Source organism: Enterococcus sp. C57 (genome assembly GCF_040887305.1).
GTDB classification, from domain to species: Bacteria; Bacillota; Bacilli; order Lactobacillales; family Enterococcaceae; genus Enterococcus_B; species Enterococcus_B hirae.
Genome location: NZ_JBFOFP010000001.1, coordinates 1 through 115,343 on the forward strand (window position 1 = coordinate 1; position 115,343 = coordinate 115,343).

General features: G+C 35.4%; 95 protein-coding genes, 1 tRNA gene, 2 pseudogenes and 1 other annotated feature (1 of these 99 running past the window's edge). Of the genes and pseudogenes, 80 read left to right on the top strand and 18 right to left on the bottom strand.

Features of this window, described 5'->3' with window-relative positions; translation table 11 throughout:
- From AB5M32_RS00005 to AB5M32_RS00045, 9 genes are all read left to right on the top strand, one after another.
- The coding region (locus AB5M32_RS00005; protein WP_368024219.1) for a prealbumin-like fold domain-containing protein at positions 1 to 855 on the top strand (855 nt) is incomplete at its 5' end.
- A 76-nt stretch (positions 856 to 931) separates the two neighbouring features.
- On the top strand, positions 932 to 2,629 hold the full coding sequence (locus AB5M32_RS00010; protein ID WP_178286785.1) for an immunoglobulin-like domain-containing protein: 1,698 nt from the start codon (positions 932 to 934) through the stop codon (positions 2,627 to 2,629).
- A gap of 1 nt (position 2,630) precedes the next feature.
- The gene (locus tag AB5M32_RS00015) at positions 2,631 to 2,834 is read left to right on the top strand and encodes a hypothetical protein (protein ID WP_010720016.1); all 204 of its coding nucleotides are present in this window, start codon (positions 2,631 to 2,633) and stop codon (positions 2,832 to 2,834) included.
- A 4-nt stretch (positions 2,835 to 2,838) separates the two neighbouring features.
- Complete coding sequence (locus AB5M32_RS00020) at positions 2,839 to 3,681, top strand: hypothetical protein (RefSeq protein WP_010720015.1); 843 nt, start codon at positions 2,839 to 2,841, stop codon at positions 3,679 to 3,681.
- 33 nt (positions 3,682 to 3,714) lie between these two features.
- The gene (locus tag AB5M32_RS00025) at positions 3,715 to 4,092 is read left to right on the top strand and encodes a PrgI family protein (protein ID WP_010720014.1); all 378 of its coding nucleotides are present in this window, start codon (positions 3,715 to 3,717) and stop codon (positions 4,090 to 4,092) included.
- Positions 4,031 to 6,481 carry a VirB4-like conjugal transfer ATPase, CD1110 family gene (locus AB5M32_RS00030; RefSeq protein WP_178286783.1) on the top strand — a complete coding sequence of 817 codons (2,451 nt, stop codon included), beginning with the start codon at positions 4,031 to 4,033 and terminating at the stop codon, positions 6,479 to 6,481. The genes AB5M32_RS00025 and AB5M32_RS00030 overlap by 62 nt, the downstream gene beginning before the upstream one ends.
- The gene (locus AB5M32_RS00035) at positions 6,474 to 8,384 is read left to right on the top strand and encodes a peptidoglycan amidohydrolase family protein (RefSeq protein WP_178286780.1); all 1,911 of its coding nucleotides are present in this window, start codon (positions 6,474 to 6,476) and stop codon (positions 8,382 to 8,384) included. Before AB5M32_RS00030 ends, AB5M32_RS00035 begins: the two co-directional genes overlap by 8 nt.
- A 41-nt stretch (positions 8,385 to 8,425) precedes the next feature.
- Positions 8,426 to 8,926, top strand: a complete 501-nt coding sequence (locus AB5M32_RS00040; RefSeq protein WP_225428991.1) for a hypothetical protein — start codon at positions 8,426 to 8,428, stop codon at positions 8,924 to 8,926.
- A gap of 50 nt (positions 8,927 to 8,976) precedes the next feature.
- On the top strand, positions 8,977 to 10,029 hold the full coding sequence (locus tag AB5M32_RS00045) for a hypothetical protein (protein ID WP_178286778.1): 1,053 nt from the start codon (positions 8,977 to 8,979) through the stop codon (positions 10,027 to 10,029).
- A gap of 409 nt (positions 10,030 to 10,438) precedes the next feature.
- Here the strand turns inward: AB5M32_RS00045 and AB5M32_RS00050 are convergent, their stop codons facing one another.
- The 3 genes from AB5M32_RS00050 to AB5M32_RS00060 form a co-directional block, all read right to left on the bottom strand.
- On the bottom strand, positions 10,439 to 11,131 hold the full coding sequence (locus AB5M32_RS00050; RefSeq protein WP_178286776.1) for a type 1 glutamine amidotransferase: 693 nt from the start codon (positions 11,129 to 11,131) through the stop codon (positions 10,439 to 10,441).
- A complete protein-coding gene (locus AB5M32_RS00055) occupies positions 11,124 to 12,476 on the bottom strand; it encodes a Mur ligase family protein (RefSeq protein WP_010738405.1) in 1,353 nt (450 codons plus the stop codon). Before AB5M32_RS00055 ends, AB5M32_RS00050 begins: the two co-directional genes overlap by 8 nt.
- Before the next feature lie 636 nt (positions 12,477 to 13,112).
- On the bottom strand, positions 13,113 to 14,513 hold the full coding sequence (locus AB5M32_RS00060; RefSeq protein ID WP_010720005.1) for a TrkH family potassium uptake protein: 1,401 nt from the start codon (positions 14,511 to 14,513) through the stop codon (positions 13,113 to 13,115).
- 153 nt (positions 14,514 to 14,666) lie between these two features.
- Between AB5M32_RS00060 and AB5M32_RS00065 the strand changes: the two genes are divergently transcribed.
- From AB5M32_RS00065 to lepB, 4 genes are all read left to right on the top strand, one after another.
- On the top strand, positions 14,667 to 15,398 hold the full coding sequence (locus AB5M32_RS00065; RefSeq protein WP_063626591.1) for an epoxyqueuosine reductase QueH: 732 nt from the start codon (positions 14,667 to 14,669) through the stop codon (positions 15,396 to 15,398).
- Positions 15,399 to 15,585: 187 nt separating this feature from the next.
- Positions 15,586 to 16,086 (top strand): hypothetical protein, encoded by a 501-nt coding sequence (locus AB5M32_RS00070; protein WP_025480242.1) that lies wholly within the window; start codon positions 15,586 to 15,588, stop codon positions 16,084 to 16,086.
- Positions 16,083 to 16,856, top strand: a complete 774-nt coding sequence (locus AB5M32_RS00075) for a DUF6681 family protein (protein ID WP_010720002.1) — start codon at positions 16,083 to 16,085, stop codon at positions 16,854 to 16,856. Before AB5M32_RS00070 ends, AB5M32_RS00075 begins: the two co-directional genes overlap by 4 nt.
- A 207-nt stretch (positions 16,857 to 17,063) precedes the next feature.
- Positions 17,064 to 17,633, top strand: coding sequence for a signal peptidase I (gene lepB, locus AB5M32_RS00080; RefSeq protein ID WP_010720001.1), 570 nt, complete (start codon positions 17,064 to 17,066; stop codon positions 17,631 to 17,633).
- A gap of 140 nt (positions 17,634 to 17,773) precedes the next feature.
- Here lepB and AB5M32_RS00085 read toward each other — a convergent pair whose 3' ends face one another.
- On the bottom strand, positions 17,774 to 18,382 hold the full coding sequence (locus AB5M32_RS00085; protein WP_178286772.1) for a class I SAM-dependent methyltransferase: 609 nt from the start codon (positions 18,380 to 18,382) through the stop codon (positions 17,774 to 17,776).
- Positions 18,383 to 18,615: 233 nt separating this feature from the next.
- On the opposite strand from AB5M32_RS00085, the gene AB5M32_RS00090 reads away from it, so the two are divergent.
- The 7 genes from AB5M32_RS00090 to upp all read left to right on the top strand — a co-directional run bounded on the left by AB5M32_RS00090 (position 18,616) and on the right by upp (position 26,151).
- Positions 18,616 to 19,200: a thymidine kinase gene (locus AB5M32_RS00090; RefSeq protein ID WP_010719999.1), complete on the top strand. Its 585-nt coding sequence runs from the start codon at positions 18,616 to 18,618 to the stop codon at positions 19,198 to 19,200.
- A gap of 2 nt (positions 19,201 to 19,202) precedes the next feature.
- The gene (gene prfA, locus AB5M32_RS00095) at positions 19,203 to 20,276 is read left to right on the top strand and encodes a peptide chain release factor 1 (RefSeq protein ID WP_010719998.1); all 1,074 of its coding nucleotides are present in this window, start codon (positions 19,203 to 19,205) and stop codon (positions 20,274 to 20,276) included.
- Positions 20,269 to 21,108 (top strand): peptide chain release factor N(5)-glutamine methyltransferase, encoded by an 840-nt coding sequence (gene prmC, locus AB5M32_RS00100; protein ID WP_178286770.1) that lies wholly within the window; start codon positions 20,269 to 20,271, stop codon positions 21,106 to 21,108. Before prfA ends, prmC begins: the two co-directional genes overlap by 8 nt.
- Positions 21,109 to 21,299: 191 nt before the next feature.
- Positions 21,300 to 22,331: an L-threonylcarbamoyladenylate synthase gene (locus AB5M32_RS00105; RefSeq protein WP_010738400.1), complete on the top strand. Its 1,032-nt coding sequence runs from the start codon at positions 21,300 to 21,302 to the stop codon at positions 22,329 to 22,331.
- A gap of 231 nt (positions 22,332 to 22,562) precedes the next feature.
- A complete protein-coding gene (gene glyA / locus AB5M32_RS00110) occupies positions 22,563 to 23,807 on the top strand; it encodes a serine hydroxymethyltransferase (RefSeq protein ID WP_034699610.1) in 1,245 nt (414 codons plus the stop codon).
- A gap of 532 nt (positions 23,808 to 24,339) precedes the next feature.
- On the top strand, positions 24,340 to 25,287 hold the full coding sequence (locus tag AB5M32_RS00115) for an alpha/beta hydrolase (protein WP_178286768.1): 948 nt from the start codon (positions 24,340 to 24,342) through the stop codon (positions 25,285 to 25,287).
- A gap of 234 nt (positions 25,288 to 25,521) precedes the next feature.
- Positions 25,522 to 26,151, top strand: a complete 630-nt coding sequence (gene upp, locus AB5M32_RS00120; protein WP_010719993.1) for a uracil phosphoribosyltransferase — start codon at positions 25,522 to 25,524, stop codon at positions 26,149 to 26,151.
- 392 nt (positions 26,152 to 26,543) lie between these two features.
- Here the strand turns inward: upp and AB5M32_RS00125 are convergent, their stop codons facing one another.
- The gene (locus AB5M32_RS00125; protein ID WP_010719992.1) at positions 26,544 to 26,786 is read right to left on the bottom strand and encodes a hypothetical protein; all 243 of its coding nucleotides are present in this window, start codon (positions 26,784 to 26,786) and stop codon (positions 26,544 to 26,546) included.
- A gap of 119 nt (positions 26,787 to 26,905) precedes the next feature.
- On the opposite strand from AB5M32_RS00125, the gene AB5M32_RS00130 reads away from it, so the two are divergent.
- From AB5M32_RS00130 to AB5M32_RS00140, 3 genes are all read left to right on the top strand, one after another.
- A tRNA-Thr gene (locus AB5M32_RS00130) sits at positions 26,906 to 26,978 on the top strand.
- An 848-nt stretch (positions 26,979 to 27,826) separates the two neighbouring features.
- Positions 27,827 to 28,222, top strand: a complete 396-nt coding sequence (locus AB5M32_RS00135; RefSeq protein ID WP_010719991.1) for a hypothetical protein — start codon at positions 27,827 to 27,829, stop codon at positions 28,220 to 28,222.
- Between the two features lie 137 nt (positions 28,223 to 28,359).
- Positions 28,360 to 29,841 (top strand): helix-turn-helix domain-containing protein, encoded by a 1,482-nt coding sequence (locus tag AB5M32_RS00140; RefSeq protein ID WP_178286766.1) that lies wholly within the window; start codon positions 28,360 to 28,362, stop codon positions 29,839 to 29,841.
- 227 nt (positions 29,842 to 30,068) lie between these two features.
- On the opposite strand, the gene AB5M32_RS00145 is transcribed toward AB5M32_RS00140, so the two are convergent.
- A complete protein-coding gene (locus AB5M32_RS00145) occupies positions 30,069 to 31,010 on the bottom strand; it encodes a glycosyltransferase family 2 protein (RefSeq protein WP_034699620.1) in 942 nt (313 codons plus the stop codon).
- A gap of 216 nt (positions 31,011 to 31,226) precedes the next feature.
- Between AB5M32_RS00145 and AB5M32_RS00150 the strand changes: the two genes are divergently transcribed.
- Positions 31,227 to 31,712: a methylated-DNA--[protein]-cysteine S-methyltransferase gene (locus AB5M32_RS00150; protein WP_025480241.1), complete on the top strand. Its 486-nt coding sequence runs from the start codon at positions 31,227 to 31,229 to the stop codon at positions 31,710 to 31,712.
- A 144-nt stretch (positions 31,713 to 31,856) separates the two neighbouring features.
- Here the strand turns inward: AB5M32_RS00150 and AB5M32_RS00155 are convergent, their stop codons facing one another.
- Together AB5M32_RS00155 and AB5M32_RS00160 are read right to left on the bottom strand one after the other, a co-directional pair.
- Complete coding sequence (locus AB5M32_RS00155; protein WP_034866233.1) at positions 31,857 to 32,897, bottom strand: YeiH family protein; 1,041 nt, start codon at positions 32,895 to 32,897, stop codon at positions 31,857 to 31,859.
- A 200-nt stretch (positions 32,898 to 33,097) separates the two neighbouring features.
- On the bottom strand, positions 33,098 to 34,060 hold the full coding sequence (locus AB5M32_RS00160) for a TDT family transporter (RefSeq protein ID WP_010719986.1): 963 nt from the start codon (positions 34,058 to 34,060) through the stop codon (positions 33,098 to 33,100).
- A 318-nt stretch (positions 34,061 to 34,378) separates the two neighbouring features.
- On the opposite strand from AB5M32_RS00160, the gene AB5M32_RS00165 reads away from it, so the two are divergent.
- From AB5M32_RS00165 to sufB, 12 genes are all read left to right on the top strand, one after another.
- Positions 34,379 to 35,197: a LysR family transcriptional regulator gene (locus AB5M32_RS00165; RefSeq protein ID WP_178286764.1), complete on the top strand. Its 819-nt coding sequence runs from the start codon at positions 34,379 to 34,381 to the stop codon at positions 35,195 to 35,197.
- A 174-nt stretch (positions 35,198 to 35,371) separates the two neighbouring features.
- Positions 35,372 to 36,568 (top strand): FtsW/RodA/SpoVE family cell cycle protein, encoded by a 1,197-nt coding sequence (locus tag AB5M32_RS00170; protein WP_010719984.1) that lies wholly within the window; start codon positions 35,372 to 35,374, stop codon positions 36,566 to 36,568.
- A gap of 5 nt (positions 36,569 to 36,573) precedes the next feature.
- Entirely contained in the window at positions 36,574 to 36,930 is a 357-nt protein-coding gene (locus AB5M32_RS00175; protein WP_010719983.1) for an arsenate reductase family protein, read from the top strand.
- Position 36,931: 1 nt separating this feature from the next.
- Positions 36,932 to 37,270: a glycine cleavage system protein H gene (locus tag AB5M32_RS00180; protein WP_034699629.1), complete on the top strand. Its 339-nt coding sequence runs from the start codon at positions 36,932 to 36,934 to the stop codon at positions 37,268 to 37,270.
- An 88-nt stretch (positions 37,271 to 37,358) separates the two neighbouring features.
- Positions 37,359 to 37,628, top strand: a binding site (T-box leader).
- A gap of 76 nt (positions 37,629 to 37,704) precedes the next feature.
- On the top strand, positions 37,705 to 38,739 hold the full coding sequence (locus AB5M32_RS00185; RefSeq protein ID WP_063626597.1) for a methionine ABC transporter ATP-binding protein: 1,035 nt from the start codon (positions 37,705 to 37,707) through the stop codon (positions 38,737 to 38,739).
- Positions 38,732 to 39,418: a methionine ABC transporter permease gene (locus AB5M32_RS00190; protein WP_010719980.1), complete on the top strand. Its 687-nt coding sequence runs from the start codon at positions 38,732 to 38,734 to the stop codon at positions 39,416 to 39,418. Before AB5M32_RS00185 ends, AB5M32_RS00190 begins: the two co-directional genes overlap by 8 nt.
- 23 nt (positions 39,419 to 39,441) lie before the next feature.
- Positions 39,442 to 40,290 carry a MetQ/NlpA family ABC transporter substrate-binding protein gene (locus tag AB5M32_RS00195; RefSeq protein WP_178286763.1) on the top strand — a complete coding sequence of 283 codons (849 nt, stop codon included), beginning with the start codon at positions 39,442 to 39,444 and terminating at the stop codon, positions 40,288 to 40,290.
- 426 nt (positions 40,291 to 40,716) lie between these two features.
- A complete protein-coding gene (sufC, locus tag AB5M32_RS00200; protein WP_010738387.1) occupies positions 40,717 to 41,490 on the top strand; it encodes a Fe-S cluster assembly ATPase SufC in 774 nt (257 codons plus the stop codon).
- 13 nt (positions 41,491 to 41,503) lie between these two features.
- Positions 41,504 to 42,793: a Fe-S cluster assembly protein SufD gene (gene sufD, locus AB5M32_RS00205; protein WP_161652270.1), complete on the top strand. Its 1,290-nt coding sequence runs from the start codon at positions 41,504 to 41,506 to the stop codon at positions 42,791 to 42,793.
- Positions 42,790 to 44,025 (top strand): cysteine desulfurase, encoded by a 1,236-nt coding sequence (locus AB5M32_RS00210; protein WP_368024220.1) that lies wholly within the window; start codon positions 42,790 to 42,792, stop codon positions 44,023 to 44,025. The genes sufD and AB5M32_RS00210 overlap by 4 nt, the downstream gene beginning before the upstream one ends.
- Positions 44,012 to 44,482 carry a Fe-S cluster assembly sulfur transfer protein SufU gene (sufU, locus tag AB5M32_RS00215; protein WP_010719975.1) on the top strand — a complete coding sequence of 157 codons (471 nt, stop codon included), beginning with the start codon at positions 44,012 to 44,014 and terminating at the stop codon, positions 44,480 to 44,482. The genes AB5M32_RS00210 and sufU overlap by 14 nt, the downstream gene beginning before the upstream one ends.
- A gap of 4 nt (positions 44,483 to 44,486) precedes the next feature.
- Entirely contained in the window at positions 44,487 to 45,878 is a 1,392-nt protein-coding gene (sufB, locus tag AB5M32_RS00220) for a Fe-S cluster assembly protein SufB (RefSeq protein WP_178286761.1), read from the top strand.
- 138 nt (positions 45,879 to 46,016) lie between these two features.
- Here sufB and AB5M32_RS00225 read toward each other — a convergent pair whose 3' ends face one another.
- The 4 genes from AB5M32_RS00225 to AB5M32_RS00240 all read right to left on the bottom strand — a co-directional run bounded on the left by AB5M32_RS00225 (position 46,017) and on the right by AB5M32_RS00240 (position 51,725).
- Positions 46,017 to 47,312, bottom strand: coding sequence for an ISL3 family transposase (locus tag AB5M32_RS00225; RefSeq protein ID WP_178286760.1), 1,296 nt, complete (start codon positions 47,310 to 47,312; stop codon positions 46,017 to 46,019).
- 146 nt (positions 47,313 to 47,458) lie between these two features.
- A complete protein-coding gene (locus AB5M32_RS00230; RefSeq protein WP_368024221.1) occupies positions 47,459 to 49,075 on the bottom strand; it encodes a hypothetical protein in 1,617 nt (538 codons plus the stop codon).
- The gene (locus tag AB5M32_RS00235; RefSeq protein ID WP_178286758.1) at positions 49,065 to 50,102 is read right to left on the bottom strand and encodes a hypothetical protein; all 1,038 of its coding nucleotides are present in this window, start codon (positions 50,100 to 50,102) and stop codon (positions 49,065 to 49,067) included. Before AB5M32_RS00235 ends, AB5M32_RS00230 begins: the two co-directional genes overlap by 11 nt.
- A gap of 534 nt (positions 50,103 to 50,636) precedes the next feature.
- Entirely contained in the window at positions 50,637 to 51,725 is a 1,089-nt protein-coding gene (locus tag AB5M32_RS00240) for a hypothetical protein (protein WP_178286756.1), read from the bottom strand.
- Positions 51,726 to 51,943: 218 nt separating this feature from the next.
- Here AB5M32_RS00240 and AB5M32_RS00245 point away from each other — a divergent pair, with 218 nt between their 5' ends.
- The 9 genes and pseudogenes from AB5M32_RS00245 (at position 51,944) to AB5M32_RS00285 (ending at position 64,255) form a co-directional block, all read left to right on the top strand.
- On the top strand, positions 51,944 to 53,050 hold the full coding sequence (locus AB5M32_RS00245) for a hypothetical protein (RefSeq protein ID WP_178286754.1): 1,107 nt from the start codon (positions 51,944 to 51,946) through the stop codon (positions 53,048 to 53,050).
- A gap of 567 nt (positions 53,051 to 53,617) precedes the next feature.
- Positions 53,618 to 53,857: pseudogene (locus AB5M32_RS00250) on the top strand (helix-turn-helix domain-containing protein).
- 63 nt (positions 53,858 to 53,920) lie between these two features.
- The gene (locus tag AB5M32_RS00255; RefSeq protein WP_178286752.1) at positions 53,921 to 55,606 is read left to right on the top strand and encodes a hypothetical protein; all 1,686 of its coding nucleotides are present in this window, start codon (positions 53,921 to 53,923) and stop codon (positions 55,604 to 55,606) included.
- Positions 55,599 to 56,303, top strand: coding sequence for an ABC-three component system middle component 1 (locus AB5M32_RS00260; RefSeq protein ID WP_178286750.1), 705 nt, complete (start codon positions 55,599 to 55,601; stop codon positions 56,301 to 56,303). The genes AB5M32_RS00255 and AB5M32_RS00260 overlap by 8 nt, the downstream gene beginning before the upstream one ends.
- Positions 56,287 to 58,560, top strand: coding sequence for an AAA family ATPase (locus AB5M32_RS00265; protein WP_178286748.1), 2,274 nt, complete (start codon positions 56,287 to 56,289; stop codon positions 58,558 to 58,560). Before AB5M32_RS00260 ends, AB5M32_RS00265 begins: the two co-directional genes overlap by 17 nt.
- Positions 58,561 to 59,192: 632 nt before the next feature.
- On the top strand, positions 59,193 to 59,432 hold the full coding sequence (locus AB5M32_RS00270) for a hypothetical protein (RefSeq protein WP_178286746.1): 240 nt from the start codon (positions 59,193 to 59,195) through the stop codon (positions 59,430 to 59,432).
- 100 nt (positions 59,433 to 59,532) lie between these two features.
- Positions 59,533 to 61,863, top strand: coding sequence for a DEAD/DEAH box helicase (locus tag AB5M32_RS00275; protein WP_368024222.1), 2,331 nt, complete (start codon positions 59,533 to 59,535; stop codon positions 61,861 to 61,863).
- A gap of 32 nt (positions 61,864 to 61,895) precedes the next feature.
- Entirely contained in the window at positions 61,896 to 62,207 is a 312-nt protein-coding gene (locus AB5M32_RS00280) for a DUF2726 domain-containing protein (protein ID WP_368024223.1), read from the top strand.
- 323 nt (positions 62,208 to 62,530) lie between these two features.
- The gene (locus AB5M32_RS00285) at positions 62,531 to 64,255 is read left to right on the top strand and encodes a DUF6119 family protein (RefSeq protein ID WP_178286743.1); all 1,725 of its coding nucleotides are present in this window, start codon (positions 62,531 to 62,533) and stop codon (positions 64,253 to 64,255) included.
- Between the two features lie 544 nt (positions 64,256 to 64,799).
- Here the strand turns inward: AB5M32_RS00285 and AB5M32_RS00290 are convergent.
- Together AB5M32_RS00290 and AB5M32_RS00295 are read right to left on the bottom strand one after the other, a co-directional pair.
- Positions 64,800 to 65,489, bottom strand: coding sequence for a hypothetical protein (locus AB5M32_RS00290; protein WP_256736177.1), 690 nt, complete (start codon positions 65,487 to 65,489; stop codon positions 64,800 to 64,802).
- A 409-nt stretch (positions 65,490 to 65,898) separates the two neighbouring features.
- Complete coding sequence (locus AB5M32_RS00295; protein WP_010719970.1) at positions 65,899 to 66,594, bottom strand: hypothetical protein; 696 nt, start codon at positions 66,592 to 66,594, stop codon at positions 65,899 to 65,901.
- Positions 66,595 to 67,116: 522 nt separating this feature from the next.
- On the opposite strand from AB5M32_RS00295, the gene arsC reads away from it, so the two are divergent.
- The 15 genes and pseudogenes from arsC (at position 67,117) to AB5M32_RS00370 (ending at position 83,988) form a co-directional block, all read left to right on the top strand.
- Positions 67,117 to 67,527: an arsenate reductase (thioredoxin) gene (gene arsC, locus AB5M32_RS00300; RefSeq protein WP_010719969.1), complete on the top strand. Its 411-nt coding sequence runs from the start codon at positions 67,117 to 67,119 to the stop codon at positions 67,525 to 67,527.
- A 448-nt stretch (positions 67,528 to 67,975) separates the two neighbouring features.
- On the top strand, positions 67,976 to 69,040 hold the full coding sequence (locus tag AB5M32_RS00305) for a ComEC/Rec2 family competence protein (RefSeq protein WP_368024224.1): 1,065 nt from the start codon (positions 67,976 to 67,978) through the stop codon (positions 69,038 to 69,040).
- 20 nt (positions 69,041 to 69,060) lie between these two features.
- Positions 69,061 to 70,332, top strand: coding sequence for an ABC-three component system protein (locus tag AB5M32_RS00310; RefSeq protein ID WP_256736176.1), 1,272 nt, complete (start codon positions 69,061 to 69,063; stop codon positions 70,330 to 70,332).
- A gap of 15 nt (positions 70,333 to 70,347) precedes the next feature.
- Positions 70,348 to 70,950 (top strand): ABC-three component system middle component 1, encoded by a 603-nt coding sequence (locus AB5M32_RS00315; RefSeq protein ID WP_061573557.1) that lies wholly within the window; start codon positions 70,348 to 70,350, stop codon positions 70,948 to 70,950.
- On the top strand, positions 70,940 to 74,053 hold the full coding sequence (locus tag AB5M32_RS00320; RefSeq protein ID WP_178286737.1) for an AAA family ATPase: 3,114 nt from the start codon (positions 70,940 to 70,942) through the stop codon (positions 74,051 to 74,053). The genes AB5M32_RS00315 and AB5M32_RS00320 overlap by 11 nt, the downstream gene beginning before the upstream one ends.
- Positions 74,054 to 74,406: 353 nt before the next feature.
- Positions 74,407 to 74,595 (top strand): annotated as a pseudogene (locus AB5M32_RS00325) (transposase); the annotation flags it as partial.
- Positions 74,596 to 74,849: 254 nt separating this feature from the next.
- A complete protein-coding gene (locus AB5M32_RS00330) occupies positions 74,850 to 75,581 on the top strand; it encodes a GntR family transcriptional regulator (RefSeq protein ID WP_010719963.1) in 732 nt (243 codons plus the stop codon).
- Positions 75,582 to 75,593: 12 nt separating this feature from the next.
- On the top strand, positions 75,594 to 76,766 hold the full coding sequence (locus AB5M32_RS00335; protein ID WP_178286734.1) for an SIS domain-containing protein: 1,173 nt from the start codon (positions 75,594 to 75,596) through the stop codon (positions 76,764 to 76,766).
- Positions 76,767 to 76,788: 22 nt separating this feature from the next.
- Entirely contained in the window at positions 76,789 to 77,796 is a 1,008-nt protein-coding gene (gene lacD, locus AB5M32_RS00340; protein WP_010719961.1) for a tagatose-bisphosphate aldolase, read from the top strand.
- Between the two features lie 11 nt (positions 77,797 to 77,807).
- Entirely contained in the window at positions 77,808 to 78,746 is a 939-nt protein-coding gene (locus tag AB5M32_RS00345; RefSeq protein ID WP_178286732.1) for a hexose kinase, read from the top strand.
- An 833-nt stretch (positions 78,747 to 79,579) separates the two neighbouring features.
- Positions 79,580 to 81,358 (top strand): beta-galactosidase family protein, encoded by a 1,779-nt coding sequence (locus AB5M32_RS00350; RefSeq protein WP_368024225.1) that lies wholly within the window; start codon positions 79,580 to 79,582, stop codon positions 81,356 to 81,358.
- A gap of 3 nt (positions 81,359 to 81,361) precedes the next feature.
- Entirely contained in the window at positions 81,362 to 81,841 is a 480-nt protein-coding gene (locus AB5M32_RS00355) for a PTS system mannose/fructose/N-acetylgalactosamine-transporter subunit IIB (RefSeq protein ID WP_010719958.1), read from the top strand.
- A gap of 12 nt (positions 81,842 to 81,853) precedes the next feature.
- Positions 81,854 to 82,750, top strand: a complete 897-nt coding sequence (locus AB5M32_RS00360; RefSeq protein ID WP_010719957.1) for a PTS sugar transporter subunit IIC — start codon at positions 81,854 to 81,856, stop codon at positions 82,748 to 82,750.
- Positions 82,737 to 83,546, top strand: coding sequence for a PTS system mannose/fructose/sorbose family transporter subunit IID (locus tag AB5M32_RS00365; protein WP_010719956.1), 810 nt, complete (start codon positions 82,737 to 82,739; stop codon positions 83,544 to 83,546). The genes AB5M32_RS00360 and AB5M32_RS00365 overlap by 14 nt, the downstream gene beginning before the upstream one ends.
- A gap of 37 nt (positions 83,547 to 83,583) precedes the next feature.
- Positions 83,584 to 83,988, top strand: coding sequence for a PTS sugar transporter subunit IIA (locus AB5M32_RS00370; protein ID WP_010719955.1), 405 nt, complete (start codon positions 83,584 to 83,586; stop codon positions 83,986 to 83,988).
- 471 nt (positions 83,989 to 84,459) lie between these two features.
- Here the strand turns inward: AB5M32_RS00370 and AB5M32_RS00375 are convergent, their stop codons facing one another.
- Positions 84,460 to 85,395, bottom strand: coding sequence for a response regulator transcription factor (locus AB5M32_RS00375; protein ID WP_178286727.1), 936 nt, complete (start codon positions 85,393 to 85,395; stop codon positions 84,460 to 84,462).
- 270 nt (positions 85,396 to 85,665) lie between these two features.
- On the opposite strand from AB5M32_RS00375, the gene ptcA reads away from it, so the two are divergent.
- The 3 genes from ptcA (at position 85,666) to aguA (ending at position 89,391) form a co-directional block, all read left to right on the top strand.
- The gene (ptcA, locus tag AB5M32_RS00380; RefSeq protein ID WP_368024226.1) at positions 85,666 to 86,685 is read left to right on the top strand and encodes a putrescine carbamoyltransferase; all 1,020 of its coding nucleotides are present in this window, start codon (positions 85,666 to 85,668) and stop codon (positions 86,683 to 86,685) included.
- 236 nt (positions 86,686 to 86,921) lie between these two features.
- Complete coding sequence (locus tag AB5M32_RS00385) at positions 86,922 to 88,340, top strand: APC family permease (RefSeq protein WP_034866259.1); 1,419 nt, start codon at positions 86,922 to 86,924, stop codon at positions 88,338 to 88,340.
- Positions 88,294 to 89,391 carry an agmatine deiminase gene (aguA, locus tag AB5M32_RS00390; protein WP_178286723.1) on the top strand — a complete coding sequence of 366 codons (1,098 nt, stop codon included), beginning with the start codon at positions 88,294 to 88,296 and terminating at the stop codon, positions 89,389 to 89,391. Before AB5M32_RS00385 ends, aguA begins: the two co-directional genes overlap by 47 nt.
- A gap of 479 nt (positions 89,392 to 89,870) precedes the next feature.
- Here the strand turns inward: aguA and AB5M32_RS00395 are convergent, their stop codons facing one another.
- Entirely contained in the window at positions 89,871 to 90,701 is an 831-nt protein-coding gene (locus AB5M32_RS00395) for a MerR family transcriptional regulator (protein ID WP_010719950.1), read from the bottom strand.
- Between the two features lie 82 nt (positions 90,702 to 90,783).
- Here AB5M32_RS00395 and AB5M32_RS00400 point away from each other — a divergent pair, with 82 nt between their 5' ends.
- Positions 90,784 to 92,760, top strand: coding sequence for an ATP-binding cassette domain-containing protein (locus tag AB5M32_RS00400; protein ID WP_178286721.1), 1,977 nt, complete (start codon positions 90,784 to 90,786; stop codon positions 92,758 to 92,760).
- The gene (locus tag AB5M32_RS00405) at positions 92,744 to 94,600 is read left to right on the top strand and encodes an ABC transporter ATP-binding protein/permease (RefSeq protein ID WP_178286719.1); all 1,857 of its coding nucleotides are present in this window, start codon (positions 92,744 to 92,746) and stop codon (positions 94,598 to 94,600) included. Before AB5M32_RS00400 ends, AB5M32_RS00405 begins: the two co-directional genes overlap by 17 nt.
- 332 nt (positions 94,601 to 94,932) lie before the next feature.
- On the opposite strand, the gene AB5M32_RS00410 is transcribed toward AB5M32_RS00405, so the two are convergent.
- Positions 94,933 to 96,435 carry a helix-turn-helix domain-containing protein gene (locus tag AB5M32_RS00410; protein ID WP_178286717.1) on the bottom strand — a complete coding sequence of 501 codons (1,503 nt, stop codon included), beginning with the start codon at positions 96,433 to 96,435 and terminating at the stop codon, positions 94,933 to 94,935.
- Between the two features lie 205 nt (positions 96,436 to 96,640).
- Between AB5M32_RS00410 and AB5M32_RS00415 the strand changes: the two genes are divergently transcribed.
- Both AB5M32_RS00415 and AB5M32_RS00420 read left to right on the top strand, forming a co-directional pair.
- Positions 96,641 to 98,752 carry a VWA domain-containing protein gene (locus AB5M32_RS00415; RefSeq protein ID WP_178286715.1) on the top strand — a complete coding sequence of 704 codons (2,112 nt, stop codon included), beginning with the start codon at positions 96,641 to 96,643 and terminating at the stop codon, positions 98,750 to 98,752.
- A gap of 103 nt (positions 98,753 to 98,855) precedes the next feature.
- Complete coding sequence (locus AB5M32_RS00420) at positions 98,856 to 99,740, top strand: diacylglycerol kinase family protein (RefSeq protein WP_034699710.1); 885 nt, start codon at positions 98,856 to 98,858, stop codon at positions 99,738 to 99,740.
- A 283-nt stretch (positions 99,741 to 100,023) separates the two neighbouring features.
- Here the strand turns inward: AB5M32_RS00420 and AB5M32_RS00425 are convergent, their stop codons facing one another.
- Entirely contained in the window at positions 100,024 to 100,713 is a 690-nt protein-coding gene (locus tag AB5M32_RS00425) for an N-acetylmannosamine-6-phosphate 2-epimerase (protein WP_161651953.1), read from the bottom strand.
- Between the two features lie 339 nt (positions 100,714 to 101,052).
- On the opposite strand from AB5M32_RS00425, the gene AB5M32_RS00430 reads away from it, so the two are divergent.
- From AB5M32_RS00430 to AB5M32_RS00490, 13 genes are all read left to right on the top strand, one after another.
- Entirely contained in the window at positions 101,053 to 102,246 is a 1,194-nt protein-coding gene (locus AB5M32_RS00430) for an MFS transporter (protein WP_178286713.1), read from the top strand.
- A gap of 172 nt (positions 102,247 to 102,418) precedes the next feature.
- Complete coding sequence (locus AB5M32_RS00435; RefSeq protein WP_010719940.1) at positions 102,419 to 102,745, top strand: nucleotide pyrophosphohydrolase; 327 nt, start codon at positions 102,419 to 102,421, stop codon at positions 102,743 to 102,745.
- 51 nt (positions 102,746 to 102,796) lie between these two features.
- Positions 102,797 to 103,519, top strand: a complete 723-nt coding sequence (locus tag AB5M32_RS00440) for a class A sortase (protein WP_010738352.1) — start codon at positions 102,797 to 102,799, stop codon at positions 103,517 to 103,519.
- A 254-nt stretch (positions 103,520 to 103,773) separates the two neighbouring features.
- Positions 103,774 to 104,625: a BglG family transcription antiterminator LicT gene (gene licT, locus AB5M32_RS00445; RefSeq protein WP_010738350.1), complete on the top strand. Its 852-nt coding sequence runs from the start codon at positions 103,774 to 103,776 to the stop codon at positions 104,623 to 104,625.
- A gap of 120 nt (positions 104,626 to 104,745) precedes the next feature.
- Positions 104,746 to 106,614, top strand: coding sequence for a beta-glucoside-specific PTS transporter subunit IIABC (locus AB5M32_RS00450; protein ID WP_161651951.1), 1,869 nt, complete (start codon positions 104,746 to 104,748; stop codon positions 106,612 to 106,614).
- Positions 106,615 to 106,628: 14 nt separating this feature from the next.
- A complete protein-coding gene (locus AB5M32_RS00455) occupies positions 106,629 to 108,071 on the top strand; it encodes a glycoside hydrolase family 1 protein (protein ID WP_178286711.1) in 1,443 nt (480 codons plus the stop codon).
- Between the two features lie 336 nt (positions 108,072 to 108,407).
- Positions 108,408 to 109,169: a formate/nitrite transporter family protein gene (locus tag AB5M32_RS00460; protein WP_010719935.1), complete on the top strand. Its 762-nt coding sequence runs from the start codon at positions 108,408 to 108,410 to the stop codon at positions 109,167 to 109,169.
- A 240-nt stretch (positions 109,170 to 109,409) separates the two neighbouring features.
- On the top strand, positions 109,410 to 110,111 hold the full coding sequence (locus AB5M32_RS00465; RefSeq protein WP_010719934.1) for a GntR family transcriptional regulator: 702 nt from the start codon (positions 109,410 to 109,412) through the stop codon (positions 110,109 to 110,111).
- Positions 110,112 to 110,607: 496 nt separating this feature from the next.
- The gene (locus AB5M32_RS00470; protein WP_178286709.1) at positions 110,608 to 111,942 is read left to right on the top strand and encodes a PTS sugar transporter subunit IIC; all 1,335 of its coding nucleotides are present in this window, start codon (positions 110,608 to 110,610) and stop codon (positions 111,940 to 111,942) included.
- Between the two features lie 21 nt (positions 111,943 to 111,963).
- Positions 111,964 to 113,052 carry a DUF871 domain-containing protein gene (locus AB5M32_RS00475; RefSeq protein WP_178286707.1) on the top strand — a complete coding sequence of 363 codons (1,089 nt, stop codon included), beginning with the start codon at positions 111,964 to 111,966 and terminating at the stop codon, positions 113,050 to 113,052.
- An 8-nt stretch (positions 113,053 to 113,060) separates the two neighbouring features.
- Positions 113,061 to 114,173: an amidohydrolase/deacetylase family metallohydrolase gene (locus AB5M32_RS00480; RefSeq protein WP_178286705.1), complete on the top strand. Its 1,113-nt coding sequence runs from the start codon at positions 113,061 to 113,063 to the stop codon at positions 114,171 to 114,173.
- Complete coding sequence (locus tag AB5M32_RS00485; protein WP_161651943.1) at positions 114,157 to 115,263, top strand: DgaE family pyridoxal phosphate-dependent ammonia lyase; 1,107 nt, start codon at positions 114,157 to 114,159, stop codon at positions 115,261 to 115,263. Before AB5M32_RS00480 ends, AB5M32_RS00485 begins: the two co-directional genes overlap by 17 nt.
- Before the next feature lie 20 nt (positions 115,264 to 115,283).
- Positions 115,284 to 115,343: the start of a KDGP aldolase family protein gene (locus AB5M32_RS00490; RefSeq protein WP_010719929.1), read on the top strand. Its footprint extends 681 nt past the window's final position; 60 of the gene's 741 nt are visible here — the first part of the coding sequence; the start codon lies at positions 115,284 to 115,286; its stop codon lies off the right edge, out of view.

Genomic DNA, 115,343 nt, shown 5'->3' on the forward strand with positions numbered 1-115,343 from the left:
AATGCCTTGATTCGTTTAGAAATTCCGAACCGCTTAGCTCGACAAGATATCCAATTGATCAAACGAGATCGGTTGAATGAACAACCATTAGAAAATGTCCCATTTCATTTATACAACATAGCAACGGATGAAAATGGAGAATTGACTGAAACCTTAGTTGAAAAATATTTGACTGATAAAGAAGGGAAAATCAATGTAGAGGCACTACCTTATGGCAACTATAAATTTGTTGAAGTAGAACCTTTGGCAGGCTATTTACCATTAGAAGAACCAATGGATTTTTCTGTCACGGTTGAAAAAGATGGCGAACTACTTGTTCTTGAAGCCTACAATGAACGGGAACCATTAGAGTTGACCTCTTTATTTACCGATATTGCTGGCGAAAAAACACTTGATCCAACAGTAGATAATCAGTTGAAAGATGTGGTGTGGGTCAAAGGCGAGGCAATCGAAATCGGACACACTTATACTGTTTTTACGCAATATAAGAATACAAAAACAGGAGAAGTGGTCAGTGAATCAACATCTACCTATACTGCGAAAAGCAAAGAAGATACATTTGAAGTATTTCTTGAGTTGAAGGCAAATATCCTCAAAGATAGCGATCAATTAACAGCGACCCACGTCTTATATTACGAAGAAGAGCAAAAAAATGAAGTAGGACGTGAGGATGATTTAAGGAACAAAGATCAGACAATTACATTAAAAAAAGAAAAATTATTATTAAAGCAAAGCATATTGCCAAAAACGAATGAACGACGTTCGCTGGAGATGGTTCTTCTTGGATTGAGCTTGATTATTATCGTTAGCAGTTATCTCTATCTTCAAAAAAAGCAGAAACATGTAAAGTTGTGAAAAAATTGATTTCGATTATTTTTACTAAAAGTATGATCAAAGTGTTTAGAAGACAAAAGAAAGGATGGTCTAAAGAATGGTGAAACGTTCAATCGTTGTAGATCAGTTATCGAAAAAGAATCTAGGCAGGATAAAATATGGACTTTTGTTCCTTTTTATCAGTGGAAGTATCACAGGAATTACTAGCATCTACCTAAGTCACAATCAGGAAAAAACAGTAGCAAGTAAACAAAAACAAGTAGCAAATATCATTGATACAAAAAACATAGAAAAAGAAGAAATACCCACTCATTATTTTCTTGAAGAGGATCATGATCCGGCAATCGCAGTCATGGAACAATTTGACTATTTTAGTTCTAAAACTGAGAGAACGGAATTGCCACTTCAACAACTAGAGCATGAGGTAGCGCAATTAGTCGTTGCCTTTGCCAAAGAAAAAAAGAAAACAGAAGTCACAACTTTAGAAACTTCAAAAGAAAGAGCGGATAGTAAACAAGCCCCAGTCTATGAGGCCCCTCCAGTTTCTATTGAAAAAGAAAAGAATCGTGAGAGTGATCAAACGACTTGGCAGAAACCACAAATTTCACTAGCATCCACTTACATGGTCATTGAGCAATACAGTAAATTTGAACCAGCAGACTATTTTGAGATTCTCACGGGTAACGACGCTTTTCCCACAGTCAAACATAATTTTATTGACACGTCGAAGCTGGGCGAGCAAAAATTTACGATCCGTGTCACCGACTCGGCAGGAATGTTTACAGATGCCACCATCTACTTTTTTGTTAATAGCTTACCGAAAATCAACTTGAAGCAGACGACAATGTACCAGCAGATCGGTGTACCAGTTGATTTGTTAGCAGGAGTATCCGCAATGGACCAAGAAGATGGGGATCTAACCGCAAAGATTGAAGTCGAAACAAATCTAGATATCAACAAAGAAGGAAGCTATGAGGTGCTTTATTCTGTCAATGATCGACATGGGGCTCAAGCGAAAACGAAAGCGTTTATCAAAATTGAAAATGAGGCACCGGTAATCCATATACCCGAATGGATTGACCATCAGATAAATCAAGAGTTGAATATTTTCGACTATGTGAAAGCTTGGGATAGGGAAGACGGAGATATCACATTAACTAAAACCAATATCTTAGAAACTAATTTTGATTCCAATAAAGAAGGAAAATATTTCTTTAGGATTGGCAATGTGCAAGATCGATATGGAAAATATGCAGAGGAGAGACGACTTCTCGTACAAGTAACGAATGAAGCCCCTAAAATCATCCAGGCGGATCTTCAAGTCAATGTTTTCTCTTCTTTGAAGAAAGAAGATTATTTTGCACAACTGGTTGTTTCAGATCGAGAAGATCCGTTAGAACGATTAAATATTGAAATAGATGAAGCAGCATGGAATCGGATCGATACATCTAAATTAAGAAAATATTTGCTTCCTCTTAAAGTTACTGATACAAATGGCAAAACAACCAGTGGTTATGGGAAAATCACGGTCATCAATGAACCACCACGATTTATAGGCATAGCCGATAAGGTGCTAGCTATTGGAGAGGCGTTTGATCCGCTAGCAGGAATTGAGGTTTACGACAAAGAAGAAACATTATCTTTAACAGATGTCGAAGTGACTGAAAACGTCGATGTCAACAAACCAGGAACTTACACTGTCAGTTTGAGTATCTGTGATTCTTTTGAGCGGGTACATGCTAGTTACCAAGTAACAGTTATGAATCAACAAGCGATAGAAAAGGAGAAAGAATAATATGGACTATTTTGAGCAAGCGATGTCGTTGTTTTCAAAAGGAGTACTTGCTTCTGGCAGTCTGCTCACTGTATGGGGGATTATTCAACTCGGCGCGGCTATCAAAGAACATAATGGTCCCGGAATGCAAAATGCTCTTTTTCAGATCGTTGGTGGGGCTGTTATCGTTGCAGCTGGCGCTTGGGTAGCAACTATTTCAATCTAAGGAAGTGGCTAAGCTGGACGGTGCAATCAAATTTTTACTACAAACAATTGCTGATCAATTAAATTTTTCAAACGACCCTAAAAATATGCTACTACAAAATCTAGAAACCTATCTACCTGATATCTATCAATACAGTGAGTTAATTATGAATGGAGTGATCAAACCAATTGCTTATTCTGTACTAGGCTTTTTACTATTGCTGGAGTTTCAACAAATGGCACAAAAAATTTATGGAAATTATTCCGGTTTTGGTGGCATGGAGTTGTTCCTCCCGCTCTTTCTTAAATTAGGAGTAAGCCTGTTGATCATGCGCCATTTAACAATATTTATCCATATGATCGTTGAAATTAGTACAACAATCAGTAATGGTATCAGTCAAATTGGGATTCGAGAAGGTGGAAGTAAGGCTGTTGATGTTCTTTCATTGATTGAGGGAATCTACCATTGGGGCTTTTTTGAAAAACTTACGTTGTTAATTATTTTGTTGATCCCGTTGATTTTATCCGTACTAACAAGTGTGCTAACAAAACTGGTTATTTTCATGCGTTTTTTTGAAATTTATTTGTATTTTAGCATTTCTCCATTACCTCTTGTGACGTTTCTTAATGAAGAAGTTAGTTCGATTGGTAAAAATTTTTTGAAATTAGTTTGTGCTTCCTCCCTGCAAGGGATCCTCTTATTTATTATATTAAGTTTTTATCCACTGCTCGTACATTCTGTGTTTTCAATTGATGAAAAACAGGGAATGATTGCAGTGATCAGTGGGATATCAGGGAATTGTCTAACATTATGTGCTAGTTTATTTTATACCAATAAATGGGCAAAAATCATTCTTGCAACTGCCTAGAGAATCATTTTTAACTGGAGGGAAATAAAATCGATGATTGAAGTACCAATTCGAAAAGAAATTTTAACCTACCAAGAAAAATTGTTTTTTGGCGTTTCGTTAAGACAATTTATCTCTGCTGTTGTAACGTTACTTTTGATCGTTCCTCTGGGCATTTTAAATTATGTCAGTTGGAAGTATCCGATTGATGATATCGGGATCGTTTTTATGGTACTCAGTGCCCCTATCTTGTCAGTGGGCTGGCTGACACCTAATCACTTACCTTTAGAAAAGTATGTGCAGATTCGATGGAATTATTTTCAATTGGCGAATTATTATACTTATCCTATTGTAGAGGAGTTGTATTCAAATGCCATGGTGGGTCAAAGGAGTAAGCGTGCCGAAAGAAAACAAGTTGAGTACGGAAACTAATAATAAAAAATTTATTCGTTTGATGCAAAAACAAAAGAAAAAAAGAGGGCAATATCAAAAAAAGTTAGCGCCAAAGCGTAATGTCCAAGATTTGTTGCGTTATGAAAAAATGTTTGAAAGTGGCATTTGTGAAATTGTGCCTAATTATTATTCCAAAAGTGTTCGATTTTCAGATGTGAATTATCAAATTGCTCAACAAGACGAACAATTGTTGATTTTCCAAAAATATGGCGAACTATTGAACAGTCTTGATGATACGATCCATCTAACAATCACGATCTTAAAAAAAAGAGTTGAGCTTGATGAGATGACGGATAAGCTTTTTTATGAGAGTAAAGGCGATCAACACGATAGCTATCGTGAAGAAGTCAATCAGATGCTTCTTCAAAAAATCAATGAAGGGGAGAATCGTTTTACAAAAGAAAACTATTTGACTTTTAGTACTCCAGCCAATCACTTAGAGCAGGCAAAACAATTATTGGGACGAATCGAAAAGAATTTAATCGGAAATTTGGAAGAAATTGGCTCAACGGTTGACCCATTAGACGGTTTAAAGCGTCTAAAATTGGTCAATCAGTTGTTGAAATCATCGGAACACTTTCAATTTAACTATTCCGATTTAGTCTTTAATCATCTTTCAACAAAAGCTGTGATTGCTCCTTCCAGTTTTAATTTTAAAAAGAAAAACTATTTTGAAATCAATGAGGAATATGCCCAGATTCTTTACCTAAAAGACTATCCAGCTAGATTGTCAGATAAACTCATGGCAGAATTGATGGAAATACCCGAAGAAATCACGTTATCGATCCACATTGATCCAGTCGGGGCTGAGCAAGCCAATCATCTGGTTCAAATAAAAAAAGCCTATATGGAAGGAGACAAAGTCGCTGCTCAAAGAAAAGCAACTCAAAAAGGCTACGATCCTTATACAAGTATTCCATATGAATTAACCAATAGTATCAATGAAGCTAATTTATTATTAGATGATTTGTTAAAAGAAGGACAGAATTTATTTTTCGTTTCGGTTTTTGTCTATTTCAGAACAAACACAAAAGAAAAATTGACTGATATAGCCGAACGAGTTTTGAGTATTGCCAGAAAAAATGGTTGTGGCTTTCATTATTTGGATTATCTACAACTAGAAGGGATGAACTCCGTCCTTCCATTTGGAAAAAATTGGATAACAACCCGCCGAACATTGACTACAGCAAGTGCAGCTATTTTTATTCCATTTACTGCGCAAGAACTTGACCACGAGGAGGGTAAATACTATGGAATGAATGAGCTAACGAAAAATGTAGTTCGGATCAATCGGAAACGGTTGAATACCCCAAGTGGAATGATTTTAGGTAGTTCAGGCTCAGGAAAAGGGGTAGCCAAAAAATATGAAGAAATTACTACACTACTAAAAAATCCAACAGACGAAATCATCTCGATTGATCCTGAAGATGAAGATACATTAATTGGGCAAACTTTTGATGCGCAAATTGTTAAAATTGCACCAAACACCGATACATTTATCAATCTATTGGATATCACAGATGATTTAAGTGGGGAAGTTGATCCAGTAAAATTAAAATCCGACTTTTTGTTAACAGCATTTGAAGCTTTGATCGGTGGACAATCGGGTTTGAATTCCGCACAACGTTCCATCATTGATCGTGTGACTCGCTTGACTTATTTTAACTATTTTCATTCTCAGGACAAGCAAATGCCAACATTAGCGAAGGAATGGTTTACGTTGCTCAAAGAACAGCCGGAAAAAGAAGCGCAGGCACTAGTATTAGACTTAGAATTATATATTGAAGGTTCTTTAGCGATTTTTTCCCATACGACAAATATTGAGTTAAATAAGCGTTTTATCATCTACAACACCAAAGAGTTAGGAAGTCAGTTAAAAACATTTGGGATGATGGTGGTTTTAGAGCAAGTATGGAATCGGGTGGTACGTAATCGGGATCGAGGGATCACTACGTGGATTTACATTGATGAAATGCAGTTGATGCTAAATGATCCTTACTGTGAAAATTATTTTTTTGAATTATGGAGTCGTATCCGAAAGTGGGGAGCAATTCCTACAGGGATCACGCAAAATGTGGAGACGTTACTGCTTTCAGATAAAGCACGGAGGATGCTAAGCAACACTGAATTTATTATTATGCTAAAACAGGCTAAAAGTGATCTGGACGAACTTTCTACTCTTTTTCGTCTTTCTACTCAACAACAAAAACACTTGATCCATCCGCCAAAAGGTGCAGGGTTGATACGTGCAGGTCATGCAATCGTGCCTTTTTCTAATACCGTTGATTCAACCACAAGATTATATGAATTAATCACGACTGATCCCGAGGAACGGATAAAAAGAAAACAGGAACAATTCGATGAATAAATCTAATTGGAACAAACGAGACAACGAGTATCGGAAAATTTTTCTATCAAGTAGCTTGAATCAATCGATAAAACGGAGCGTTACAAATAAAATGTTAGTTCCCTTCAGAAAAAAGCGTCGTAAGTTCTTAGCTGTTCAGTCCAATAAATGGCATTTTTTTAGATCACTCATGGTTCTTAGTTGTGTATTACTATTCTTACTGACGATAGGGATAACCAGTGTCATTTATTCGAGTGTACCCAATATCAATGAATTTGAATTAACAAATATTTGGACGTACATGACTCATTTGGATGTTGAAAAAAATCAAGTGCTTCGTCAGCAGCATAACATTATTAAAATCAACGGACAGATAGGGATGACACAAGACATGAATTTGGTTTCTAATATTGATGAAGTATTGTCTTATTTGGGTATTTGTTATGAGAATGTGGAACTCGAAAATCCAGTAATCAAAGCGAAAATCCATGAGATCCATGATAACTTATGGTCCCTTCATGCAAAAGGGAACGAAGCAACATTAACAACAAAATATTTTACTCAGATCATTGAATGGACAGAAGAATTGAAAGAACGATTGAATGCTGGTTCAACGATTGGTCGTTATCGTCAATTGATGGAACTACAATCGCCATTTAAGGAAGATCATCGATTAATGGTCAATCAAAGATATGGTTACTTTCTCGATGGCCAAGAAAAAAAGCTATTTCAGGGAATCCAATTACAAGTTGAGAAAAATATAGAATTATATGCTCCGATGGCTGGGAAAACGACTGTGACTGATCAGTCAATCGTGATCCAATTCAATAATCGACAGCTTGTCTTAAAGAATGTTTCACCATTAGTCAATCATGACCAAGAAGTCGTTTCGGGAGAATTGATTGGAACTGTAGCGAAAGAAAATGAAGTAACCATTGAATATTCCAAAAATGGACAATCAGTAAATCCAAGTTTTTATTTTGAAGAAGTAGCATATTCGGAAACATTCCAATTAGACTCTGGTAATCAAAACACGTCATTTGATGAATGGACATTTCGGCAATTAATTCTGCTTAAGTGTCATGCGTTTAGCGATCGAGCAGATAAAATTTTACAAGAAGCAAAAAGAAACGGCATCTCACCGGTGATCTTAGCGGCGATCATGATTCATGAAAGTGCTTGGGGGACTAGTAAAGGAATCCTAGAAAAAAATAACCCAGCTGGTCTAATGAATGATCAAGGTTTAATTTCATATCGTACGTTAGACGAAGGAATCGAAGCAACTGGTCGAACACTTAAAAAGCTGATTATTGACCAGCAACGAGTTACTGTCGAACAATTAGGAGCGGTCTATTGCCCGATTGATGCGACAAATGATCCCATGGGGCTCAATCGTTATTGGGTGCCTGCGATCAAACAATTAATGGTGCAATTGGGTGGAAAGCAAGAGATGGGATTGCTGTGGGAGCGATTCTCTGACTTTCATGAGGCTCTTTTAGCTAAAGCACAAAGTCTTCATCAAAAAGGTGTGTATTATTCTCAGGGAAACCAAAGAGGCGTATTTCCTTATCACGATTGCTCGTCTTACGTAATTTGGGTGTTGAATGAAATGGGACTAAATGTACCGTTGGGAAATACAGAAACACTTTATGGTTTGGAAGGACAACTTCTCTATCCGATCAACTATTCCGAAGTACAAGCAGGTGACTTATTTATTTGGGGAGAAAAAGGTAATTCGTCGGGCGATTTTGGGCATACAGGATTCTTTTTAGATGCTGGTGGAAAAACGATTATTCACTGTACACCTGCTACGAAAAAAGGATTTAGTCAAAATGGTGATGTCGTCATTACTCCATTTGCAGGGTATTATGGTGATCCACAACTGGCACCAGTTTACTTTTATCGAATCGTAGGGAGCGGGTAAAAATCAGAAATAAACATCAATTATTTACAACGATTGCTTGTTTGGTTATCAGCAGCAGTATAGCCGTAAGTATTGGATATACTTTTGGTAAAAAGAACACACAACAAGAAGCAAATAACCGTATACCTGTTGCACATTTCTCGGAACAACAGGTCAATGATTTTTTACGCTCGTATTTTACTTTCACAGAGTACGGGGATAATTATTTGAATTATGAGAAATTTTTAGCAAAACAAGCAAAAATTGCTGAAGAAGAAAGTAGAAAGCAAAGCGATTTTTTTCCACAATTTTTTGGTCATTCTCGTTTTATAAAAAGTAAGAATTTTATACGTCACGTGAATGACCAACAAATTGAAGTGATTGCCAACGTCACAAGGACGATTGATAGTTTGAATCAAGAAGGTAAGTCTACTAAAACACTTGAGAATGAAGGGCTGTTTCAAATTTGGTATGTGTTTGATTCAGCTACAAAACACTTTTTGGTGGAAAGGTATCAACCAATAGAGATAGCTGAAAAGGAATCGAAAGAATACGCAGAATGAAAATACCGGTTTTGTCCATCACTTTTGGTAAATGAAAAGGATGTCTATCTATGGCAAGAGAAACTGTACTGATTGATCATGTCAAAAGGCTAGAAATCGAAGAAGAGCGTCTACCGATTTTCGAGGCCCTCATTTTATTAGAAGAGGTCAATAAACAAACGATCCTTAATAAAAGCATAGGTAGTTGTCGTATTCGGATTTACAATCATAAAAATCACCTTCTTCATTCAATGGAATTACAATTTCCGTTAAAGGATGCCATAGAAGAAATAATCAGTGGGCAATATCAGATAGTCCGAAGTAAAAAGAAGACGACAAAAAGTAAAGCAGCGATACGCACGAAAAAAGCAATTAAGTATGGTGAACCTAGCAGATCAACCAAAGGAAAATTACTATCTTTGATCCCCACGATCAAAAGGGTCTGGTTTATTGTGGTGATTGTTTTCAGTCTTTTCATAGGCATTAGCGTAATGTGGCCACACTTTATTACGAAAGTAGATCAAAAAGAAATTACCACGACAGATGAGCAGGAGTGGGCAAAATTAATCGAAGCGCAAGCCTATCTTCAAGCGGCAACGGAATATCCAGAAAAGCGTCATGAATTGATCGACTATTTGACAGAACAACAAGAATTTACATGGTTGAAAGAGATCAATGAATATTACCCCACCGCAGATGCACAATTTGATTTGGCTTTTTTTGAAAAAAATTGGGAAGTAGTTATTGAAACGTCCCCAGAAAATTTATCTGACAAAAGAAAAGTGATGCTTGCATTTGCTTACATTGAATTAGAACAATTGGCCGAAGCAGAGATATTAAATAAATATTTAGAAAGTGAAGAACTATCAAAAAAGTTAGACCAAAATTATTTACAGAAAGGGCTGTTTTTTTTAAAACAGAAGAAGATTGCAGAAACAACGAAACATTTAGAATTGATCCAAGAGGAAGAAGTGAAAAAAATATTACAAACTTATATCGAACAAGCTTCCATCATTATTGATTTTATTGAGTTATACCAGCAAAATGAAGATCCGGAAAATCAATTATTGTGGGAACAACGATTAGAAATGATTGGTCAATCAGACATCAATGATAGGGAATGAGTGGTCTTGGATTCAGTTGTTATTTGTCGAATGATAACTAATTAAGGGGAGTAAGATAATAAAAATAATAAAGAAGAAAAAGAGATTGGCAAATTAGCTAAAATTATTAGTTAAAAGATAGTGTTGAAGTGTTAATGAAAAGAGGTAACGGCAGAAAAGTTAGTTCGCTTTTTCAAACGATTCTTACTTATCGTCAGTGAAGTCATTTGCTTTTCCAATCGTATCCCAAGGTAATAATCATTACTTGATCAAAAATAGGCCAAAGAATACCAGAAATCAGAGCAGTGATTTTCGTATTCTTTGGCTCAATTATTAAAGTTTGCTATTTCTGTTGTGGTGTTGCGCTTGTTACTATTGATTCATTTACAATCACAATCCAGCAAATATTTATGGTAACAAAAGTTATGTTTTATGCTAAAGATTCGACTGGTAAATCAAGTTCTGTTCCATAACGTTGTTTAAGTGCTAAACGAATCAATCGTTCCGCAAGATTCTCATTTCGGGCAAGAATCGGTCCGTGGAAATAAGAGCCAAAAACATTTTTATAAATGACGCCTTCGGATTGGTCTTCACCATTATTTCCGTGACCTTGAACGACTTTTCCTAAAGGTCGTTCGCCTTCCCCTAAGAATGTCCGCCCATTGTGGTTTTCAAAGCCATAATAGGTTTCATTAAACTCTTCATTATAGATAACGATATCGCCGATAAAACGATTATTTTCTTGACTTAAGGTGTAATGGTCTAATGCACTGATTCCTTGGATTTTTTCTCCATTGGCACCAATATAATAGTGTCCAAGGAATTGGTACCCGCCACAGATAGCTAACATCACACCATCATTTTCAATGTAGTTTGTTAGTGCTGCTTTTTTTTCTTGGATATCTTTTGAAATGATCAGTTGCTCATAATCTTGTCCGCCACCAAAAAAGACTAAATCATATTTATCTGCTTCAAATGGTTCATGCAGACTGACAATTTCGGTATGACAGGTCACACCTAATTTTTTAGCGACATATTTAAGCATCAATAGATTGCCGTTGTCTCCATAAGTATTCATCAAATTACCGTAGAGATGGGCGATATTCAATTCATAATTAGGCATGATTCATCCCTCCTTTGATAAATCCTTGATTCGCTAATTCTTTTCGTAATTGAAGAACTGCTGTATAGGTAGCTAGGATGTAGACGTGTTCGGTCGGTAATTGTTTGATATTTTTAATGACTTCATTCAGTTCCTTTGTTTCGATGATCTTATCTTCAGGGATTCCTGCAACTTTTAGACGTAACGACATATCGGTATGACGATCCCCACCAGCGATCACTGCAGGAATATCCATATCAGCAAAATGTTCAAAATTCCCGTCCCAGATCCAACTAACGTCAATTCCATCTGCATAGTTTGCATTTAATAAAGCAACTAATGAGAATGGATAAGGGGCTAAGCCGATCATATCGATGACCTGATTGATCCCAACAGGATTTTTAACAAGTACGAGTGTACATTTTTTACCATTGATATCAATGATTTCTTGACGACCAAATATTTTTTCGTCGTATCCTAGGCCTTGCTTGATTTTTTCAGGGGTTACCCCAAAATATTCAGCTACCGCTGTGGCAGCTAACGCGTTGTAGACATTGTACATCCCGCCAACTTCAATTCCATAGTTATGACCATCAATCGTAAAATCAGCTGAGACATTGTCCATGCGCAACATATCCGTTAGACGATAATCAAGTTCAGGACGTTTAAAGTCACAGTTTGGACAATAGTATTTCCCTAAATTTGCATACGTGATCATCTTGTAATGTAAAATATGATGACATTTAGGACAGAGCACACCATCCGTATTATAATGAGCCATTTGTTCATGGTCTTCTTCATGATCAAACCCATAATATTGGCGAGGATTGATTGTTTCCACAGAGTTGAAGATTGGCGAATCTCCATTACTGATAATTGTGGCATCAGGTGATTTCGCTGCTCCATCTACAATCATTTTGTAGGTGGTATAGATTTCTCCATAACGATCCATTTGATCACGGAAAATGTTTGTAAATAAAAATAGTTCAGGCTTCATGTATTCAGTTACTTTACTCAAACTTGCTTCATCGATTTCTAAAACAGCGAATTTTTTTTGCCCTTTTTTAGGTTTGGCTTGCAAAAAAGTAGAAACGATTCCTTGAACCATATTTGCCCCAGTTGGGTTGGTTAATACTTCATCAAATTGTTGCCGTAATATATTAACTGTCAAAGCAGTTGTCAATGTCTTTCCGTTTGTTCCAGTAACGACAACCACTTGATAATCTTTTGCAAGACTGTCTAAAATGTGTGGGTCGATTTTAAGTGCAAGTTTACCCGGTAAACTTGATCCTCCTTTAAAGAAGGTTTTTAATGCCCATTGTGATGTTTTACCAACAGCAATCGCAAATTGACTGCGTACTCCCATTATGTAACCTCCATAAAACGTCTTAACGACGAGTAAATTCAATTAATCATACCATATGTTCAAAAAAAGGTTAAATTGCTTTTCTTTTTTTTAAGAAATGGTTGCGATTCTCTTGTCTAACAACGATTGGTACTAGGCTTGATTGTTTATTTGAAGTTTCGTTTAGTCTAAGAATAGCCCCAACGGATAACAGTTGATTTTTTAGGAATAACTATAGTGGATTAATAGTTGTTTTTGATCGTCTGAAAAAAGAGTGTACATTGTTCGCTTAAAAAAGAATACTCCAGTTTGTCTAAGGGTTCGATAATAAAGTGGATCATTGTTTCACTTGTGCTTTTTTCTTCTGTACAGTAAATCAGAATGTTCTCAAAATAAATACGATATAATTTAACAAATTTTTATAAAAATCTGTTACTGTTCTTCTGAAAAATAATTCAAGGTATTTGTATAAAGCTTGATCTCTTTTCAGTCAAATAAGAGCAAAGTTTTCAGTACAAATAAATAACCCGAAGTGGCCGAAAATAGCTTTTCTATTTTCTGACTACTTTGGGTTATTTTTATTAGAGCGACACAGGATGCATTTTTGTATACTAAATACAGATTCAGCCTTTCAAGGTTTGTCGATTGTCTGAAATTTTACCCAATGATGATTTTTTCAGTAGGGTATTCGTAGCCTAAATCTCGTGTTTCTTTTGGAACAAATAACATCAAAGTATACAACATACCGATACGACCGATAAACATTAAAGCTGCAATCGTGATTTTCCCAATTACTGACAAGTTCCCAGTAATTCCCAGGGATAAGCCAGTGGTTCCGAAGGCTGAAGTTACTTCAACGATAATTGCAATTAAAGGCTGATTTTCTGTAGCTGATAAAAAGACGATACAGAAAAAACACATACCAAGAGATAACATAAATACAACGACTGACTTACGCACATCATCATTATCGATTCGACGACCAAAAATATTGATGTTGTCTTCGCTTTTAAGGAAAGAGTAGAGATAAAGACCAATAATTGCTACGGTCGTTGTACGAATCCCACCACCTACCGAACTGGGGCTACATCCAATGAACATCAATAAAGAAAAAACGATCAATGTAGTGATTTGGAAATTACCCAAATCATGGATTTGTAAGCCAGCATTTCTAGTGGTCATTGAGTAAAACATAGAATTGATCCACTTGACACTTAAACTAGAATCTTGAAAAAGATGGTCTTTTTCAAGTAAAAAGATTAACAGCGTCCCACCAACAAATAAGATGATAAAGGCTAAAACCGCTAATTTTGTAAATAAGGAAAAGCGAAACGGTAATTTTGCTTTTGAGCGTTTATACAAAATCCATTCACGAAATTCCATCAAAACAGGAAATCCTATCCCACCAATAAAAATCAAAAACATGATAACAAATAGGAACAGATAGTCATGTGCAAACGGCTCGATTGAGTTTCCAGTGACATCGAAACCCGAATTGGTCACAGCAGAAATCGATTGGTAAAATCCATAGAAAAGTGCATCCCGCCAATGATCAAAGTAGCCTCGATAATAGAAATAAATGGAAAAGAAAGCGCCAAAAAGGACTTGGAACCACAACAAAATTACAAAGGTGATACGAATCAAACGAACAATACCAGATAAGCGTGGCTGATTCATATCCGTCATGATCAGTTGTCGCTGTCGTAACGTGATTCTTCGTTTAGAAAAGATAATAAAAGCAGTAGAGATCATCATAATCCCTAATCCACCTACTTGGAATAGTATTTCAAGTAAGATTACCCCGTTATCATTAAAAGCCGAATTAATATCAAATGTGGACAATCCCGTTACACTGATTGTACTGATCGCCATGAAAAGCATATCGATAAAAGGTACGTGACTATCTGGTTCACGAAAAAAAGGAATGTAAAACAATCCTAAAGAGACAATGGTCATAATAAGATAGTAAAAAACAATGACTTGGATTGAAGAAAAATGACTAGAAGCGTAACGTTCGCTTCGACGTCTTAATTTCCGCATGAAAAGGGTTAATTTCAAGAAACTATCCTCCTTTTTAAAAGTTGTTTCTTTCAGTATACCGAGGTTATAAATAATACTCAAAGAAATCTTAAACAAAATGTACGTTTTCTTTTGATTTGCTATCAAATAGCATATAATTATGGAAGAATTGAAGAATAGCGAGGTCTCCCAATGATTGATGCAAAGGTAATTGTTGAAAAAATGAAAAACCAGAAAATAAATTATGATCGAGTACTACAAAAAATGATCCAACAATGGCAACAAGAAGAAACTCGACCCAAAATATTAATCCATACTTGTTGTGCTCCTTGCAGCACACATACGTTAGAATTTATGTGCCAATTTGCAGAGGTTACTTTATTTTTTTCAAATTCTAATATCCATCCTAAAAATGAATATTTAAGAAGACTCCATGAACAAAAGCGATTTGTTGATCAGTTTAACGAGCAAACCAATCATCATGTTCAGCTGATCGTTGATGATTACCGCCCCAGCGAGTTTAATAAAATGGTCATTACGCAAGGCCTTACGGAAGAAAAAGAAGGTGGCGCAAGATGTAGTGCCTGTTTTAATATGCGTTTAGACCTGGTAGCACAAAAAGCCCAAGAACTTGGTTATGATTATTTTGGGAGTGCATTAACGATCTCACCCAAGAAAAATGCTGCTCTGATCAACCAAATCGGGATGGATATCCAAAAAATTTATGGAACTCATTACTTACCAAGTGATTTTAAGAAAAATAAAGGATATGAGCGATCGATCCAGATGTGTAAAGAGTATGACATTTTTCGTCAGTGTTACTGTGGCTGTGTCTTTGCAGCTAAACAGCAAGGTTGTGATTTAAAGAAAATAAACCAAGAAGCAAAGGATTATTTAGCAAGTTCAAAAATTTCAATTAATTAGCTCTATTATAAAATTTTCAAGAAAACGTAAGAAAAAAATAAGAAATTTATGTTAAGTATAATTAAGTGTCAAAATAAAAGCGATTGATTCGATTGAAAATGAATATTCAGTTTGGTGGAAAAATGAATTTTAGACCAAGCATAAAAAATAATAGTGATGAAAAATAAAACATAAAGGAAGAGATATGATGCGAAAAGTAGCACCTATTTTGAAACCAATAGCAGTCTTAACTATTTCAACAATCGTTGCTACTGCGACCGGTGTTGTCAACAGCTCAAGTTATCGTACCCCTAGTTCAAGTTCGGTGGAAGAAACAACACCAACATCAACACCAGAGACCACATCTAATGAAACGTCGACAACACTGGATCAGACGAATGATTCATCGAGCACATGGGAAGAAAATACGAGTTCAACCAATGAAAATACGTATTCTACAGAGCAACCAAGTAGTTCGAAAGAAAAGTCTGACAAGCAAGGAAGCAGTTCATCCGAAACCAGTGATACGAATGCGATCAATGGAGGAAATCATACAGAACCAAGCTCAAGTTCGTCAACAGTACCAAGTAATACGACACCAAGTACTGAAGGACAAGATAGTGGAGAGGCTACCGTGAAAAATGTAACGCCAACCCAAAATACAGATGGGAAGCAAGTGTATAATCAGCAAGCAGGTGATTCACAATGACAATTTTATTAGATATTATCAATAGCGTGCATAAGTTTTTAGGTTATTTAGATATTAGTCCTAAATATTTAAATCGAGGCTATACGATTTTAAGTGTGATCCCAACGATGTATCTTTTACGGATTATTTATGGACTTTGGCAAAACCAAAATTACTTACAATTTTTCTTGTATGGAATCGGCTTTTTAGTGTTAGTGTATTTTATCATTTTGAATGTGTTTTATTACTTTCTGGATAAGAATACCAAAGCGGATGTGACACAATTGTTTGTCAAATATTTACCGGAAGAAGCATTCAATATTCAAACAGAAGAAGCGATGCTGAATAGCGGTGCAATCGACAAAGTGAACACGAAAGAAGTCAGTGTTTCTTATGATGAAGATTATCAATTGCGATTAGCTGAAAACATGCGTTATTTAATCGGGAATGGTGAGATTAAAACAAATGATCTAGGAAGAATGGATGGCTATCTTGTGGATCGTAACACACTTTATCCTTATTATTACGTTAAAAAAGTAGCAGAAAAAGAATATCAGTTGAGTATTGGGCGCAGCTACTCGGATTTAGCCCCTGTTGGAACGATTCTTATGGATTCGGCGGATGAAAAGCTCGAACCAGTTGGGTTGTTTATTGTAGGTGGTGACTTCGTCAAAGAAGGCTTAAGGTATCATGAGCCTTATCGTTTAAAACTTATCGTGAAAAAAGAACAACCAGAAAATGAAGCAATGGTTTACAGTAGAAGTCAACGAAGAAAGCATTCACGAAGTTAATGGATCACGTTGATCAAGACAGGTTGGAAAATTGTGGATGAAAAATGACAGAATCTCCCTTTGAATAATAAAAGAAAAAAATAGAGTTATACGTGATGTATTCTTATTCTTTCCTTTACTTTCTAAAAAAGGTAAAATAAAAAAGAACAATAAAAAAATCAATTGAATAATACGAAGAGAAAACAAAAGTAAAGCGGGAGGTATGTTGTGAAAGAATTTTTTAAAAATTGGGGTATTTTGATCGTAGTACTAGCAGCTATTTTATTAGCTCGGGTCTATGTATTTACGCCAGTTACCGTTAATGGACATTCAATGGATCCGACGTTGAGTGATGGTCAACGATTGATCTCGTCGAAAATCTCAAAGTATGAACGCTTTGATATTATCACGACGAAAGAACCTGGAGATGAAGAACGAATGATCGTTAAACGAATCATTGGCATGCCGGGCGATACCGTGAAAATGGAAAATGATCAATTGACGATTAATGGTAAAAAATATAATGAGTCTTATTTAAATGAGTTTAAAAAAGATTTTGCGAAAGATAAATTGCAGAATGAATATTCTTACAGTGAAGCTTTCCAAGCACAGGCTGAAAATTCGCAGCATTTCACAAGTGATTTTGAATATGTCGTGCCCAAAGGAAAATATTTAGTTTTAGGAGATAATCGTTTGATCTCTAAAGATAGCCGAATATTTGGTTTGGTGGATGCAGACATGATTCAAGGAAAAGTAGTTTTCCGTTACTGGCCTTTGAACGAAATCAAAATCTTTTAAGTCTCTTTCTGAGTAGGTATCAGAAAGAGCATGAGCAAAAATGTAGGCAACAGTGGTCATGACCAAGTTGTCTAGCCCAGAAAATAAGCCACAGAATCCGAAATAGTCTTTCCTATTTTAAGGATTTTGTGGCTTATTTTTTATTTTTTTCCGCTAGCAAAAAACAAAGAAGCATCTTGGTTCATGAATAAATTTTTACCAGAGTGAAAAGTGTAGATATTCGTGGAATGAAACCCAATTTGTTCAAGTAGAGCCATAAGTGCTTCATGGTCAAACCCATTATGGACTTTTGGATGGTTGATCGCATCATTGTGATCAAAATCAATGATCAAAAGTTGACCGTTTGGCGTAAGCATGTGGTAGAGTTTTTCTAAGATCAAACGTGTGTTAGGAATATGCAGTAGGACTAATGACATCAAAATAAGATCTACTTTTTGATCGATTTTTTGATCGATAGATTCGGTTGTGGCATCGAACGTTACCGAAGAGACGTTTGTTAATCCGCTAGTCTTAATTTTGTCTTCAGCAATTGTTAGCATCGCATCAGAGGAATCAACTAGAAGAAGTTGCTTGAATCGGTCAGCTAAAGATAACGAAACCAAACCGGTACCTCCGCCATAATCCATAAAAGTCAGTTCTTTGGTGGAAGAAGGTAGTTGAGAAATTAGTTCGTCTTGAATAATTTTTGCTAGTGCTTTTCTTTCGGGAGTATCATAATGGTTTGCGATTTGATTGAAGATTTCTGACATAAGGTCACTCCTGACTTCATAAGTTAGATGAATTTTATTAAGTATAGCAAAAAAATCTGTTTTCCCAAACCACTAGTTGATCTTGAAGAATTGAAAGACACGCAGCTATTGTTTTAAATGTATGAGTGTTTTAATCTAAAGTAACGTTTTTACCAGATGAAAAATTCTCACTGTAAAAAATAATGAAAATCAAGTATAATACCATAGGAACAAACTGGAAGGTGAGCAAGTAAATGGCACAACTATTTTTTAAGTATGGCGCAATGAATAGCGGCAAGACAATTGAGATCTTAAAAGTCGCACATAATTATGAAGAACAGAATAAACCAGTTGTCTTGATGACAAGTGGGATCGATACCAGAGATGGTGTTGGTGTTGTCTCTAGTCGTATTGGGTTAAAAAGAGAAGCCACGCCGATTTTTGAAGAAACAGATGTCTTTGATGTCATTTTTCAAATGGAGGATAAGCCATATTGTATATTGATCGACGAGGCGCAATTTTTAAAGAAAAAACACGTAATTGCGTTTACGAAAATTGTTGATGAATTAAACATTCCGGTGATGGCATTTGGTTTGAAGAATGATTTTAGAAATGAGTTATTTGAAGGATCAAAATATCTATTGCTTTATGCAGACAAAATCGAAGAGATGAAAACGATCTGTTGGTTCTGCCATAAGAAAGCAATCATGAATTTACATTATATCGATGGTCAACCAGTTTACGAGGGGGATCAGGTACAAATTGGTGGAAATGAAGCCTATTACCCCGTTTGTCGGAAACACTATTTTGAACCATCAATTATGACAGAAGGAGAATAAAGATGTACGATCAATTACAAGCAATTGAAGACCGTTATGAAGAACTGGGCGAGCTATTAAGCGATCCAGAAGTAATTTCAGATACGAAACGTTTTATGCAATTGTCAAAAGAAGAAGCAAACACTCGTGAAACTGTTGATGTCTACCGTCGTTACAAAGATGTCGTCCAAGGGATCAAAGATACAGAAGAGCTGTTAGGTGAAAAGTTGGATGATGAAATGGCTGAAATGGCCAAAGAAGAATTATCTGATTTGAAAAAAGAAAAAGAAGAATTAGAAGAAAAAATCAAAATCTTATTACTACCAAAGGACCCGAACGATGATAAAAACATCATCATGGAAATCCGCGGGGCAGCAGGTGGAGATGAAGCAGCGTTATTTGCTGGTGACTTATTCAACATGTATCAGAAATATGCAGAATCACAAGGTTGGAAAACGGAAGTGATGGAGGCAAGTATTACTGGTATCGGTGGCTATAAAGAAGTCATCATGATGATCTCTGGAGAAAATGTCTATTCAAAATTAAAATATGAAAGTGGTGCGCATCGTGTACAACGAGTGCCATCTACAGAATCACAAGGACGAATCCACACATCAACAGCAACCGTTGTGGTCATGCCAGAAGCAGAAGAAGTAGAAATCGATATTGAAGATAAAGATATCAGAACAGATATCTATCATGCATCAGGGGCTGGCGGTCAGCACGTCAATAAAACAGCATCGGCAGTTCGTCTAACTCATTTACCTACTGGAATTGTGGTAGCAATGCAAGATGAACGTTCACAGCTGAAAAACCGTGAAAAAGCCATGAAGATTTTACGTGCCCGTGTCTATGATAAAATTCAACAAGAAGCACAAAGTGAATACGATGCAAACCGTAAATCAGCCGTTGGAACGGGTGATCGCTCTGAGCGGATCCGTACGTATAATTTCCCGCAAAACCGTGTGACTGACCATCGTATTGGTTTAACTATCCAAAAATTAGATCAAATCCTTGCTGGAAAAATGGATGAGATCGTGGATGCGTTGATCATGTATGACCAAACATCAAAATTGGAAGAAATGCAAAATGGGTAAGACCACGTATTTAGAAGTCCTATCACGGGCTTCTTCTTTTTTAGAAGATCATGGAAAAGAAGGTCATAGTATCCAATTTCTTTTTCTTGAACGTAAAGGCTGGCAAAAACTTGATTGGTTGTTGCAGATGAATGAGCCCATTTCTAGCGAAGATCAACAGATGATCGAACAAGATCTGGAGCATTTGATGAACAATTATCCGCCTCAATATTTGTTGGGATATGCTGACTTTTATGGTCACCGCCTAAAAGTGACACAGGACACTTTGATCCCTAGACCGGAAACAGAAGAATTAGTTGAACGATGTTTGCAAGAAACGTCAGAACAAAACTTGAAGGTCATAGATATTGGAACAGGAACAGGGGCAATTGCGATCAGTTTAAAAGCTGAAAGAAAGAACTGGGACGTTTCGGCTGTGGACTTATCTCCAGCAGCTCTTTCAGTAGCGAAAGAGAATGCGCAACAAGCTGGACTGGCGATCCATTTTTATCATGGAGATACACTAGCACCGGTCAGTGATCAAACCTTTGACGTCATTATTTCCAACCCGCCGTATATTCGTTTCGATGAATGGGAATTGATGGATGAAAGTGTTCGGACATTTGAACCTAAAATGGCATTATTTGCCGAAGATGAAGGATTAGCCATCTATAAAAAAATAGCAAAAGAAGCAAAACAATGTTTGAAACCAGAGGGAAAACTATTTTTGGAAATAGGATTTAGCCAAGGGGAGATCGTGAAACAAATCTTTCAAACGGCATTCCCCAATAAACAAGTAAGTATTCATAAAGATTTATTTGGAAATGAACGAATAGTTTCTGTGATGAGCTGATTGTGGATGAAAAATATTTTTTATGTTTTTTTATCATAAAAAAACATTGATTTTACAAGGATGAAAACGAGTTATTGACTTATCAACATACTTATCCACTATTGACAAAATAGTTATCAACACTCTGTTGATAACATGAGGATAAAGTAGAATAAATCAAGCATATTGAAAAATGAGGGTGTGGATAGACTGTGGAAACAAACTATTATCATGAAGAACAATTATCAGAAGCAGCACAAGCATTAAAAAGTGGCGAACTCGTTGCTTTTCCAACTGAAACTGTCTATGGACTAGGCGCTAATGCACTTTTGCCTGAAGCGGTAACCGAAGTGTTTTCGGTCAAAGGTCGTCCACAAGATAATCCTTTGATTGTCCATGTTTCATCGTTTGAGCAAGTAAAACAATTTGTGGATAACTTTCATCCTTTAACGGAAAAAATCGTCAATCATTTCTGGCCAGGTCCCTTAACACTTATTTTTGAGATCAAAAAAGGGTCTTTACCACCTATTGTAACAGGTGGGTTATCCACAGCTGCTTTTCGTATGCCAGATAACAAAAAAACACTTGAAGTCATCCAATTAGCTGGTATACCAATTGTTGGTCCTAGTGCGAATACTTCGGGAAAACCTAGTCCAACGACTGCGGAACATGTCTACCATGATTTAAAAGGAAAAATCAATGGGATCATTGATGATGGTGCAACCCGAATTGGTGTGGAATCAACCGTGATCGATCTCAGTGATCCGGATCGTGAACCCATGATTTTACGTCCAGGAGCGGTGACCAAAGAACAGCTTGAAAAAGTGATCGGTGGAAAGGTAGCCGTTGATCGTCATTTAGTCCAAAGTACTGAAACACCTAAATCACCAGGAATGAAATATAAGCACTATTCGCCTGATACGCAAGTCATGATGGTCCAAGAAAATGATTGGGAAGCCGCTGTAAAATGGGCGAAAGAAGAACATTTGCGTGTTGGAGTAATTGCAGGTCCTAAAATTGCTGAAGCTGTTCGTTTTGATGTAGCAGCAGTCTACATGTATTTTGATGATTCAGTAGAAGCCGCTACGAAAGGATTATTTGCAGGATTACGTGGGTTAGATGAGAAGAACCTTGGACTTGATATGATCTTTGTTGCAGTATTTCCAGAAGAAGGTCTGGGAAATGCTTATATGAATCGCTTAAAAAAATCAGCGGGACAAAAATATTTTGAAAAAAGAACGTAGGTAGCTTGTACCCATACTTTATTATGATACAATGCAATAAAGTAAACTCTACTTGAATAAATTTGAATAAAACTGAGAGATCATGTTCAAAAGAGAAAGAATCAGCAATCATTCGTGAGATATAGCTTTTTACAGCGATCTGAATGACCAGTTAAGGATTTTAGCTGATCGTGCATAGATTGCTAGTTGATTCATGATTTCTTAGTAAACAATAAGAAGGAGCTGTTGTGTGTGGTAGACTACAAAACGTTTGACCCAGATTTATGGGCAGCAATCGCAAAAGAAGAAGAAAGACAAGAAAATAATTTGGAACTTATCGCTTCCGAAAATTTTGTCTCTGAAGCAGTGATGGCGGCTCAAGGAAGTATCTTGACAAATAAATATGCAGAAGGTTACCCTGGGCATCGTTATTATGGTGGCTGTGAATTTGTCGATATCGTCGAAAGTTTAGCGATTGATCGTGCAAAAGAATTATTCGGTGCAAAATTTGTCAATGTTCAACCTCATTCTGGTTCACAAGCGAACACGGCAGCATATCTTGCTTTAGTAGAACCTGGTGACACGATTTTAGGGATGGATCTTTCAGCAGGTGGACATTTGACTCATGGTTCTCCTGTGAACTTTAGTGGAAAAACGTACCATTTTGTAGCCTATGGTGTTGATCCAACAACAGAAGTCATTGATTACAATGTTGTGCGGATTTTAGCTAGAAAACATCAACCAAAATTGATCGTTGCCGGAGCAAGTGCCTATGGTAGAATCATTGATTTTGAAAAATTTAGAGAAATCGCTGATGAAGTTGGTGCGAAATTAATGGTTGATATGGCACATATCGCTGGCTTAGTTGCAGCTGGTGTCCATCCAAGTCCAATCCCTTATGCGGACATTACTACGACAACCACTCATAAAACATTACGTGGACCACGTGGTGGTATGATTTTGACCAATAATGAAGAATTAGCGAAAAAAATCAATAGTGCAGTTTTCCCTGGCATCCAAGGTGGACCACTAGAGCATGTCATTGCAGGGAAAGCAGCAGCATTCAAAGAAGCATTGACACCTGAATTTAAAGAATACAGTGAACAGATTATTGCTAATGCCAAAGCGATGGCAAAAGTCTTCAATCAAGCAATCGGTACAAGAGTGGTCTCTGGCGCAACGGATAATCATTTAGTTTTAATCGATGTCCGTGGATTAGAGTTAAACGGGAAAGAAGCCGAAAGTATTTTAGATAGTGTGAATATTACGGTTAACAAAAATTCAATTCCATTTGAAACACTTAGCCCGTTCAAGACTAGCGGTATCCGTATCGGTACTCCAGCAATTACTACAAGAGGCTTCAAAGAAGAAGATGCTGCGAAGGTGGCGGAATTGATCGTCAAAGCTTTACAAGCCAAAGAGAATGAAGCCGAATTAGCTGAAGTCAAAGCTGGTGTGCGTGAATTGACTGAAAAATATCCTTTATATAATAAATAAAAGGAATAATCACTACAAAACGAGTCGCTTAACGCAAGAAGTACCATCAGCAGACATAAAAAAGCAACTGTTCCAAAATTCTTAGTTTGCTGAAATTTACTGTGTATTAAAAATAATCCGAAGAATCCAAAATCGCTTCTCCTGTTTTTGGAATTCTTTGGATTATTTTTTGAAATGGCTTATTGTGTGTAGATACTTTTTCAAGGGAAAGTTGTTGGAATCGCTTCTTTTGGGTGTTTTAGTTTTATTTAGGCAAAAGTGTTCTTCTATCGATGCAGCACGAATACATTGGTGAGATCTATTTAAAATAGGCTGAGATATAGGATTGAGATGGATTAGGTGTGGAAGTGTTGAGGTTTTGTTTTAATGATTGGATAAACTAAGACGCAGGTACTGGGGGAAGTATGGGGAATGCTTATGTTTACTGAGTTTGAGAGAAAACAAACAAACTGATTTTTTGACTTTTTCATTGGGGCTCACTAGTATATGAGGTGTAATTTGGCTTTTTATTATAATCTAGGGAGGAACCATGATGACCGAACGAATCTCATTAGAAAAAGCAGCAATCGAATTTAGTGATGCAAATGCTCCCCACCCAAGAATCTACGAATTACCACCTGAAGAAGGACGAGCGCTATTAGAAAAAGTCCAAGAATCGCCCGTTGATAAACTACCAGTCGACATTGAAGATTTAACGGTTGATACTGGTCAATGGGGGTCCATCAACGTTCGTTTTGTCCGTCCAGAAGGAAATACTGATAAATTACCAGTGATTTTCTATATTCATGGAGCTGGTTGGGTTTTTGGTAGCGCACAAACTCATGACAAGTTGATTCGTGAATTAGCCGTTCGCACGAACTCGGTCGTCGTTTTTCCAGAGTACAGCCGCTCGCCGGAAGCAAAATATCCAACAGCGATCGAACAAAGCTATGCAGTCTTACAAAAGCTAAGTGAACTAGCGGAATCAAAAGGGTTAGATTTATCTGAATTAGCGGTAGCGGGCGATTCAGTTGGAGGTAATATGGCAACTGTAATGACTATTTTAACCAAAGAACGCCAAGGGGTGCCCATCCAAAAACAACTTTTGTTTTATCCGGTGACGGATGCCAATTTCACTACTGATTCTTATCAAGAATTTGCCGAAAACTATTTTTTAACAAAAGAAGGAATGAAATGGTTTTGGGACCAATATACAACTGATGATTCAGAGCGCTCAGAAATCACAGCATCACCATTACGAGCGACTTCTGAAGAGTTGGCAGACTTACCACCAGCTTTGATTTTAACTGGTGAAGCGGATGTTTTAAGAGACGAAGGAGAAGCTTATGCTCGGAAGTTACGTGATGCAGGTGTGGCAGTCACCCAGGTTCGTTTTCAAGGGATGATCCACGATTTTGTGATGGTCAATTCATTGGACCAAACCGATGCTACCAGAGCAGCGATGCTTTTAGCGACTCAGTGGTTACAGCAGGATCGATGATCCTATTTATATAACCAGATATATGTAATATTAATCTGACTAAAAGACAGTAAAAATAACAAAAAAATTCATTGTTCAAAGCTTTTTTGTTATTTTTTACTGCTTTTTTTTATTTTTGATTACTGTTGTTTTATTTATTTTATTTTCTTTTGAAAAGTTGTTGGTTTGACTAGTCAATTGGGTCTTTTTGTTTTACAATTAAAAAGAAACGACAGAACAAAGGAGACCAGAAAAATGGGCAAATTCCAAGTAATCGACCATCCATTGATCCAACATAAACTAACTATTATTCGTGACAAAGACTGTGGAACAAAAGTTTTCCGTGAGGTTGTCGACGAAATTGCTATGTTGATGGCATATGAAGTATCACGTGACATGCCATTAGAAGATATCGTAATCGAAACACCGATTACAGAAACAACTCAAAAAACGTTATCTGGTAAAAAAGTAGCGATCATTCCGATTCTACGAGCAGGTATTGGGATGGTTGACGGTATTTTAGAATTGATCCCAGCTGCGAAAGTCGGACATATCGGGTTATACCGTGACGAAGAAACATTTGAACCTCATGAATATTTCGTAAAATTACCTGAAGATATCGATGCACGACAATTATTTGTTGTTGACCCAATGTTAGCGACAGGTGGCTCAGCGATCATGGCGATCGATGCATTAAAAGAACGTGGCGCTTCAAATATCAAATTTGTTTGTCTAGTAGCTGCTCCAGAGGGTGTAAAAGCTTTACAAGAAGCACATCCAGATATTGACATCTACACAGCTGCATTAGATGAAAAATTGAATGAACACGGCTACATCGTTCCAGGTCTAGGCGATGCAGGGGACCGTTTATTTGGTACGAAATAAAAATAATAAACGCTAAGGCACCAAACCATAGTAGGATTTCTTATTCTATTATGGTTTTTTGTTTGTTATTAATTCTAGTAATTTATCATGGTTTTGATAGAAAGTAGTTTATTCAAAGAATAGCTGCAAGAAGATGGATCAAAGAATATACGGAATTTGAAAAAACGGATGGAGTCTTGCGGAATCTTAAGTGAACAAGAGGAACAGCAAAAGAATAGAGGATAGTTTTTGACATCTCATAAGTCTTTATTGCTGTGAGAAAAAAACTGTTTTTTAGTTAGAGAGAACAATAGGCACGTTTATGATCCCATGAATGGAATAAGTAATCCTAGATAGTTGATGAAATTTTTCAAATAAAAAAACCATCCCAAAAAACGCAGAGATGGTCAGTGTTAAATTTTCTTCAATTCTTTGTAATTGATGATGATTACACCTTTGCTTTGCGTCATTAAATTGGCATTTTCATCTGTTTTGTCAATTTCAACCACAGCCGAGTTTTTCAGTTGTTTTGAAATTGTTCCAGTTTGCGGTGTTCCATGAATCATAAATGTCACGTGAGTGTCGATCGTAAATTTTTCCCCAAATTCTGACGGTACGATAGTTGTATCAAATTTTCCAAACGTTGCCATTTTCATAAAACCTGCCTTTCATATCAATTATACCACGTTTTATGAAAAAAATCATGAAATAGAACGAAATTTACACTTGTGCCTTTACAAATTTTTAAAATACGTATATAATTTCATATGGAAACGCCAGCTTAGCTCAGTTGGTAGAGCAACGCACTCGTAACGCGTAGGTCGTAGGTTCGATCCCTATAGCTGGCATCATTTATAAAAGCAATGATCTCACAGATTTTTTATTTTGAGATCGTTGCTTTTTTTCGTAAGGAATTTGAAAAGTAGAGGAAGGACCATCATTAAAAATAGCGGATACGGTGATGTCTATTCTGGATCTGTTTTACTATTCAATAACTGAGAAGAAGCATCAAGATCTGGTTCTTCAACCAATTTTTAAACATCAAAATTAGTAGATTCTACTAGTTTTGATGTTTTTTTGTTGAACAAATGACAGCCGTCAAGTGCTAAAACAGATGGAATCATAAAACTGTTGAAAAATAAAGGAGTTTGGCACAACTAGAGGTTTCGTTCTTTTTTATAAAAAAACTAAGTGGGATTTCTAATAAATGTAAAATTATGGATAGGAAAAAAGCGGATAGGAAATGATTTTTTTTCTTAAATCAAGTCAATTATTTGGCACATTATTCCTTTTTTTGCTATCTAAGTCGCCTTTTTTTTTACTGTAAATATAGATTACTAATTTTTAAAATGTTATACCGATTTTTTTATTGGTTATTTATTTGTCGTTATTAATGATAGCGAACTAGTTCTGTAGTTGTATTTTTATATTGAAATAAACGATGGTCTGTATGATCTTGCTTCATGACCTTCTGATTTAAAAGTTGAAGAAATTTGACGATCAAAAAAAATTCACTTGAAATTAGTTATTTATTTTTCATATTTATATGCAAACATCAGCAAACCTTCATAATACTATTATTTTTTATTTTAAAAGTGAAAAAAATAGAAAAAAACGGAAAAAATTGGTGTTTATTCAATAAAAAACACTCTATTCTAATTATATATTTGAATTTATTTTAAATTAGGAGGGAAAAATGAAAAAGAAAAAAATTTATCAGGTATTGGTGATGGGGTTAGTTGTTGGTCAGGTTCTTACTAACGGGACAACATTTGCTTACGCAGCGACACTTGAAAGAAATCTTTTGGATGAGAGCAAGTTTTCAGATGAGCGTATGGATGCATTGAATGATCAGTATCAACCAGTTACTTATGTTTACCATAAAATAACGATAAATGAAGCGCCTAAAATTCCTAGTCAACTTCAAAATAAAGAGCTTGTTGAAACTCAAAATATAAATAAAAATGAAGTAAAACAGATCGTTTATCAAGTTCATCAGCAAATAAAACAACAAATAAAACCAACTACACAGCAACAAATAAAACAACGAAGTTTGTCAAAAACGAACGAAAAGAACCTTTCTAGCCTCTGATTCGAAATGTTTGGAATAAGATTCAATGCTCTTGAAGACTATCAGGTCTTTTGGAAAAAGAGCAAAACTGAATAATTAACATACTTCTAGTGTATTGAATTCATCTACTGGAAGTAATTAGGGAAAGGAATGGCGAAATGGATATCGTTCAGTTGCTAGATGAAAACTCAAAAATGAAAATTAAACTTCTGGAACTTATTCAGACAAAACTTGGTGAAAGAGTAGAAATCTCTTTTTTAGCGCAGAAAACAGGTATATCTAAATTTAAATTAAGTAAATTAATTCATGAGTTGAAAATGGAGCTAGAACAGAAATTATGCTTAAATGATTTTTTTGTCGTAAAGCGGGGCGTTATTCAAGTATATTCTTTTATTTGTGATGAGAACATTCTTAAATTACGTCAGCACTATTTAAATAGTTCGCTAACTTATCAGCTGCTTATTTTCCTGCTGTTTTCAAACCGACCGATTAATAAATTTACGACCGATCATTACATTTCAAATTCTTCTTTATATCTTTATAAAAAACGAATCAATAAATTGTTAGAAAAAGATCATCTCATTATTAAGAAAAATAAGATAGTAGGGAATGAATGGAAGATTCGCTCGGTAGGGTATGGCATTCTCCATAATTTGAATGGGATTGATTCCCCTTTTGCTGAGCAACAAAAAAACCAAAGTGATCGGCTTGTATTTTGGATCGAACAATTTTTTAGAATTAGAATCCGTAATAGTTTACGTTATAAATTATCTTTATTTCTATCAATCAGTGCGCTTCGGATTCAAAGAAAAGCGTATTTAGATGAAGCACATCTGACGATCAAAGTTGATCAGACCTCAATATTGGTTCAAAAACTTGCAGGAAAATTAAAGACAGAGTACCAAATATCAGATACAGTAGCAGTAAAAGAAGCTTCAGTCTTGTATGCCTATTTATATGTTAATCGGATCATTGATAAGAAGTCTTGTCTAGATTTTTCTGAACTAGATCCGACACTGTCAATTTTTAACAATAATTATTCAAGTATGCTAAAAGGTATTGCTGATTCAACTTTTGTTGATCAACGTCTGTTTAAAGTGTTATTGAAAAATGTGCAACCGATACATGAACGGTTGTTATTTATGCCCGATATCCATCATCGTTTTGGAAATATCCATAATTTTCAATTTTTAAGAGAAGAATATCCTTTATTTGATCAGAAAGTCAATGAAACCATTATGGAAACAGCTCGTTCTATTTTACTTAATGAAGAAGAAAAAGCAGATTTATACATGTATTATATGATGGAATTGATTGAAAATTTTCCCTTAGAAGCAGTTGAAGAAGCTGTTTATATTACGTTGGATTTTTCTTATGGAAAAGCGTATGAAGAGTTTATTGCAGAACATCTCCAATATTCCTTAGCTGGAAAAATAGTCATTGAAAAAGTTATTTCTTCGAAAACGGATATCTATATTTCTGACTTTCATTTAGGAAACCTTCAATGTACCCATATCTTATGGCAACGATTGCCCAACAATCATAATTGGCAAGAACTAATTAAACAAATTAAACAATGCATCAGCGAAAAAAATGTCGTAAATCAAAAGGAAACGTCCAATGTTTCCTCTACCAGCTAGTCTTTTTTCTTTTACCTGCCTATAATGTGACAGAGATTCATTCAATAGCTTTATCGGAATGTTATTGTTATGTTTAGAAGTAATGTATTTGCTAACTAGAAAAATAAAAAAAACACCTGAAATCAAACGCTCATTTCAGGTGTTTTTTTATAGAGAAAACCTTGGGCACGAAGGGAGAAAATCTCGAAATAGAAATAGCTATTCTCACAACGGTCAGTATTCACGATTTATTCTTTTTCACGAGAAACGATGGTTTGTTCTGTTTCACGTATGATATAAACGGGGCGTTGTTTGGTTTCAAGGAAAATTTTACCAATGTATTTGCCAATGATCCCTAGGCATAGTAATTGGATGCCGCCGATAAATAAAAAGATCGATACCATTGAAGGCCAGCCTGCTGTCGGGTCACCAAATAATAATGCTCGTGCAATGATAAATAAAATAGCAATTCCCGAACCAATACAAGAAAGAGCGCCAGTGAAAGAGGCGATCGTTAGTGGTGCATCTGAAAAATTGACGATTCCATCAATCGAATAATTGAATAATTTCCAAAAGGACCAAGAGGTTTCACCAGCCACTCGTTCACGGTTTTCAAAAGAAAGATATTCTGTTTTGAAACCGACCCAACTAAATAATCCTTTTGAAAAACGATTGTACTCGGTTAACTCTAAAACAGCATCAACCATCTGTCGAGTCATCAAGCGGAAATCTCTTGCACCATCTACCATTTCTGTGTCACTGATTTTATTGATCAACTGATAGAACCGTTTAGCGAAGAAACTCCGAATCACTGGTTCTCCTTCTCTTGTTGAGCGTCTCGTTCCTACGCAATCAATGTCAGTTGTTGTGATTTTTTCAATCATGAGTGGTAGTAATTCTGGAGGATCTTGTAAATCAACATCCATAACTGTGATTAGCTCCCCAGTCGAAGCTTGTAAACCCGCATAGAGGGCAGCTTCTTTTCCGAAATTTCGAGAAAAAGAAACGAATCTCACATATTCATATTTTCTCGCTAATGCTTTAATGGCTTGTAGCGTACCATCTGAGGAGCCATCATCAATAAACAAGTATTCAAACTCGTGTCCGTCTTTGAATTTTTCTACTTCATCGAAAAAAAGCGGTACAGTCTTTTCTTCGTTATAGCAAGGGACAACAATTGATATTTTCATATGATAAATCCTTTCAAGCAAATATTATTTGTTCGAACAGAATAGTAAATAAACTGTATTTTCTGTTACTTAAGTAATCATCATTTTTAGTTTATCATTAAGCTGACACTTAATAAAACTTTAAATTGCATTTTTAGCCAAAATAATACAAGATAAATAAAATAGTAGAACGGTAGAGGAGGGCAAGTCTAGTTCATTCAGGATTAGACGATGAAAATGAAAATAAATACGCCAATTGGAGAACTATGGTTAGATGCAGATCAGAATGGGTTGACGAAGGTTTCGTTTCATCCGATTGAAGAAATGGCGGTAAATGGTGCACAGGATCAAGGAAAGAAACAAGAAATCCTACTTGAAACAGAACGTCAATTGGCTGAGTACTTTGAGGGCAACCGGCAGGACTTTCAACTTCCGTTATCAATAAACACCGGCACGATTTTTCAACAAAAGGTTTGGCAAGCATTGCAAGAGATTCCTTATGGAGAACTACGCACATATAAAAAAATAGCAGAAACCATTGATCATCCCAAAGCGGTCCGAGCGATCGGACAAGCGAATCGCATGAATCCATTACCAATCGTGATTCCATGTCATCGAGTGATTGGACAAAACGGTCAATTAACCGGTTATATGGGAAATGCGGAAGCTGGCTTATTGATCAAACGTCAACTACTTGTATTAGAAAAAGCACTATCTGAATAAAAAAGAACTGGAATTATTTGACCTAAAAACCACCCCTTCGCCCTGAAATAGAAGTGACTATTTTGGGACGAAGAGGTGGTTTTAAGTCTGGGGATTTTATGAAGCCAACAAAGGCAGACCGCTTATACCAGTGGAATCCGGTAGTTATAGTGTTGTTAACCAAATGAATAGCAGCGCAGCAACAGTTTGCAGTAAACCAACTGCTAGACCATAAGATAAGAATCGAGGTCCTTCTTTCATGAATTTAGCGAAATCTAAACGTAAACCAATTGCGGCTAAAGCAGTGATTTCAAACCAATTACTAATAAAGTGAGCCCCTTTGTCGATAAAAGTTGGGAGCGTAAATAGGCTGTTGAGCAAGCAGAAAACTAAAAAGCCTAAAACATACCATGGTAATGGGAATCTTCTTTTCTTGGGACTGTCAGACGAAATCGTTTCAGCAGAAGCTGTCTTTTTTTGGATAAATTTTTCAAATAAATAGACAACAGCAACTAACATCATGATCCTTAAAATTTTAAAGAGCATGGCAAATTGAACAACTGAAGCATCAAGCAAACTGGCGCCAGCGACTACTTGTCCCACAGATTGAAGTGTTCCACCTAAAAGGGCACTTTTTTCAATTAAGTGATCTCCATATAAGTGTAAGCCAAGAAAAGGTAAAGAAAGCATCATGATCGTTCCTAATAAATTCACTAATGTAATGATCTGTCCTTTTTCTTCCTCTTCGGCATGGATCACTGGAGCGATCGCTGCAATAGCCGAAGAACCGCAAACAGCATTTCCTCCTGCCATCATCAAGGAAGCTGTATCACTAAACAACAATTTTTTGCCGATCCAATAGGCACCGACGATCGTCACACTCATTTGCAACAAGACGAAGGCAATCCCTTTAATGCCGATTTGAGCAATCGTTTGAGCCGTAACCGTTGCTCCCAATAAGAAAACGGAGCATTCCAATAATTTGCTTTCAGCGAATTTTGTTCCAATGGCTAAAGAAGGTTGTTTGAAAAAAGTATTACCTAACAAGATCCCTAATAAAATGGCGATCGTGGCAGCACCAAGCTGTGGGAGCAACAATGCGAGAAGTTTGCTCATGACTGCTACTGAAAAAGCAAGAAGTAATCCAGGTAAGATTCTTCGTGAGCCTTGATTTTTAAATTGATTAATGGTTACTTGTAGATTCATGTTCTAAAAATTCCTTTCATTATCTGTGCGCATGTTTCAGAGTTGAAAAACGGGTACTCGTATTTAGAGGACGACGACTCTGAACTCAAGAATATCCTTGATAATAGTAGCACTATTCGTTTTGATTGACAAAGTTTAAAAACGCAAAAAATCTTCTGCCTTTTTCTAAATTTGAAAAAGACAGAAGAATAACATCTTAATTAAATTTCTTTAGGGACATATTTATTTGTGTTTCCATGTTCTTTGAACAAGAAGCGGATATAATGACCTAATACATAAAGCACCATTCCAGTAGCGATTACTAATTCAACCAGTTTCAAGATCGTTAAAAAGCCAGTAGCGATCCCTAATGAATGAAAGTAATTTACAGCACAAAACATAGCAGTTGCAGAAATAACTAGTGGAAAGGTAAAAGCAGCGTAGCTTGGATAAAAATGTAGTTTAAGTAATCGTGGTAAAAGAGACAGCACGATAAAATATAAAGTTTGCGAAAGGATAAATAAGGCAACGACTAAATAAAAGGAAGGTTGCGCAAAGTTTTTCAAATAGCCAGTTAAACAAAGAGATCCCGGAGCTGCTACAATCGTGATCAATGGTAGTGTAGGATGTGCCATGTTTTTCACGAAAAATACCCGATGGATGATGATTGGCAATAAGAAAACGTAGCAAGCTAGAGATAGCCAAAAGAATAGTTGGCCAATGAATGGGAAAAAGTTTCCAGCAGTTACTGTAATTACCCCGAAACCAACATAAATAATGAACCAACTTGGATAAATGACTTCCAGTGATAAGTCCGCTTTGATTACATGATGGTAAGTAAAGTAAACAACTAAAATCACTTGTAGCAGGACAGCACCAAGCCAGATGATCCGAACGATTGGTAAGAGGTGCGTAAATGGTACAAAGTAAGTACAAATAACCATTAATGACATCGTAAAAGTCGGTGAAACCGAGGCAATGATTGGATCATGTAATGTTTGTCTCGTATGTTCAAATAATAGGAACAATTTGCTAAACATTAGGATCATGAGAATCATACTAATCCCACCAATGATATTCCCTAGATGAATCCAATGATATTCTTTAAACAGATTACCTAGCGAAGCTAAACCTAGAATGAGCCCACAAATCGGGACAGGAATAAGTTTTAAAAAATTCTTCATTAATTGAATTCTCCTTTTCATAAGATGAGTGTGTTGTCTAAAGCTCAGAACAAAATGATCAGTCAGGTGGAAAGGTTGATAGTAGGTTGCATAAATAATTATGAATGACTATTTATTGGGAAATAAACAAATCGGTAGCCCTGACTGATCATTAAGAATACAAGTAACGATCTTTTTATGTCTGAGCGAGATCGAAACATTCGTTGCTTTTCAATCTCATATATTGTGCGTTACATTTACTATTATAGTCATTTCATGATATATTTAAATCAAATAGTTGATATAGTTACTATAATAAATAATTATGGAAGTGATCGCATGCTGAAATTGTTAACAACTTTTCGTGTCGTATACGAAACAAGAAATTTTTCTCGAACAGCCGAATTACTTTTCTTATCTCAACCTGCTGTTTCAAATCAAATCAAACAGCTGGAAAGAGAATTAGGAGTAATTCTCTTTGAGCGAAATGGTCGGAAAGAAATGAAGCCGACAAAACAAGCAGATTTACTCTACGAACGAGCGTTAGTTTTATTAGAGGAGTGGCAAGAAACACAACAACAATTACTAGATGAACAAAATGAAGAAGAAGTTTGCCGAATCGTTGCTTCTCATACTTTTGCCGTCTATCTGTTACCAAAATTGTTGAAAGATTTGCTTTTGAAATATCCTAAAATTAATTTTGTGATTGCCTATGCCAATTCTCATGATGCGTTGGAACAAGTAGCAAAACACGAGGCTGACTTTGGTTTTATCGAAAAACCTTTAGAAACTTCTGGTGTTCAAAGGTTTTCATTGATGGAGGATGAACTAGTGATTGCGGGGGATCCTGACAGTCAGTTATGGTTAGTTCGAGAAACAACTTCTGGAGTTTTTCATTATACGCAACGGTATTTTGAAGAAAAAAATATCCATGGGAAAAAGTTGTTAGTAAAAAGCAACGAAGTCATTGCCGCTCTTTTAAAGGAAGGAGTGGGACGTTCGATTTTATCAAAACGTGCGGTGCCATCAGAAGTACCAACCGAGAAATTAGCGTATCATCGAAATTTTTATTTGATCCAGCGAACAAATTTAGTTTCAGAGAATTTACAAGCGATTGGTAAAGAGATCTTGAAATATAATGAACGCTATCAAAAATGATTCGTCAGAACGTTATCTGTTATCTCGATGATGGGTCTAACTGAAGAGTAGCAAGGCAGATGATTAGATAAGAATAATTTTAAGTTTTCCCAAATGTATTTGCTTTGGCTTTCAATTATGCCGCTAGACCGCTATAATATAGAACAGTATGGTTTTTAAGAAAAGGGATGAAACATGGAAAAAAAAATAAAAGCTTCTAATAATAATCGTGATAATCGCATTGATTATGGCGTCATATTACCAGTCTTCTTATTATGTTTGATTGGATTGCTTTCTTTATATGTCGCGCTGAGTCATGATCCTAACCACCCTTCAGTAGTAAGAGGTGTTGGGATGCAAGCGATTTGGTATATCGTGGGCTCAATTGCTATTGTCGTGATTATGCACTTGAATTCCAAATGGATCTGGAAATTAACACCTTATCTCTATGGTTTTGGTCTAATTGTAATGGGACTCTTGTTAAAGTTTTATGACCGCAACCTCGCCCAGTCGACCGGTTCCAAAAACTGGTTTAGTTTTGGTTCCTTGACGTTTCAGCCAGCAGAGTTAATGAAAATTGCTTATATTTTAATGATGGCGTTGATCGTGACAAAACATAATACTCAGATGAAGGAACGAACGCTCAAATCAGATTTTTGGTTGATCGCCAAGATGTTGATTGTGACGCTCCCGGTTTTAGCCTTGATTATGGCACAAGATGATTTTGGGACCATGCTGGTATTCTTAGCAATTTTTGGTGGAGTTTTCTTAATGTCTGGTATCTCTTGGCGCATTATCGTGCCCGTAATTGCTTTGGCAGTGATTGTCGGTGCTGGGACGATCTTTTTAGTTACCACAGAAGGCGGAAGAGATTTATTATATAAAATCGGGTTTAAATCTTACCAGTTTGCTCGTATCGATTCTTGGCTTGATCCATTCCATGACACGACTGGGATGAGCTATCAGCCAGCACAAGGGTTGCTCGCAATAGGAACTGGTGGATTATTAGGTAAAGGATTTAATGTAAGTAATATCTATGTACCTGTTCGTGAATCAGATATGATTTTCACCGTGATTGGTGAGAATTTTGGGTTTATCGGTGGCGCATTCGTCATCTTCTTGTATTTTATTTTGATTTATCGTATGATTCGTGTCTGCTTTGATACGAACAATGAATTTTATGCTTATATCGCCAGCGGCTTGATCATGATGCTCTTGTTCCATGTATTTGAAAATATTGGTGCTAATATTGGACTCTTACCATTAACAGGGATTCCCCTACCATTCATCAGTCAAGGTGGGTCATCGATCCTTGGAAATATGATCGGTATCGGTTTGATATTATCCATGAGGTATCAAAATGAGGCACCTGCGAAAACTTCTAGGAGGTAACACTGTTGTATCGTTTTTATTGGTATCCGAAATGTTCCACTTGCAAAAAAGCGAAAGCTTGGTTGGATGCGCATCATGTTGATTATCAAGTAATTGATATGATTGCTAGTCCACCATCGGAAGAAATGATCACAGACTGGTTGGAACATAATGAGATTCCATTACGTCGTCTGTTCAATACGAGTGGCATGAAGTATCGGGAAATGGGGCTAAAAGACCAAGTGGCTGATTTTTCGATCAATGAAGCTAGTCGCATTCTTTCAAGTGATGGGATGTTGATCAAACGTCCCCTGATCGTCAAAGGCAAACAACTCGTCGCAATCGGTTTTAATGAAAAAATATACGAAGGAGTATTGATATAAAATGGCTGGGAAACACTTGAAGAAAAAAGATAACCTTTGGATCTTATTTAATGGGAAAGAATATTGTGTCGGTTTAACCAATGAAGCACAAAAAGAATTAGGTGATATCACATTTGCCAATTTGCCAAAAGCTGGTCAGTCTTATCAAAGCGGGGAGCCTTTGATCGAAGTGGAAGCTGAAAAAGCGGTCAGTGAATTTGCTAGCCCGTTAAGCGGTACGGTTTCTTCCGTGAATGAAAAAATCAATGAAGATATCAATGTCTTAAATGATCAAGATGAAATGAATGCTTGGCTTTTAAGCTTTAAAGAAGTCGATCCAACAGAATTTGAGAAATTATAAGAGTTAGCAATTTTCAGAAAATTTTAAAGAAGTAACCGGTAAAATGTTGACACGTTATTTTCCAACTGCTATAATCAGAACAATCATAAATAAAGCTTTGAAAAGAAGAGTACATGTCACAGACGTTCAAAGAGAGCCCTGATTGCTGAAAAAGGGTAACGGAAATGAGATGGAAGATGGTCTTAGAGCAGAGTAGGTGAGCCTTGCAAACTTACTACGGGGGTGCCCGTTACAGCACAACGGTATACGGGCATGATTATGATGAAAGAACGATGACCCAAGTACTGGTAAAGGTTGTTATTGTGAGATAGCAGCAAATCAAGGTGGTAACACGGAAGTTTCAGCTTTCGTCCTTTTGCTAAAGCAAGGGGGCGGAAGCTTTTTTGTTTCCTACTTGATCTCCATGTAAAAAATAAAAGAAAGATGTGAGCGATATGTCATTGATCCAATTAACCAATGTTGAGAAAACATTTGGTGGTAAAAATGGAACGATCCAAGCGGTAAATGATGTTTCATTAACTGTTGAAAAGGGTGATATTTACGGCATCGTTGGCTATTCTGGAGCAGGTAAAAGTACACTTGTCCGTTTATTGAATGGATTAGAGCTACCTACTAGCGGAACGGTTGTTGTGAATGACCAAGAAATTACCAAACTAAAAAATAAAGACCTAAGAACATTTCGTAAAAAAATCGGTATGATTTTCCAACATTTCAATTTGTTATGGTCACGGACAGTTTTAGAAAATATCCAACTACCATTAGAATTAGCAGGCGTACCTAAAGCTCAACGTAAAGAACGGGCAGAAGAATTACTTGGATTAGTCGGATTAGAAGGTAGAGGAAATGCCTATCCTTCTCAACTTTCAGGAGGACAAAAACAAAGAGTTGGGATAGCTCGAGCGTTGGCAAATGAACCTGAGATCTTACTTTGTGACGAAGCAACCAGTGCGCTAGATCCACAAACCACTGAAGAAGTATTGGATCTTTTATTAGCTATCAATAAGAAATTACATTTAACGATCGTATTGATCACGCACGAAATGAACGTGATTCGTAAAATCTGTAACAAGGTAGCTGTGATGGAACGAGGAAAAGTTGTGGAAGAAGGCGATGTTTTGACAGTCTTCAAAAATCCAAAACAAGAAGTAACAAAACGTTTCGTGCAACAAGATATCGAACCAGAAGCAGACTCAAAAGAATTATTGGCTGAATTGATCAAAGAAAATCCAAAAGGTCGATTAGTGACATTAGTGTTCAACGAAAAAAATGCTAACGAGCCAGTCATCTCTCAAGCCATTCGTCAGTATAACGTCGACATCAATGTCGTTTACGGTAAAATCAAACAAACAGCAGAAGGTTCTTTTGGTTCCTTAACGACACTGATGACTGGGTCAGAGAACGAATTGGATCAAGCAGAGCGGTTTATTAAAGAACAAGGTGTTGGAGTGGAGGTGATCCACCGTGGATAAAAGCTTTGCAGAAACGTATTTAGATTTTAGTCAAATCAACATGGAAACGATGAAACAAGCATTCATCGATACGCTTTATATGACGTTGGTGTCCATGGTATTAGTGACCATCATTGGTTTGGTACTAGGTTTGATCCTGTATTCGATTGGACGGAAAAATAAACCTTATGCACGAATCATTTATGGCATTGTTTCGATTATTAGTAATATCTTTCGATCTACACCATTTATGATCTTGATGGTCTTGATCATTCCTTTCACGAAAGCAATCGTCGGAACCATGCTAGGGGCGCAAGCTGCTATTCCTGCCTTGGTACTTTCAGCTGCCCCATTTTATGCTCGTCTAGTTGAAATTGCTTTTCGTGAAGTTAGTCCTGGAGTTTTAGAAGCGGCGGATGCGATGGGTGCCAGCTACTGGGAAATCATTTGGAAAGTCTTGATACCAGAAAGCGTGCCTGCACTGATCTCCGGATTGACAGTTACTACCATTTCGATGATCGGCTTTACTGCGATGGCGGGTGCGATCGGAGCTGGTGGTTTGGGAGGTCTTGCTTGGCAAGAAGGTTACCAACGTGGTAATCTGACCGTGACATTTGTGGCAACGTTAGTGATACTAGTCATTGTATTTATTGTTCAAGGAATCGGGGACTTTTTAACAAAGAAAACAGATAAAAGATAAGAAGAAATAGGAGGATAAAGGATATGAAAAAGAAAATTTTGGGATTTGCAGCAGCGGTCTTGCTGACTGTAGGGTTAGCAGCTTGTGGCAATAATAGCGATAGTAAAGGTGCTTCATCAAAAAGTGACGATACAACTTTAAAAGTAGGCGCATCACCAACACCTCATGCAGAAATCTTGGAACACGTCCAACCGCTATTGAAAGATGAAGGCATTAATTTAGAGATCGTGAAATTCGATGACTACATTTTACCAAATCAATCTTTAGCAGAAGGCGATATCGATGCCAATTATTTTCAACATATTCCTTATCTAAATAAAGAAATCAAAGAAAAAGGCTATGATTTTGTCAATGCGGGTGCTGTCCATATTGAACCAATGGGCTTGTACTCAAAGAAAATCAAAGACATTGCTGATTTAAAAGACGGCGCAACAGTGATTACTTCAAATTCAGAATCTGACTGGGGACGAATCATCACTATTTTACAAAATGCTGGCTTAGTTAAGGTAAAAGATGGCGTAGATCTAGAAACAGCTACGTTTGATGACATCGCTGAAAACCCTAAAAACTTAAAATTCAATCATTCGATTGATCCTTCTTTATTAGCTTCTACTTATCAAAATGATGAAGGTGACTTAGTAGCGATCAATGCAAACTTTGCTTATGGTGCTGGTTTGAATCCATTGAAAGATTCTGTCTTATTAGAAGAAGATAACTCACCATATGTGAATATCATTGCCACACGTAAAGGTGATGAAAATAGCGAAAAAATCAAAAAATTACTTGAAGTCTTACACCGTGAAGACGTTCAAAAATGGATCGAAGACAAATGGGGCGGTTCAGTCAAACCTGTCGCAGCTGATGCTAAATAAGCATAGTATTTCAAAAAATAATTAAGTCATCAAAAACATCAAAGTTAGTTGATTTTACTAGCTTTGATGTTTTTTTGCAGAGTGAATAGTGAATAAATTAGCTATGTAACCAATAGAGAACTCTCTTTATTATGGCATTTTTCAAGAAGCATTTATTAAGAACAGGTAAGCGGTAATCAAGCGATGCGTACTGACATCATTCTGCAAGCCAACGTTCACCTATCGTTTTACATAAAACAAATCAACATAACCAGTGATCTATGAATGCTAAAAACAGAAGTTTCTTTATAAATATTATTATCTAGTAATATTGATTTAATGATAACTCGTGAAAAAAGTTTTGATTTTAGTGGGTTATAACATTGCGCTCTATTCTCAATTAGTCTAAAATAAGTGAGAACGAAACAGAATCTGGAGGGAATTTGCATGTCTGTCTTAGAAATAAAAAATTTACACGTCTCAATTGAAGAGAAAGAAATTCTTAAAGGCGTAAACTTAACAATGAAAACAGGCGAGATCCATGCCATTATGGGACCAAATGGAACAGGGAAATCGACGCTGTCAGCCGCTATTATGGGGAATCCAAACTATGAAGTCACTGAAGGCGAGATCCTATTTGACGGAAAAAATATCTTAGATTTAGAGGTCGATGAACGGGCACGTCTAGGATTATTTCTAGCGATGCAATACCCAAGCGAAATTCCTGGGATCACGAATGCAGAATTTATGCGTGCAGCGATCAATGCCAAACGTGATGAAGACGATAAAATGTCTGTTTTGACTTTCTTGAAAAAATTAGATGAAAAAATGGCGCTGTTAAATATGCCAGAAGAAATGGCCGAACGTTACTTGAATGAAGGCTTTTCTGGTGGCGAAAAGAAACGAAATGAAATCTTACAATTATTGATGTTAGAACCAACTTTTGCCATTTTAGATGAAATTGATTCTGGATTAGATATCGATGCATTGAAAGTCGTAGCAAAAGGGGTCAATGAAATGCGTAGCGAAAACTTTGGCGCATTGATCATCACCCACTACCAACGATTATTGAATTATATCACTCCGGATGTCGTCCACATCATGATGGAAGGACGTGTCGTGATGACTGGGAATGCAGATCTAGCGAAACGACTTGAAGCAGAAGGGTATGCTGGCATCAGCAAAGAACTAGGAATCGACTATAAAGAAGAAGAAGCGTAAGGAGGAGCGGAAAATGAAAGAAACGAACTGGCTCGACCAACTTGACGCAGTTACCAATTTTTCTTTAAGCAAAGGGGAACCTGAATGGATGACCCAATTACGTCAAGCAGCGTTAGAAAAAGCCAATCAATTACCACTTCCTCAGATCGATCGTGTAAAATTCCATCGCTGGCCATTATTCGATATCCATGAGTTCACAGACCACTTTAGTGAGACAGGAAATGTAGCTGGGTTTGACGTAATGAAAGATAACCCTGTGTTGGTGCAAGAAGGAACAAGTACGATCTTTGAACAATTACCAGTGGAACTCATGGAAAAAGGCGTGATCTTTACAGATATCTTCACCGCGCTCCAAGAGCATCCAGATTTAATCAAACCATACTATATGGAAAAAGCAGTGAAAATGGATGAAGATCAATTGACCGCTTTACATGCTGCTTTCATGAACAGTGGAGTGTTTTTATATGTTCCTAAAAATGTTGTCATCAATGAGCCAATTGAGAGCTTATTCATCCAAGATGGCAAATTAGCACAGCATTTCTTTAAACATGTCTTGATCGTCGCAGAGGAACATAGTGAGTTCTCTTACTTGGAACGATTCCAAACGACTAAAGAGAAAATCCAAAAAGCTTCTGGTAATATCATTGTCGAAGTAATCGCTAAAGCTGGAGCAAAAATCAAATATTCAGCTGTCGATCAATTAGGAGAAAATATCACTTCTTATATCAACCGCCGAGGTCATATTTTACGTGATGCTTCTGTAGATTGGGCAATCGGTGTGATGAATGATGGACATGTAATTGCTGATTTTGATTCTGATTTAGTTGGCGAAGGTGCCCATGCAGAAGTGAAAATCGTTGCCATTAGCTCAGGAAAACAAATCCAAGGAATTGATACGCGTGTCACGAACAAAGCGCCTCATACGATCGGACATATCTTACAACATGGTGTGATCCGAGAAAAAGGGACGTTGACTTTCAACGGGATCGGACATATCTTAAAAGGCGCAAAAGGAGCCGATGCCCAACAAGAAAGTCGAGTATTGATGCTTTCAGATAAAGCAAGAGGAGATGCCAATCCGATCTTACTCATTGATGAAAATGAAGTCACTGCAGGACATGCTGCCAGTGTTGGTCGGGTCGATCCTGAAGAAATGTATTATTTGATGAGCCGTGGTCTTCATAAAGAAGAAGCAGAACGATTGGTTATTCGAGGCTTCCTTGGCTCTGTGTTAACAGCAATTCCAGTAGAAGCAGTCCGAAAAGAGTTAGTGGAGGTTATTGAAGGGAAGTTGAATGTATGATTCTGAAAGAAACCATTCGCGAAGATTTTCCAATATTATTTCAAGAAGTCAATGATGAACCGCTCGTTTATTTAGACAATGCAGCCACTACGCAAAAGCCAACAGCAGTAATTGAAGCAATAAAAAAATACTACGAACAAGATAATGCCAATGTGCATCGCGGAGTCCACACCTTAGCCGAACGAGCAACATTTGCCTATGAAGGCGCTCGGGAAAAGGTCAGAAAGTTTATCCATGCAGCTGAAACTGCTGAAATCCTATTTACTCGTGGCACCACCACGAGTTTTAACTGGGTCGCTCGCAGCTTTGGTGAACAGTTTCTGCAAGCAGGGGATGAAATCTTAATTTCTTACATGGAACACCATTCCAATGTCATTCCTTGGCAACAATTAGCCAAAAAGACAGGAGCAACATTAAAATATATTGACTTGACTACCGACGGATTTTTAGACATGGCACAAGCAAAACAATTGATCACTAACAAAACAAAAATCGTATCGATTGCTCATGTTTCAAATGTCTTAGGTGTGATCAATCCCGTCAAAGAACTAGGAAAACTTGTCCATGAGCAAGGTGGGGTACTAGTTGTAGATGGCGCACAATCCGCTCCTCATATGCCAATCAACGTCCAAGAATTAGACTGTGATTTCTTTGCGTTTAGCGGACACAAAATGTGTGGACCGACTGGGATCGGAGTCTTATATGGCAAACGAAAATGGTTAGAACAAATGGAACCAGTCGAATTTGGTGGCGAAATGATCGACTTTGTCGACTTGTACGATAGTACTTGGAAAGAACTTCCATGGAAATTCGAAGCCGGCACACCTAATATCGCTGGAGCCATCGCACTAGGTCAAGCGATTGACTATCTCGAAAACGTTGGGTTGGACAATATCCATGATCATGAAAAAGAATTAATTGCCTATGTCTTACCTAAACTACAACAAATCGATGGGTTGACCATTTATGGACCACAAGATCCCGCTACTCGTACAGGGGTCATCGCCTTTAATCTAAATGGCTTACATCCTCATGATGTAGCTACTGCTTTAGATATGGAAGGTGTCGCTGTTCGAGCAGGCCATCATTGTGCCCAACCTTTATTGAACTATTTAGAAGTCTCAGCGACCGCACGAGCAAGCTTTTATTTTTATAATACGAAACAAGATGCAGATCGTTTAGTCGAAGCAATTCTTGCAACGAAGGAGTTTTTCCAACATGGCACTCTCTAAACTAGATAATCTCTATCGCCAGGTCATACTTGATCATTCTTCGCATCCTCATCATCGAGGTACATTGACTGAATCAACCAGTCGAATCGAATTGAATAATCCGACCTGTGGCGATGTCATCGAATTACAAGTCGAAGTCAAAGAAGGAATCATCAAAAATATCGCATTCAACGGTAACGGTTGTTCCATTAGTACAGCCAGCGCATCCATGATGACCGATGCTGTCATGGGAAAATCTGTTGAAGAAGCAAAACAATTGATCACTGATTTCTCGCAATTAGTCCAAGGAAAAGAAGTCAAAGCCATCGACCAATTAGGCGATGCAGCAATGCTCAGTGGCGTAGCCAAATTTCCCGCAAGAATCAAATGTGCCACATTAGGCTGGAAAGCCTTAGAAAAAGCAATGGAAGAAAACGGCACTGCAACCTTCCATCACGTGCATCAGGAAGAGGAGTGAGAACATGGGTGTACCAGAATTAGAAGAATATAAATTTGGTTTTCACGATGATGTGGAACCAGTTTTCAGTACAGGAGAAGGCTTAACTGAAGAAGTCGTTCGAGAAATGTCTCGAATCAAAGGTGAACCTGAATGGATGTTAGATTTTCGTTTGAAATCCTTAGAAACATTCAATAAAATGCCCATGCAAAAATGGGGACCAGACCTGTCAGACATCGACTTCAATGCCATAAAATATTACCAAAAACCAAGTGATAAACCTGCCCGAGATTGGGAAGATGTACCTGATAAAATCAAAGAAACCTTTGAAAAAATCGGGATTCCTGAAGCAGAACGTGCATACCTCGCAGGTGCTTCTGCTCAATATGAATCAGAAGTCGTTTACCACAACATGAAAGACGAATTTGAAAAATTAGGGATCGTCTTCGCCGATACTGATTCTGCATTGAAAGAATATCCTGAGTTATTCAAAGAATACTTTTCCAAATTAGTCCCACCCACTGACAACAAACTTGCTGCTTTAAATTCAGCTGTTTGGTCAGGAGGAACATTTATTTATGTACCTAAAGGGGTAAAAGTCGACGTTCCATTACAAACATACTTTAGGATCAATGCCGAAAATACCGGACAATTTGAACGAACATTGATCATTGTTGACGAAGGAGCCAGCATCCATTATGTCGAAGGCTGTACAGCACCAACGTATTCAAGTAACAGTCTTCATGCAGCGATCGTTGAAATCTTCACCCGAAAAGACGCCTATTGTCGCTATACCACGATCCAAAACTGGTCAGACAATGTCTATAATTTAGTCACCAAAAGAGCCAAAGCTTACGAAGGAGCCACAGTCGAATGGATCGACGGCAACCTAGGAGCTAAAACAACGATGAAATATCCAAGTGTTTACCTAGACGGCAAAGGTGCGCGTGGCACAATGCTTTCCATCGCATTTGCTGGCGCAAACCAAATCCAAGATACTGGGGCGAAAATGATCCATAACGCACCAAACACTTCAAGCTCCATCGTCTCCAAATCGATCTCAAAAGACGGTGGCGAAGTCAATTATCGAGGACAAGTAACCTTCGCTAAAAACAGCGCCGGTTCCATCTCTCACATTGAATGCGACACGATCATCATGGACGAATACTCCAAATCCGATACGATCCCATTCAACGAGATCCACAACAGCCAAGTCTCTTTGGAACACGAAGCCAAAGTCTCAAAAATCTCAGAAGAACAACTCTATTATCTTATGAGCCGAGGCCTAACCGAATCCGAAGCCACCGAAATGATCGTCATGGGCTTCGTCGAACCATTCACCAAAGAACTCCCAATGGAATACGCAGTCGAACTCAACCGTTTAATCAGTTATGAGATGGAAGGCAGCGTAGGGTAATTCAAAAATTAGCGCTAGAAATGTTGATTTATCAATGTTTCTGGTGCTAATTTTTTTGGCTCTTTGTCAAATGATGTTGGTAAAGAGAAATCTTAGAATAATTTGGGCAGAAAGAAGAAAAACTTCTTTCTGTTCTTTTTATTTGGTTAAAATAGTTTGACCGTGACAGATCATGATCCGTTGTTTGAAATTATAAAAATTTCGAAAACCATAAGCATTGCGTTTTAATACTTTAATATGGTTGTTTAAACATTCTAGTGGTCCGTTTGAATAACTGTAGCGGAGGGCATTTTGGATCTGTGGCAGAAACTTTTTAAATGTTCGCAAAGTTGTCGCATAAGTTTCAGGTAGCTGGCTGACTTCTCTGGATAAACAGTCCTCAAATAGGGAATGTTCTCTTTTCTTTACTGCATAAAGAACATCTTGATATAACTGATAGCCTTGTCGTAGATTGGGACAAGTAGCTAACAATCGGTCGACAATCTCACTTTCAGTTAAGTAATCTTTGAAACTGGCACGCCAAACCCGTTTTTCATAGTTCAACTTTGCTTCTTCTTTTTGTAGGAGTTTCCAATAACGTTCCATTTTTTTACCAAGCCCACGTTGGTATTGAGAAGTACTTTTAAGTCGTGCATTGGTTTCCTTCACTCGGTGGTTTAAAAAAGTTCTTCCTATATGTTGGACAATATGGAAACGATCAATAATCAACTGAGCATTTGGGAAAAGCTTTTTAACCAATGAAACATAAGGTGCATACATATCAATAACAATGAATTCAACGGCTTTTCGAGTCGCTAAGGAAAAACGAGAAAAATAGCGTTCTAAATAAGGTAATCGTCGATTTTCAACAATGTCTAGTAGTTCGTGCCTTTGTCCGTCCATCATAATAAAACTCATGGCACTTGCGACACTTCGAACCGATTTGAATTCATCAAAGCATAAGACCTTTGGTAAAGTCTGTTTGAAAGGGTTCAATGGGCGGTAAAATCTCTTCATGACACGATAAACCGAAGAAGTGGAAATATTTTTCTGACGTGCGATTTCCGTCATCGAAGTATTCTCTTTTAAGCGAGTAACGACAGACCAACGAACTTTTTGACTAATAAAACAGTGTTTCTCAGCGACAGAGGTATCCGCTACGAAGGTGCGTTGGCAAGACTTACATTTGAATCGTTGTTTCTTCAATTCCAGATAGGTCCGATACTCAGATACTTCATTTAGTAACAACCGGACGGTTGTCGTCCCCCAACGAATGATCTTAGAGGGAACGACACAAAGACAATGTGGACACTCTTCGGGCGTGTATTGAAGAGTACCTTTGTAAATCAAGCAAATTTGTCCTTTATATCTTTCTTTGGTTAAACAATTTTCCTCGAAATAGATATTTAGGTCTAGAATATTTAGGGTATCTTTGATAAGCTGAGTATAAGACATCTTGAATCCTCCTATGAATTGGTTCGTCAAATTAATTCTAAAGGATTTCAGGGTGTTTTTTCTATGTTTTTACATCATAAAAAAGATGTTAGTGAAATTCACCAACATCAAAAAGTATAGAGCCTAAAAAGCTATAAAAATTGAGTCTAATTAGAAGTTATATTAATCATAAGTTTACTAGCTATCTCGTGAAATTCTTGTGAAAATTCGTTTCTTAGAATCTTACTAGGCTCATGATAACTATAATCAATATGATTTAAAGATTCATGAAAGTCGTATTTTCCAATCTCTTCTTTTTTTAATGTAGTAGTAAATATCACTTGGTTAGTTAATTGATTAAATAAGTTAATAACAATTTTCTCTCTATCAGTAGACAAATCCTCTGCTCGAAATGAATCAATTACAATAGGGTACTGATGAGGTAGTATTTTTGCTAATGCATACATTTTTGATATATGAAATTCAGTAGCTTCGCTTCCAGAAAAAACTTCATTTCTTTTAGTAAATATGTCATCAAAAGTTAACGTACCACTTGGATCAATTTGCTTGTATACAGAATTCATTTCACTTATTATTTTAGAAATAAATAAATTTTGTTTTTCAATGATATCGACGTTGTTTTTGTTATTCAATTTGAGTGAGGAAGTAATTTCTGAAATTTGTCCCTCTAATGTTGCTAATTCTTTTTCAACTATTGCAATATCAGAAACATCATCCTTGTATAAAACAATTGATTCTATCGAAATAGATTCGTCACTCAGTAAGTTCTGAAGTTGTAGTTGGTACGTGTTTATCTCACTAGTTTGTTTATCTAATTCTTCAGAATAGGAATTGATTTTTTCATTAATAGACTCAATAATCTGACCTCTAACTTCTGTAGTTGAGACATCAAAAGTAAAATTGGCATCTGAACTAGAAACATAGCCAATATGTGTAGAGTTACAATCTAAACACTGTAATTCACCTGTAGATATATTCCTATTTAATGATCTTAACTCTTTTAAAGTAATTTCGTATTTAGCGCGACGATTCATTGTCCTGTTTCTTAAGTTTTTTAGCTCAATCAATATATCTTTCACTTTTTCGACTTGTTTAATTTTTTCTTCGAGAGCGACTCTATCACTGTGTTTGCTTATATAATTAATAGGCTCTTTTTTAGAATTCAAAATTTTATGTTTCTTCAAAAGAGCTTTCTTTTCTTCTTTTAGTTTCTTTAATTTTTCTTTTTCTATATTTAATTCTTCTGTAGTAAGCCCAATTTCTCCGATTCCTGCATAATCATAAAGCATATTATAGAAATCTTTTTTTGAGTAAAATCCTTTGTTAGCAATATTTGATGAATCTTTTTTATCTTGACCAACAAAGAAAATTTGATTGAACAACTCAGGGTCAACAATTCTTTTAATACTATCTTTTACTATTTGAGGTAGTGGAAAAATATTTTTAGTCCAGTATCTTTTTAGTTCTGAAACATTATCAAATATCAAAATTGATTTTTTCACATACAAAACGAAGGTGTCGTTTTTCCTATAAAGTGTATATAAAGTTTTCTCATGTTCAAATTCAATAATATAGTAGTATTTTTTGAATTTGAATGAAGATGGAAATACCGGTTCACTTCCAAGACAATACATCAGAGATTGAATAATAATTGTTTTCCCTTTATTATTGTCGTCGCTCGAAATAACGTTTAGGTGTTCATTAATCCTCTTTTCAATGTATGCTTCTTGCGAATTTCCGACTGCAATTGTTTTAATGATCATTTTGTAACCCCTCTTTTACTGTTGCGATAAAATATTTTAAAGACAAGACATCAAAATCTGGACATCCATTTTTAATATTTCTATCTAGCAAACTAAATATTTCTTCTACGTTCTTATCAGGATTCCCAATAATTTTATTATATGTTTCATTGAACAACAACCAGAATCCCTCAGTGGCATTTTTATTGAATAAGGCTCTTGAAAAAGCTAGTTTACAATCTTCTAATGCTTCTTGTCGCATATCAGATGGAAAGGCGTTATAAATATCTATGAAATGAATAGGGCAACCCTTATCAAATGGATTTCTATTTATTATCCTACCTATGACAAGAGTCTTGATCTGTCCACTAGTTAAATGACGAAAATAATTCAACGATTGGTCTGTTGATGTGATACTTATACCTTCTACTGGTAAATTATTTTTTTTGTCAGATTGTATTTTTCGTATTTCATTAAAAATAGTAGATAATTCATCATTAGTTGGTATTAGAGCAATATGGTCTTTAATGATTGACTTAACATAATCACTAGGTTCCTTATCATCAACTACAAAAAGAACATTATCCAGGAATTCATCAATTTTTTTTGATGTTACATCTGCATCATTAATGTAAGTTTTGGAATTGCATTCCTCAAGTAGGCCTTCTTTCAATTTCTCTAATGCTTTTGAATCAATGTTATCAATCTCAAAAATATTTTTTGTAGAATCAATACGAACGGTATTTGAAACACCACCAACGAACAAGATGAAGCTATCGAATTCAAATTCACTTACAAAATTTTTATATAGAGTAACAAGTTCTTTCCCTAGCGCTTTTGGAGATGAATTTGATGCACCCTTAGATTGTATATCCCAAAGCTTATCAGACATTCTATCCATTCCTGTTAAATCGTTAAAGAAGTCTACAATAAAATAATGAATCTCTTCATGATCTTCGTGAAAATTCATTAAATAGAGTAAAGCTTTTGTTTCCGCATCTGCGGCAGATTTTCTTAGTTTTTCTGACGAAGAGATAGTGTAAGCCATAGTAGTTTCCCTTTCTAACAAAAGATAATAAGTGCTTCAATTATATGCGAGAGCATGCTAGAAAATAAAAAAAGTCATAAGTATTAAAGAGTTTGGTACACTTATATATAAAAGCAAAAAATAAGCATAATGCTTATTTTGAACGAGTAAATAACAATTATATTATATCATTATGGTCGATATAATTACCATAAAATTCTTCATACTTGATTTTAGCTCTTATGAATGGTAGATAATGTACATGTATGGTGGAGTAGTCAGTTACTTCTGTTGTTCAAAAGAGAAATTGAAGATAGTGTTTTTCTGAAAAAATAACTCATATAAACGATTAATCAGATAAATCTAAAAACTTTAAAAGAATTTATTTTGAGAAAAAATCATGTTTATAATCTAAAATGATGAAGAGATGGAGTGTTTTAGTATTCATTCTAGCTCGCAAGTGAACAATCAAGTAATGTTTCAACAAGTTACTTCTCGAAGAAGGATCATTTAAATATCCTATACTTTTCAACGTATTAATTACCTTCATGTTTTCTAATACGCAGTCAATAAACGAATTATTTGTTTTTCTTTATTATATTCAAAACTAAAAATAAGTCGTTTTTCTTCTGTGTCTAATATGGTATTAAATTTTGTGACATGCTCGTTTAATTCAATATTGAATATATTATTTGAAATAGATTTTGAAACTAGTGAAGTAAATTCTTCTAAAGTCAGTTGTTTTTCTTGAGCTGTACTCAATTCACTAATGACATGAGACTTTTCTATTTTTAAGTATTTTTCAAATTTAAGTGGTTCAACAATGAGTTCAAAGTTTGAAATAGTTTCTGCATGTTCTGGATTTAAAATATTAAGGGAATAGTCTTTATTTACAGAATAAACTGCTGAGTGATAATTGTACGATAAAAAACTGTTGTAAAGATGTTCGGGAATATAAACAATTTTGAAATAGTCAGGTATAACCTCTTCTAACATAGATATATAGCCTTCTTCAACTGAAGGAAATAACAAAATATTTCTACATTTTAATGTATTTGCAGGTAGTAATAATGAACGTTTAAGATAATCATTTTTTAAGGTCCAGTTCACTGCTCCAACATAAAAATCTTCAGATTTAAATGCTTCATCCAATATTTTTTTTTGATTTTGAGTCAAGTTAGATATAAAGATTGTAAAATAGTCAGTTTGATTTGGATGTAAAATAATATCTAATTGATTTTCGATATTTTTAATGGATTCAATAAAACCGGGTTCCTGATAAAGTAAATCTCCTGAAAAAATACTGTTTTTACTTTTTTCGAAATGTTCAGTTGTTAATGTATCAAATAAAATGGTGTAAATTGGACGACCATACCAAATATCTTCAATTTTTGAAGAGTCAAAAATTAGTGCAAAATCAAAATGTTTTTTTGCGTCTGGGGGAATAAGGGCTGATTTTAGTTCTTCATACTTAATTGAATTTGTATTTAGAATCTCATCTAATGTATGAAGTTGAGAAAGTAATATTTTAGACATTTGTTCATCAGAGAAAGATGCAACTTCTTGGATTACTTCAAGAAAAACATTCCATTGATTGCCTAAAGTGTGGATCTTTAAAGGGAGGTTTCTAGCTGTTTTCTTCATGATTAATTACCTTTCAAGTATGTCTTTATCTTGATTATATCTTAGTAAAGGTCTCGGTAAAAGGTTTTCAAAGTTTATTATAAAAACTGGATCAGAAAACTGAATAGCTAATTTCTCTTTTTCCATAAAAAACAATATAGTTCTGTTATTTACTGGGACTCAATATGCTAAAATGAATGTAATAAAAGAAAAAATTGAATTGGAAAGGTTGGAGATTGTTGAATAATCTACTTGTTGGTAATGGGGTTACAATTCAATTTGGTGGCTTGGACTACTCAAATAAGAAAATTATTAAAAGGGCTAGAAATAATCTTTATACAGGCACATACCCTGATAAATTATATCATTTTGATACAATTTTATATTTTGAAAATCTATTTGAAAATGTTCCTGCTATTTTGAAAGGGGACTATGATTCGTATACTGCTGGAATTAGAAAAGGATCATTAGACCATTTTAAGAATCGCTATTCTGGATGGAAAAACATCAAACTATACGATGTTGGTTTGGAAGATTATTTCTTAATTCATTTCTTAGTTAGTAATAGATTTAAAGTGTTTAATCCAGAGAGATACATTATTACTCAAAGTATTAAAATGATGCTAGTAGATAGTATATACAATGGAGGAAAGATTCAAGAGTTGTATAAAAATTATTCGGAAAATTTTATCAATTACTTGAATACATTTCAAAATGTTTTTACTACAAACTATGATCAAAATTTAGAAATTGCTTCTAGTTCAAGTGTTCATTATCTTCATGGAGCATTCCATATTTTAGCAGAAGTTTATAATCCAGATAGTTTTAGAAATCGTTTGGCAGATAACCAGTTTATGAAGAATGGATTGACTAATCCAGAAGGTTTTGAGCACCTTCATTCTACAGCATTGATGGCATATAGTGGAGAAGACAAAGAGTTTCTAACTGAGTACCCGGATATTGCTAATCACGGAATCGAGAAACTTGTAGAAGGATATAAAACAAATTTGACGATAAAAAACGATATTGACCAATGGAAATATGCAGAAAGTTCATTAGTAAGGAATGCTTATTCTGCGATAATGCTGAAATTGAAAGAAGATGTAGAATTTCAAACAACAGACTCATTTAATAATTTTGAAGAAATAGAAGGTGAACTTCAAATATTAGGACTATCTCCAGAAAATGATAATCATATATTCTCTAGAATCAATGAAAATTCAAAAATCACTAGGATTGTCTATTATTACTTTAATGAAGATGATAAAAAAGCTGCCCAAGCAGTCTTTGAGAATGGAATTCTAGTTTTAAAATCAGTACAAAATTTTTGGAAGACATATTCTTGAGTATATAGAGACTTAAACAATTATTTAGTATAGTATTTGTTCCAGCTCGCAATTTTCTTACTAAAAAATATCCGAAATATCCATACTTTTTCTAGTTAAAACAGTTTGAAACTAAATCAAAACTAACTACAATTGATAAAAATTACTGGGATATAACAGCATTCACTAAAAAACTTGAATGCTGTTATATCAATAATTAGAGCTTGTCAGAAGCTCTTGAAAAAGCTAACCTTTTGCTGGAAGGGTCTGTGGGTTAAATGAACTGATTAAGCTAGGAATGCCTATTTGAAGGTGTTTCTGGCTTTTTTTGTGACTCTCTGTCAATAAGGACTGATGAGTTGTGTAAAATCCAATTTGGGTCAGAGTGAAGCTCATTATGTCTCATTTTTTGTTATTTTACTTTCTCTATATTTTATCTACTAATCACGCCATCTTTTTGATAGAATCATTCATATAGAATATGTTTTGTTCAGTTTTTATTTTGCGGAGATTCAAACATACTAGAAAACGATATGTTTTTTTTATAGCGGAAATAAAATAATAGAGAAAATAAGATAAAATAAAGATATTTTTCTTAAAGTAAAACTTTGTGAATACTGTATTGGCTATAAAATTAGGAGAATAAGATTATAAAAAGGAATAGAGCAGACTGAATTAGTTAAGCAACTATAGTTAGTAAATGTGGGTATTATAAGAGAAACATTTGTTAAGATTGAAAGTGGAAAGCAACATATTAAGTTAAGACAATTACAAGGAATAGAAAATGTATTAGATGTTTCCTATAATTTGATTTTAGATACAGAGTAAAATTTTAAAATAAGTTTAAAATATTTAGAATTATTATTGTGCATTTTGTTAGGAGAGATAATTTTGGGAAATTTAGCCATAGGAGACAGAATTCAGGAATGCAAAAAAAGATCATTTTTTTTAAAAGATGTTTCAATTAATGAAATTCCTTCTTCTGAAGGAATGTTTATATTGTTTGTAGACAACATAGAAGATATTTACTTTGTTAAAAGTGTGATTAAAGAGAAGGGGGTAAACACATATATATTGAATCAGTATATCAAAAACGATACCAGCAATATTTTGTATATTAAACATGTAAAAAATTTAAAAAAAGAAATAAAAAAATTTGAAAAAGTTATATCACATTCATCATCTAAGGCTGAAATCATTTTTAATCAAATTAAAGATAAAAGTATGGTGAAAGTTGGTTATATTTGTATTTCTTCAAATCAAAATAATAAAGAAACAGTAATTGATGAATACTTGCGAAAATATAAGAAAAAACCTGTAATGAATATGATTTTTAGATCAAATGACGCAACACCATCTTGGAACGGATTTAACTATCAAGGGTTTGTAACCGTTTTAAGAGTTTTGGAATTAATAAATAGCTTATCTGAAAAAGAACTAAAAGACTATTCGGTTGAAATTGAAAAATATGAAGACTTTATAATATACATGAAAGGTGAAGCACAAGAAATTTTTCAGGTAAAAGCTTATGTTACTGAAAGGAATACTCATTCTTACATTGAAGCGTGTGAAAAATTAATTCAACACAAGAAACAAGTTGGTTCAGTAGGTGCAAAATGCTATTTATCTACAGCCGCTGATATTCCTGACTGGGATGAATTTACATACTCTAAAGATATTATACTTTATGGGTATAAGACGGGTAAATACATTAATACATCCGATATAATTGAACATATAAAAAAAGAAATTCGAGTATTTTTTGATTCTTTGAATAAAGAATATGGAGATCCTGAAGTTGATTTGGCTTTTGCCAGTATTAGTCGTATGGTTACAAAAAAAATTGACTATTTGCATCGTCATAGGGATGCTGAGGACAATGAATACAGACTAACTTTCATAGAGTTTTATAAAGTAATAGAATCTTCGTTAAATAATATGTATGACTATAAATTATTCTTTTCGAAGTTGAAATTAGATGAAAAAGTATTGCAAAATTTAGACAATGAAATTTCTTCATACTGTAAGGATTGTAATAAAACAAGTTGTGAAGAGTGTCCTTTAAAAGATTTAAGGGAGATTTTTGAACCTATGAATCGTAATATTTACGCTAAAGTATTAGATCCAACTATTACTGAAGATGAAACTAATGCTTTCATTACAGAGGTTTTTAGTGGTATACGAATTTTAGAAATCTTAGAAATCTTAGAAAGTGTAAATTCTGAAATTCTATTCTTTGATAAAAAACATATCTATATTGCAAACATAGATAATGTTGATGATTATTTAGAAAAAATAATACCGTCTTCGATTACTATAAAAAGGAATAACTCACTCACGAGAGTGTTAAATGGTGTTAAAGAAAGTAGTGAAGTAAAAAGTATCTATTCTAACAGTTCAATACTAGTAAATATGAAAGATGAAAAAGTTGTGTATAAAGATCAAAAAATTAATATAATACCTGACAGTTTGTTAGTTGATAGTAAATTAGATAAGGAAAAAAGCATACTGCCAAATGTTAATTTTAATTTAATCAAAAGAGATTCTTTTATGGAAAGGAATTTGAATAATGAATGATGGAAATTTTTTATTATATGTGACAAAAAAATTTGATTTAGTAAAAGGTCAGTGGCAGGAGTTATACTCGGATGAAAACACTGTATTCACATCTTATGAACCTATAAATTCTTCAAAAAAATATTTATTTTTATGGGGGAACAAAGAACCTGAAGAACAAATAGATTTAGCTGATGAACTTATTGACAAATATATAGAGTATACAGTTATACCTCAAGATACGTACTTGATATTATTTTCAAAAGTTCAAAGTTTAAATGAAAAAAATTATAAAAAAATTATTAAGGTCGAAGAGAATGAATTCTGTTATAAAAAATATGTATGTTATTACATTGAAAGTGAAATAGATGCCCTTAGAAAAAAAAATGACGATATTTTTAAGGATATGAGCAACTTTTTTTCGAGATTTCCTGATCACAATAAATCTGATGAATTTTCTCTTTTATATAGAATGATAATCAAAATTCCTATTATAAAAATGGAATTTGAAAAAAAAGAGTTAGATGATTTTTTCGAATTGTATAACACAGTCAGAAAAGAAACTCAATCGTTTTCTATCAATGAAATTAATGAGATGGAAAATAAGATTTTTTCTAAAATATCAGAAGATAATAAACTGGATGAAAGGATAAATGATTTAGTCGAAGAACTTATAGAAAATATTTATGGAGGAGATATAAATGAGTATCTATCTTAAAAAGTTAGAAGTTACCAATTTTAAAAGTTTCCCTGCAAATAAAGTGAAAAAGTTTAATTTTAACGGATACAATGCCACTATTTTTGATGGACCAAATGGATATGGTAAATCAACAGTGTTTGATTCATTAGAATTATTAATAACTGGTGATATAGCACATTTTGAATCTAAATTAAAAAATGGATATACTACTTATTTATCAATAATAGCAAATACAGATTCTCTTCCCACTGAAATAACGGGTTATTTTACAAAAGGGGATTATGAATTTAGCGTAAAGCGTATTTTCAAGTGGAAAAACGGAAATGATAGCGAACTAATCTATACTAATGAAATAGGAAACAGTGAGAATATTAATAATCAAGAAATATATGAGTTGTTAAATATCAATGAAAATTTTTTTAAAATAGGAATGTATATTTCTCAAAACAATTCATTACTATTTCTTCAAGAAAAGTACGGTAAACGAAAAGAAATTTTAACGAGTATTCTAGATATGAAACAAATAGAAAATAGAGTTAAATTTGTGAAGTTATTAAAATCAAAATTTAATGAAAAAATTAGTCACATTAGTAATATGTTACAAGAAAAGGAAAACAGATTACTACTTGAAAGACAAAGTTTAAAAGAAATTGTAGGTAAAGCACAAGCAGGTGAGCAATTTGTTAATTATAAAAAATTATTTCCGAAAAATAATTTTCTATTTGATTCCCCAAATATTGATATCACTATGCCAATTGAAAAATATAAGCAACAAATGGAGCCAATAAAAAAATTAGTTGAGAATTACGAATTATTTTTGGAGACTAGAAGAGTCAAAGAAATTGATGAGATAATTAATATTTCCCAATTATCATTAAAAGTTTTTTTTTATCGAGATAGAATTAAAAAATATTCCGACCAAAAACAATGGTGGCAACAATTGTTTACATTGAACAGTCATTTAAGGAAAAACACTTTATCACCTGAAATTTCTAGCTTTGAATTAATTAAAGATAAAGAAATCAGCAACAAAATAAAAGAATATTATTCTAGTTTGAACAGGAAATATATTTTGGAGCAATCTCTTAAAGGAGATAGTTCAGAAATAATAAAGCTTAATCAGAAAAGAAAAGAACTAAAAGAACATCAAAAGAAGCAACATATAATTGATATTGAGCAGTGCCCTTTTTGCGGAACTTATATTCAAGATTTAGAAGAATCATACAATAATTTAACTGATATTTTAGAAACTGCAATGAACGATAAACAACTTGAAATTAATAAATATGGAGTATTAATAGCTGAATTAGAATCAGTTATTTTTTCTGAACTTGCAGAGTTACTTGAACCTTTAAAAGAAGAACTAACTTTGATAAATGAAATTAAAGATTTGCAAAATCTCACTGAAAAAGAAATTTTGAATATTGAAAAGTTCTTACCTGATTTTTCCAATGTATTTAAAGAGACAGAAGATAAAACAAAAAGTTTTGAATATTTACTAGGAAAGTTCTATGAAAAATTAAAAGAAATTAAAGGGAATAAAAATCTATTTTCTGATACTGAATTTTTTGAATTAGATAGGATTTACAATAATATATTTGAGAATAGAGCGCCTGATATTTCAAGCAAAGATCTTGATGAAAAATATTTGTACATTCAAAGTAAGTATAAAGATGTATATGAAGGTAAATTACAAAAAAATAAAGATGAATATCGAAGAGTCATACATCTTTTAGAAAAACACAATGATGCAATTAAAACTAATGAAATTTTAGGTGTTATTAAAGGATACAATGATCAAGCGTATAAAAAATATCAAGAAGAGTTTATAAAGAAAATTCAGTTACCGTTATTCTTAATAAGCGGACGTATCATTCAAAATTATCAGCTGGGACTAGGAATTTATGCAGAAGTAAATTCAACACAAGTTGTTTTTAAAGTTCCCGATCACAAAGCAGAGATGAATACAGATATATTTAATATACTAAGTGTAGGACAATTGAATGGTGTTATTATATCTATTTTACTTTCTATTAGAAAGATATTTTCTAAAGAGAGTCAATTAAATCTTATTTTAATTGATGATCCTTTACAATCAATTGATGATGTTAGTTCGCATTCATTTGCTGATATGCTAGTAGAAGAATTTCCTAACACTCAAATACTTCTGTCAACTCATGAAGAGGATAAGAGCAGATTAATTCAATATAAATATCAACAAGTAATGAAAAGTACGAATAATTATAATATGCAATTAGAATATCTAAGAAATTAAGAATCCTCTTAATTTCTGAAATAGCTCCTCAATATTTTAATGCCAAATTAAATGCTATTTTATTTGTGCTTTTTGAATTTTATATAAGATCAAAAATAAGCTCATCAATTTCTTTGATCTAATACTTATTATAACCTATTGATTACCGATAAATTTAATGGAAGGTTCCATGGAATAAATGAATACCATAAGCTAGAAATACCTTTTTAGGGTGTTTCTAGCTTTTTTGTTTGTTCAGTCATCTTTGCAAAGAAGATAGCTTTAAAAGTTACATGCTATAGAAAAAATGAAATATTTTATCAATTATTTGCAAGATAAAATAAAAAATTAAATGAAATAAGTTGAAAAAAGAAGAAAATAATTGAGGGAAATATGCTAACATGAACAAAAAGTATCCATATAACTTAATATTTCTGAATTCTACGAGAAAGTCACTTAATACGAACTAGTATCAAGTTACGTTAATCATTTATATAAACGTAAGTTGATAGCATATACAGTTATTTAATAGTAAAGATTTGATTCAATAGTTTTAAAACCGAATTAGTTAATTAAGATAAGCAACTGCTCTAATCTAAATTTATAATGATGTTTCGTTCCTTAACTAGATAAAAGAATGGAGAGTATTTTTCATGGAAAAAAATGTAGATCTCGATAAATTAGTAGCTGATTCATATAGTCTAAGTAGCTGTCTTTCAGCATTAAGCCAGATGTCCTATGATCGATTGGACGTAAATTCAATTAGTTTAGAAGATATTAATGAAATAAATGCAATTATTGTTAGTATAAAATGTCTAGCAGAACAACATGCACAAGAGATGAAAGCATTTGAACTTGAAAAAATAAAATATAGTTCAAGTTCCATAGAATAGGTTATCAGAAAAGTTGAGTGGCTCTGAATTCCAGTTAAATCTTTTATTCCCAATAATCTAGAATAAGCATATAGTCTGAAATTGAGGTGGTATGATCTAAATGTTTTCCATATCTATGAATGGACAAGACAAAACGAATCAAATAATTGATTGGAAGCTCTGGGAAAAAGACAATAAACTAATGGTAACTGTTTATTTCCCGTCAGGTAAATCGTTTTGGAAGCCATTAGATTTATGTAAAATTACACCACAAAAAGAGATACATGCAGGACTTTTATCTAAAGAAGAAAATGTTTATCAACAAATAGATAAAGCCACTGAATACGGGAATAAGTATATTGTTGTAAACTATCCAAATGACCAAAAAAAGTATGTCATGAAGTCAGAAAAAGTAAGTATTATTTCGAGTTCTGATTTGAAAAATGAGGATATATTTTCTTATTTTACTGAAATTGTAAAAGAGCGTGTTCGTAATGCTAGTCCAGAAAATAAAACTATGACCAAAAATATAGAAAGGCAATTGGAAAAAATCACTCCTTACCAAGGAACAGCGTTGCATGCGTATTGCTATGGTAAAAATGAAGCTAGAAATCCTTTGAAACATTTGATTTTTCCCTTTGGATTGAATGAGAGTCAATTAAAAGCTGTGGAAAATGCTTTTTCCTCTCAAATTAGTATTATCGAAGGTCCTCCTGGTACAGGAAAGACACAAACTATTTTAAATATTATTGCAAATATTTTAATGAATAAAAAATCTGTTGCAATTGTTTCAAATAACAACCCAGCAGTTGAAAATGTGTATGAGAAGATGGCTAAAAAAGAACTAGACTACCTTATTGCGAAATTAGAGTGTTCAACTAATAGGACAGAATTCTTTGCAGGGGTAAAAGAAGTTCCTCGTTATAATTCAAATTCTGCAGCTACTCCTATAAAGGAAATTGATGATATTTTAGCGAAGGTGAAAGCAAGTCTGGCTACACAAAATAAAGTAGCGCAATTGACCGCAGAAATCAGCGAGCTGCTTGTTGAGAAAAAGTACTTAGAAGAATGGCATGAAGAAAATACACTTGTAGAGTTAATGGATGTCGAAAGATACAAATTAAGTCCAGAGAAAACTTCTGATTTACTTGCATATATGAATTATCTTTCTCAAATAAAATTTTCTTTTAAAGAGAGATTCCGCTTATTGCTAGGGTTTAGAATATTTAGAACTAAGTTTTTAAATACTTATACTGAACGAATAAATTTTATTTATTCTCTACAATTTCATTATTATAAAAAAACGTTACAACAAAAAGAGCAGCAATTACAAAAATATAAGAACGATTTGAATAGGGATAATTTCGAAAAATTATTAGAAGACTTAACGAATAAATCAATACAATTTCTCAAGCAACAATTATCAAAATCAATTCCATCTAATTCAAATTTTACCGCAGATAGCTATAAAAAGGAGTTCAGTAATTTTATTAAACGTTTTCCAGTGATTGGCAGTAGTACACATTCGATTATTAATTCTATAGCAGAGGGAGCGATATTAGACTATATTATTATCGACGAAGCATCACAGCAAGATATCGTTCCGGGGATTTTGAGTCTGGGCTGTGCAAAGAATATTATTGTGGTGGGTGATCGCAAACAACTTCCCCACATACCTGAAAAGACAGATATTAGGGCGCCTTCTATTGATTACGACTGTACAAAATATAGTTTACTGGATTCTTTTATCAATGTATTTAAAGAGAAAGTGCCGATTACTTTGCTGAAAGAGCACTATAGATGCCATCCTAAAATTATCCAATTTTGCAATCAGCAATTTTACAATAATCAATTAATCCCTATGACTATCGATGAAGGAGAAGCATCCATTGAACTAATTACCACATCTAAAGGAAACCATACAAGAAAACGAACTAATTTGCGGGAAATAGAGTCTTTAGTAGAAGTTGGCTGGTCTGATGAGAAAGACATCGGATTTATTGCTCCTTATAACAATCAAGTGAATTTAGCTGGGAAGTATCTACCAGAAGAGTTTGCTAGAGCAACCATTCATAAATTTCAAGGAAGAGAATGTAAAGAAATTATTTTTTCAACAGTTTTGGATAAGAAAAAAAGCAGTCAAGCATCGATTGATTTTGTTGATAATCCGCATTTGGTGAATGTAGCTGTTTCTAGAGCCATCAATAAATTCACTTTAGTAACTGGTAATCAAGTGTTTACAAAGAATAATAAAAGTTTGGCAGCTTTAGTTAGATATATTAAGTACTATGCCTCTGATCAATACATCTATGATAGTCCAGTAATTTCTGCATTCGATTTATTATATAAGGAATATGATCGTTCTCTGGAAAAATTAAATACTCAATTAAATTTAAAGGACTCATATTTCAAATCTGAGCGGATTATGGCTGCCTTGTTGAGGGATTTTTAAGGACAGATGAATTTGCTTCTTTGACGTTTCATATGCAGATCAAGTTAATCCAACTTGTCTCCATTAAAAATAATTCATTTACTGATAGAGAGATAGAATTCATGAAGCAAAAATCGAGCTGTGATTTTGTCATTTATTATAAGATCGGCAAGATTCCGATTGGAGTGATTGAAGTGGATGGAAGTAGTCATGATGATAAGGTGCAGCAAGAACGTGACAGGCTTAAAAATATTATTTTAGAAAAAGCTGAAATTCCTTTGCTTAGGTTGAAGACAATTGAAGGAAACATTGAGAGAAAAACAAAAAAATTTTTAAACGAGTGTATGAATAAGAGTGGTGCCTAATTTGAAATGAGTAGTTGCTCAGTTTATGGGAAAATTATTTATAAAGAAAATGTAATCGTTAGCAATATAAGACGAATCCGATTAGAGAAAGAAATTGGTCAATTCGAGGTTTTACGGTGTATCAAATAAAGAAGACTTGTCAGCATTACTGCAGTTGGAATTAAAAATCTTAAAAAATATAGAAAAGGACAGAAATATGGAATATTACAAGAATACATTGGGTTATATAAGAAAGAAATTTGATGTTCCTCGGGGAAGGAAATATTTGTATTAAAAAATAGGAATTAATATTTACAAATAAAGTGATGTAAGGAAATGAAAAAATGAAGCTTATACTATCTAAATGTAGAACAAATAATTTTTCTGAGGTTTCTAGGATACTTAATGAAAATGGTTATATACAAATAGGAGAAAGTAGAACTGAGCCAAAAAATAATTTAGAATTGTTTTTCTTTTTTGAGAGTCATGAAAAGAAACAGATAGAATGGCTTTCTGAATTATTACGTTTCTTTAATGTTGGTGAAGCAGACTATAAAGAGCATAATATTTTAGATGATACTTTATATCAGTATAATGCAGTTATTATACTAAAAACTCCGAATAACTTATATGCACATTCGTTAAGTCAAGGATTTAGAGTTCTTGAAAAGTTTATTGACGAAGAATTTGGCTTGAAGTTTGCTGAAAAGACCATCAAAAATGAGCATATTACTTTAAAAAATGTGAGTTATATTCAAAAAAATAAAATGAAAGGTATCACTAATTATAAGAAAGATCAAGGAGAATTTCCTAAAGCAAGTGAAAGCTATGCTTATATAAGTGGAAAACCAGATTTTAGTTTTTATGGAAATTCTATTGACTGTGGAACTGGGGTATCTTTTCCGAAAAATTTTGATATAAATAGTAAAGAAGGATTTAATCAATTATCTGAATTATTAAAAAATGTGGATAAAGCTTTAACTTTAAAAGAAAATAAATCGATTTTACCTAGAAAGAAAAGGATTGCGAAAAGTTCTCAATTATCAGGATCATTGGATGAAGAAGTTATAGAAAGAATAGTAAATGATGTCAATGAAATTGGTATAGCTTTGGACGTGAGTAAAATACACTTAGTAAATAATTCGATTAATATATATTCGGAGAATAACCATTTAGAGATATATGTTAGTAACCATTTGAAAGAAACGAAAGAAGAGCTAGAACCTTACGACAGTTCTATACTGGAATACATTCGTAAATACAATGAAAAAATAACTTCTTTAACAGATCTGAAAATTAGAGTGACTAATCATGAACATCATGTAATTGAAAATCGTCTATTAAAAGAATGGATTTATTGTGAATTAGAATATAATAATATGTTATATACTTTGGATTCAGGATTTTGGGGATACTTTAACGATAAATTTTCAGAGTTATTAAAAAAACAATTAGAAGAGATAAATAGAGTTATTGAGTATAATGAGGAGTTTAATATATACTATTCTTCTGGTGAAGGAAGGCTAAAAGGAGAAGGGGGGTATATTGAAAAACTAAGTGAGAATAAAAATTATATAAAGTTACATCAAAGAAACATTAATTACAACGGAGTTCCAATAGAAATAGCAGATGTATACAAAAAGGATACCAAGGAGTTAATAGCAATCAAAAGAGGAATGGATACATCAAATAGTATGTATAGCTTTGAGCAATCTATATTATCACTTCAATTATTAAGAAATATTACTGAGTTTAATGTAGAAGAAGAGTTATTAAAATATAATGATAGAAAAGCATCTACAGATGAAGATAAAGGTAAATTTCCTCATATTCAGAAAAAAAATATTGAGAAAATTTTAAATTCTAGGATTTCCTCAGTGTTGTGGTTACAAAGTACAAAAAAATATGTAAAGATGACAGAAGAAAAGAAATTTGACTTCAATCAAATAGGTTCAATTCTATTAAAATTAAAGATTGTTGATTGGTATAGTTCAATATTAGAAAATAATTTCACACCAAAAATTTATATGGGGAAAGACCTTCAAGTTAATAAAAAAGATCAATTTTAGTAGACTTTTACATTAAGTATTGTTCCTAATAACATATCTAAAATGACCAGATTTTGATCATTTTAATTTGATAACCATTAACTCGTTAAACTACTATATGGACTCTTAATTACTTGATTTGATGGTTAATGAGACTGATTGAGAAGGTATTTTAATGTGGAATAATCTGCAAAAATTAAAATTTTTTAGCTAGAAATATCTAATGGCAGGTTTTACTGGCTTTTTTTACCCTTTATTTAAAAACTATGAATGATACAAAATCAAATCTAAATCAAAAAGGACCATCATTCTAGCTCAGTTTTTATTTGAATTTTGTTAAATTTTTATCTATTAATTTTAGCATTTTTTTGTTGAAATCATTTATAGAGCATATCGTCCTCTCAGTTGGTTAGGTTTTGGTGATGTAATCATACTAGAGAACGATATGTTTTTTAATAGCAAAAATGAAAATGGGGCTGAAGAATCAATTTTGATTCTTCAGTCCCATAAATTATAGAGCCGTCAATTTTTTGGCCCAGTCTCTTTTGGTTTATTTGCTTATAAATTAATATTTAATAACATTTACAAGTTTTAATGGAGTTCTTTCATCCCAATCAAGGATTGCTTGGTTTTTAATAGTTAAATAATTTCCACCGATATTTTCAATGCTAGGTAAATAATATATGTATTCATTCATTTCATTTTTTGCTTTCATTGAAACTAAAAAGCCTCTTGGATCATTGTTTCTGCTCCAGCTCTCTACAGCTGGACGAGCAAGTTCAAAGTAATCTGCATATCCGCCAGTTTTCCATTTGCTTAATGCAACCTGAACAGTTCCATCAGAGAGATTGACCACATTTACAATTTTAGTTCCTTTTGTATCAGAGTAGACTACTTTTTTCAGTGGTGTAATTTCAGTTGAGCTGTTTCGTTGATAAAGGCTACCATCCTTATAAGAGTAAGAAGCACTTGTTGGCGTATAATAGGTTCTAAGCATTCCGTTATGGACAATCGACAAGATAAATCCACTACGAGAAAGTCTGCTCCAAGAGTCTGATTGACCAGGTGTGATATTGAAGTAGTCGGTGTTACCCGTTCCTGTAGAATTTGCACTAACTGAAACCTGAATACTTGAAAAGTCCGTACAATCGTTTGTTACAGTGACGTCAGCATGTGCTGCTTTGGTCGGTATTAAAAAGATGGCTAAAGCGACCATTCCTATTAATAAACTGACCAGTGATGATTTTTTTTTCATGATATTCCTCCTGTTAATATAATATAGTCGTAAACGTTTTCGCTTACAATTTAAGTCTAAAGGATGCAGACTATTTTTCAATGATTCTAATTTATTATTTTATTCATTTTTTTTATTTTAGAGTCAAGTGTAGTGGAATTTTTCTTTGGAATATCGATCAGTTCTTGAATATCGGAGGAGCTGGCTGAAATCTAGCAAGAGGTGGGAAAAAGTACTGTAAGATGAGTGAATAAGCGGATAGCCTTTATAAACGTTTTTTATACTTTATACGACGGTATTTCTATTGTGTGAAGCTTAACTTCAAAAACACTGGTTATTTATTTTTGTACTTAATGAAAAAGCCTAGGGCATCTTTTCTCCCTAGGCTCATCATTAGTTATTATTTGATCGCTTTAATGGTTCTTCATGCTTAGTAGTCAATCACATTAACTACTTTTAATTTCTGTGTTTCATCCCAATCATAGATAGCATCTTTTCTGATTGTCAGAAAATTTTTGTAGCCTAGGTATTGTATGCTAGGTAAATAATATATGTATTCTTTTGAGAATCCGCTATTATATAGGACTGAAACTAAAAAGCCTCTTGGATCATCATTTCTGCTCCAAGTTTCACTATCAAGGTGGTTTAGCGTAAAGTAGTCTGTCGATCCGCCACTTTTCCATTTACTTAACGATACTGTTGTAAGACTTGTGGAAAGATTAATCATGTTAACGTTCATACTTCGCGTAACAAGCGAATTTGTTTCAACTTTTAACGGAGTGATTTCTGTTGTGCTACCTTGGGAATAAAGTTTTCCATCTTTAAAAGAGTAGGCGGCGTTAGTTGGAGTATAGTAGGTCCTAAGTTGTTCTAAATAAACAATGGCTAAAATATGGCCTCTAGGATCATTTCTGCGCCAAGATTCTGTTTGTCCAACTGTTACTTTGTAGTAGTCTGACGAGACATCTTTTCCATTATCTGCGTTAATGGAAGCTGTAAATGAATGTGACGGATCTGTACAATCGTTTGTTACAGTGACATCAGCATGTGTTTTGGTTAGTGGTAAGAAAAACATTAAAGCAATGAAACCAAACAATAGGCTGACCAATGGTAATTTTTTTTTCATGGTATTCCTCCCTTTAATATAATTTATGTAAACGATCTTCGCTTACAATTTAAGTTTAAAGGAACAAGTTTAGGTTTCAATGTGTCCAATCAATCAATTTATTTCATTTTTTTAGTATAAAACCAAATGTAGTGAAATTATGGGTGGGGTGCTAATAGCTACGGTTATTCTAGCTTCTTTCAATAGAATAAGGTTCGTCAAACTGCCGTTTAAAACAAAGCGTTCATTTAGCATTCGTTAGTAAAAAATCCTTTTAGGAAGCGATTCATGACATCGAATATGATGAATTTTCTTCCATTTTAGGCGATCCATGGATAATGACATTTATTAATTATCAGGTAAAAAGAAGATCAGAACTGATGGCCAAAACATACCAAACTGATAATTGATGACGTAACTTTTCAATCATTTCACTCTTTTTTGATGCTTTCCTACAAAAATTCCTGTATGCTTGCTTTTAGTTAGAGAATAAAATAATGACCGAGCTATATTGAATGCTCATATCCAGGAGGAGAAATAAGAATGAAAAAAATTTATTTTTTATGTACGGGAAATTCTTGTCGTAGCCAAATGGCGGAAGGATATGCACGTCAATTATTATCTGCCTCGGATGTGGAAATTAAAAGCGCAGGTATTGAAACTCATGGACTGAATCCACGAGCGGTTCAGGTTATGGCTGAGGATGGAATTGATATTTCAAACCAAACGTCTGATTTGATCGATCAGGATTATTTTACACAAGCAGACTTGATTATTACGCTTTGTGGAGATGCAAAAGATAAATGTCCGACGATTCCTGTAGGTGTTCAGCACATTCATTGGGATTTAACAGACCCCGCACAAGCAGTTGGAACCGAAGCAGAAATAGCATCAGCTTTTAGAAAAACAAGAGATAGAATTAAAGCAATGGTAATTGAACTCAAGAACCAGTGAGAGTCAGTATTTTTTGGGAATTGAGTGATCATTTGAGCTTCATTTGTCTGTATAGTGCTAAATTTTAACAATCAAGAATTGAAGTCAGCAAGCCTTAAAATGGTCTTGCTGGTTTTTTTTGCTTGCGATATTTTTTTGTCGACTTCTCAATTATTTAGCGAGTTATGAATCAAGCAATTATTTCTGGTTATGAGAATGATTGGCGTTTAAAAATCAAAATTTATTTACAATAACAATGTTATGGGGAGTAAGATAAGAAAGAAGAGAGTGTATTTCGCGCAATTAACTAATGGACTGAAAGCTCTTCTTGTCAGTTAAATTCTAGCGCCAATAACAAATGAATAGGAGTTTATTGTGTGTGATTTTGGTTAGTAAAGAATAACAAGATCAGCGAAAAGAAAGCAGAAGAAGGAGGAGATTGCAGGGACAGGACTGCAATGAAAGAGAAATGATTACAGTGAAAGCTTTACCTGCTTATGATGGCGATTGTTTGATTGTTCAGTATGGAGAAGAAGATCAACGGACGAATCTGTTTGTCGATGGAGGTCAAGGACAACAAGTTGTTAGGCAGTTGAAAGAGGAAATTGCAACAATTAGCCAGAAAGGCGAGTGCATTGACTTACTGGTTTTGACACATATTGATGCCGATCATATTCGGGGATTTTTGAGTTTGTTTTCTCAGTCGAGTTTTGGTAAGTCATGTATTAAACGAGTGTTTTTTAATTCTAGAAAGCTGTTATCGCAAAAGTTTGATACAAAGGTTGTTTATGATGATCAACTGGAGATCGTTCAAGAAAAGTCAGAGATTAGTTTTAAACAAGGGGAGTCTTTCGATCGGTATTTGGAGGATTTGAGGATTGAAAAGATGACAGTTATTGACAATTCTTGTCAGCCCAAATTACTCAATGGGGCAAAAATGACAATTTTGACACCTGATGAAGCAAGTCTAAGGAAATTATATACAGATTGGGAAAAGGCAATTCAAAAAGAAACCAGGGATCAACTAATCAGCGGTCGAAATGTCAATCATCAGGGAAGCGTAGAGGAACTGATCAAAAAAGCTTTCCAAGAAGATCGCGCTGTCGCAAATGGGAGCAGTATTAGCTTTATATTGGAGTATGAAGGCAAACGACTGTTGATGCTAGCAGATGCTCATCCAAGTACTGTCACTGCGAAGTTAAAAGAACTTTATGGGGAAAAAGAGCTGCATTTTGACTTGGTAAAAGTGGCTCATCATGGGAGTAAAGCGAATACTAGTGACGATTTATTAAAACAGATTGAATGTGAAAATTATTTGATTAGTTCAAATAAGGGGAATCGTCATGGTTTTCCGCACAAAGAAGCCTTATCAAGGATTGTTTACCACAACTACACAAAAAAACGACCAACGAATTTTTATTTTAATTATTCCGATGCGAGTGAGGGGTTATTTACAAATGAAGAAATAAAAAAATACGGGATTCAATTGATCAAGAAAAAAATGAATGAGAGGGTACTAACGATTGACATATGAATGATTTTGAAGAGTTATCAGTGAATATTAGAGGAACCAATACTTATGGTTCAGGTTTGTTGTATCAGCAGGATTGTGAAACGGGTTATGTGATCACCGCCAAACATTGTGTGGTTGGGGAAACAATTAATGACTTCAAACTATTTGATTATACCCAATCTGAACTAGAAATCTTAGAACCACCAAGATGCTCAGATAGTCTAGATTTAGCGATTATCAAAGTGAAGGTAAAAAAAGGTTATCCTGAACTGCTTATAATGGAACCAGAAAATAAGCAAGAAATCGTATTTTATGGTTATCCAGAGTGTATGAAAGAAGACGGTGGAACTCCTTATCGAGGAAAGGCAACTCAAATCAGTAAGCCAGATATTTTTAAATTGGTACTGGACAATGAAATAGGATCGTCTAACAACACGGAGTATGAGAACATACGAGGTTGCTCAGGATCAGGAGTGTACGTCGAAAGAGAAGGGAAGTGTTATTTGACTGGGATTATTACGAAACTTCAGTCAGCGGGGCAACAAGGAATTGTTGAAGGGATTCATATCGCACATATTGTTGCTTTCTTTTTAGAAGAGTTTGATATCATGCTGGTACCTCGTTGCTTGAATGATTTTAGTGAATATTTGACATCTATCATAAATGAATTACGAGAAGTAGGTGGACAAGAAAATAAGCTGATTTTTCTGATTGAAAAATGTTATCGTGAATGTTTTTCCGACATAACACCTAAATTGATCCATAATCGGTTAAGTGATTACCTGTTTCTTCCTTCTCAGAAAAATGAGGATTATACCAATAAATTCTTGTGGATCGCTTGGCTGGAGATCTTGCTTTACAAGTTATTACAAACAAATATTGCTTTTGAGATCGATGATTGTTTCAAATTACTCACTCAGGAAAAGGAAAGAGCTGGTATCCATGTATTATTTACAAATCATCTAACACTTGACCGTTTCATTGGGAGTTTATTTAGAAGTACACTTTATGACAAGCTAGATAAACAAGATGTTTTGTTTGTAACTAATCAAAGGAGAAAATTTCGGGGTGGGAGTATTGCCAAGCGAGAACAAATTGAGGGAATCGTCGTGAACATCGATCATCCAGAAGTTTCTGATCGGTTAACGATTGATAATCCCAATGAAAAAAAATTATTTCCTATTGTTCATATCGATTATATCGAAAATGAAATTGATCAGATTTTACACGACACAAAAGGGTTAACAGCCGTTGAGTTTTCTCAGAGGTTTCCAGAGGAGTTAACTCGTTTGTTTGAAGAAATTGCAAACTAATGGAGGTAGATAACAATGGTAGAGATATTAAAAGAAATCACTACGTATGAAATAATAGAAAAAACGACGGGATTGACCTGTTACACGTACCAACAAGCAAACGAAAAGTATCGACTCCATTTTTTTTGTTATGTATTTGATAATCAAGATGAGTTATTAGCCAACTATGAAGAAATCAACGATCAGATTGCCTACAGTTTTCAAAGTCAATTAAAAAGGAAGATTGAACGATGGAATATTTATTTTTTTCTTTTTGTCAAAGCCAAAGTAGCGAAGCCAATCAAAGCCAGTATTGAACAAGACAAGTATGCAACCAGAAAGGTGATCGTGGATAATTTTCGAGAATTTGCTACTAATGATGCGCAAAAAGAAGCACAAAAAGAAGCACAAAAAGAAGCACAAAAAAATAAAATTCAAAAAAGATTATTATTGAATCTGGAACAGACAAAACCAGTAAAGAAACTGGCTAAGGATGAGCGGCAAAATGATGAGAAAATCATCCATTTGTTAGCAGAATTAAAAACGATGGCTAAAAAAGAGAAAAAAGCACGAATACAAGAGTATATAAAACATGAGCTGTCAAATCTTAACGTAAAGGAAGGAACCGATGAGTCTTAAATTGAAAGGGATAAAAATTGATTCGTTTCGAGCATTTGAAAGGCAAAAATATTTTGATTGTGTGAATCCTGTTTTTAATGAAATATCAAATTTGATTGTTTTGTATGCGCCAAATGGAACCGGAAAAACCTCTTTTTTTGATGCCATCGAATGGAGCTTGACTGGCGAAATCAGTCGACTGAATGAAAATAAAAATGTCCGTGATATCGCCTCCCAAGAGCGAAAGTATATTTTAAAGAACAAATATTCCTCAGCCGAAGTGGGCAGTGTGGAACTAGCATTTGATGATGGCAGTTTTTATGCATTAACAACGAAAAAGTTAAATGGAAAGCAAACAACGGATTACGTTGAAGGGAATGAGACCAAAAAAACGGTTGATTTAACAGCGAAAGAATTAAAGATTTTACGACAAAAAAATTTATTGACACACAATCAAATCGATGCTTTTTTGCGATCACAGAGTGCCGAAGGAAGATATGATGCTTTAAGTAATTTTTGGGACAAAGAAAATGTATCTGAGGATTATAAAAATCTAGTCTTATTCGTCAATGAAATGAATAAAGCATTAGGACAACAAGAAACTAAAATGAATCAGCTAACAAAAGAGATTGAAAAACTCGAAAGTAATGCAAAAATATGGCAAACAATCAACCAGCTAAAAGAAAATTATGCCAAGTTAAACGGAAAGAATAGTAAAAAAGATCCATTGTTAAAGAATCAATTAGGTTTACAAGAATTGTATATCGAATCGAACAAATTAAAAAGCAATAATCAAATAAAATTGAACCAGTTTGAAGAGGAGCGACAACAGCTAGAAAATTTAATCACAATGACCCAAGAGTATCGACAAATACCGCAGCAGATCGAATGGTCTGAAAAGCAGGTTGCTGATGTCAACGAAAAGTTAGCCCATTTGACAGAAATTGAGACAATCGAAGAAAAAAAGAAAGCACTGTTTGACGAAAAAATAGACTTGAGCAACCATCTCAAGCGTTGTAACTTTCTTATCAATCATGAAGCAGATTTTCAGGCACTAGAAATGGCTGAACAAAACAGTAATAGAGAAATCAATGAATGGATCAATCAACGAAAAAAATGTGAACAAGCATTGATTACTTTACAAAAGGAGCATCAAGAGCAAGAAGTAACATTAAGTGAGTGTCAAAATAAACGAGCGTTGCGGACGAATCAATTAACAGAAATCAAAGAATTAAACAGTTATTCCGATGTTAAAGCGAAAAGACAATTACTTGATCATGAAATCAAACAACAGAAAAAGAAAAAAATAGAGTTGGAAGCCAAGTTAGGTAAGATAAAGCTAACGTTGACAAAATTGTTTTCATTACTAAACTTAGACGATCATCAGTTAAGCCAAAAAGACTATTCAAAAGAACCTGATTATTCATTTTTGTTGGAACAGATAAGCCAACTTGATGACATTTGGCAAGAAAGAAAAAAATTGAAAGTTGATTTAGCACAAAAGAAGAAGGAACGTTCCTCTTTAGAAGATCTGGGCAGTCAGTTAGAACAGTTGAAAAAATTAGGTTATTCTATCGTAACGGATACGTCTTCGTCTGTCTGTCCATTATGTCTCCATGATCATCAAGAATTTCAACATATCATCCAAAAAATTGAAGCTAGTACGGCAGATCTTTTACCGATTGAGCAACTGACGAAGGAAATCAGTCACTTAGAAGGAATGATCGATGAATCAACTAGGCGGTTAACTGAGGTAGTTTCTGGAGTAAAACAACAGATTCAGATACAAATAACGATTAAGGAAACTGAAATCAACCAACTTGACCAAGATCTGTTACAAGTAACCTTAAAATTAAAACAACAAGAAGAAGCGTATTTAACCAATGAGAAACACTGGTACAAGTTAAATGAATACAGCCAAAAATATGGGATTGACTGTGAAAAAATTGCTGAAGAAACCCAGAAAAGAGTAAAGTCACTACAGGAGGAATTGGTAAAATTAACGAATGAATACCAAAATATCAAAGAAAAAATCAATCAAAATGAACAGCTAAATGTCAAGAATATCCATACACTCAAAACGATCGAATTACATTATCAACAAGCGAAAAAAAGCTTAAATGATCTAAAAGGAAACGAACAGTATCAATATTATCAGCAAGAACAGGCGTTTTATGAAGCGCTTGGTATTTCTGTTATCTCTGATTTTAAAAGGCAATGTAAACACCAGTTAGAAAAAATCAATGAACAAGAAACCAAGCTTATTGCCGAAAAAAAACAACGACTAGAACAAGTAAATGGGAAAAGTAAAACAGAATTAGTAGAAGAGCAACGAATCCAAGCAGAGCAGATTCGGCAGCTCGTTGTACGGAGGAAATATATCGAAAAGATATCTTATCAGCTGTTTGACCAAGTAATCATTGCACCAGAAGAATTGGAAAAAAATAAGCAAAAGTTGACCACAGCTATTTACAAATTAAATGAAAAAAATCAACTGTTGAGTCAACTATCTGGGCTTACCAGTGATTTTATCTCTGAAACAGGTATCGAAACGAAAAGAAGCGAACAAGCAAAAGTAAAAAAAATCTATGACCACTTAAGTAGCAAAGTACAAGAACTAAAAGAATTAAAAGACAGTAAATTAACCGAGATCAAAAAACAAATCAAAAGTACATTTAACTTAGATACCGTCAATCAGATTTTTCAAATGATCGAACCTCACCCTGATTTTCGTAAGATTAGTTTTAAAATCAATGAAGCAAATCCCGATAAATTAGGACTGGATATTATGTGCAAACGAACAGAGGACGAAGAGGACGCCCCGATTTTATATCTAAGTTCTGCCCAAGTAAATATATTGTCTTTAAGTATTTTTCTAGGAACCGCTCTAGAGAATACAGACAAAGTGAATACGATTTTCATGGATGATCCAATCCAACACTTAGATAGTCTTAATGAATTATCCTTTATTGATCTATTAAGAATCCTTGCATTTAAGCTAGGAACACAGATTATCTTTTCCACCCATAACCGCCAGTTTTTTGACTTATGTCAGAGAAAATTAGATGCCAATTACCATAATGCCAGTTTTATCGAAATGAATTATACAGAGAATCAGTTGTAACAAATTTAGTTAGTCAGAAAAAGTGAAAAAGTGAAAAAGGGAGCTCTTTGATGAGAGCTGAGGTTAGCTGAAAGATTCAGAGTATAAAACAAAAATTGCCGACAGAAGTTAAAAAAGAGACGGATAGAGAATCAATCCCAACGAATAAGGGATTGATTCTTTTTTTCTAGATTAAATACAGATAGGAAGAATATATAGATTGGATGGAGAGTTGTACTACCTATACGAAAGCAGAAACTTTTTTAGATTCTACACTTTTTGATATTGGCGAAATTCGCCAACATTTTTTTATGATTTAAACGGTATAGAAAAGATATCATTCACTATTTGGGGGCTATTTAACCAGAGAAATCGAAACCTATACGACAACTTTGCGAACATTTAGAAAGTTTCTGACACAGATCCGAAATGCCTTCTGCTACAATTACTCAAATGGACCACTAGGATGTTTAAACAAGCCTATCAAAGTATTTAAACGAAATTTTTATCATTTCAAACGGCGAATCTTGATTCGTCACGGTAAAACTTTTTTAAGCAAATAAAGATACTAAGATTAGTAGGTTTCTATTTCCTATTTTTTTCAACTGGTATCAGATTTCAGCACTTATGACTGTTATTTTCGCTAGGAACAATTTCTTAAAAATGGATAGTTTTATTATTTCAATAAAATAATCATTGCTAAATCAACGATTTAAGACGGTTGTAGAATTTTTTTCAGATTGTTTGTTGACAAAAATAAAAAAACCATCTTACCATTAGTTTGTGGTTATAACCAGTTTAAAAGAAGGAGAAACCTATGGGAAATTCTTTTAAAAACAAAGCTTTGTATCATCAGTTGGTAGATTTACTTAAAAATCAGATGGAAAGTAACATGATACCCCATGATAAATTACCCTCTGAACGAGAATTAACTGCTCAATACGGAGTTAGTCGGACAACGGTTCGATTAGCTTTGAAAGAGTTGGAAAATACAGGTTATATTTATCGGAGACATGGAAAAGGAACATTTGTATCCGATATCAAAAAGAACGTAGCAGATTTAGCAGGAACCTATAGCTTTACTGAACAAATGAAAAGTTTAGGTAGAACTGCTGAGACGCGGATCTTAGCTTTTGAAAAAATTGAAGCGGACAAATTTATTGCAAAACAATTGAATCTTTCATTAGGAGAAGTAGTCTTCAAATTAAGTCGATTGCGGATAGCTGATCGGGAACCGCTTATGATCGAAGATACCTATTTGCCAGTCAAATTTTTCTTATCATTAAATGATCAGCTTTTAAGAAGCAAACCTCTATATGATCTTTTTTCCGAGGATTTTAATCAGACCGTTCGATTGGCAGATGAAGAGCTATATGCAAGTGTTGCCTCAAAGGAAGATGCGAAACAGTTGATAATCTCAGAAGGAGCACCTGTCCTTCATTTAGCACGTCAAACCTATAATATGAAAAATGAAATTATCGAATTTACTTTAAGTGTCGCCCGTGCGGATCAATTTCATTATCAGATCCGCCATATTCGAAATAGTTAGGAGAATCGAAACATGTTTACAGTAGGAAAAGAAAAACTGGATCAGCTGGGTGCTGAGATCACGACTCGCGAAATACGCCAACAGCCGGAACTTTGGGAAGAAACCCTTGATCACTATCAAACAGTTCAAAAGGAATTAGATAATTTTCTTGCAATAGTTAAAGAAAAGGCAAATGGTCAGCGAACACGTGTAATCTTCACTGGTGCAGGAACATCTCAATATGTAGGAGACACATTAGTTCCTTATTTGCGCAAGAGCGGTGATCGCCAAGCATTTAGCTTTGAAAGTATTGGAACGACTGATATTGTCGCAGAACCTGAAGAGTATTTAATTAAAGAAGAACCAACTTTACTTGTATCATTTGCGAGGAGTGGAAACAGTCCTGAAAGCTTGGCAGCAGTTGAAATTGCAAATCAGGTGGTTGATACGATCTATCATTTATCAATTACGTGTGCTGTAGAAGGAAAACTAGCTCAAATTAGTCAATCCGATTCCAATAGTTTTTTATTCTTGATGCCAGCACGTTCCAATGATAGTGGCTTTGCTATGACTGGTAGCTTTTCCTGCATGACTTTAGGAGCTTTGTTGACATTCGATCAAACAGTATTAGTGAAGAAACAACAATACCTGAAGGTTTTAAGTAATTTAGGAAATGAAGTAATTACCCGAGTAAATGAAATTGAAAAAATCGTTCAGCTTGATTTTGAACGCATTGTTTATGTTGGTTCAGGAAGTCTAGCTGGATTAACAAGGGAAGCGCAATTGAAGATTCTGGAATTGACAGCCGGAAAAATTGCTACCATCTTTGATTCATCAATGGGCTTTCGCCATGGTCCAAAGTCGTTTATTAATCAAAAAACAATCATGTTCGGTTTTGTTAATAATAATCCTTACACGCGTGATTACGACTTGGATGTCTTAGAAGAAGTGCGTGGAGATGAAATCGCTTCCGGAGTGTTCGCCATTACTCAACCAGGGCAACGGAATTTCACTGGCGATAAATTCGAGTTTACAACTGAGGCCGAATTACTGCCAGATGGCTATTTAGCACTAAGCTATATCATGGTTGCCCAAATAGTCGCTTTGTTATCATCGATTAAAGTGAATAATAAACCAGATACACCATCACCAACAGGAACAGTTAACCGAGTTGTAAAAGGTGTAACGATTCACAAATATAAGTAAAAATAAACTGGGAGGAAGAACCATGATTACATTAACCAGAGGAAAAAAAGCAGCAATGGATCGTTTATCGACAAAAGATGGTATTATCAGTGCCTTAGCGATTGATCAACGCGGAGCATTAAAAAAAATGATCAAAGCCTTAAATGTAGAATTAAACGATGAACAGATTGAGCGTTTCAAGGAGTTAGTTTCTAGTGAATTAACCCCTTATGCATCTTCTATTTTATTGGACCCAGAATATGGTCTTCCTGCTGCAAGTGCACGACATGAAGATGCTGGTTTGTTGTTGGCCTATGAAAAAACCGGCTATGATGTAACAACACCAGGACGATTGCCTGATTTATTAGCAGATTGGTCAGTTTTACGATTAAAAGAGCAAGGAGCCGATTCGATTAAGTTTCTACTTTATTATGACGTAGATGAAGATCCGGAAATCAATCATCAGAAGCATGTCTTCGTAGAACGTTTAGGTAGCGAGTGTGCCGAAGAAGATTTGCCATTCTATTTAGAATTGCTATCATATGATACCCAAATTTCAGATGTTCATTCACTTGAATATGCCAAAGTAAAACCGCATAAAGTCAATAGCATGATGAAGGAATTTTCGAAACCACAGTACAAAGTAGATGTTTTAAAGGTAGAAGTTCCTGTCAATATGAATTTTGTAGAGGGTTTCAGTACAGATGAAGTAGCGTATACCAAAGAGGAGGCGGCAAAGTACTTCTTGGAACAAAGTCAAGCGACAGATTTGCCTTTTATTTTCTTGAGTGCCGGTGTTTCTACGAAGCTATTCCAACAAACATTGTTTTTTGCTAAAGATTCAGGTTCGACCTTTAATGGTGTGCTTTGTGGTAGAGCTACTTGGAAAAATGGTGTGAAGCCGTTTATCAAATCTGGTGAAGAATCTGCTCGTGCCTGGCTGAAAAGTGAAGGTCGTGAAAATATCGAAAGCTTGAACAACGTTTTGGCACAAACAGCCAGTTCTTGGTATGACAAAGTCCAAGTTGAAAAAGAAGCAGCTGTGAACTAGGAGGAGAGCTCGTGATAGTAACTGTAACGATGAACCCGTCAATTGATATTTCCTATCCGCTTGCTTCCTTGAATGTGGATACTGTCAATCGAACAGATCAAGTTAGTAAAACAGCAGGTGGAAAAGGACTTAATGTAACCCGAGTAATCCATGATCTAAAGGGGGATGTACTCGCTACAGGAGTTCTCGGTGGGTATCATGGGGCGTTTATTGCAGATGAATTAAAGCATGCCGGTATTAAGCAGAAATTTACAGAGATCAAAGAAGAAAGCCGGGATTCAATCGCTATTTTGCATGAAGGAAATCAAACTGAGATTTTGGAAGCGGGACCAACAGTTTCCTATGAAGAACAGCAGAATTTCCTAGAAAACTTCAAGGAGCTAATAAAAAAAGCAAAGATTGTCACAATCTCAGGTAGTCTTGCAAAAGGATTGCCATCAAATTTTTACCAAACGTTGGTCCAATTGACAGAAGAGCAGTCTGCAAAGGTTCTTGTCGACACCTCTGGGGAAAGCTTGCATCAGGTTTTAGCTGGCAAACAGAAGCCATTTTTAATCAAACCAAATCTTGAGGAATTATCGACACTACTGAGACATTCATTTTCGATTGATCGATTAGAAGAAGTCCAGGAAGAATTGATTCAACCTATCTTCTCAGGTATTGAATGGATTATTGTTTCTCTAGGAAAAGATGGAGCTCTCGCAAAACATAAAGATTGCTTTTATCGAGTTACGCTCCCCACGATAAAAGCAGTCAACCCAGTTGGTTCAGGAGATGCTACAGTCGCTGGATTTGCCTACGGCCTATCACAAGAAATGGATGAAATAGAACTTTTGAAGTTTTGTATGGCTACTGGTATGGCTAATGCACAAGAAGGACAAACAGGTCATGTTTCACCGATGAATATTCAATCGCATATTGAAAAAATAACTGTAAAAAAGATTGAGTGAGAAAATCGATCTAGATAAAATCAATGATTTTTTGAGACCAACTCAATTTGGTAGAAGTTCCATTTTTGTAGGATTCAACGTACTCCAGTAGTTGTTGTGAATCTCTAAGTTTCGTCACTCGGACTTGCAGAACGGTTGTTTCATCGGTAAGAATCTTTAATAATTTCGCAACATTTAAAGGAGTTGGAAATATAATTTTATTTGTTTCCGTAAAATCTTCCTCATTCATGTGGATATTGTAGTCATGTTTAAAGCGCTGACAGCTGGAATTGTAATAACACAATTCTTGAGAATTAGGATCCACATATTGTTCGGGCAAATAAGTTTGCTGATAGATATATGCAGTTTTTTAGTTTTTCGTAAATGTCTGATGCAATCATAAAATGCTAAGGCTGGCAGTTCAAGCTTGTTTAAATAGTGTGGATCATTCCCTCGAGCGATTGATAAAACTTGGACTTGATCATTACTGATAGTGAATAATTCAATGTCAGAAAACTAGACCAGTTTTTCTTTACGTGAAACAAATGAGTCACGACCTTGATGACGAATTATGAATCCATCCTTTATTCATTCAGGGAGCGAATGACTGTAATAGAGCTTACGTTAAAAATTTATATTAATTCTGCTTCTGTATAAAGTTTATTGCCATTTTGTGATGTCTAAATTAACCCTTCAAACAACATCAAAGAATTAAACTTTTCGTTAGAGTCTTTGGTTTTGTATGTATAATTTGATTTTAACACGTTCTGTTATGTTGGATAGGGTTGACTTTCTATTTCAAATTATTTGATATATCAATATATTGAAAACGCTTTTATTTAAGGAGGGAGCTTTTGAACACATTTGAGATTAAAGAAGATTTTCTTCTAAACGGTGAGCCCTTTAAGATACTCTCAGGAGCTATCCACTATTTTAGAGTGGATTCAGCCGATTGGTATCACTCGTTATATAATCTGAAAGCATTGGGATTTAATACAGTTGAAACTTATGTACCTTGGAATCTACATGAACCTAAAAAAGGAGATTTCCATTTTGAGGGAATTTTGGACTTAGAACATTTTTTGTCCATTGCTGAGGAATTAGGACTATACGCGATTGTTAGACCATCTCCATATATTTGTGCAGAATGGGAGTTTGGTGGTTTTCCTGCTTGGTTACTTAATGAGGGAACTCGGATCCGAACAAATGAAACCGTTTATTTGAACCATGTGGCAGATTATTACGATGTTTTAATAAAAAAAATCGTGCCGCATCAGCTGACAAATGGTGGAAATATTTTAATGATACAAATTGAGAATGAATACGGTTCTTATGGAGAAGAAAAAGACTATTTACGTTCGATACGTGATTTAATGTTGGACAGAGGAATAACAGTGCCATTTTTCACTTCGGATGGACCATGGCGAGCGACACTCAGAGCAGGCAGCATGATTGATGAAGATATTTTAGTTACTGGAAATTTTGGTTCAAAGGCTGAAGAAAATTTTTCTTCAATGGAAGCTTTCTTCAATGAGCATGGGAAAAAATGGCCTTTAATGTGTATGGAATTTTGGGATGGTTGGTTTAATCGTTGGAAGGAACCGATTGTACAACGTGATGCAAAAGAATTAGCTGAGGCAATCAAAGAGGTCGTGCTGAGAGGAAGTATTAACCTGTATATGTTCCATGGAGGAACAAATTTTGGATTTATGAATGGTTGCTCAGCTAGAGGAGTGATTGATTTGCCACAGATTACTTCTTATGATTACGGAGCACCCTTAGACGAGCAAGGAAATCCAACCGAAAAATATTATGCAATCCAGACAATGATTCATGAAACGTTCCCTGATATCCAACAAATGGAACCTTTGACAAAAGACACAATGGAAATGAAAGATATTCCATTAATTGATAAAGTCAGTTTATTTTCAACATTAGATACAATTAGTCAATCAGTAAAAATGAAATATCCAGAAACGATGGAAATGTTAGGACAAAATACAGGTTATATTCTGTATCGCACCTCAATAAAAAAAGATGCAGAACATGAAAGACTGAGAGTAATCGATGGAAGAGACCGTAGCCAACTATTTTTAAATCAAAAACTGCAAGCTACACAATATCAGACAGAAATTGGTGAAGATATCATTGTTCCAATGCCTCAGGAAGACAATCAATTAGATATTCTAATTGAAAATATGGGGCGTGTTAATTATGGTCATAAATTATTAGCCGATACACAAAAAAAGGGAATTCGTACAGGGGTCATGGCTGATCTACATTTTATCACTGATTGGAATCAGTATTGTTTACCACTAGAGTCATGTGAGAAGGTTGATTTTTCAAAGGAATGGCATCCTAACCAGCCAAGTTTTTATCGCTATGAAGTAACACTTGATGAAGTGGAGGATAGCTTCATTGATCTATCAAAATTTGGGAAAGGTGTCGTATTTGTTAATCAGACCAATATTGGACGTTTTTGGGAAGTTGGACCAACACTTTCGCTATATATTCCGAAAAGCTTATTTAAAAAAGGAAACAATGAAATAGTGATTTTTGAAACAGAAGGAACTTTCCAACCAGAGATCCAATTAGTAAAAGCACCACTATATAAAGAAATGAAAGAAGGATAAACAATGAGTATTATCGGAGTAAGAATTGATGGACGTTTAATTCATGGACAAGTAGCCAACTTATGGACAACCAAGTTGAACATCACACGGATTATGGTTGTAGATGATGAAGTTGCAAAAAATGATATTGAAAAAAGTGGATTAAAGCTGGCAACTCCACCAGGAGTTAAATTAAGTGTATTGCCGATTGAAAAAGCTGCTAATAATATTTTAGCAGGAAAATATGATTCTCAACGATTATTGATTATTGCTCGGGAGCCGGATCGTTTATTGAAGTTGGTAGAATTAGGAGTCCCAATTGAAGAAATTAATGTTGGGAATATGTCACAGACGAATGAAACACGGTCCATTACTAAATCAATCAATGTGGTTGATCAAGATGTAGAAGTATTTAACAAATTACAGGCTAAAGGTGTTCGCTTAGTAGCGCAGATGGTTCCAAGTGATAAAGCAGAAAATTTTATGGCTTTATTAGCGAAATAGGAGGATAAATAAATGGATATCTTATGGTGGCAGATCTTATTATTAACATTATACGCAGGGTATCAAATTTTAGATGAGTTACAAATTTATTCATCGTTGAGTGCACCCGTTTTTGCCGGATTATTTGCTGGTCTAGTGATGGGAGATCTAAAAGCAGGACTTATTATTGGTGGTAGTATGCAATTGACTGTACTTGGTGTTGGTACCTTTGGGGGTGCATCAAAAATTGATGCCAACTCTGGAACGATTTTAGCGACAGCTTTCTCAGTAGCGCTAGGAATGAACCCAGAGCAAGCAATTGCCGTAATTGCGGTACCAGTAGCTAGCTTGATGATTCAATTAGATATATTAGCCCGTTTTGCGAATACGTATTTTGCGCATCGCATTGATAAATTAGTTGAAGATATGAACTACAAAGGGATCGAACGTAATTTCTTAATGGGAGCCCTCTCTTGGTCACTTTCTCGTATGATTCCCGTTTTTCTAGCATTAGCATTTGGAGGAGGACTAGTAGAACAAGTGGTAGCCGTGCTAAATGGTGATTTGAAGTGGTTAGGCGATGGATTATCAGTAGCTGGAGCAGTTTTACCAGCTGTCGGTTTTGCTATTCTACTACGTTACTTACCAGTTAAAAAGCATTTCCCTTACCTAATTTTAGGATTTACATTAACGGCATTACTAGGAACCGTCTTTACTAACATGCAGGTTTTAGGAACGGGTGTTGCAGGAGTTGTGAAGAATTTCGAAGGAATATTTAATTCACTTCCAATGTTAGCAATTGCACTAGTTGGATTTTCTTTAGCAGCCATCAGTTACAAAAATGGACAGCTGATACCACATTCGCCAGCCCCTAAAGATGTTACATCGAATGATTCAGATGAAGGAGAGATTGAAGATGACGAAATCTAATTATAAGTTAACGAAGGAAGACTTTAAGCAGATCAATCGCAGAAGCTTGTTTACTTTCCAATTAGGCTGGAACTATGAACGGATGCAAGGATCAGGCTATCTTTATACAATTCTGCCGCAATTACGCAAGCTTTATGGTGATAATTCTCCTGAATTAAAAGAAATGATGAAAACTCATACACAATTCTTTAATACATCAAACTTCTTCAATACTATCGTTACCGGGATTGACTTGGCTATTGAGGAAAAGGAAGGTATTGATGGTAAAGACACTGTCTCAGGTTTAAAAGCTGGGTTGATGGGGCCTTTTGCAGCAATTGGTGATTCGATTTTCGCAGCGTTAATTCCAACAATTTTTGGAGCCTTAGCAGCCAATATGGCAATTAATGGCAACCCAACTGGAATTTTTATTTGGATTATCGCACAAATCGCTGTTATGATTTTCCGTTGGAAACAATTAGAATTTGCTTATCGTGAAGGAATCTCTTTAGTTACCACGATGCAACATCGCTTAACTGCCTTGACAGATGCTGCAACTTTGTTAGGGGTCTTCATGGTTGGAGCGTTGGTCGCTACCATGATTAATGTAAAATTGTCTTGGGCACCAAGTATTGGTGATGTGACGTTAAACATGCAAAACAACCTGGATATGATTTTACCACGATTATTACCAGCCGGTATCGTTGCAGCAATTTATTGGATGCTTGGCAAAAAGAATATGACTTCTACTAAGGCAATTTTCATAGTATTAGTGGTTTGTGTAGCATTATCAGCTTTAGGCGTGATTTCAAAATAAGTCAGGCTGATTCCAATTAGTGATGAGGAGTGGTTCAATGGGAAAACAATTAGTTTTAATTAGTCATGGACTTTTCTGTGAAGAATTGAAAAAAAGTACAGAAATGATAATGGGGCCTCAGGAAAGTATTCACACAGTAAGCCTTCTTCCTTCTGAATCAGCGGAAGATTTTCGTGAAAAGTTTGAAACAGTAATTGCCAATTTAGATGATTTCGTGGTATTAGCAGATTTAATGGGTGGCACTCCGTGTAATGTAGTTTCAAAAATAATTCTCGAGGGTCAAGTAATTGACTTATACGCAGGCATGAACATGCCAATGGTCATTGACTTCATTAACAGTCAATTAATTGGAACAGAACTTTCATTAATCGAATCTGCTACAAGTAACATTTGTTATGTGAATGGACGGATTTTCAGTGATGACGATGATGAAGATGAGTAAGATAAAATATATGAGTGATGAAGCCAAAGAAATATTTCTCTGATCATACTATAGATAAAAGACATTTCAAACTTGTAATTTGAGTTTGGAATGTCTTTTTATCTAATTTTGTTCAAAATTTTGGACAAAAAAGAGACCCTTTGTCAAATGATGTTGGTAAAGAGAAACTCTAGAATGATTAGTGAAAGATTGAGAAAAAAGTATTCAGTATCAAGTAATAAGAAGGAATTTCCGAAATTTGACAAGAAACATAAATACTTTTTTTGGTGTTGATTATTATCTACTTGGTGTGTCTCAAATTTTTTATAAATTTCAGCGAATTTTTGAAGATGCCGCTTTTGTCTCATTCTCCATTTTTTTATTTTATGATTAACCTCATAAAAAAGTGGGACATTAATTAGATTTTTTCTGATTAATGTCCCAGACTCGTCTACAGACTGAGAACTTGGAAGGGATACTTCCAGGACTTTTTTAAACGGTTGACTCAATGGCTTCTTTATACTTTTCAAAAAGGGGGATAATTTGCGTGCGCTTTTTTATGTCAAGTTTAATAAAAATATTGTGGACATGAGTTTTAACCGTTCCTAATGAAAGAAAGAGCTGGTCAGCAATTTCCTGATTGGTTCGATGTGACAGTAGCAATACAAAAATTTCCGTTTCTCGTTGAGTAAACTGGTGAACCTGACAAAAGTCTTGAATCAAGAGAGAGGTGTCTTGATTTTGTGTTTTTTCTTTCTGAGGTTGATATTTTTTGATAAAGAAGTGCAGTAATAAAACACATATAACAATCGAAAAAATATCCTCTGAGACACTACGATTATAAATTTTTGTCACTAAGGAGCTATATTGATCGACATTGAAAATCACGAAACTATCTTCAATAATGATCAAAATACTAAAGAAGAGATTGATGAACATCAATTGCTTTAAATAGTGTTTGTTCAGCAAAGGTACATCCTTTTTTGTTCCTCGCCAACAATAAATTCCTAGGTAAAACAGGAAGAGTTGATTGCCCAGATAATAGAGCCAGACTTTAAAGGCTGAATTATCCATCAATGGGATGGCAATCATCCAAACAGCCAAAGCAAGCAGTAAAGCATAATGGAGAGGGGAAAGTTTTTCTTTTTGTAGTTCGGCAAGAATAGAAATGGAAAAAAAGGCGTTTCCCATAAAAATAATCGTTTTAACTGCTGGTGCACTCATAAATGCTTGATCATAACTTTGTGCAAAGGAATTGAGGAACTCCGTCATATAAATAATCGTGTTATCAAAAATGAAGAATGCCAAATACAAACTGATCCAGAGAAATAAGTTTTTTTTTTCTTTTAAATAAGCATAAATAGCAAAAGTCATCGTGATTGAATATAAAATGATCAATAGAATGTTGTAAACAAAAATAGCTATCATATTGAATCCCCTTTCATTTTTTCCTTACCTCAAATTTCTTATCTTAATTATAACACCGATTTTTTTATCTTTACTTTTAATTCCTATAAACTTACTTCTAAACTTTTGTAAACCCTTGGAAAATAAATGGTTTATATCCAAAAATAAACCAGCCTGTAGCACGTATAGATCGACAATGATAACGTTTACAACTAATAGCTTATCGTAAACTCTCACTTTTTTTCCTAAAGTGAAGATGCAAAGCAAACAAATTACTTAGGAGGTTTCATTATGGGAAAAAAAGATTTTATTACAACTGAAAATTACACGAAGGAAGAGATTCAACAAATTGTTGACCTGTCATTGAAAATCAAAGCGGCCATCAAGAATGGTTTTTATCCTCCTTTGCTAAAGAACAAAGTGTTAGGGATGATTTTCCAACAGTCTTCTACCAGAACGCGGGTTTCGTTTGAAACAGCAATGACACAATTAGGGGGGCACGCAGAATATCTAGCACCAGGGCAAATTCAATTGGGTGGTCATGAAACGATAGAAGACACGAGCCGAGTTCTTTCTCGTTTAGTTGATATTTTGATGGCTCGTGTGGAACGTCATCATAATGTGTATGACTTAGCAACGAATGCCACGATCCCAGTTATTAACGGGATGTCTGACTTCAACCACCCAACGCAAGAAATTGGCGATCTTTGCACCATGATCGAACATCTTCCAGCAGGCAAAAAAATTGAAGACTGCAAGGTTTCCTTTATTGGAGATGCCACACAGGTCTGTTTCTCTTTAGGATTGATTGCAACAAAAATGGGAATGGAATTCGTTCAATTTGGACCAGAAGGGTTCCAGTTAAACGAAGACCATCGCGCACGACTAGACGCAATTTGCAAAGATTCTGGCGGCTCCTATACGATATCCGATCAAATCGATGTTATCGAAGGTTCGGATTTTGTTTATACAGATGTTTGGTATGGACTGTATGAAGCTGAACTATCAGAAGAGGAACGCATGCGTATTTTTTATCCTAAATACCAAGTGAATACGGACTTGATGAAACGTGCTGGGGAACGAGCGAAATTTATGCACTGCTTGCCTGCCACTCGTGGGGAAGAAGTCACAGATGAAGTCATGGATGGACCGAACTCGATCTGTTTTGATGAAGCAGAAAATCGGTTGACTTCGATTCGCGGTCTCTTAGTGTACTTGATGCGAGATTATGCGGAAAAAAATCCAATCGATGAGACCAAAAAAGCAGCGGCTAAAAAAGACTTGGAAGCTTTGCTAGGTGAAACATTTTAGACGCAAGAGATGAGGAAAGGAAATAATCTGCGTATCATGACGATGCGTAAGGATTGTCTCTGTTCTAGAGGAGGGGCTAACGATCTGAAAATCGATTCTTTCTAGCAGAATCTTGATCTCACACTAATGTAGCTTTTATGCCGCACCAGGATTCATGTGAGATGAGTCCGCTGGTTGCAAGAATCGTTCAATCGTTGGTCCAACCTTATTCCCTTGTACCGGAAAGGAAGAAAACAATGGGAGAAAAGAAAAAATTTAGTTTGATGAGTGCTATATTATCTGTTATTTGTGTTGTATTTGTGGCAGAAGCGGCTGCACCGGTAGCAGCAATCGGAAATTCACAATTTTTTTGGTGGATCTTTTTATTGATTGCATTCCTTTTGCCCTATGGATTGATCTCGTCAGAGTTAGGAACAACTTATATCGGTGATGGCGGTATCTATGATTGGGTGACACAAGCCTTCGGACATCGCTGGGGATCTCGCGTTTCTTGGTATTACTGGATCAATTATCCACTGTGGTTAGCTTCTCTAGCAGTAGTCTGCCCTGATTTATTGATGACGATCACAGGCAGCGAATTTTCAACAGCGGCTGCTATCGTGATCGAACTGATCTTTATATGGATCATTGTTTGGATCAGTTTTTATCCGGTCAGTGACAGTGTGTGGATTTTGAATGGAGCAGCTGTCATCAAAATGCTGCTGGCAATCTTGATCGGTGGCTTAGGTCTCTATACTGCGCTTACTAAAGGTGTGGCGAATGAGTTTACTCTTTCTTCCATGCTGCCAAGTTTCAATTTAAATAGTTTGTCCTTTATTTCAGTAATCATTTTTAACTTATTAGGATTCGAAGTGATTTGTACATTCGCGAATGATATGGAAAATCCTAAAAAGCAAATCCCTCAATCGATCATTGCTGGTGGACTGGTGATTGCAGCCATTTACATTTTTTCTGCATTCGGGATCGGTGTAGCAATTCCTACGGATCAGATTAGTACAGGCAGCGGATTGATGGATAGTTTTAAGTTATTGACAGGATCAACAGGCGGCTGGTTCATTATTTCGATGGCCTTTTTATTCTTACTGACATTGTTTGGCAATATGATTTCTTGGTCGTTAGGGGTTAACAATACTGCTTGTTATGCAGCCGAAAATGACGATATGCCGAAAGTATTTGCCAAACGCAGCAAAAAAAACGGCATGCCTACTGGTGCGGCGATTATGAATGGTATTGTTGCTTCTATCGTTGTCATCATCGCACCAATTTTACCAAATCAAGATTTATTTTGGGCATTTTTCTCGTTGAACCTAGTAATGTTCCTACTATCATATGTACCTGTTTTTCCTGCGTTTTATAAATTGCGCAAAATCGATCCAGAAACACCTCGACCTTTCAAGGTGAGCGGCAGCGACTTGTTCTTGAAGGTATTAGTCGCACTACCGATGATCATGATCGTGATCTCATTGATTTTCACAGCGATTCCTTTGCAGTTTGATGCTGAATCGCTGAGTCAGCAATTACCAATCACGATTGGAGCAATTATATTTGCCCTCGTTGGTGAAATCATTATCTGGATCAAAAAAATCAAAAAAGAAGGAGTGCTGTATCATGGCAAAGCGAATCGAAAAGACCACACCGAAACAAGACGGGTTTAGAATGCCTGGAGAGTTTGAACCACAAGAGAAAGTATGGATGATTTGGCCAGAACGTCCGGATAACTGGCGTGATGGAGGCAAACCGGCTCAAGAAGCATTTGCCGAAGTCGCAAAAGCGATCAGCAAATTCACGCCAATGAATGTGGTCGTGTCGCAACAGCAATATCAAAACTGCCGTCGTCATTTGCCTGCCGACATCACTGTCTATGAAATGTCGAACAACGATGCTTGGATTCGTGACTGTGGTCCTAGCTTTGTCATCAACGACAATGGTGAATTACGAGGCAATGACTGGGGATTCAATGCTTGGGGCGGATTAGTCGATGGCTTGTATTTCCCTTGGGATCAAGACGATTTGATTGCACAAAAGATCTGTGAAATCGAGCACGTGGATTCGTATCGAACGGAGGATTTTATTTTAGAAGGGGGCTCCTTTCATGTTGATGGAGAAGGCACTGTTTTAACGACTGAGATGTGTTTATTGAGTGAAGGTCGGAATCCTCATATGACAAAAGAAGAGATCGAACAAAAATTATGTGACTACTTAAACTGTGAGAAAGTACTTTGGTTAGGTGACGGGATCGATCCGGAAGAAACCAATGGGCATGTGGATGATGTGGCATGTTTTGTTCGTCCAGGAGAAGTAGCTTGTATCTATACTGAAGATCAAAACAGCCCATTTTATGAAGCGGCTCAAGCTGCTTACAAGCGTTTGAATGAAATGACCGATGCCAAAGGTCGCAAATTAAAAGTTCATAAGCTTTGTTGCCCAGTAGAGAATGTCACGATCAATGGGGATTTCAAGATCGATTACGTAGAAGGAACGATGCCACGTGAAGATGGCGACATTTGTATTGCTTCTTATATGAATTTTCTGATCACGAACAACGGTGTGATCGTTCCTCAGTATGGAGATAAAAATGATGAGCTGGCACTTGAGGAAATAGCAGAATTCTTTCCAGATAAAGAAGTAGTAGGCGTAAATACAGTGGAGATCGTATACGGTGGTGGAAATATTCACTGTATCACACAACAACAACCGCAAAGATAGGTGGAGGCTTATCTCAAAAATTGTCATCGCATTGGGTGGAATTTTAGGCGACGCTGCTCATGAACAATTGACCAAAACCCAAAGCAGCAAATTCGATTACTGACCTGATCAATGACGGCCGTTTATTCGTTTTTAGAGATACTAGAAGAGACTGAGACAACTTTTGTCCCAATCTCACTATACTTGATTATAAAAAATAGTGGGTAAGATATTCCGTCGAATATCTTACCCACTAATCTTAGTATATTTTTTTGTTTCATTGTCTATCATTAGCTGACGATCAGCTTGGTGATTCAACCATTAGAGGAAGCCAGATGTGGGTGAGATCTTTTCATAGTTTTCCCAAACCCATAAAAATCTCCTAGGCACCTTTTAAGTATATTTTAAAACAATAATGCATATATATACAAATTGAATCATTTTTTAAGAGGTTGTTTTAAGAAGGGGAAATAAGGAACTTTCTTAGTTTCAGTAAACGATTAATTCTTTTTTACAGGTATCAAGATTTCAAATACACGTTTTTCAGGAATCGTGGTAGTAATTTCATCTTGCCATAATATTTTCCAAAAAAATCTTTCTGGAATAAATTTATTTTTTTGAAAATAGTTCAGTAGTTTCTGATTGATTTCTTGCTTATTATAATTTGAATCCTCTATGAAGAAAGAGACATATGTTCCATTCGATCTGGTTATAATTTTCTCTGCGTCGTAAAGATGACTTTGTTCCTTGTTTATTTTAATTAGTGACCTAAAAGGAGTTTTTTGAATGTCAGAAAAAATAGAATCTTCTACTAAAAAATTTATAGGATAGCCATTAAATAAATCTTTTTGATCTAAGGATAAATAAAAATCACTATAACTAGATAAAGAATCGATGGAGTCGTAGTAATGAGAATGCATTAAATCAGAACAAATAAAAGATTCTTCTTCTCTGTAAGAATGAGTAATTATATCAAAATTTATATTTTTCAATGTTGTATACCGATCGATATAATTTTCTAAAAACGTCTGCATATGTTTTAAGTCATTGATTTTTTCATCTAAAATTTCTTTTCGCTTTTTAAATTCTGTCAGCGTGTCATCCATGTTTCGATTATCGAGAAAATATTTAATCTGTTCTAAAGGTACATCAAGAAATTTCAAGGTTAGTATAACGTCTAATTCAAAGCATTGGTCACAAGTATAATATCTATAACCATGAGTAGATATTTTTTTTGGTTTGAATAAATCAATTTGATCATAATAAATTAAGGTTCTTCTACTTAAATTGACGTATTTTGCAAATTCACTGATTGTTAAATAATTATTCATAATTACCTCCTTGAATATAACGTAACGTTACAGTTTATTCTAGCAGAGCAATAACCCAAATTCGTTATAAAAGGAGATTCTTATGTTAAGTTTAATCGAAATAAAAAAAGTATTTGGAAATGAAATAGTATTGAATCATTTATCAGGAGATTTCCAAAAAGGCCTCAATTTTATTTACGGTCCATCGGGTAGTGGGAAGACAACGCTATTAAATATCATTAGTGGTATGGATCAAAATTTTGAAGGAGATGTTTATTTTAACAATCAGTCGATGAAACATTTTACGAAAAAAGAACTATCCGACTATTATTACAATTCAATCGGTTTTATCTGGCAAGATTACCAATTGATAGAATACTTAAGTGTAGAATGTAACATTGATTTAGTTCTAAGCCTATCGAACTTAAATAAAGCAGAACGAAAAATGAAAGTAGCAAAGGTATTAGAGGAACTAGGAATATCTGGATTAGCTAAAATGAAAGTGGCAAAATTATCTGGCGGACAAAAACAACGAGTAGCGATAGCTAGAGCATTAGTAAAAGATCCAGAAATAATCATAGCAGATGAACCAACTAAAGCATTAGATCTTTTAGCTGCTAATAAAATCATGACGGAGCTAAAAAAAATCGCTAAAGAAAGAATAGTGATAATAGTCACTCATGATAAAGGTTTAATTGAAAAAGACGCAAATGTCTATAGCATGGAGCAAGGACAACTAAAATTAGTAGGGCAAAGTAAACAACACTCAAAAGATGACGGGAAAAACAATCGATTGAATAAACCTCCTTATTTATCTTTAAAAAATTGTATCTCTCAATCTTTTAACATTCTAAAAGGCGCATCCATATATTCTATATTAACGATTATTTTACTCATACTTTCTTCCTTTTTTATGTTGATTAATTTGAGTGGGGAAATAAAAGAAAAACAAGATGATAATTTTAGCCGTCTCGTTAAAGAAAGAGGAGAGACGATCAAAGATATTTCTTTGTCAAAAGAATCGACAGGTGGTGGTCCTTCTGGTTCTCTAAAACAAGATACTTCAGGAGCAGTAGATTTATTAAAAGATGATCCCAGAGTAGATTTTGTGGCACCCTTGGAAATAGTGGGTGATTTGAAACTAAACGTAGGAGATTTGATTAAAAATTATGAAGTGAAGGATAGCTTTAATTTGCCTGCAATTACGAAATTGATAGCTGGAAGATATCCTTCAATTGGAGAAATAGAAGTGGCTGTTCCTAAACGGTTACTGGATTTACTAGGTCTAAAACCCACCGACGTAATCGGGAAAAATTTAAATATGACAGGACTTATAGACGTAAATCCAAAGATTGGAAGCAATGAAATTACAGGATCAAAGGTCTCATTAAATGATGTAAAAGTAGTGGGAGTCATTGAAAATAATCCTAAAGGTGGAGCAATTACCAGCACTTTAGGAAGACGTGACGGGAAACTAACGGATGGCCCGTTGTTGTTTAGTGTAGAAGCTATCAAAAAAATGCGTCAACAAGCAGGCATTGAGAAATCGATAAGTTATAACGTAAGAGCAAAAACATTAGATGATATTTTACCTATCGTGAATAAACTACAACAATCAGGTTTACAACCTTCTGGAGATTTTAGCATGATTGAAGACATGCTTCGATTGAGAAAGAAAAATGAGGAGCAAGGGGTTACCATCAGTTTGATATTCTTTGTATTGTCACTAACAATTAGTATTGTTTTGGCTTTGTTCAATTTTTATATAAAGAAAAGTGAATTTCGTTTTTTCAAATTCAATGGTTTCAGTAATAAAAATATTTTAAGTTTAATCATTTCAGAATACTTTATACTTGGAATAATGTCTTCTCTTCTATTTCTGATAACTTTCCCAATGCTTAGTCTTTTAAGTCAAAAATTATTTAGTATATATATAGTATCTACTAATAACTTAGTTTTGGTATTGTTGTTGCCATTTGTCCAATCAATAATAATCAGTATCCTATCCTACTTATTATTTCTTAAAACTAATCCTACTCATAAAATGAAACAAGGTGATTCGAATGATTTACTTAAATAATGTCAGTAAAAAGTACAAAGATTTGGATATACTACTACATGCCAATTATCGATTTAAAGATGGTACGTTAACTTGTGTATTAGGGAATAGTGGAGCTGGTAAATCAACATTATTAAATTTAATAGCAGGCTTAGACATAGATTATGATGGGAAAATTGAAAATTTATGTTTTAAGGAAAAAAATTTCTCAAATAAAAACTTGTCTAATTATAGATTTAACAATGTGGGATTTATTTTTCAAGATTATCATCTTTTAAATGGATATACAGTACTTGAAAATGTCATAATGGGGGCACATTTAGACTCTGAACTAACGAAAGAAGAGAAAATCGAAAAAGCATTGAATTTATTAACGGAACTTGGTTTAAAAAACAAGGCAAATCAAATGGTCCATGAGTTAAGCGGTGGTCAAAAACAAAGAGCATCTATAGCGAGAGCCTTAATGAACGATCCTAAAATAATTCTTGCAGATGAACCAACGGCTGCTTTAGATGAATTAAATAGTGATGGTGTCATGAAGATACTAAAAAGGTTGGCAAGGAATCGAACCGTGATTGTTATTACACATAGTGAAAAAGTTTCAAAGTACGCCGATGAAATAGTCTGTTTAAAAAATCATACAATAGAAATAGTTAAAGAAAAAGAGCGATATGAATTAGACTATAGTAAGGAAAGTCAGACTTTTACAGCGAAAAAAGCTAAAGAGATTGTCCCAAAACTCAACTCAAAATTACTTTTTTGGATAGCAATCAGGAATTTTAGAATACATTTTTTAAAAAATTTACTTGCTATCGTATTGATTTCATTAGGAACGGTCTCTTTTATTTCAACGTTAGGAATAAAAAATACAATAAAAAATGAAATACAGTCATTTAAAGAAAAAAATGATTACTATAGTAAAGGATCAATTGCTTTTTCAAAAAAGCCTTTATCTAAAGGGCTTACTTATTTACAAACATTACCAAACGTTAAGGATGTGTATTACCAATATAATCTCCAAAATATTCATCTTAAATATGATCATAAGAATAAACACTTAGATACTAAATCACCAACATTCATTTCTTCCAATCTTTCGATGATTTATGGGGACATGCCTAAAGATAATAGGAATGAAATCAGTCTATCACTAAGTGTTGCCTCGTCTTTGAGTAAGAATATTAATCAATTAGTTGGAAAGTACGTTGACTTTGAATACTTTGATAAGGAGGGACAAAAACATAAAATAAAAATGAAAGTGAGTGGTATCTCAAACGATACTTTTGATAACTTTACAATGAGTACGAAGCTGGAAAAGAAAATTTATAAAGAAGTAGCTAAAGGTGAGGCTTCTGCTATAGCGTTTAGTGTGAAAAATTTTGAGGACATTCCCAAAATTCATCGCCTGCTGAAAAGTAAGGGGTACGATATATACACTAAGGAAAAAGACATTCGTGCTTTTAAAAATAGTTTTGCTGATACTATAAAGTTGTTCACCATATTATCCAATTTACTTTTACTCCTATTTATCTCTGTTAGTTTTATTATAATCTATCGAATTTCTATCACTAGATATTCTGAAGTTGGTATACTAAGTTGCTTAGGATATAGTACCAGAAATATCTCTAAGATATTGAGAAGAGAAACCGTTCTATTTTGTCTACTATCCGTCTTATTTAGTAGTATATGGCTTCTTATTTTTAATACTGTATATAGCCAGAACTTTGGTTATAATCTAGAGTTTAATTTCCAACTAGGGATGCTTTTGTTGTTAGTAAATATTGGATTAGTTTTTGGCATAACTGGTTTTGTTAATTATCGATTGGTCAACCTATCACCTAGTCTGGCTTTAAAAAAATAAGATCTTTAACTTTAGAAATATAGTACTGACTAAGAGTCTGGGACTGAGACAAAAGTTGTCTCAGTCTCTTCTAGTATCTCTAAAAACGAATAAACGGTGATACAAAAGTAGCATCTTCGGAAATAAGCCGAAATTTACCAAAAATTTGAGAAGCAATTTTCGGAAATTCCTTCTTATTTCTTGATGCTGAACACTTTTGTCTCAACCTCAGTTTTTTTGCTTTTATTTCCCACAAATCTTAGTCTATTTTTATGAATTGAAAAAGTATAAATATGATCGAAGAAGTGTTATTCGCAGTTCAAATAATGAACATTCCATTTCTTCTGCTCTTACTACACCAGCTCTTCAAGTACTTGTTTGATTGCTAGCAGATCGGCTAATGTGACTTGGGCATTGATCAGTAAAACGGGGACGGTTTCAAAACTTTCTGTTAAAGGAGCGGTACTAAGGCAGAGATCATAGTCTTCGTTTTCGAAATGGCTGCGAATATCCAGATGGTAGTAGCTTTGAAAAGAAGACTCGATACGTTCTTTGATTGTTAAAGAAAGTGCCAAAGGTAAATCTGTTTCGAGTTTAAGGTTGATTTTTTTCATAAAGGTGGATGGTGGTGAAACCAAGGTCCAAGCAACCGCTACATGTAACGCAAGTCCTTTTCGTTTGCTATCTGAGGATGAGTAAAGATCAATTTGATCTAACAATTGTTCAGAACGCATCAAAAGGTTGGGAAAATTCTGCGAGACATAGTGCTGTAGATTATAGCCGGTCAAGGTATGGATCGTCTCTCCAAATAGTTCGACGGACAAAATTCCAGAAAGAATCGTTCGCAAAATCAAGTTCTTTTTTCTGGTAGACAATTGTTGAGAGTCTGTATCTTTCAGTAACAAATGGATGATTGCTTGCAAATAAGAACGATTTTGAACGCTTTCCTCTTGGATGGCAAAATAATCAGCTAACTGCTCTTTAGAAAAAGTGAGATCCAGATTTGATCGTAGCCACAAGAAAATAAAATGGCTCTCCATTGTTTCGAGTAAGAAGTGTTCACTCAACTCATCTGTCAGTTTTTTTAAGAGTGATGAATGCTGATCCGTCAATTGTTGGAACAGTTCGTGGTCTTTAGACGGTAGATCAGGAGCTAAAGTGATCATTTCAGCTGTTATTTTTTTGCCTTTTCTAAACCGAATAATCGTCACGGCTAGTACATAAGTAGTAATTTTTAGTTCAATCTCATTGAAAGGAATTTCATTGATTTCATAAAAGTGTCGGGCGAGCATTTCACATTTTTGTTGAGAAATACCTGGAAATGGCCAGTGAAGACCAGAAAAATTTTTCCAAAAAAAAGCAACCATAAAATAGCGAATACGAGGTTCATCACCGACTAAATAGAGCGTTCCTTTATTTTTTTTTACGGTAAACCCCAATGGCTGTAGTAGCGTTTCTAGTTCATAGCTTCGCTTTCGTACAGTAGATTCGGATAAATAATTCTCGTAGGCGAATTTGACTAGATTCACTTCATTTTCCAACAATAAATTTTCAAATAAATTGAAAAAAGGATTTTCTTGTAATATTTTACGAATCACCGTTTTATAGTCTGTTTTGGTTCCTGTGAATTTATAGCCGAGACCATGTTTTGTATGAAAAATTGGTTCACGACTTTCATCTGTCATTAGGGAATGATTGCTTAGGACATCGTAATATTTGTAGATCGAACGCCGATCCATATTGAGGGCTTGGCTCATTTCTTCAATCGTTACAAAGCGCTTTTGATGATATAAAAAATGCAAAAGTTCGATTTCTTTTTTGACATCATTTCCAAAAAAATCATTGAATATTTCCATAAAAAAACTCCTAACCAAAGATTTCCCTCGATTCTTAGCTGTTACTTGATGCCATCTTATCATAAAAAGAGGATTTTAATGTATTCCAAATGTACATTTTTTTAGCTCAGAAAAGATTCCAGAAAATTTATACTAGCAATTGTTGAAAAAATTCTAGGGTTTTAATAAGGATGGGGAAATCTGTTGGTAGAAAAGGAGAGAAATGATGGGAACGAGAAAAGACAGCTATTTCAAGATAGTGATTTTATTCGTAGGATTAATGAGTATTTTACTGGGAATAGGGATGCAAAAATCATTTGCGGAGACAGTTGATTTTGCTTATACCGATTCTACGGGACAACGTTTAACAAATGGAACAGCAGTAGGGAATACCTATAATTATGATTATGGCCATGCACCAGAAGCCGTATTTGACGAAGAAAATTATGTTAATTACGCCGACCGTGCATATTTAAAAAAGAGTGTCACAGAAGATAGCAAGACACAAGGTTTATTTGACGTCACGTTAGATGTGAAAGGTAACCAGATCGGAACACCGATTGATTTAGTTTTGGTGATCGATTATTCTTCCTCCATGACTGGCGAAAAATTAACCAATGCTTTAATCGGATTACAACAATTTGGCAATGAATTAGCGGATTCGTTAGCTAATGGGAATATCCGCGTGGGGATCGTAGCATACAATCGGGAGGTTTATTCAACAAATGGTTTTTCAAGTAATATGAATGACTTAGAGAACTTCTTGAAATATACCGCTGAGTCACATTCGGGAACATTTATGCAAAAAGGATTATTAGCAGGGCAACGGTTATTATTGGAGAAAAGTCGGCCAGAAGCGGAAAAACTATTTATTCATATTGGTGATGACAGTGCCAATCGTAGTTATCTTCCAGTACAAGGAGCGAAAGAGTATCCAAATGAGGGAGAGATCATTGATTATAATGGCTACCATACCGATCGTTATATTCAAGATTTTCAAACTGATTCTGACAAATACTATACGACGAACAGTAACCCTTCTGATCCCAATGCAATTTCTGTTAGTAGTTCAGTTGTGACAGATGCGACCTTAGGAACGATTGTTTCTCTCAAGCATTCGGGTTTTACCTGTTATTCGATAGCGACAGCACCTTCTGCTCGAGGGGAATATATTGGGCGAAACTTAGCTTCTAAACCGCAACAATACCTTACAACCGATGAAAATCTAAGCGGTTTGGGTTCTGCCTTAACAGAGATCGCCAACCAAATTGATAAAACGATTCCTAATGGTACGATCACTGATCCTATGGGGCAAGACATTTTACTCCAAGGAGCGGGTGAGTTTAATGAACGCTCCTATCAATTAGTCGGTTGGCGAAAAAATGAACAAGGAAATTGGGAACAAGCCAATGATGTAGTGGCTGATGTAGTTGTATCGGAAGCGAACCAAACGATTACGATTGCAAATATTGCATTAGGGGAAAATGAACGGCTTACGTGTACCTATCAAGTCCGTTTAAACACTGAAAATACTCATTTTAAAGGCGAAACTTGGTATTTGTGTAATGGACGGACAACATTAGCACCAACAAATGAAAGTGAATTACTTGATTTTCCAATCCCCTCAATCAAGGCACCGACAACCACAATCCAAGTAGCAAAAAAATGGAAAAATGTAGCGGCATCCGAGATCCCAGAGACTATTGACTATGTGATTCGCAGGAGTTCAGTCGTTGATCCTACGAGTTGGCAAAGTTCAGCGGTGCTTTCTTTAAGAAAACAAGATAATTATCAAGCAACGATCAAGGAACTGCCAGTGGGAAACGAAAAAGCGGTCTTACCAAAATACAATAATCAAGGAGAAGACTTTACTTATCAAGTAGCGGAAGTGAATGTACCTGATGAATTTGAGAGTAACGTAACCAATAATGGCAATTCTTTTGTGATCACGAATACGAAAAAAACGACCGAACCAAGCACAACGGAGCCAAGCACAACGGAACCAAGCACAACAGAACCAAGCACAACGGAACCAAGCACAACAGAACCAAGCACAACGGAACCAAGTACAACGGAGCCAAGCACAACAGAACCAAGCACAACAGAACCAAGCGCCACAGAATCAAGTATGACCGAATCAAGCGCCATCGACTTAAGAAACTCTGGACCAAGTACAACTAAAAAAGAGACGATGCTCCAGATTGCTTCTGAATCTTCGACTGATTCTGAAGCGGAACAGTTACCAAAAACAAATGAACATTCCTCATCCATTCTGGTCTTTATGGGAACGATGATCGTCGGATCGGTGGGTTATTATTTGATTCGTAAAATAAGATAGCCAATCAGCTGATGTAGCTCAGAATGTCTGAAACTAGATGTTCTGAGTTTTTTTGTGCTATAGTTTAGTCAAAGTCATGTTGTGAAACGAAGGGGGAAACAGGATGAAAAAAGCGTTGTTGGTCGTTAATCCAAGTTCTGGAGGAGAACAAGCACAAGAATATGAAAAACTGGCCCATCAAAAGTTAACCACGATGTTTGATGAAGTCGTTGTTCTTCATACGAAAAAAGCTGGAGATGCCAAGAATTTTACTCGAGAAGCAGCAGTGGATAGGTATCACAGCGTGTTTGTCATGGGTGGAGATGGTACTGTTAATGAAGGAATCAATGGGATCGCTGAACAAGCACATCGTCCAAATTTTGGTTTTATTCCATTAGGGACAGTCAACGACTTAGCCCGTGCTTTAGGCATACCGTTAGAACCTGAAGAAGCTATCGCACATCTTTCAATGGATGCGTTGCAACCATTAGATATTGGGAAAATCAATGACCAATATTTTATGAATGTCGTGGCGATCGGGACCATTCCTGAGTCAATCAATGATGTAGATCCAGAAAAGAAAACAAAATATGGCAAGTTTGCTTACTTTATCTCAGGGATCAAGCAATTGGCTGGAACCCAATCTTATAAATTCCAGTTAGTCATTGATGGGCAGGAAAAACAAATTGAAAGTAGTACATTGCTGGTAGGATTAACTAATTCAATTGGTGGTTTTGAAACATTGATACCCAATGCTAAAGTAAACGATGGCAAATTGCACTTGGTTTATTTAAAAGACACTTCATTGTTAGATACGTTAAAAACATTGCCTGATTTGTTAAAAGGTGTGGATTCTTCTACCGACCATCTGGCTTATCAAACCTGTGAAACGATCCAGATTGCTTTGGATGAAGACCAAGAATTGGCAACAAATGTGGATGGCGATGAAGGTGTCAAGCTGCCTGTCACACTAAAAGTTCTTCCTTCTCATCTGATGATTTATTGTTGAGAAACGAGGGGGAGGATCAGCTTTCTAAGCTATTGATCTGAGTCATATCCTTTGTTTTGAACAGTAGGTTCCCCTGTCATCTGATGTCGATTTTAAGCGGATCTGAGAATCTGGTGAGACAGAGGCTGTGAATAAAGTTGGAATAATGAACTGAAAAACAGCCAGGATGAGGTTGAGGCAAATTTTGGCTCAGTCTCGTTCTGGCTGTTTTTGGTTAGTTCTATTTAGCTGATTTAGTTCGAAGGACGAAAAAGCATTTCTTCTGAAAAAATGAAGGAGTCTCTTAATCTAATGCTTCGATAAAGCGTTGAGCAATTTCTTGAGGGCGTGTGATCGCACCACCTACAACGATGCCAGCTACGCCTAGATCTTTGACTTGTTTGGCTTGTTGTGGCGTGTGGATCCGACCTTCTGCAATAACGCATATATCAGCTTGGATCAGTTCTTGGATGAGTGGGAGATCAGGACCAGCTTGTTTCACACTTTCTTCTGTATAGCCGCTTAAAGTTGTCCCCACAAAATCAACTCCTGCTTCGTAAGCATTCTTTCCTTCTTCAAAAGTGGCGATATCAGCCATCAATAATTGCTGTGGATATTTTTCTTTGACTTTAGCAATGAATTCATTGATGTTCAGACCATCGTGGCGTTTGCGTAAAGTACAATCCAAAGCGATAACTTCAACCCCTGTGGCTACTAGTTCATCAACTTCACGCATGGTTGCTGTGATAAATGGCGCTTCAGGAGGATAATCACGTTTAATGATACCGATGATCGGCAGGGCCACTTTTTCTTTGATCGCCATAATATCCCGTACTGAGTTCGCACGGATACCAACAGCTCCTGCTTTTTCAGCAGCTAAAGCAAAATAAGGCATCAAACTACCTTCTTCTGTATAAAAAGGTTCTCCAGGTAAGGCTTGGCAGGAAACGATCAGCCCACCAGCAATTTTTTCTAAGAATAATTGTTTGTCCATTCTGTTTTTCTCCTTTATATTTTCTCAGTTTCACAAAAACGTTTCGCAAAGAGCTAAGGCTATGCGAATGATAGCAAAAAAGTGATTACTTAGATAATGGATATCTAAGATAACTTACTTGATCAGACAAATAAGCGGTTTAGAAAAACGCTTTATTTTTTGATTACAAAATAAGTGTAGCGATTTCGTAATTATTGAGCAAGTGATAGTTCTCAAAAACAGCGTAGATCAGTTGAGTGAATGAATTTACATAAAAAACAAAAGTTCTTGCTTTTTTCTTGATTTTTATATATGATTTTAACAATTTAGGGTAAAAATGAAAGAAAAGGGGTAACAAAAATGACGAAGTATCAACGGAAGGTTTTATTAGCAACATCATCAGGGATTGCATTAGAGAATATGGATATCATGTTCCTAGCTTTTTCTTTATCTTCAATGATTGCAACTTTTCATATTAGTGGAACGCAAGCGGGAATGATTGCGACGATCACTAATCTGGGGATGCTCGTTGGAGGTATTTTTTTTGGTCTGATGGCGGATAAATATGGTCGAGTAAAGGTGTTCTCTCAAACGGTTATCTTATTTTCAATTGCTTCATTATTGATGTATTTTTCTTCAACGATTTATTTAGTCTACTTGTTTCGGTTTATTGCCGGAATCGGGGCTGGGGGCGAGTATGGCGCTTGTATGTCTTTGATCTCTGAAACTTTTTCAAAAAAACAAATTGGACGAGCTTCGTCCATTGCTGGTATTGGAGCCCAAGTAGGCGCGGCTCTAGCTGCTATTTTGGCGGCAATCGTCATTCCATGGCTCGGGTGGCGCATGTTATATGTGATTGGTGTATTACCTGTATTATTAGTTTTAGTCATCCGACATGGCTTAAAAGAACCGGAGGCATTTCAAGCTGCGAAAGCAACTAAAAAGGCGACAAAGTTACGCAATCTATTTGAAACAAAAGAACTTACTTGGCAGACGATTGGCTTGAGTCTTATGGTGACTGTCCAAATTGCTGGTTATTTTGGTTTGATGAATTGGTTACCTTCGATCATGCAAGCACAACTAGGATTATCCGTTTCAGGTTCGTCTTTATGGATGGTGAGTACGATTGTGGGGATGTCATTAGGTATGTTGACTTTTGGGATCATCATGGATAAATTAGGTCCCAGAACAGCCTTTACTTTATTCTTGATTTGTTCAGCGCTCTCGGTCTTCTTACTCGTTTTAGCTCGTAGTCAATGGAGTTTAGTAGCAGCAGCGGTGGTTGTTGGTTACTTTATCAATGGCATGTATGGCGGCTATGGTGCAATCATTAGTAGCCTGTATCCTACTGAGATCCGTGCAACAGCCAATAACTTTATTATGAATTTAGGTAGAGCTGTAGGTGGATTTTCTTCGATCATTATTGGCTTTTTGATGGATCATTATCAATTATCTGCTGTGATTATTTTTCTAAGTAGTATTTATCTTGTCAGTCTAGTAGTCTTGTGGACACTTACTGGTGTAAAAGAATTAAAATTCAGCTTACAAGAATAACATCCATTGGTGTAAGTTATCAGTGGATAAGTAACATTCGTTATCATTTTGCTTTATAAAAAGATCGTTAAATAAATACGTATATTTTATTTTATCTAGGTAAATATACTTATTTTCTATTAAAAACATGGTATGATTATTAGTAATCGAATAAAGAAATAGGTGAATGTTCATGGATAGTATGGCGAAAGTCAATCAATTTAGAGACGAAAGAAATTGGCGACAATTTCATAACGAAAAAGATCTTGCAATTTCTATTTCCTTAGAAGCTTCTGAATTACTGGAGCTTTTTCAATGGAAGCAACCAGAAGAAGTGAAGGAAACTTCATTAGAGCGGATCAAAGAAGAACTGGCAGATGTCTTGATCTATTCTTACATGATGGCTGACAATTTACAGTTGGATCTTGATGAAATTATTGAAGAAAAATTAGCAAAAAATAAATTGAAATATCCAGTAGAAGCAAGTCGAGGACAACGAAAGAAATATACAGAACTTTAAGTGTGAAACTACAGGTTGCGTTTATTTTAGCTAAATAAGGGAGGCAAGTGAATGAAGGAAAAACCAAGCAAAGGTCGAGTAAAAAGATGGATCGCCAATTTTTTCTTATTTTTACTATTATTGGTTGGCTTAGCGTTAATTTTTAATGAACAGATCAAAGATTATTTTGTTAAAAATACCGGAGATAAATACGCAATTGCCAATGTGACAAAAGATGAAATCAAGAAAAACAACGAAAAAGAGGCAAGTTTTGATTTTGATGCAGTGGAGTCAATGAGTACGGAAAGTGTGTTGCGTGCCCAATTGAATCGAACGGACTTACCAGTTATTGGTAGTATTGCTGTTCCTTCTGTGGCAATCAATATCCCGATTTTTAGAGGTTTAGATAATGCGAACTTGCTTTATGGTGCGGGGACACTAGATCCTAATCAGCAAATGGGAAAAGGAAATTATGCTTTAGCGAGTCATCGTTCGAGCAATCCACAACTATTATTTACGCCCCTAGAAAATTTATCATTAGGAGATAAAATCTATTTGGTAGATTTGGAAAATGTCTATACGTATAAAGCAACCTTTAAAGAAAAAGTGGCACCGACGGAGACCCAGCTGTTAAATATCCAAGAAGGAAAATCGCTCGTTACTTTGATTACGTGCGGAGATATGAATGCGGTGACTCGATTAGTCGTTCAAGGCGAGTTAGAGAAGGTTACACCAATGAAAAAAGCGACGAAAGAAATGAAGGCAGCATTCAATATGGAAACACGAACATTTTAGAGGAAAATAGTTAATGAAAACCGACGATTGCTAGTTCGCTCGAATAGCTAATAGTTTTCGTCGGTTTTTTAATTTCTCATTTTTACAATTACTAAAAAAAAAGTTGAAAAGGCTTGCAAAAATAAAAGAAGGGTGCTATGCTTGATTCAGATAATTGATGGATTGTTACTGTTCGGCAGGCAAAACCAGAATTCAACCTAAAGTACAGGGGGATTCTAGGTTTTTTTATTTTTTTTATGAGAGGGCGAGGGAAAATGGTTATTGAAAAAGTCTTAAATAATAACGTCGTCATTTCAAAAAACGAACGAGGTGAAGAGATTATCTGTATGGGCAAAGGCCTCGCGTTTCAAAAAAGACCTGGTGATAGGATTGATAAAACAGCAGTTCAAAAAGAATTTGTTTTAAAAGATTCCTTAGCAACCAATCAATTTCAACAGCTGATGGCGGATGTCCCATTAGAAGAAGTAGAATTAGTCAAACAGATCGTTGATGTGGCGGAAGAACGATTAGGCGTTTCGTTGTCGTCAAATATTTATTTGACATTGACCGATCATATCCATTATGCGATTTGTCGAGCGAACGAAAATATCCAGTTACCAAATCCGCTTCTTTTTGAAACGAAGAAATTTTATCCGAAAGAATACTTGGTGGCCAAAGAAGTATTGCAATTGATTCAGAGAAAAGTTGGAGTCAGTCTACCGATTGACGAGGCAGGATTTATCGCTTTTCATTTAGTGAATAGCCAACAAGGAAATGGGGATATGCAAGTCACGATGACTGCAACGACGATCGTTAGAGATATTCTCAGCATTATTAGTAAGTTTTTTGGTGTGACATTTGACGAGGAATCGTTGAATTACCAACGAATCATCACCCATTTACAATTTTTTACACAACGCTATTTAAAAGGCGAAAGTTCGGATGAGCAGGATGAATTTCTCTATGCGCTCGTTCAAGGGAAATATCCAAAAGCCTTTCGCTGTTCGGAACGGATCAATGACTATCTCTTAAAAACGCAACAGGAACCAATGGGAGTCGCAGAGCAAATCTATTTAACGATTCACATCCAACGTGTAGTGAGTGAAAAACAAAGTACCCAATCTTAAGGATTGTTACTGGTAAAGCAGGCAAAACCTAGATTGAAAAATAGGGCACGAATTTTCGTGACCGTTTTTTCAATCTAGGTTTTTTATTTGATTAAATCAACTAGAAAGAAGGAAAAGAAGATGGATAATCAAGCAGTTGGTAAAAGAGTATGGGAGGCAGTCGGAGGTGAAAAGAATGTCAATAGTTTAGTACATTGTGCGACACGTTTACGTTTCAAATTAAAAGATGAATCGGTCGCAGATACACAAAAGTTAAAACAGGATCCAGATGTGATTCAAGTAGTACAAAGTGGTGGTCAGTACCAAGTAGTTATCGGTAGTAATGTGGCTGACGTTTACCAAGCAATCGTTGATGAGCAAGGTCTGACAGATCAATCAGGAACAGAGGATCAGTCAAAAAATCCTTTGAATCGCTTGATTGATATTATTTCTAGTATTTTCACGCCATTTTTAGGCGCAATGGCAGCTGCAGGGATCTTAAAAGGATTTTTATCTTTGGCAACGGTGTTAGGGTGGCTTTCAGCGGATACTGGGGCTTACCAAATTCTATTTGCAGCCGCAGATGGTGTCTTTACCTTTTTACCAGTGATGTTAGCTTTTACTGCAGCCAAAAAATTCAAAACGAACCAATTTTTATCTGTGGCAATTGCTATGGCGTTAGTTTATCCAGCAATCACGCAACTAGCTGGAGCTGGAGGGGCAGTGGATTTCTTTGGATTACCAATCGTGTTAGCTCAATCAGGTTACACATCTTCAGTGATTCCGATCATTTTGGCTGTTTGGGTCCAAAGCAAATTTGAACCGCTGGTGAAAAAAGTGATTCCACAATTTTTACAAATGATTTTTGTACCAATGATCGTTTTATTGGTGATGGTGCCATTAACTTTCTTACTGTTAGGTCCAATCGGGACAGTTATCGGTAATGGGTTAGGTAGTCTATTTAATTCGATTTACAGCTTTAGTCCATTAGTTGCGGGCTTGATTATGGGAAGTTTATGGCAAGTGTTCGTAATGTTTGGGATGCACTGGGGCTTTGTACCGATCATGTTCTTGAATATTGAACAATATGGGTTTGACGTCATGGTTCCAATGCTTTTACCAGCCGTTTTAGCTCAAGGTGGTGCAGCCTTAGCAGTGGCGATTCGGACCAAAGATACTAAGCTTCGTTCATTAGGTATTTCATCTACAATTACCTCACTTTTTGGCATTACGGAACCAACTGTTTATGGGGTAACTTTACCGTTAAAGAAACCGTTTGTCATTGCTTGTCTGTCAGCCGGTATCGGAGGCGCAATGATTGGTTTTGCTGGTGTGAAAGCTTTCTCTAGCGGGTTAGTAAGCTTGTTAACGATCCCAACGTTTATTAGTACGAACCAAGCAGTTGAATCCAATGTGACCATGGCAATCCTTGCGACAGCTCTTTCATTTGTCTTAGCATTCGTAGGTACGCTGGTCGTTGGATTTGATGAAACCGTCCAAGATGAAAAACTAGAAACAAATCAACAAACAACAGCAGGTGACACGATTAGTTCTGCTCGACATAATCTAAAAAGTCCTTTAAGCGGGAAAGTCCTGCCATTATCTGATGTTCCGGATAAAGTTTTCTCTTCTGGAGCGATGGGAAAAGGGCTTGCGATTGATCCGGAAAAAGGTGAATTGATTGCGCCAGCAGATGGGGAGATCACGACCATTTTTCCAACAGGTCATGCGGTTGGTTTAACAACGAAAGATGGAATTGAAATCTTGATGCATATCGGTATGGATACCGTTGAGCTTGAAGGACAAGGGTTTGAGACTTTTGTAAAACAAGGGGATCAAGTAAAAGCTGGTGATTTATTGGTTCGATTTGATATTGAAGCGATTAAAGCCGCTGGATACAGTGTGATCACGCCAATCGTTATTACAAATACGGAACATTTTGCTGATGTGTTGGAATTAAATCAAGAAGAACTGATTGCTAGTGAAGATTTTCTAGCAATTGTCAAATAAGGAGGAAATAGCAGATGACTACAAAGTTTTCAAAAGATTTTTTATGGGGTGGCGCTACAGCTGCCAATCAATTAGAAGGTGCTTACGATCAAGATGGGAAAGGGCTCTCAGTTGCTGACGCGATGCCTGGGGGGAAACAACGATTTGCAGTTATTGGCAGTGAAGACTTTGATTGGACGATCCAACCAGATAAATATACCTATCCTAACCATCAAGGGATCGATCATTATTATCGGTTTAAAGAAGACATTGCGCTTTTTGCTGAAATGGGCTTTAAATGTTATCGTTTCTCCATTGCTTGGACTCGGATTTTCCCTCAAGGAGACGAAGTAACACCGAATGAGAAAGGTTTAACCTTTTATGAAGAAGTGATTGATGAATGTTTGAAACATGGGATTGAACCTGTGATCACGATTTCCCATTACGAAATGCCATTAAATCTAGCAAAAAAATATGGCGGGTGGAAAAACCGAGAACTGATTGATTTTTACGAACGCTTTGCTAAAGTGGTGCTTGAACGATTCAGCGATAAAGTCAAATATTGGATGACGTTCAATGAGATCAATTCAGCTTTTCATTTTCCAGCTTTGAGTCAAGGATTAGTAAAAAGTAATGGTGCGGCTGATTATCAAAATATCTTCCAAGCATGGCATAACCAATTTGTAGCAAGTAGTAAAGCAGTAAAGATCGCTCATGAATTACGAGAGGATAGCCAAGTGGGTTGTATGATTATCTATGCAACGACGTATAGCATAGATGCTAATCCAATCAATCAAGTAGCTACATTGATCCAGAACCAAGAATTTAATTTCTTCTGTGCAGATGTTCAAGTACGGGGCAAATACCCGGCATACACAAACCGCACGTATGAAAAATATGGCGTAGATAGTGCCAAATTAGAACAAACGACTGAAGATTTTGAGTTGTTGCAAGCATATCCAGTTGACTATATCGGTTTCAGCTATTATATGTCTACTGCAGTCAACGAAACGGACCCAGATGCAGCGGCCTCAGCCGGTAATCTTTTAGGTGGAGTTAAAAATCCGTTCTTAGAAGCCAGTGAATGGGGATGGCAGATTGATCCAGAAGGTTTACGGATTGCATTAAACGAGTTGTACAACCGTTACGAAAAACCATTGTTTATTGTTGAAAATGGGTTAGGCGCGATTGATAAGGTAGAAGAAGACGGGCAAATCAATGATGATTACCGTATTGATTACTTACGTCGGCATATCGAAGCAATGGGAGAAGCTGTGGGTGATGGAGTGGAACTCATGGGATATACGCCATGGGGATGTATTGATCTGGTAAGTGCTTCGACTGGTGAAATGAGTAAACGTTATGGATTTATCTATGTTGATTTGGATGATGAAGGGAACGGAACCAAAAATCGTTCAAAGAAAAAATCTTTTGAGTGGTATCAAAAAGTCATCGCCACCAATGGAGAAGAACTGTAAGTCTGTATTCATGATAGAACCGTTGTTTACTAAGAAATTAAGAATAGTTCATTTCTGATAAAAAAAATAAGGTCATTTTTGACAAATCACTGTCGAAAATGGTCTTTTTTCTATTTGATCGAGCGATTCATTTTACTCTCGTTGTTCTAAAGAAAAAAATCACGAGATGTGGGAAAGTCTCACTTGTGTGCCCTGTCATAGAATGATAAAAAAATATCGGTTATTTTAAAATAATCATAGGGATTAGGAATGGAAGATGATATAATCTAAAATGAAAATGTGAAATAAATCACTATTGTTTTTGAAAAAATATGGGAAGTGTGGGTTTGAACATCTATGTATACACCAGAAGAAATTATGGATATCAGTATCCATCTTGGAACGAAAAAGATCCAAAAGCCAATTCTTGCGAAATTAATTCTAGGTTTTATCGGAGGAGCAATGATCTCGTTAGGTTATTTAGCCTACATCAGAGTTTCAGCTTCGATTCCAGAATCACTGGCGAGTTTAACTAGTTTAGTAGGGGCGGCTGTGTTTCCTATCGGACTATTGGTGATCCTGCTTGGTGGCGGGGAATTAATTACTGGAAATATGATGGCGGTTGCAATTGCTTTTATGGATAAAAAAGTAACTTTTTCACAATTAGTTAAAAATTGGACAATTATCACGTTAGCTAATATCGTGGGTGCCATTTTTGTTGCATATTTCTTTGGACACTTTGTCGGATTGACTCATTCAGGCGTTTATTTGGACCAAGTCATCCATATTGCTGATCATAAGATCGAAGCTTCTTGGTGGCAAGCACTTGGTTCGGGAATCGGTTGTAACTGGTTTGTCGGCTTAGCATTATGGCTATCCTATGGAGCAAAAGATGCAGCTGGAAAAGTATTGACTATTTGGTTCCCCGTAATGATTTTTGTTGCCATCGGTTTTCAGCATAGTGTGGCTAACTGCTTTGTGATCCCAGCCGCAATTTTTGAAGGACAAGCAACTTGGACAGAATTTCTCTTGAATTTTATCCCAGTTTATATCGGTAATATTGTCGGCGGTGCAATATTCGTATCAGGATTTTACTATGCAAGCTATAAGCATCATTGAAAATAAGCATGTTGATCGATAAGTTAGAAGACTAATAAGAACATCGAAGTTTGCGTTTTGCTTACTTTGGTGTTTTTTGTAACTGATAAAATAATTTCTTCCTATTATAATTTTATAGATAAAAAAGAAGAACTATTGTCTCAATCCTCAATCCATCAACATAGCTAATCCATGGCGTTTATATTCTTTTTTTATTTTTTATGTGCTATGATTCTAGTAACAAAATCGAAAGGTGAAGTTATGAAAAGGACACGTGTACTATACCTAGAAGTTGCAGACAAGATCAAAGAAGATATCTTTTCAGGAAAGTATCCTGTCGGCACCATGTTGCCTACAGAAAATGAATTAGAAGAAATGTTTCAAGTAAGTAAGATCACGGTTCGTAAGGCCATTGAATTATTAGCAACAGATGAATATGTCGAAAAGAAAAGCGGGCGAGGGACGACGGTAGTAAGTAATCGTCCATACAATCGTTTGTCAAAAGCGGCAAGTTTTACACAGATTCTAGAAAACTCACAACATACAGTTCACAAAGAAACGTTGGAATTAAAGAAAATCACTTTAAAAAAAGATCATCCATTATTTGCCTCTTTTGGTTCAACGGCTGTCTGTTTTAAGCGATTATACTACTTAAACGACCGTCCTTATATTTACTTTACGCATTATCTGCCAAGTGATTTGTTAGAAATCAAGCGCAAAGTATTTGATGAAGAGTCTTTATATCGTTTATTGACCCAAAAAGGTTATGCCATCGACTCCTTTGCCGATGATTTTTCCGCTGTGTTTCTAACAAAGGATGAACGGGAAATTTTAAAAACTACCTCAGAGATCGCGATTAAAAGAACGCGACAATCAAAGACCCACTTGGGGAAAACAATCGAATATTCAGAAGCAATTTACGAGACCAATCTGCATCCTTATCATATCGACTATGAAACATAAGGTTGTTTGAACGATGTTCTGCTTCAAGTAATAACGGCGAGCCTTAGAAAATAGCTTTTCATATTTTGTAAGGCTCGCCGTTATTACCGCAGAAGCAATCGTTCAAACACCGTCTATCAGGAGGTAAAAGCCTCAGGTTAAAGGCTTACCAGAAAATAGCTTTTCATATTTTGTAAGTACGCTCGTTATTACCGCAGAAGCAACCTTTTAAACACCGTCTATCAGGAGGTAAAAGCCTCAGGTTAAAGGCTTGCCAGAAAATAGCTTTTCATATTTTGTAAGTACGCTCGTTATTACCGCAGAAGCCATCAGATACATGGGTCAAGATATTCGCAGGTGGTTTTTTGTGATGGGGGAAGGATTGTGTATTTTTAGGATAAGCTTATTTAGAGAGTAGAAAAATTTTTACTATTTATAGAAATCGTTTACAAAGTTAGCATAATATGGTACGATCACTTTGATAAACATTATAATGTTATAAAAGGAGAGAGCGGCAATGGATAAGTTTGTAGGATTGATTGAACAAAAGATTATGCCAGTAGCTAACCGAATTGGAACACAGAGGCACATGACGGCAATTAGAAAAGGAATTATTGCAACGATGCCACTAACGATCGTCGGTTCATTTTTTACGATTTTACTGAACATTCCGATTGAATCTGTGGCAGCAGTGATCGAACCCTATCGGCAAATTTTGGATATTCCTTTTCGTTATACGATAGGGATTTTGGCATTATACGCAACATTTGGGATTGCTTCATCATTAGCAAAAAGTTATAAAGTTGATTCCTTGACGGCTGGTATATTAGCATTGATGTCTTTTCTGATCGTGGCAGCACCACCGACACAGGTATTAGAAGACTTGGAAGGAATCTCAGCAGGACGTTATATCAATATTTCGAATCTAGGATCAGGTTCATTATTTGGTGCCATTGTTACAGCAATTATTTCTGTCGAGATTTATCGTTTCTTCATTGAAAAGAAAATTACAATCAAGATGCCTGATGGGGTGCCACCAGAAGTGACAAACTCTTTTGTTGCGTTGATTCCTGGAGCGGTGATTTTGATTTTCTTCTGGGTGATCCGACATATGCTTGGTTTTGATCTGAATGGCTTCTTAAGTGAGTTGTTGATGCCGCTAAAAGGCATACTTGCAGGGAATAGTTTGTTTGGTGGTTTATTAACAGTCTTCTTGATTTGTTTTTTCTGGGTTCTTGGGATTCATGGACCAGCCATTATGGGACCAGTGATTCGCCCATTTTGGGATATTTCGATTGCTGAAAACATTGATGCTTTCAACGCTGGTGCGAATGCTCATAATATGCCGAATATTTTTACAGAACAGTTTTTACAGTGGTACGTGTGGATCGGTGGCGCAGGAACAACCTTGGCTTTAGTGGTTTTATTCATGTTCTCTAAATCAAAATATTTAAAGAGTTTAGGTCGATTATCGATTTTACCAGGACTATTCAACATCAATGAACCAATGATCTTCGGGGCACCGATTGTAATGAACCCAGTATTAGGGATTCCGTTCATTCTTGCACCGTTAGTAACGACTACTTTGTCATATGTCTTAACGGTTAGTGGTCTCATCCCAATGATGACGGCTCGGTTACCATTTGCTATTCCTTCGCCAATCGCGGCTTGGATGAGTACAAACTGGAGCGTAGCGGCTGGTGTGTTAGTCATTGCTAACTTTCTGATCACACTAGCTATTTACTATCCATTCTTCAAAGTATTCGAAAAACAACAACTGGCTCGTGAAGCAGAAGAACAAGCGCAAGAAGAAGCACCAATGGTGACGGGCGTTACCGAGGAACAAGCATAATAAAAAATGGAGGTTAGGGTTATGAAACGTGTACTAGGGATTTCACTTTACCCAGATCATAGTGATCCAATCAAAGACCAGGAATATTTGCAATTAGCACAACGTTATGGGTTTACCCGTATTTTTATGAGTATGTTAGAAGTAACGGAAGATCCCCTGATCGTAAAACAAAAGTTTCAAAAATTGATTCATTTTGCGAAAGAATTGGGATTTGAAACGATTTTAGATGTTGCTCCCAACATTTTTGAACAGTTGGACATTTCGTATGACGACTTAAGTTTTTTCCACGAAACTGGTGCAGATGGAATCCGTCTTGATTTAGGATTTGACGGCGGAAAAGAAGCTTTGCTGTCATATAACCCTTATCATTTAGCGATTGAGTTGAATATGAGTAATGATGTTGCTTATTTGGATAATATTTTGTCTCATCAAGCAAATAAACCCTTTCTCTATGGGTGTCATAATTTTTATCCTCAAGAAGGAACAGGCTTACCTTACCGATTTTTTGAGTCTTGCAGCCAACGATTTAAAAAACAAGGGTTACGAACGGCTGCTTTTGTTTCTTCTCAGGCAGGAACAATCGGACCTTGGGATATCAATGATGGGTTGACTACGTTAGAGATGCACCGTCATTTACCGGTCCATGTAGCAGCAAAACATTTGTTTGCTACTGGGTTGATCGATGATGTCATTATTGGAAATGCCTACGCATCTGAAGAAGAGCTGCGTATGTTAGGGGAAATGGATCGCTATCAAACAGTATTTACGATCGAGTGGCAGACAGCTACTCATGAAGTAGAACGACAAATTGTATTAGGAGAACAACATGTTCGTCGAGGAGATATCACTGAACAGGTTATTCGTTCCACTGAAGTTCGAAAAAAATATAAAAATGCAGAAAATGAAGCTCATGACAATGAAAATGAATTTCAAATTGGTGATGTAGTCATTGGAAATGATACATTTGGCAAATACAAAAATGAACTTCAAATTGTTTTAGAACCACATCGGGATGCAAGGAAAAATAAAGTTGGTGCAATTGTACCAGAAGAACATCTCTTACTAGATTTTATCCACCCATGGTCGAAGTTCAAATTTATAGAAAAGTAGGCGTTGTGATGTTCGATTTAGTGATCAGAAATGCTCGTACACTAACTGGCGAAACAATGGATATTGGAATCAATGATGGAAAAATCCAGAAAATCGCAACAAGTATCCCAGAAAAAGGAAAAACAGAACAAACGTTGCAGGCAGGGCACTATCTTTCTGCTGGCTGGATCGATGACCATGTCCATTGTTTTGAGGAAATGACTTTATATTATGATTACCCAGACCAGATTGGTGTGAGTAAAGGGGTAACAACGGTTATCGATGCAGGAACAACAGGTGCCGAAAATATCCATCAATTTTATGAACGAGCAAAAAAAGCCAAAACCAATGTGTATGCCTTGTTGAATATTTCAAAGTGGGGCATCGTAGAACAAGATGAATTAGCTGATTTATCCAAGATACAAGCGAATTTGGTCAAAGAAAAATTGACTGAATTTCCAGAATTTATTGTAGGAATCAAAGCCAGAATGAGCAAAACCGTGGTTGGGAATAATGGATTGACACCGTTGGAATGGGCGAAAAAAATTCAAAAAGAGAATCATCAAATTCCTTTGATGGTGCATATTGGCTCAGCCCCACCACATTTAGAAGAAATTTTGCAGCTTCTGGAAAAAGGCGATATCTTGACCCATTGTTTTAATGGGAAAGATAACGGGATTATGGAGAAAGAAACTCATCAGATTAAACCGTTTGTCAAAGATGCCTTAGCCAAAGGGGTGATTTTCGATATTGGTCATGGCACTGACAGTTTTAATTTTGAGGTGGCAAAAGCAGCCTATGACCAAGGAATCAAAGCGGACTCTATTAGCACGGATATCTATATTCGTAATCGAAAGAACGGCCCCGTTTACGATTTAGCGACAACGATGGAAAAATTGCATTTTATCGGCTATTCCTGGTCAGAAATTTTAGAAAAGGTAACTTGTGTGCCGGCTAAAAATTTTCATTTAGGAACGAAAGGTCAGATAGAAGTAGGTTTTGATGCGGATTTTACAATATTTGAATTTGTTGACCAAGAAAAGACGATTACTGACTCGAATGGACAACAGCAAGTGATCGATCAACAAATCAAACCAGTTAGCGTAGTTATTGGGGGAAAGAGTTATGAGTGTAAGTTATGATAAATTCAATTTAAAAGAAGTGATCAATGCTTCAGGCCGGATGACGATTTTAGGTGTTTCCAAAGTATCGGAATCTGTTTTGGCAGCGCAACGCTTTGGCGGCGAACATTTTTTTGAAATGTCAGACCTGAGTGAAAAAACGGGTGCTTATCTGGCGAATCTCTTAGCAGTTGAGGATGTTCAGATCGTTTCTTGTGCTTCTGCTGGTATTGTTCAAGCAGTGGCAGCGGTTATTGGCAAAGGAAGTCTAACTCATGTTTATCATCCTTATTCAACGACTATCAAGAAAAAGGAAATTATTTTACCCAAAGGACACAATGTTGATTACGGCACATCCGTTGAATTAATGATTCAACAAGGTGGGGGGCAAGTGATCGAGGCAGGTTATGCCAATATGTGTAGCTCTGAACATCTTGAAAGCTGTATTACTGAAAATACCGCAGCGATTCTTTATGTCAAAAGTCACCATACGGTTCAAAAAAGTATGTTGTCAGTAGAAGAAGCAGTAGCAGTTGCTCAAAAACATGAAATCCCGTTGATTGTTGATGCAGCAGCAGAAGAGGATTTATTCAAATACACTAAACTAGGAGCGGATCTAGTGATCTATTCGGGTGCAAAGGCGATCGAAGGTCCAAGTGCAGGAATGGTAATTGGAAAGAATCCTTATATACCATGGGTGCGATTACAATCAAAAGGGATCGGTCGTTCGATGAAAATCGGTAAAGAGAATATTTTAGGGTTTACTCAAGCGGTCACCGATTATCTTGAACATGGCAGTGAATCTGGTGAGTCAATGAAGCACCGTTTACAACCATTTGTTGAAGAGTTGAATCACATTGATCATTTATCAGCAACTATTGTTCAAGATCCAGCTGGTCGAGAGATTTATCGAGCGAGTGTTAAAATCAGTGATCGTCCTGCACATTCAGTTATTCAGGCACTAAAAGAAAAAAATCCAGCAGTCTATACACGAGATTATCAAGCGAATCATGGTATCATTGAATTTGACATACGTTCGGTCAATCAAGAAGAAATGAAAAAAATCATTGTTCGCCTGCAAGAAATCATGAATGAAACAAAATTATCTTGAGTGAAAAAGGAGAGAAAAAAATGTCACGAATTCCTAACTATTTACACGATCAAGTTTGTTTGAATGTTTTAGCTAATTCT

Bases quoted from the DNA above. Each gene is read 5' to 3' on its own strand.
- AB5M32_RS00485 (WP_161651943.1), top strand. From the start codon at position 114,157: ATGAGTGTAAGTTATGATAAATTCAATTTAAAAGAAGTGATCAATGCT.
- AB5M32_RS00455 (WP_178286711.1), top strand. From the start codon at position 106,629: ATGACTACAAAGTTTTCAAAAGATTTTTTATGGGGTGGCGCTACAGCT.
- AB5M32_RS00290 (WP_256736177.1), bottom strand. From the start codon at position 65,489: ATGAAAAAAAAATCATCACTGGTCAGTTTATTAATAGGAATGGTCGCT.
- AB5M32_RS00425 (WP_161651953.1), bottom strand. From the start codon at position 100,713: ATGGACAAACAATTATTCTTAGAAAAAATTGCTGGTGGGCTGATCGTT.
- AB5M32_RS00355 (WP_010719958.1), top strand. From the start codon at position 81,362: ATGAGTATTATCGGAGTAAGAATTGATGGACGTTTAATTCATGGACAA.
- AB5M32_RS00395 (WP_010719950.1), bottom strand. From the start codon at position 90,701: ATGAATAATTATTTAACAATCAGTGAATTTGCAAAATACGTCAATTTA.
- AB5M32_RS00165 (WP_178286764.1), top strand. From the start codon at position 34,379: ATGCTGAAATTGTTAACAACTTTTCGTGTCGTATACGAAACAAGAAAT.
- AB5M32_RS00140 (WP_178286766.1), top strand. From the start codon at position 28,360: ATGGATATCGTTCAGTTGCTAGATGAAAACTCAAAAATGAAAATTAAA.
- AB5M32_RS00385 (WP_034866259.1), top strand. From the start codon at position 86,922: ATGGGAGAAAAGAAAAAATTTAGTTTGATGAGTGCTATATTATCTGTT.
- AB5M32_RS00475 (WP_178286707.1), top strand. From the start codon at position 111,964: ATGAAACGTGTACTAGGGATTTCACTTTACCCAGATCATAGTGATCCA.
- AB5M32_RS00460 (WP_010719935.1), top strand. From the start codon at position 108,408: ATGTATACACCAGAAGAAATTATGGATATCAGTATCCATCTTGGAACG.
- AB5M32_RS00030 (WP_178286783.1), top strand. From the start codon at position 4,031: ATGCCATGGTGGGTCAAAGGAGTAAGCGTGCCGAAAGAAAACAAGTTG.
- AB5M32_RS00240 (WP_178286756.1), bottom strand. From the start codon at position 51,725: ATGAAGAAAACAGCTAGAAACCTCCCTTTAAAGATCCACACTTTAGGC.
- prfA (WP_010719998.1), top strand. From the start codon at position 19,203: ATGTACGATCAATTACAAGCAATTGAAGACCGTTATGAAGAACTGGGC.
- AB5M32_RS00430 (WP_178286713.1), top strand. From the start codon at position 101,053: ATGACGAAGTATCAACGGAAGGTTTTATTAGCAACATCATCAGGGATT.
- AB5M32_RS00090 (WP_010719999.1), top strand. From the start codon at position 18,616: ATGGCACAACTATTTTTTAAGTATGGCGCAATGAATAGCGGCAAGACA.
- AB5M32_RS00270 (WP_178286746.1), top strand. From the start codon at position 59,193: ATGGAAAAAAATGTAGATCTCGATAAATTAGTAGCTGATTCATATAGT.
- AB5M32_RS00010 (WP_178286785.1), top strand. From the start codon at position 932: ATGGTGAAACGTTCAATCGTTGTAGATCAGTTATCGAAAAAGAATCTA.
- upp (WP_010719993.1), top strand. From the start codon at position 25,522: ATGGGCAAATTCCAAGTAATCGACCATCCATTGATCCAACATAAACTA.
- AB5M32_RS00015 (WP_010720016.1), top strand. From the start codon at position 2,631: ATGGACTATTTTGAGCAAGCGATGTCGTTGTTTTCAAAAGGAGTACTT.
- sufU (WP_010719975.1), top strand. From the start codon at position 44,012: ATGGCACTCTCTAAACTAGATAATCTCTATCGCCAGGTCATACTTGAT.
- licT (WP_010738350.1), top strand. From the start codon at position 103,774: ATGGTTATTGAAAAAGTCTTAAATAATAACGTCGTCATTTCAAAAAAC.
- arsC (WP_010719969.1), top strand. From the start codon at position 67,117: ATGAAAAAAATTTATTTTTTATGTACGGGAAATTCTTGTCGTAGCCAA.
- AB5M32_RS00045 (WP_178286778.1), top strand. From the start codon at position 8,977: ATGGCAAGAGAAACTGTACTGATTGATCATGTCAAAAGGCTAGAAATC.
- AB5M32_RS00195 (WP_178286763.1), top strand. From the start codon at position 39,442: ATGAAAAAGAAAATTTTGGGATTTGCAGCAGCGGTCTTGCTGACTGTA.
- AB5M32_RS00480 (WP_178286705.1), top strand. From the start codon at position 113,061: ATGTTCGATTTAGTGATCAGAAATGCTCGTACACTAACTGGCGAAACA.
- AB5M32_RS00400 (WP_178286721.1), top strand. From the start codon at position 90,784: ATGTTAAGTTTAATCGAAATAAAAAAAGTATTTGGAAATGAAATAGTA.
- AB5M32_RS00035 (WP_178286780.1), top strand. From the start codon at position 6,474: ATGAATAAATCTAATTGGAACAAACGAGACAACGAGTATCGGAAAATT.
- AB5M32_RS00050 (WP_178286776.1), bottom strand. From the start codon at position 11,131: ATGCCTAATTATGAATTGAATATCGCCCATCTCTACGGTAATTTGATG.
- AB5M32_RS00275 (WP_368024222.1), top strand. From the start codon at position 59,533: ATGTTTTCCATATCTATGAATGGACAAGACAAAACGAATCAAATAATT.
- AB5M32_RS00305 (WP_368024224.1), top strand. From the start codon at position 67,976: ATGATTACAGTGAAAGCTTTACCTGCTTATGATGGCGATTGTTTGATT.
- AB5M32_RS00320 (WP_178286737.1), top strand. From the start codon at position 70,940: ATGAGTCTTAAATTGAAAGGGATAAAAATTGATTCGTTTCGAGCATTT.
- AB5M32_RS00180 (WP_034699629.1), top strand. From the start codon at position 36,932: ATGGCTGGGAAACACTTGAAGAAAAAAGATAACCTTTGGATCTTATTT.
- AB5M32_RS00260 (WP_178286750.1), top strand. From the start codon at position 55,599: ATGAATGATGGAAATTTTTTATTATATGTGACAAAAAAATTTGATTTA.
- AB5M32_RS00280 (WP_368024223.1), top strand. From the start codon at position 61,896: ATGCAGATCAAGTTAATCCAACTTGTCTCCATTAAAAATAATTCATTT.
- AB5M32_RS00225 (WP_178286760.1), bottom strand. From the start codon at position 47,312: ATGTCTTATACTCAGCTTATCAAAGATACCCTAAATATTCTAGACCTA.
- AB5M32_RS00285 (WP_178286743.1), top strand. From the start codon at position 62,531: ATGAAGCTTATACTATCTAAATGTAGAACAAATAATTTTTCTGAGGTT.
- AB5M32_RS00145 (WP_034699620.1), bottom strand. From the start codon at position 31,010: ATGAAAATATCAATTGTTGTCCCTTGCTATAACGAAGAAAAGACTGTA.
- AB5M32_RS00370 (WP_010719955.1), top strand. From the start codon at position 83,584: ATGGGAAAACAATTAGTTTTAATTAGTCATGGACTTTTCTGTGAAGAA.
- AB5M32_RS00415 (WP_178286715.1), top strand. From the start codon at position 96,641: ATGGGAACGAGAAAAGACAGCTATTTCAAGATAGTGATTTTATTCGTA.
- AB5M32_RS00410 (WP_178286717.1), bottom strand. From the start codon at position 96,435: ATGGAAATATTCAATGATTTTTTTGGAAATGATGTCAAAAAAGAAATC.
- AB5M32_RS00295 (WP_010719970.1), bottom strand. From the start codon at position 66,594: ATGAAAAAAAAATTACCATTGGTCAGCCTATTGTTTGGTTTCATTGCT.
- AB5M32_RS00235 (WP_178286758.1), bottom strand. From the start codon at position 50,102: ATGGCTTACACTATCTCTTCGTCAGAAAAACTAAGAAAATCTGCCGCA.
- AB5M32_RS00210 (WP_368024220.1), top strand. From the start codon at position 42,790: ATGATTCTGAAAGAAACCATTCGCGAAGATTTTCCAATATTATTTCAA.
- ptcA (WP_368024226.1), top strand. From the start codon at position 85,666: ATGGGAAAAAAAGATTTTATTACAACTGAAAATTACACGAAGGAAGAG.
- AB5M32_RS00085 (WP_178286772.1), bottom strand. From the start codon at position 18,382: ATGTCAGAAATCTTCAATCAAATCGCAAACCATTATGATACTCCCGAA.
- sufB (WP_178286761.1), top strand. From the start codon at position 44,487: ATGGGTGTACCAGAATTAGAAGAATATAAATTTGGTTTTCACGATGAT.
- AB5M32_RS00465 (WP_010719934.1), top strand. From the start codon at position 109,410: ATGAAAAGGACACGTGTACTATACCTAGAAGTTGCAGACAAGATCAAA.
- AB5M32_RS00125 (WP_010719992.1), bottom strand. From the start codon at position 26,786: ATGAAAATGGCAACGTTTGGAAAATTTGATACAACTATCGTACCGTCA.
- AB5M32_RS00420 (WP_034699710.1), top strand. From the start codon at position 98,856: ATGAAAAAAGCGTTGTTGGTCGTTAATCCAAGTTCTGGAGGAGAACAA.
- AB5M32_RS00115 (WP_178286768.1), top strand. From the start codon at position 24,340: ATGACCGAACGAATCTCATTAGAAAAAGCAGCAATCGAATTTAGTGAT.
- AB5M32_RS00025 (WP_010720014.1), top strand. From the start codon at position 3,715: ATGATTGAAGTACCAATTCGAAAAGAAATTTTAACCTACCAAGAAAAA.
- AB5M32_RS00450 (WP_161651951.1), top strand. From the start codon at position 104,746: ATGGATAATCAAGCAGTTGGTAAAAGAGTATGGGAGGCAGTCGGAGGT.
- AB5M32_RS00375 (WP_178286727.1), bottom strand. From the start codon at position 85,395: ATGATAGCTATTTTTGTTTACAACATTCTATTGATCATTTTATATTCA.
- AB5M32_RS00055 (WP_010738405.1), bottom strand. From the start codon at position 12,476: ATGGGAGTACGCAGTCAATTTGCGATTGCTGTTGGTAAAACATCACAA.
- AB5M32_RS00070 (WP_025480242.1), top strand. From the start codon at position 15,586: ATGCGAAAAGTAGCACCTATTTTGAAACCAATAGCAGTCTTAACTATT.
- AB5M32_RS00435 (WP_010719940.1), top strand. From the start codon at position 102,419: ATGGATAGTATGGCGAAAGTCAATCAATTTAGAGACGAAAGAAATTGG.
- aguA (WP_178286723.1), top strand. From the start codon at position 88,294: ATGGCAAAGCGAATCGAAAAGACCACACCGAAACAAGACGGGTTTAGA.
- AB5M32_RS00315 (WP_061573557.1), top strand. From the start codon at position 70,348: ATGGTAGAGATATTAAAAGAAATCACTACGTATGAAATAATAGAAAAA.
- AB5M32_RS00135 (WP_010719991.1), top strand. From the start codon at position 27,827: ATGAAAAAGAAAAAAATTTATCAGGTATTGGTGATGGGGTTAGTTGTT.
- sufC (WP_010738387.1), top strand. From the start codon at position 40,717: ATGTCTGTCTTAGAAATAAAAAATTTACACGTCTCAATTGAAGAGAAA.
- AB5M32_RS00405 (WP_178286719.1), top strand. From the start codon at position 92,744: ATGATTTACTTAAATAATGTCAGTAAAAAGTACAAAGATTTGGATATA.
- AB5M32_RS00155 (WP_034866233.1), bottom strand. From the start codon at position 32,897: ATGAATCTACAAGTAACCATTAATCAATTTAAAAATCAAGGCTCACGA.
- AB5M32_RS00265 (WP_178286748.1), top strand. From the start codon at position 56,287: ATGAGTATCTATCTTAAAAAGTTAGAAGTTACCAATTTTAAAAGTTTC.
- AB5M32_RS00065 (WP_063626591.1), top strand. From the start codon at position 14,667: ATGATTGATGCAAAGGTAATTGTTGAAAAAATGAAAAACCAGAAAATA.
- AB5M32_RS00330 (WP_010719963.1), top strand. From the start codon at position 74,850: ATGGGAAATTCTTTTAAAAACAAAGCTTTGTATCATCAGTTGGTAGAT.
- AB5M32_RS00150 (WP_025480241.1), top strand. From the start codon at position 31,227: ATGAAAATAAATACGCCAATTGGAGAACTATGGTTAGATGCAGATCAG.
- AB5M32_RS00470 (WP_178286709.1), top strand. From the start codon at position 110,608: ATGGATAAGTTTGTAGGATTGATTGAACAAAAGATTATGCCAGTAGCT.
- AB5M32_RS00230 (WP_368024221.1), bottom strand. From the start codon at position 49,075: ATGATCATTAAAACAATTGCAGTCGGAAATTCGCAAGAAGCATACATT.
- AB5M32_RS00335 (WP_178286734.1), top strand. From the start codon at position 75,594: ATGTTTACAGTAGGAAAAGAAAAACTGGATCAGCTGGGTGCTGAGATC.
- AB5M32_RS00075 (WP_010720002.1), top strand. From the start codon at position 16,083: ATGACAATTTTATTAGATATTATCAATAGCGTGCATAAGTTTTTAGGT.
- AB5M32_RS00365 (WP_010719956.1), top strand. From the start codon at position 82,737: ATGACGAAATCTAATTATAAGTTAACGAAGGAAGACTTTAAGCAGATC.
- AB5M32_RS00440 (WP_010738352.1), top strand. From the start codon at position 102,797: ATGAAGGAAAAACCAAGCAAAGGTCGAGTAAAAAGATGGATCGCCAAT.
- lacD (WP_010719961.1), top strand. From the start codon at position 76,789: ATGATTACATTAACCAGAGGAAAAAAAGCAGCAATGGATCGTTTATCG.
- AB5M32_RS00185 (WP_063626597.1), top strand. From the start codon at position 37,705: ATGTCATTGATCCAATTAACCAATGTTGAGAAAACATTTGGTGGTAAA.
- AB5M32_RS00170 (WP_010719984.1), top strand. From the start codon at position 35,372: ATGGAAAAAAAAATAAAAGCTTCTAATAATAATCGTGATAATCGCATT.
- AB5M32_RS00360 (WP_010719957.1), top strand. From the start codon at position 81,854: ATGGATATCTTATGGTGGCAGATCTTATTATTAACATTATACGCAGGG.
- sufD (WP_161652270.1), top strand. From the start codon at position 41,504: ATGAAAGAAACGAACTGGCTCGACCAACTTGACGCAGTTACCAATTTT.
- AB5M32_RS00160 (WP_010719986.1), bottom strand. From the start codon at position 34,060: ATGAAGAATTTTTTAAAACTTATTCCTGTCCCGATTTGTGGGCTCATT.
- prmC (WP_178286770.1), top strand. From the start codon at position 20,269: ATGGGTAAGACCACGTATTTAGAAGTCCTATCACGGGCTTCTTCTTTT.